At 60.8% G+C, this 113161-nt stretch carries 114 protein-coding genes, 1 tRNA gene and 1 pseudogene (1 of these 116 only partly in view); 40 read left to right on the plus strand and 76 right to left on the minus strand.

Features of this window, described 5'->3' with window-relative positions; translation table 11 throughout:
• Positions 1–7: 7 nt before the first annotated feature.
• From ACNAZS_RS11490 to ACNAZS_RS11665, 36 genes and pseudogenes are all read right to left on the minus strand, one after another.
• Positions 8–497 (minus strand): transglycosylase SLT domain-containing protein (locus ACNAZS_RS11490; protein ID WP_415789294.1); only part of this gene is annotated, 490 nt, incomplete at its 3' end.
• Positions 479–1204: a TIGR03759 family integrating conjugative element protein gene (locus tag ACNAZS_RS11495; RefSeq protein WP_009459680.1), complete on the minus strand. Its 726-nt coding sequence runs from the start codon at positions 1202–1204 to the stop codon at positions 479–481. The genes ACNAZS_RS11495 and ACNAZS_RS11490, both read right to left, overlap by 19 nt.
• Positions 1205–1218: 14 nt before the next feature.
• A complete protein-coding gene (locus ACNAZS_RS11500) occupies positions 1219–1860 on the minus strand; it encodes a hypothetical protein (protein WP_009459681.1) in 642 nt (213 codons plus the stop codon).
• Entirely contained in the window at positions 1857–2456 is a 600-nt protein-coding gene (gene pilL2 / locus ACNAZS_RS11505; protein WP_009459682.1) for a PFGI-1 class ICE element type IV pilus protein PilL2, read from the minus strand. Before pilL2 ends, ACNAZS_RS11500 begins: the two co-directional genes overlap by 4 nt.
• Positions 2457–2603: 147 nt before the next feature.
• Positions 2604–2810 carry a hypothetical protein gene (locus ACNAZS_RS11510; RefSeq protein WP_009459683.1) on the minus strand — a complete coding sequence of 69 codons (207 nt, stop codon included), beginning with the start codon at positions 2808–2810 and terminating at the stop codon, positions 2604–2606.
• 115 nt (positions 2811–2925) lie between these two features.
• Positions 2926–5205 (minus strand): helicase-related protein, encoded by a 2280-nt coding sequence (locus tag ACNAZS_RS11515; RefSeq protein WP_019726337.1) that lies wholly within the window; start codon positions 5203–5205, stop codon positions 2926–2928.
• Between the two features lie 135 nt (positions 5206–5340).
• On the minus strand, positions 5341–5646 hold the full coding sequence (locus ACNAZS_RS11520) for a hypothetical protein (protein WP_009459685.1): 306 nt from the start codon (positions 5644–5646) through the stop codon (positions 5341–5343).
• 90 nt (positions 5647–5736) lie between these two features.
• Positions 5737–6057 carry a hypothetical protein gene (locus tag ACNAZS_RS11525; protein WP_009459687.1) on the minus strand — a complete coding sequence of 107 codons (321 nt, stop codon included), beginning with the start codon at positions 6055–6057 and terminating at the stop codon, positions 5737–5739.
• A 51-nt stretch (positions 6058–6108) separates the two neighbouring features.
• Positions 6109–7257 (minus strand): DUF6094 domain-containing protein, encoded by a 1149-nt coding sequence (locus tag ACNAZS_RS11530; protein WP_219805742.1) that lies wholly within the window; start codon positions 7255–7257, stop codon positions 6109–6111.
• A gap of 25 nt (positions 7258–7282) precedes the next feature.
• Positions 7283–7930: a hypothetical protein gene (locus tag ACNAZS_RS11535; protein ID WP_019726336.1), complete on the minus strand. Its 648-nt coding sequence runs from the start codon at positions 7928–7930 to the stop codon at positions 7283–7285.
• 76 nt (positions 7931–8006) lie between these two features.
• Entirely contained in the window at positions 8007–8267 is a 261-nt protein-coding gene (locus ACNAZS_RS11540) for a hypothetical protein (protein WP_009459691.1), read from the minus strand.
• A 16-nt stretch (positions 8268–8283) separates the two neighbouring features.
• Positions 8284–8691 carry a hypothetical protein gene (locus ACNAZS_RS11545; RefSeq protein WP_009459693.1) on the minus strand — a complete coding sequence of 136 codons (408 nt, stop codon included), beginning with the start codon at positions 8689–8691 and terminating at the stop codon, positions 8284–8286.
• Between the two features lie 102 nt (positions 8692–8793).
• Complete coding sequence (locus tag ACNAZS_RS11550; RefSeq protein WP_009459695.1) at positions 8794–9117, minus strand: hypothetical protein; 324 nt, start codon at positions 9115–9117, stop codon at positions 8794–8796.
• A gap of 94 nt (positions 9118–9211) precedes the next feature.
• On the minus strand, positions 9212–9901 hold the full coding sequence (locus ACNAZS_RS11555) for a DUF3275 family protein (RefSeq protein WP_009459697.1): 690 nt from the start codon (positions 9899–9901) through the stop codon (positions 9212–9214).
• Between the two features lie 57 nt (positions 9902–9958).
• On the minus strand, positions 9959–10876 hold the full coding sequence (locus ACNAZS_RS11560) for a DUF3577 domain-containing protein (RefSeq protein ID WP_009459698.1): 918 nt from the start codon (positions 10874–10876) through the stop codon (positions 9959–9961).
• Positions 10877–11244: 368 nt separating this feature from the next.
• Entirely contained in the window at positions 11245–11598 is a 354-nt protein-coding gene (locus ACNAZS_RS11565) for a DUF3085 domain-containing protein (RefSeq protein ID WP_009459699.1), read from the minus strand.
• A gap of 124 nt (positions 11599–11722) precedes the next feature.
• Positions 11723–12535, minus strand: coding sequence for a hypothetical protein (locus ACNAZS_RS11570; protein WP_019726335.1), 813 nt, complete (start codon positions 12533–12535; stop codon positions 11723–11725).
• Positions 12536–12823: 288 nt separating this feature from the next.
• Complete coding sequence (locus tag ACNAZS_RS11575) at positions 12824–13102, minus strand: hypothetical protein (protein ID WP_009459701.1); 279 nt, start codon at positions 13100–13102, stop codon at positions 12824–12826.
• A 97-nt stretch (positions 13103–13199) separates the two neighbouring features.
• Positions 13200–13937 carry a DUF5983 family protein gene (locus ACNAZS_RS11580; RefSeq protein WP_009459707.1) on the minus strand — a complete coding sequence of 246 codons (738 nt, stop codon included), beginning with the start codon at positions 13935–13937 and terminating at the stop codon, positions 13200–13202.
• Between the two features lie 80 nt (positions 13938–14017).
• On the minus strand, positions 14018–14704 hold the full coding sequence (locus ACNAZS_RS11585) for a hypothetical protein (RefSeq protein ID WP_009459708.1): 687 nt from the start codon (positions 14702–14704) through the stop codon (positions 14018–14020).
• A gap of 173 nt (positions 14705–14877) precedes the next feature.
• A complete protein-coding gene (locus ACNAZS_RS11590; protein WP_009459709.1) occupies positions 14878–15270 on the minus strand; it encodes a hypothetical protein in 393 nt (130 codons plus the stop codon).
• A gap of 21 nt (positions 15271–15291) precedes the next feature.
• The gene (locus ACNAZS_RS11595) at positions 15292–15504 is read right to left on the minus strand and encodes a hypothetical protein (RefSeq protein WP_003290186.1); all 213 of its coding nucleotides are present in this window, start codon (positions 15502–15504) and stop codon (positions 15292–15294) included.
• Between the two features lie 331 nt (positions 15505–15835).
• Positions 15836–16393 carry a hypothetical protein gene (locus tag ACNAZS_RS11600; RefSeq protein WP_009459715.1) on the minus strand — a complete coding sequence of 186 codons (558 nt, stop codon included), beginning with the start codon at positions 16391–16393 and terminating at the stop codon, positions 15836–15838.
• A 242-nt stretch (positions 16394–16635) separates the two neighbouring features.
• Positions 16636–17995: DNA cytosine methyltransferase (locus ACNAZS_RS11605; RefSeq protein WP_415789303.1), on the minus strand; the 1360-nt coding region annotated here is incomplete at its 5' end.
• Between the two features lies 1 nt (position 17996).
• Positions 17997–18447, minus strand: a pseudogene (locus ACNAZS_RS26745) (hypothetical protein); the annotation flags it as partial.
• Positions 18448–18762: 315 nt separating this feature from the next.
• The gene (locus ACNAZS_RS11615) at positions 18763–20775 is read right to left on the minus strand and encodes a DNA topoisomerase III (protein ID WP_009459717.1); all 2013 of its coding nucleotides are present in this window, start codon (positions 20773–20775) and stop codon (positions 18763–18765) included.
• 278 nt (positions 20776–21053) lie between these two features.
• Positions 21054–21494: a single-stranded DNA-binding protein gene (locus tag ACNAZS_RS11620; protein WP_019726334.1), complete on the minus strand. Its 441-nt coding sequence runs from the start codon at positions 21492–21494 to the stop codon at positions 21054–21056.
• Between the two features lie 72 nt (positions 21495–21566).
• Positions 21567–22094: a DUF3158 family protein gene (locus ACNAZS_RS11625; protein ID WP_009459718.1), complete on the minus strand. Its 528-nt coding sequence runs from the start codon at positions 22092–22094 to the stop codon at positions 21567–21569.
• Entirely contained in the window at positions 22091–22870 is a 780-nt protein-coding gene (locus tag ACNAZS_RS11630) for a PFL_4669 family integrating conjugative element protein (protein ID WP_009459719.1), read from the minus strand. Before ACNAZS_RS11630 ends, ACNAZS_RS11625 begins: the two co-directional genes overlap by 4 nt.
• A gap of 318 nt (positions 22871–23188) precedes the next feature.
• Positions 23189–24415: an STY4528 family pathogenicity island replication protein gene (locus ACNAZS_RS11635; protein ID WP_009459721.1), complete on the minus strand. Its 1227-nt coding sequence runs from the start codon at positions 24413–24415 to the stop codon at positions 23189–23191.
• Positions 24416–24418: 3 nt separating this feature from the next.
• Complete coding sequence (locus ACNAZS_RS11640) at positions 24419–24979, minus strand: DUF2857 domain-containing protein (protein ID WP_009459723.1); 561 nt, start codon at positions 24977–24979, stop codon at positions 24419–24421.
• Between the two features lie 15 nt (positions 24980–24994).
• On the minus strand, positions 24995–26644 hold the full coding sequence (locus ACNAZS_RS11645; RefSeq protein WP_009459725.1) for a ParB family protein: 1650 nt from the start codon (positions 26642–26644) through the stop codon (positions 24995–24997).
• On the minus strand, positions 26637–26885 hold the full coding sequence (locus ACNAZS_RS11650) for a hypothetical protein (protein WP_019726333.1): 249 nt from the start codon (positions 26883–26885) through the stop codon (positions 26637–26639). Before ACNAZS_RS11650 ends, ACNAZS_RS11645 begins: the two co-directional genes overlap by 8 nt.
• Positions 26869–27744, minus strand: coding sequence for a ParA family protein (locus tag ACNAZS_RS11655; protein WP_009459727.1), 876 nt, complete (start codon positions 27742–27744; stop codon positions 26869–26871). Before ACNAZS_RS11655 ends, ACNAZS_RS11650 begins: the two co-directional genes overlap by 17 nt.
• Positions 27745–27786: 42 nt before the next feature.
• Positions 27787–27999 carry an AlpA family transcriptional regulator gene (locus ACNAZS_RS11660; RefSeq protein ID WP_009459729.1) on the minus strand — a complete coding sequence of 71 codons (213 nt, stop codon included), beginning with the start codon at positions 27997–27999 and terminating at the stop codon, positions 27787–27789.
• Between the two features lie 118 nt (positions 28000–28117).
• Positions 28118–28870: a hypothetical protein gene (locus tag ACNAZS_RS11665; RefSeq protein WP_019726332.1), complete on the minus strand. Its 753-nt coding sequence runs from the start codon at positions 28868–28870 to the stop codon at positions 28118–28120.
• Positions 28871–28899: 29 nt separating this feature from the next.
• On the opposite strand from ACNAZS_RS11665, the gene ACNAZS_RS11670 reads away from it, so the two are divergent.
• Positions 28900–29055, plus strand: a complete 156-nt coding sequence (locus tag ACNAZS_RS11670) for a hypothetical protein (RefSeq protein ID WP_019726331.1) — start codon at positions 28900–28902, stop codon at positions 29053–29055.
• Between the two features lie 989 nt (positions 29056–30044).
• On the opposite strand, the gene ACNAZS_RS11675 is transcribed toward ACNAZS_RS11670, so the two are convergent.
• On the minus strand, positions 30045–30971 hold the full coding sequence (locus tag ACNAZS_RS11675) for a LysR family transcriptional regulator (protein WP_415789310.1): 927 nt from the start codon (positions 30969–30971) through the stop codon (positions 30045–30047).
• A gap of 319 nt (positions 30972–31290) precedes the next feature.
• On the opposite strand from ACNAZS_RS11675, the gene ACNAZS_RS11680 reads away from it, so the two are divergent.
• Positions 31291–33534 carry a DUF6351 family protein gene (locus ACNAZS_RS11680; protein ID WP_415789312.1) on the plus strand — a complete coding sequence of 748 codons (2244 nt, stop codon included), beginning with the start codon at positions 31291–31293 and terminating at the stop codon, positions 33532–33534.
• A 169-nt stretch (positions 33535–33703) separates the two neighbouring features.
• Here ACNAZS_RS11680 and ACNAZS_RS11685 read toward each other — a convergent pair whose 3' ends face one another.
• From ACNAZS_RS11685 to ACNAZS_RS11695, 3 genes are all read right to left on the minus strand, one after another.
• Entirely contained in the window at positions 33704–34507 is an 804-nt protein-coding gene (locus ACNAZS_RS11685; protein ID WP_415789314.1) for a carbon-nitrogen hydrolase family protein, read from the minus strand.
• Between the two features lie 11 nt (positions 34508–34518).
• Positions 34519–36201 (minus strand): flavin monoamine oxidase family protein, encoded by a 1683-nt coding sequence (locus tag ACNAZS_RS11690; protein WP_415789316.1) that lies wholly within the window; start codon positions 36199–36201, stop codon positions 34519–34521.
• A 199-nt stretch (positions 36202–36400) separates the two neighbouring features.
• On the minus strand, positions 36401–37363 hold the full coding sequence (locus ACNAZS_RS11695) for a GlxA family transcriptional regulator (protein WP_415789318.1): 963 nt from the start codon (positions 37361–37363) through the stop codon (positions 36401–36403).
• A 117-nt stretch (positions 37364–37480) separates the two neighbouring features.
• Between ACNAZS_RS11695 and ACNAZS_RS11700 the strand changes: the two genes are divergently transcribed.
• Both ACNAZS_RS11700 and ACNAZS_RS11705 read left to right on the plus strand, forming a co-directional pair.
• Positions 37481–38368 (plus strand): MBL fold metallo-hydrolase, encoded by an 888-nt coding sequence (locus ACNAZS_RS11700; protein ID WP_415789320.1) that lies wholly within the window; start codon positions 37481–37483, stop codon positions 38366–38368.
• Between the two features lie 141 nt (positions 38369–38509).
• The gene (locus ACNAZS_RS11705; RefSeq protein WP_415789322.1) at positions 38510–38998 is read left to right on the plus strand and encodes an isochorismatase family protein; all 489 of its coding nucleotides are present in this window, start codon (positions 38510–38512) and stop codon (positions 38996–38998) included.
• A gap of 95 nt (positions 38999–39093) precedes the next feature.
• Here ACNAZS_RS11705 and ACNAZS_RS11710 read toward each other — a convergent pair whose 3' ends face one another.
• Positions 39094–39930 carry an alpha/beta hydrolase gene (locus tag ACNAZS_RS11710; RefSeq protein ID WP_415789324.1) on the minus strand — a complete coding sequence of 279 codons (837 nt, stop codon included), beginning with the start codon at positions 39928–39930 and terminating at the stop codon, positions 39094–39096.
• A gap of 52 nt (positions 39931–39982) precedes the next feature.
• A complete protein-coding gene (locus ACNAZS_RS11715) occupies positions 39983–41197 on the minus strand; it encodes an iron-containing alcohol dehydrogenase (RefSeq protein WP_415789326.1) in 1215 nt (404 codons plus the stop codon).
• Between the two features lie 172 nt (positions 41198–41369).
• Between ACNAZS_RS11715 and ACNAZS_RS11720 the strand changes: the two genes are divergently transcribed.
• From ACNAZS_RS11720 to ACNAZS_RS11740, 5 genes are all read left to right on the plus strand, one after another.
• Positions 41370–42053 carry a GntR family transcriptional regulator gene (locus tag ACNAZS_RS11720; RefSeq protein WP_415789328.1) on the plus strand — a complete coding sequence of 228 codons (684 nt, stop codon included), beginning with the start codon at positions 41370–41372 and terminating at the stop codon, positions 42051–42053.
• On the plus strand, positions 42050–43684 hold the full coding sequence (locus tag ACNAZS_RS11725; protein ID WP_415789330.1) for a sugar ABC transporter ATP-binding protein: 1635 nt from the start codon (positions 42050–42052) through the stop codon (positions 43682–43684). Before ACNAZS_RS11720 ends, ACNAZS_RS11725 begins: the two co-directional genes overlap by 4 nt.
• A complete protein-coding gene (locus tag ACNAZS_RS11730) occupies positions 43650–44639 on the plus strand; it encodes an ABC transporter permease (RefSeq protein WP_415789332.1) in 990 nt (329 codons plus the stop codon). Before ACNAZS_RS11725 ends, ACNAZS_RS11730 begins: the two co-directional genes overlap by 35 nt.
• A 68-nt stretch (positions 44640–44707) precedes the next feature.
• Entirely contained in the window at positions 44708–45667 is a 960-nt protein-coding gene (locus ACNAZS_RS11735) for a substrate-binding domain-containing protein (protein WP_415789334.1), read from the plus strand.
• Between the two features lie 56 nt (positions 45668–45723).
• The gene (locus ACNAZS_RS11740) at positions 45724–46311 is read left to right on the plus strand and encodes a DJ-1/PfpI family protein (protein ID WP_415789336.1); all 588 of its coding nucleotides are present in this window, start codon (positions 45724–45726) and stop codon (positions 46309–46311) included.
• Between the two features lie 77 nt (positions 46312–46388).
• Here ACNAZS_RS11740 and ACNAZS_RS11745 read toward each other — a convergent pair whose 3' ends face one another.
• The 6 genes from ACNAZS_RS11745 to ACNAZS_RS11770 form a co-directional block, all read right to left on the minus strand.
• On the minus strand, positions 46389–47084 hold the full coding sequence (locus ACNAZS_RS11745) for a DJ-1/PfpI family protein (RefSeq protein ID WP_415789338.1): 696 nt from the start codon (positions 47082–47084) through the stop codon (positions 46389–46391).
• A 63-nt stretch (positions 47085–47147) separates the two neighbouring features.
• The gene (locus ACNAZS_RS11750; protein WP_415789340.1) at positions 47148–49058 is read right to left on the minus strand and encodes an ABC transporter permease; all 1911 of its coding nucleotides are present in this window, start codon (positions 49056–49058) and stop codon (positions 47148–47150) included.
• 1 nt (position 49059) lies between these two features.
• Positions 49060–49770, minus strand: coding sequence for an ABC transporter ATP-binding protein (locus tag ACNAZS_RS11755; protein WP_415789342.1), 711 nt, complete (start codon positions 49768–49770; stop codon positions 49060–49062).
• 2 nt (positions 49771–49772) lie between these two features.
• Positions 49773–50537 carry an ABC transporter ATP-binding protein gene (locus tag ACNAZS_RS11760; RefSeq protein WP_415789344.1) on the minus strand — a complete coding sequence of 255 codons (765 nt, stop codon included), beginning with the start codon at positions 50535–50537 and terminating at the stop codon, positions 49773–49775.
• Positions 50534–51760, minus strand: a complete 1227-nt coding sequence (locus ACNAZS_RS11765) for an ABC transporter substrate-binding protein (RefSeq protein WP_415789346.1) — start codon at positions 51758–51760, stop codon at positions 50534–50536. The genes ACNAZS_RS11760 and ACNAZS_RS11765 overlap by 4 nt, the downstream gene beginning before the upstream one ends.
• Positions 51761–51810: 50 nt before the next feature.
• Positions 51811–52494 carry a DJ-1/PfpI family protein gene (locus ACNAZS_RS11770; protein ID WP_415789348.1) on the minus strand — a complete coding sequence of 228 codons (684 nt, stop codon included), beginning with the start codon at positions 52492–52494 and terminating at the stop codon, positions 51811–51813.
• An 86-nt stretch (positions 52495–52580) separates the two neighbouring features.
• On the opposite strand from ACNAZS_RS11770, the gene ACNAZS_RS11775 reads away from it, so the two are divergent.
• The 3 genes from ACNAZS_RS11775 (at position 52581) to ACNAZS_RS11785 (ending at position 54952) form a co-directional block, all read left to right on the plus strand.
• The gene (locus tag ACNAZS_RS11775; protein WP_415789350.1) at positions 52581–53567 is read left to right on the plus strand and encodes a GlxA family transcriptional regulator; all 987 of its coding nucleotides are present in this window, start codon (positions 52581–52583) and stop codon (positions 53565–53567) included.
• A gap of 270 nt (positions 53568–53837) precedes the next feature.
• Entirely contained in the window at positions 53838–54344 is a 507-nt protein-coding gene (locus ACNAZS_RS11780; protein WP_415789352.1) for a DUF1097 domain-containing protein, read from the plus strand.
• A 104-nt stretch (positions 54345–54448) separates the two neighbouring features.
• Positions 54449–54952, plus strand: a complete 504-nt coding sequence (locus ACNAZS_RS11785; protein WP_415789354.1) for a DoxX family protein — start codon at positions 54449–54451, stop codon at positions 54950–54952.
• 59 nt (positions 54953–55011) lie between these two features.
• Here ACNAZS_RS11785 and ACNAZS_RS11790 read toward each other — a convergent pair whose 3' ends face one another.
• The 8 genes from ACNAZS_RS11790 to ACNAZS_RS11825 all read right to left on the minus strand — a co-directional run bounded on the left by ACNAZS_RS11790 (position 55012) and on the right by ACNAZS_RS11825 (position 63426).
• The gene (locus tag ACNAZS_RS11790; protein ID WP_415789356.1) at positions 55012–55317 is read right to left on the minus strand and encodes a DUF4148 domain-containing protein; all 306 of its coding nucleotides are present in this window, start codon (positions 55315–55317) and stop codon (positions 55012–55014) included.
• Between the two features lie 55 nt (positions 55318–55372).
• Positions 55373–56356, minus strand: a complete 984-nt coding sequence (locus tag ACNAZS_RS11795; protein ID WP_415789358.1) for a LysR family transcriptional regulator — start codon at positions 56354–56356, stop codon at positions 55373–55375.
• A gap of 157 nt (positions 56357–56513) precedes the next feature.
• A complete protein-coding gene (locus tag ACNAZS_RS11800; RefSeq protein ID WP_415789360.1) occupies positions 56514–58130 on the minus strand; it encodes an MFS transporter in 1617 nt (538 codons plus the stop codon).
• Complete coding sequence (locus tag ACNAZS_RS11805; RefSeq protein ID WP_415789362.1) at positions 58127–58567, minus strand: DoxX family protein; 441 nt, start codon at positions 58565–58567, stop codon at positions 58127–58129. Before ACNAZS_RS11805 ends, ACNAZS_RS11800 begins: the two co-directional genes overlap by 4 nt.
• 14 nt (positions 58568–58581) lie before the next feature.
• A complete protein-coding gene (locus tag ACNAZS_RS11810) occupies positions 58582–60477 on the minus strand; it encodes an amidohydrolase (RefSeq protein ID WP_415789364.1) in 1896 nt (631 codons plus the stop codon).
• A gap of 214 nt (positions 60478–60691) precedes the next feature.
• On the minus strand, positions 60692–60964 hold the full coding sequence (locus tag ACNAZS_RS11815; protein WP_415789366.1) for a XapX domain-containing protein: 273 nt from the start codon (positions 60962–60964) through the stop codon (positions 60692–60694).
• A 120-nt stretch (positions 60965–61084) separates the two neighbouring features.
• On the minus strand, positions 61085–61768 hold the full coding sequence (locus ACNAZS_RS11820; protein ID WP_415789368.1) for a hydrolase: 684 nt from the start codon (positions 61766–61768) through the stop codon (positions 61085–61087).
• 224 nt (positions 61769–61992) lie between these two features.
• Positions 61993–63426, minus strand: a complete 1434-nt coding sequence (locus ACNAZS_RS11825) for an alginate export family protein (RefSeq protein ID WP_415789370.1) — start codon at positions 63424–63426, stop codon at positions 61993–61995.
• 351 nt (positions 63427–63777) lie between these two features.
• Here ACNAZS_RS11825 and ACNAZS_RS11830 point away from each other — a divergent pair, with 351 nt between their 5' ends.
• Positions 63778–64698, plus strand: a complete 921-nt coding sequence (locus ACNAZS_RS11830) for a LysR family transcriptional regulator (protein WP_415789372.1) — start codon at positions 63778–63780, stop codon at positions 64696–64698.
• 4 nt (positions 64699–64702) lie between these two features.
• On the opposite strand, the gene ACNAZS_RS11835 is transcribed toward ACNAZS_RS11830, so the two are convergent.
• The gene (locus ACNAZS_RS11835) at positions 64703–71932 is read right to left on the minus strand and encodes a hypothetical protein (protein WP_415789374.1); all 7230 of its coding nucleotides are present in this window, start codon (positions 71930–71932) and stop codon (positions 64703–64705) included.
• A gap of 341 nt (positions 71933–72273) precedes the next feature.
• On the opposite strand from ACNAZS_RS11835, the gene ACNAZS_RS11840 reads away from it, so the two are divergent.
• Positions 72274–72861 (plus strand): DUF6097 family protein, encoded by a 588-nt coding sequence (locus ACNAZS_RS11840; RefSeq protein WP_415789376.1) that lies wholly within the window; start codon positions 72274–72276, stop codon positions 72859–72861.
• Here ACNAZS_RS11840 and ACNAZS_RS11845 read toward each other — a convergent pair.
• On the minus strand, positions 72853–73752 hold the full coding sequence (locus ACNAZS_RS11845; protein ID WP_415789378.1) for a LysR family transcriptional regulator: 900 nt from the start codon (positions 73750–73752) through the stop codon (positions 72853–72855). The genes ACNAZS_RS11840 and ACNAZS_RS11845 overlap by 9 nt on opposite strands.
• 120 nt (positions 73753–73872) lie before the next feature.
• Between ACNAZS_RS11845 and ACNAZS_RS11850 the strand changes: the two genes are divergently transcribed.
• From ACNAZS_RS11850 to ACNAZS_RS11860, 3 genes are all read left to right on the plus strand, one after another.
• Complete coding sequence (locus tag ACNAZS_RS11850; protein WP_415789380.1) at positions 73873–74550, plus strand: Sua5/YciO/YrdC/YwlC family protein; 678 nt, start codon at positions 73873–73875, stop codon at positions 74548–74550.
• A gap of 23 nt (positions 74551–74573) precedes the next feature.
• Positions 74574–75563, plus strand: a complete 990-nt coding sequence (locus tag ACNAZS_RS11855) for a Bug family tripartite tricarboxylate transporter substrate binding protein (RefSeq protein ID WP_415789382.1) — start codon at positions 74574–74576, stop codon at positions 75561–75563.
• 51 nt (positions 75564–75614) lie between these two features.
• A tRNA-Cys gene (locus ACNAZS_RS11860) sits at positions 75615–75688 on the plus strand.
• Positions 75689–75816: 128 nt separating this feature from the next.
• Here the strand turns inward: ACNAZS_RS11860 and ACNAZS_RS11865 are convergent.
• The 5 genes from ACNAZS_RS11865 to ACNAZS_RS11885 form a co-directional block, all read right to left on the minus strand.
• Positions 75817–76221, minus strand: a complete 405-nt coding sequence (locus tag ACNAZS_RS11865) for a nuclear transport factor 2 family protein (protein WP_415789384.1) — start codon at positions 76219–76221, stop codon at positions 75817–75819.
• Positions 76222–76337: 116 nt separating this feature from the next.
• Positions 76338–76904: a hypothetical protein gene (locus ACNAZS_RS11870; protein WP_415789385.1), complete on the minus strand. Its 567-nt coding sequence runs from the start codon at positions 76902–76904 to the stop codon at positions 76338–76340.
• Positions 76905–77133: 229 nt separating this feature from the next.
• The gene (locus ACNAZS_RS11875) at positions 77134–77448 is read right to left on the minus strand and encodes a DUF1153 domain-containing protein (RefSeq protein WP_415789387.1); all 315 of its coding nucleotides are present in this window, start codon (positions 77446–77448) and stop codon (positions 77134–77136) included.
• 71 nt (positions 77449–77519) lie between these two features.
• Complete coding sequence (locus tag ACNAZS_RS11880) at positions 77520–77948, minus strand: hypothetical protein (protein WP_415789389.1); 429 nt, start codon at positions 77946–77948, stop codon at positions 77520–77522.
• A 65-nt stretch (positions 77949–78013) separates the two neighbouring features.
• Complete coding sequence (locus ACNAZS_RS11885; RefSeq protein ID WP_415789391.1) at positions 78014–78409, minus strand: hypothetical protein; 396 nt, start codon at positions 78407–78409, stop codon at positions 78014–78016.
• Positions 78410–78997: 588 nt separating this feature from the next.
• Here ACNAZS_RS11885 and ACNAZS_RS11890 point away from each other — a divergent pair.
• The 7 genes from ACNAZS_RS11890 (at position 78998) to ACNAZS_RS11920 (ending at position 84768) form a co-directional block, all read left to right on the plus strand.
• Entirely contained in the window at positions 78998–79873 is an 876-nt protein-coding gene (locus ACNAZS_RS11890; RefSeq protein WP_415789393.1) for a helix-turn-helix domain-containing protein, read from the plus strand.
• A 120-nt stretch (positions 79874–79993) separates the two neighbouring features.
• Positions 79994–80773, plus strand: a complete 780-nt coding sequence (locus tag ACNAZS_RS11895; protein ID WP_415789395.1) for a response regulator transcription factor — start codon at positions 79994–79996, stop codon at positions 80771–80773.
• A gap of 33 nt (positions 80774–80806) precedes the next feature.
• A complete protein-coding gene (locus tag ACNAZS_RS11900) occupies positions 80807–81412 on the plus strand; it encodes a DUF2946 family protein (protein ID WP_415789397.1) in 606 nt (201 codons plus the stop codon).
• Between the two features lie 54 nt (positions 81413–81466).
• Positions 81467–82048, plus strand: a complete 582-nt coding sequence (locus ACNAZS_RS11905) for an NUDIX hydrolase (RefSeq protein WP_415789399.1) — start codon at positions 81467–81469, stop codon at positions 82046–82048.
• A 73-nt stretch (positions 82049–82121) separates the two neighbouring features.
• Complete coding sequence (aat, locus tag ACNAZS_RS11910) at positions 82122–82874, plus strand: leucyl/phenylalanyl-tRNA--protein transferase (RefSeq protein WP_415789401.1); 753 nt, start codon at positions 82122–82124, stop codon at positions 82872–82874.
• 73 nt (positions 82875–82947) lie between these two features.
• The gene (locus ACNAZS_RS11915) at positions 82948–83682 is read left to right on the plus strand and encodes an arginyltransferase (protein ID WP_415789403.1); all 735 of its coding nucleotides are present in this window, start codon (positions 82948–82950) and stop codon (positions 83680–83682) included.
• A 42-nt stretch (positions 83683–83724) separates the two neighbouring features.
• Positions 83725–84768, plus strand: a complete 1044-nt coding sequence (locus tag ACNAZS_RS11920; protein ID WP_415789405.1) for a quinone-dependent dihydroorotate dehydrogenase — start codon at positions 83725–83727, stop codon at positions 84766–84768.
• A gap of 166 nt (positions 84769–84934) precedes the next feature.
• Here ACNAZS_RS11920 and phaP read toward each other — a convergent pair whose 3' ends face one another.
• Entirely contained in the window at positions 84935–85504 is a 570-nt protein-coding gene (gene phaP / locus ACNAZS_RS11925; RefSeq protein ID WP_415789407.1) for a TIGR01841 family phasin, read from the minus strand.
• Between the two features lie 374 nt (positions 85505–85878).
• Between phaP and ACNAZS_RS11930 the strand changes: the two genes are divergently transcribed.
• The gene (locus ACNAZS_RS11930) at positions 85879–86856 is read left to right on the plus strand and encodes a tripartite tricarboxylate transporter substrate binding protein BugD (protein ID WP_415789409.1); all 978 of its coding nucleotides are present in this window, start codon (positions 85879–85881) and stop codon (positions 86854–86856) included.
• 159 nt (positions 86857–87015) lie between these two features.
• On the opposite strand, the gene ACNAZS_RS11935 is transcribed toward ACNAZS_RS11930, so the two are convergent.
• The 3 genes from ACNAZS_RS11935 to ACNAZS_RS11945 all read right to left on the minus strand — a co-directional run bounded on the left by ACNAZS_RS11935 (position 87016) and on the right by ACNAZS_RS11945 (position 89625).
• Positions 87016–87888 carry an IclR family transcriptional regulator gene (locus tag ACNAZS_RS11935; protein ID WP_415789411.1) on the minus strand — a complete coding sequence of 291 codons (873 nt, stop codon included), beginning with the start codon at positions 87886–87888 and terminating at the stop codon, positions 87016–87018.
• Positions 87889–88019: 131 nt separating this feature from the next.
• Positions 88020–88817, minus strand: a complete 798-nt coding sequence (locus tag ACNAZS_RS11940; protein WP_415789413.1) for a competence/damage-inducible protein A — start codon at positions 88815–88817, stop codon at positions 88020–88022.
• A gap of 16 nt (positions 88818–88833) precedes the next feature.
• A complete protein-coding gene (locus ACNAZS_RS11945; protein WP_415789415.1) occupies positions 88834–89625 on the minus strand; it encodes an EI24 domain-containing protein in 792 nt (263 codons plus the stop codon).
• A gap of 64 nt (positions 89626–89689) precedes the next feature.
• Between ACNAZS_RS11945 and ACNAZS_RS11950 the strand changes: the two genes are divergently transcribed.
• Positions 89690–90082, plus strand: coding sequence for a thioredoxin family protein (locus ACNAZS_RS11950; protein WP_415789417.1), 393 nt, complete (start codon positions 89690–89692; stop codon positions 90080–90082).
• A 6-nt stretch (positions 90083–90088) separates the two neighbouring features.
• On the opposite strand, the gene ACNAZS_RS11955 is transcribed toward ACNAZS_RS11950, so the two are convergent.
• The 3 genes from ACNAZS_RS11955 to ACNAZS_RS11965 all read right to left on the minus strand — a co-directional run bounded on the left by ACNAZS_RS11955 (position 90089) and on the right by ACNAZS_RS11965 (position 92657).
• Positions 90089–91504, minus strand: a complete 1416-nt coding sequence (locus ACNAZS_RS11955) for a DEAD/DEAH box helicase (protein WP_415789419.1) — start codon at positions 91502–91504, stop codon at positions 90089–90091.
• A 149-nt stretch (positions 91505–91653) separates the two neighbouring features.
• Complete coding sequence (locus tag ACNAZS_RS11960) at positions 91654–91989, minus strand: AzlD domain-containing protein (RefSeq protein ID WP_415789421.1); 336 nt, start codon at positions 91987–91989, stop codon at positions 91654–91656.
• Positions 91986–92657, minus strand: coding sequence for an AzlC family ABC transporter permease (locus ACNAZS_RS11965; RefSeq protein WP_415789651.1), 672 nt, complete (start codon positions 92655–92657; stop codon positions 91986–91988). Before ACNAZS_RS11965 ends, ACNAZS_RS11960 begins: the two co-directional genes overlap by 4 nt.
• Before the next feature lie 379 nt (positions 92658–93036).
• Between ACNAZS_RS11965 and ACNAZS_RS11970 the strand changes: the two genes are divergently transcribed.
• The 3 genes from ACNAZS_RS11970 to ACNAZS_RS11980 are packed head-to-tail and all read left to right on the plus strand — an operon-like array spanning position 93037 to position 94821.
• Positions 93037–93249 carry a zinc-finger domain-containing protein gene (locus ACNAZS_RS11970; RefSeq protein ID WP_230662228.1) on the plus strand — a complete coding sequence of 71 codons (213 nt, stop codon included), beginning with the start codon at positions 93037–93039 and terminating at the stop codon, positions 93247–93249.
• 34 nt (positions 93250–93283) lie between these two features.
• Positions 93284–93706, plus strand: a complete 423-nt coding sequence (locus ACNAZS_RS11975) for a YybH family protein (RefSeq protein WP_415789423.1) — start codon at positions 93284–93286, stop codon at positions 93704–93706.
• A gap of 14 nt (positions 93707–93720) precedes the next feature.
• Positions 93721–94821: a YheT family hydrolase gene (locus tag ACNAZS_RS11980; RefSeq protein ID WP_415789425.1), complete on the plus strand. Its 1101-nt coding sequence runs from the start codon at positions 93721–93723 to the stop codon at positions 94819–94821.
• 58 nt (positions 94822–94879) lie between these two features.
• On the opposite strand, the gene ACNAZS_RS11985 is transcribed toward ACNAZS_RS11980, so the two are convergent.
• Positions 94880–96394 carry a M48 family metalloprotease gene (locus ACNAZS_RS11985; RefSeq protein WP_415789427.1) on the minus strand — a complete coding sequence of 505 codons (1515 nt, stop codon included), beginning with the start codon at positions 96392–96394 and terminating at the stop codon, positions 94880–94882.
• A gap of 89 nt (positions 96395–96483) precedes the next feature.
• Here ACNAZS_RS11985 and galU point away from each other — a divergent pair, with 89 nt between their 5' ends.
• On the plus strand, positions 96484–97338 hold the full coding sequence (galU, locus tag ACNAZS_RS11990) for a UTP--glucose-1-phosphate uridylyltransferase GalU (RefSeq protein ID WP_415789429.1): 855 nt from the start codon (positions 96484–96486) through the stop codon (positions 97336–97338).
• Between the two features lie 58 nt (positions 97339–97396).
• On the opposite strand, the gene ACNAZS_RS11995 is transcribed toward galU, so the two are convergent.
• Together ACNAZS_RS11995 and ACNAZS_RS12000 are read right to left on the minus strand one after the other, a co-directional pair.
• Complete coding sequence (locus ACNAZS_RS11995) at positions 97397–98284, minus strand: cytochrome c oxidase assembly protein (RefSeq protein WP_415789653.1); 888 nt, start codon at positions 98282–98284, stop codon at positions 97397–97399.
• The gene (locus tag ACNAZS_RS12000; RefSeq protein WP_415789431.1) at positions 98284–98628 is read right to left on the minus strand and encodes a hypothetical protein; all 345 of its coding nucleotides are present in this window, start codon (positions 98626–98628) and stop codon (positions 98284–98286) included. Before ACNAZS_RS12000 ends, ACNAZS_RS11995 begins: the two co-directional genes overlap by 1 nt.
• A 508-nt stretch (positions 98629–99136) precedes the next feature.
• Between ACNAZS_RS12000 and ACNAZS_RS12005 the strand changes: the two genes are divergently transcribed.
• Positions 99137–100477 carry an aminopeptidase P N-terminal domain-containing protein gene (locus tag ACNAZS_RS12005; protein WP_415789433.1) on the plus strand — a complete coding sequence of 447 codons (1341 nt, stop codon included), beginning with the start codon at positions 99137–99139 and terminating at the stop codon, positions 100475–100477.
• Positions 100478–100566: 89 nt separating this feature from the next.
• On the opposite strand, the gene ACNAZS_RS12010 is transcribed toward ACNAZS_RS12005, so the two are convergent.
• Entirely contained in the window at positions 100567–101019 is a 453-nt protein-coding gene (locus ACNAZS_RS12010; RefSeq protein WP_415789436.1) for a TM2 domain-containing protein, read from the minus strand.
• A gap of 35 nt (positions 101020–101054) precedes the next feature.
• On the opposite strand from ACNAZS_RS12010, the gene ACNAZS_RS12015 reads away from it, so the two are divergent.
• The 7 genes from ACNAZS_RS12015 (at position 101055) to ruvB (ending at position 107572) form a co-directional block, all read left to right on the plus strand.
• Positions 101055–102224 (plus strand): UbiH/UbiF/VisC/COQ6 family ubiquinone biosynthesis hydroxylase, encoded by a 1170-nt coding sequence (locus ACNAZS_RS12015; RefSeq protein WP_415789438.1) that lies wholly within the window; start codon positions 101055–101057, stop codon positions 102222–102224.
• A 37-nt stretch (positions 102225–102261) separates the two neighbouring features.
• Positions 102262–103287 carry a tRNA dihydrouridine synthase DusB gene (gene dusB, locus ACNAZS_RS12020; protein WP_415789440.1) on the plus strand — a complete coding sequence of 342 codons (1026 nt, stop codon included), beginning with the start codon at positions 102262–102264 and terminating at the stop codon, positions 103285–103287.
• Between the two features lie 35 nt (positions 103288–103322).
• Positions 103323–103562: a helix-turn-helix domain-containing protein gene (locus ACNAZS_RS12025; protein ID WP_415789442.1), complete on the plus strand. Its 240-nt coding sequence runs from the start codon at positions 103323–103325 to the stop codon at positions 103560–103562.
• 54 nt (positions 103563–103616) lie between these two features.
• Positions 103617–105206 carry a bifunctional phosphoribosylaminoimidazolecarboxamide formyltransferase/IMP cyclohydrolase gene (gene purH, locus ACNAZS_RS12030; protein ID WP_415789444.1) on the plus strand — a complete coding sequence of 530 codons (1590 nt, stop codon included), beginning with the start codon at positions 103617–103619 and terminating at the stop codon, positions 105204–105206.
• Positions 105206–105760, plus strand: coding sequence for a crossover junction endodeoxyribonuclease RuvC (ruvC, locus tag ACNAZS_RS12035; protein ID WP_415789446.1), 555 nt, complete (start codon positions 105206–105208; stop codon positions 105758–105760). The genes purH and ruvC overlap by 1 nt, the downstream gene beginning before the upstream one ends.
• Positions 105761–105865: 105 nt before the next feature.
• Complete coding sequence (gene ruvA, locus ACNAZS_RS12040; RefSeq protein WP_415789448.1) at positions 105866–106438, plus strand: Holliday junction branch migration protein RuvA; 573 nt, start codon at positions 105866–105868, stop codon at positions 106436–106438.
• A gap of 72 nt (positions 106439–106510) precedes the next feature.
• The gene (ruvB, locus tag ACNAZS_RS12045; RefSeq protein ID WP_415789450.1) at positions 106511–107572 is read left to right on the plus strand and encodes a Holliday junction branch migration DNA helicase RuvB; all 1062 of its coding nucleotides are present in this window, start codon (positions 106511–106513) and stop codon (positions 107570–107572) included.
• A gap of 142 nt (positions 107573–107714) precedes the next feature.
• Here ruvB and recQ read toward each other — a convergent pair whose 3' ends face one another.
• Positions 107715–109529: a DNA helicase RecQ gene (gene recQ, locus ACNAZS_RS12050; RefSeq protein ID WP_415789452.1), complete on the minus strand. Its 1815-nt coding sequence runs from the start codon at positions 109527–109529 to the stop codon at positions 107715–107717.
• Positions 109530–109637: 108 nt separating this feature from the next.
• Positions 109638–111044, minus strand: coding sequence for a fimbrial protein (locus ACNAZS_RS12055; RefSeq protein ID WP_415789454.1), 1407 nt, complete (start codon positions 111042–111044; stop codon positions 109638–109640).
• Positions 111045–111208: 164 nt separating this feature from the next.
• On the opposite strand from ACNAZS_RS12055, the gene ACNAZS_RS12060 reads away from it, so the two are divergent.
• Positions 111209–111910 (plus strand): response regulator, encoded by a 702-nt coding sequence (locus ACNAZS_RS12060; RefSeq protein WP_415789456.1) that lies wholly within the window; start codon positions 111209–111211, stop codon positions 111908–111910.
• Positions 111911–111925: 15 nt separating this feature from the next.
• Positions 111926–113161 carry the 5' portion of a sensor histidine kinase RisK gene (gene risK, locus ACNAZS_RS12065; RefSeq protein WP_415789458.1) on the plus strand. It continues 195 nt past the right edge of the window, so 1236 of the gene's 1431 nt are visible here — the first part of the coding sequence; its start codon is at positions 111926–111928; its stop codon lies beyond the right edge, outside the window.

Consider the following 113161-nt stretch of genomic DNA (forward strand, 5'->3'; position numbering starts at 1 on the left):
CCNCCCNCAGGACGGTGGTAGCGGCCGATCGCCAACAGCCAGTCTTCGCCGGACGTGTGCTGCTCCTTCAGGATCTCAGCGGCGATGGCGAGGTTGCGATAGGGGTCCAGCAGGTCGCACGCGCTGGTGAAGCGGTGCTTGTGGTAACCGAGGTTGATCTGGCCCAGGCCTGCATCGATGCGCGTGTGGGGCGTGGCGCGCATTGCCTGTTGCAAGCCCGAGCAGGCGTCGGCGCGCGTGGCGAAGCGGCGCGACTGGCCGGCGACATTGAGGGACCACGGCCACGGGACGATGCGCCCGTTGCGCCGAACACCGCTCTCCTGCAAGGCCACGGCGAAGAGCACGGTCGAGGGGATGCCCGCCCGCTGTGCGGCGAGTTGGTAGGCCGGTGGTGGAACCTCCTGGGCATGGACGGCGCAGGCGCACAGGCCGGTAGCAAGCACCAGTGCGCGCAGGAGCTGCGAGACGGAGGTGGCCGCTACGGCTGACGCTGCCATTGGCCGTTCACCTCGCGCACAGCCGCGGGCAAGTCACCGGGCAGGCCCAGCGACAGCCAGCGGCCGCCGTCGTGGTTGAGGGTAATGCTGCCGCTGCGCACGCGCGCCGGGTCGATCTGCGCGCGCTTGGCCCAGTCGCGGATGCGTGCATCGTCCTGGCGGCTGCCCACCATATACAGGTCGAACTCGGCACCCGAGGATTGCAGGCGCTGCACGAGCTGCCCACAGGCCGCGCAGCCGTCCTTGACGAACACCGCCATTCGGCCGCTGCCGCGCGCGGTGCCGGCGCCCGGCCCGTCGTCGGGCAGGTTCACGCGCTGCATGCCGGGGTTCAGGCGCTGCCAGGCTTCGTCGTAGGCGCGTTGGTAGGCGAGCAACTTCTCGACGCGGCGTGCTTCGATTTGCACCTGCAGCTCTGCATAGCGCCGCCGTTCTTCGTCGGTCCGTGCCTCGATGCCTAGGGCAGACAGCGGGTCCAGGTTGGGCGAGTAGATTCCCAGCGGCCCATCCATCAGCTCGCGGTAACGCACCCATTCCTGGGGTTGGAGGCCCCAGTTGCTTGCTACTCGGTCGTCCAGGACGCGGGCGGCCAGCGGGCGCTCCTGGCTCTGCGCATTGCGAGCGGGAGCCGTGGCTGACTGCTGCGCCCACGCGGGCCACTGGACTGAAGCCAGTAGGAGTGCGGAAAGGATGATCGACGGCTTCATGTGGTGTGCTCCGATCAGGGAATCGCCACGCGACGGGTCTGGTCGCCGGCTTGGAACACCGCGGCGCTGCCATCGATTGCCTGCAAGCGCCATGGGCCGACCGCATCACCGGGCAGCAGCACCTGAAGCTGGTCGGGCGTGAAGTCCCCACTGCTCGGCGCGACGGACACGCTGCGCTGGCCGGCGCGCAGTTCGGCGCCGACGATGCGGAACGGCAATGGCGGCGGTTCAGACTTGGCGGCGGGCTTGCTCGATGTGCGCGGCTGGACGGGGGCTGCTGCACGCGCGGCGGTCTGGCGCGTCTTGATCTGCTCGATCTCCGCGCGCAGCGCCTGAAGGTCGTCGGCGGCTGCGTAGCCGCTCAGTGTTTTCTCAACCTGGGAAGCGCGTGCTTCCAGGATTTGGCGGGTGTCTTTGAGGTCCGCCGCCGTTGCGACGGCCGGACGCTGCTGGATGGTCTCGATGGCCTCGGCCAGGGCCACCGCCTGCGCTTCGAGGCGTTGCAGACGGGAATCGAGCCGTTCCTGGTCGGCCTGGTCGCTCATCGCCTGGTAGCCGAGGGCCACGATGACGCTTAGACCGAGCAGCCAGAGCCAGAGCATGCTTTGCACCACCACGGCGGCGGTCGGGCGACGCGAAGATTGCGGAGCGTTCACGGCTGGCCTCCTGGAGTGGAAGGCATCAGCGGGAAGGTCTGCACCGCATCGGCGGCGGTCGGTTCGGGCATGGGTTCGGCGGCCACGCTGTCGCCGGGCCGCTCGAAGCAAATCTGTCGTGCGCGGTCATCCGCGTGCAGTTCCCAGGCCGGACCAGCCAGGGTGAGCAGCGCATCGCGCAAGGTCATGGGACCGAGATGCAGGTGCGCCGCCGGGAGCGGCAGCTCATACAGCTCGATCACGGCATGCGCCGTTTGGCACAGGCTGTAGCCGCTGCGCTTGAGCACATGCCGCAGCCCATCGCCGACCGTGGCGCGGGCATCCTCGGGCATCGACACGTCGATGGTCTGCAACAGCAGGTCGCGCTGCGCCGCTGTAGGGGCCAGTTCGACCAGCGTGTAGCGGGCGTAGCGCACGACCGGGATGTACTCGGGCGCTTCGGGTTCGGGCGCGGCCGAGACTTCCTCGATGGTGTCGGGCGCGACCGGCGCAGTCGTCGTCGCGCAGCCACCGGCCAGCACCGACCAAAGCAGGCCGAAAAATCCCGCCAGCAGGCGGCGTTCGGGATGGTGAAACCAGGGTGGAGAGGGGCACATAGCTCGGCGTCCTGAAACATCGAGCCCTCACCATCGCCGCTCGGGCTACGAGCGGCAGCAAACAATGCGAACCAGACAGCGCCCGATTTGCCGGCAGCGCCTTCACCAAAGAAAGGCCCCAAGTTGGGGCCTGTGAAAATGGGTCTCTTATTTCTCGTCGTCGATGCCCATGCGCTCACGCATTTCGGCGAGGAACGCCTCGGGGGCCATCAGACCATAGCGTGCCAGGCGCACAGGGATGTCCTCCGCATCGAGGTTCCCATCTTCGATGCGCTGCCGCAGGAAATCCGCAATCTCGGCTTCCAGCTTCCGTTGGGTGTCGATGGCTTCGGACGGTTGGGTGTTGGTATTCATGGAAATCTCCTTGGGATGAAAAAAGCGCAGCCACGTCCACGGAGAACGTGGGCGTGGCTGCAAGGTGGGAACAACAGAAATGCCGGCGGCGCTAGGCCGGCTTGTGGCGTGGGAATCAGGCGGCGACCAGTTGCCGGGCCAGTGCGACCTCGACGGAATCACCATCCTGGTTCAGGACATCCAGCCCCGATTCGGGTACATCGCCCGAGGTGGACTGCGAGACCATGATCTTCTTGGCCATCAGTTCGAGGCATGTCATCTGCGAGGAACCGGCGTAGCCGAGATAGATCACGCGCACGGGGTGCTTCTGCCCGATGCGCCAGGAGCGGCGGGCCGCCTGCTGGAGCGAGTACACGTTGTAGCCCGACTGCATGAACACGATTGTCGGGAAATCCAACAGGTCCAATCCCGTCTTGACCAACTCGGGGTTGGTGATGAGCACGTCGATGCCACGATCCAGTTGCTCGGCAATCCAGTCCTCGCGGCGGCTTGCATCCACGCTCGCGCGCAGCACCGCCACCTTGAAACCTTCCTGCTCCAGCAGTACCTTCAGGCGCGACGTGGTGTCGCGCGTGCCGGTATAGACCGTGTAGGCGAGGACCTTGCGGCCCTGCGCCTTCTCCTGTTTGCAGATATCGATCAGCTCACGCTCCTTGGGGCTGATCTCGAACTCGTTGAACTGAGCCGGGACGAACGCCAAGGTGTTGCGCGTGCGCGGATGCACCACGGTTTCCGACCGGAAGCAGCAATCCGGCCAGGCCAGCAGCACGTTGAGGACCACACCCAGCAGAGTCGTATCGCGTCGCGCCAGAGCCTGTTTCAGCTCCGCGGTCAGCCGGCCCGCCAGATCGCGGTAGGCCGCGGCTTGCGCCGTGTCCATCGCGACTTCGCGGAACTCTTCGTCATACGGCGGCAGGACGTTGCCGCCGATGTCCTTGAGCTTGAGGAAGATCGTGAACGGCAGGATGCAGCGCAAGACGCCCTTGGGGCCGAAGCCCGGGGCTTTGACCGTGCGCACCGATACCTTGGTGCCCTTGGCCGTCTTGTGCGCCGTGCCGGCGCTCTCGGAGTAGATGTCCTTCAAGACCCCGTGATCGCGCATGAACGCCATCGCGGCCGAGGTCATGCTGCCGCTCGTGGTCGGGCGGTAGCCGTCTTCGATCATCCGCCCGGGAAGGGCTCGGAACAGCAGGTAGAACAGGTCGTCCCCGTAGCCGCCCATCAACGTGCCGGTCAGCAGCAAGGTTTTGCGAGCCTTCGCCGCCAGCACGCCCATGGCTTGGCCCTGGGCACTGCCGCCGTTCTTGTACTCGTGTGCCTCGTCGGCGATGAGCAGGTCGAACGTGCCTTGCGGCAGGTATCTCTTGATGAACTCGGACGGCTGATAGCCGCCCTCGCCAAACCCGAACTCCATGTTGGCCATCGCGCGTTCCATGCGCGTGGCCTGACGGTCGGAGAACACCAGTTCGCCGTTGCCGTCCATGAGGTTGATGAACTCATGGATGTTGTCGCCGAGCATCGAGGCCAGGAAGCCGTCGCCGAACTTCTGCATCAGCTTCTGCGCGGTGACTTCCCCGATGGTCGGGATGCGCTTCAAGGCTTTGAGGACGGCCGAGGACTGATCGCTGCCGGACAGGCTTCTCGGGCGGATCAGCGTCCACAGGGGGGCGGCGCAGTGGCTGCACTTCCTGCGGGATTCCTCGGCTTCGAGTTCGACCGGGTTGACCGGCTCGCCGTCGAGATCGGTGATGACCGTGCCGCAGTCCGGGCACGCTGCCACGTTGCCGTGGCGGGTACGCCGCTGAGTGAAGACAGGCTTCCAGTGGAACCCCATCCGCATCCTGACGCGCCCCAGGACAAAGAACTCCTGGCCCGTGGGCTGCACGCCCAACTGCTCGCGTAGCTTGATGAGCTTGACCAAGGTATCGGGGCCGTTGAGCACCCACACCTTGGCGCCTGCTACCGTCTCCTGGATCTCGCGCCGCCACTTGTAAACAAGGTGCGGCGGCGAAAGAACCAAGGTGCGGCGGTAGCCTTCGGCGTTGAGCACGGCGGCCGTGGCGATGCCGACGGTCGTCTTGCCGCAGCCCATTTCGCCATTGACGATCGCGGCATGTTCGCCACGGTCAATCAGCAGCTCGGCGGCGGCATGGACGACTTCGGCCTGGGCCTGGAACAGCTTGCGCTTGAGGCTGGCGACGATGAGCTGGCGATGTGCCTGCGGTTGGCCGGTATAGACCGGCGGATTAGCGCTGTTGAGGGCGTCGAGCAGTTCGTCGCCGAACTCGCCGACGAAATCCTGAAGGCTCAGGGTCAGAGGGGAAGATTCCGCATCGAGCAGTTCGCCCTGTACGGGCGCGGCTTCAGCGGCATTGGTTTCGAGATCGAGGGACATGGTGATGCTCCAAAGAAAATGGGGCATGCACCACCCCCAGTGGGGCAGTGGCATGCCCCGTGGTGGGAAGTAAATCGGCGCGTGGCCGAAGGTGGTTGAAGGTGCTGGCCTGGATGGCCAGCGGGTGAACCGTGCTCAGTCCTCGGACGGCAGAACGATGACGGTGGCGCGGCGCTCCGCGTCGGTAACGATGCGAATGGCCAGCCCCGGGTGGATCACGTAGTGCGATGCCAGCGAAGCACCTGATTGAAGCGCGGTGCTGTTGGCCTGCCATTGCTGGACGTTGACGTCGCCCCAGTCACCACGGGTGTGGCGCCTGAAGTACGGGATCGGGTCGAGGCGACCCGAGCGGACCAGGCGGTCAATGCCTTTGCTGAAGATAAGCGCCCCGATGGGGAACGCCAGCCTCTGGCAGTAGGTTTCGATGCGATGTGATGCCATGGGCTCCTCCTTGAAAGGTTATTGAGCCACGACACCCCTGGCGGAGTGAAGTGGCTCCGTCAGGTGGATGAGAATGACGATGTGGGGCCGTCAAATCAGATCTTGCTCCTCGGATAGCTGGACCACCGTGGTTTCATGGTCCTCGCTGGTCTTGACGATCAGTGCCAGGTCCGGCGTGATCCTGAACTGCGAGATCATTAGGTTGTCCTGTTGGATTGCGACGTTGTTGGCTTGGCGGGTGGCCTCGTCGATCTCGCCCCAGTCACCGCGCACGTGGCGCTGGACATAGGCCAAGGGGTCGATCAGGCCTTTGCGTGCCAACCAATGCACCTTCTCGCTCAACTTCAGCGTACCCGGTGCGAACAACGGTTGCTTCTGCGGCGCGGGCCGCTTGAACGGGTTTGCGAACATGGTGTTTCTCCTTCGATGTGGGAATAGCAGGACGGCAGCGCGTCCGGTGAGTCAGCGGATGGTCAACACCTCGCCCCGTGTCGCGGAGCCAGGCGTCATGTCCCACGCGCGGATGACGGGCACAAACTTGTCGGTGAGGATGCGGGTCTCGGCGATCGAGCCGTCTTCGCGTTCGGTGAATTCACGCTGGAGCGTCTTGTCCTTGTGGGTGTCACCTTTGACGACGAGCACGCGCCCGGTCTTGGAGCGCACAACCCCCGAGATCGCGCCCGCGGCCAGAGCCAGGGCGAGATGCCAGTGGGACAAAGCCCGCGCCGGTGGACGCAGCGACTGCTGCGCGGCCCCCAGGTGCGTGTCCAGCGACGGCCAGAGGCCTTGCAGCCTGCCAACCTCGTCGGCGAACTGCTCGGGCTCCATCGTCACGCGGAAGAAATGCTCCGGCTCGGCCGGACTGGCGGGGACGATGTACGGCAGGAACGGCCAATCGCTCGGCAGCTCCTCGGCTTCGACTTCGCCAAGCCCAACCTGCAGCAGCAGATTGCGCACGGCCTTGACGCCATCGGGAGCCTGTTCACGCTGTCGCACCCTTCGGCCGAAGATCACCACCTGCTTGAATTGCGTTTCCACCGCTCGGTAGATGCGCAGGTCCGTGTAGTGGCGTGTCAGCCAACCGACCAACTCCGCGTCGAGCACGTAGCCGGGGACGATGAAGACCAGCACGCCGCCGTACTGCAACAGCGACAGCGAACGCTGATAGAACAGCTTTTCGAGGCGGGCACGGCCCTGGCCTTGGTAGCCGATGTTGCCGTTGACGTCCTTGGACAGGTCGCCATACGGCGGGTTGAGCCAGAGCAACCCGAAGGATTGCTTGGAGACCATCGTGTCCATCAGGTCCGCGTGCAGGCAGTGATCGACCAGGCCGCGGGCATGACGTGCCCGCTCCGGGTCGAACTCGACGGCGAACGCCTTGGCCTGCTCGCGCCCGAGGGCATGGGCGGCTTCGGCGATCGCCACGCCTTCGCCGGCGCAGGGATCGAGGATGCACATCGGCCCGTCGCTGGGCATCAGTGCGTTGAGGGCTCTTTCGAGCGTGGGTTCGTCGGTCGGGTAGTAACCGTTCTTGGCGAAATTGCGGGCAAGCCGCGGGAACATGAGGGCCATGGAAGTCTCCTGGTTGGCGGGGAGGAATGGCGGAAGCACGCCAAGGCGTGCCTCCGCAGGTGGGTCAAGCCGCTACCGCTTCCGGCGTCCAAATCTTGGCCGGATACGGATAGGCGGTGAGTACGTCACTTCGGATCAGGGAACCCAGCGCCAGGGTCAGCGCCGGCACGTCGATGGCGAGCCGATGGCCTTCCAACGGCCCGAGGGCGAACGGAAGGCGGGCCAGCATCTCGCGGGTTTGCAGCAGTTCCAGCACGGTCTCGCGCCAGTGGTCGAGCAGCGGCAACGGGCAGGTGTCCCGCACCAGCATCCACAGGCGGTCAAGCCGGTGGGAGCTGTCGCGTGGCAGCAATGCCAGCGCGCTGGCGTTGGCCTTGTCGGGCTTCACGCAACGCCGGTCGAACAGCCACACGTTGGACAGCGAACCGAACAGCGTTCGCCGGTAGGCGCGGGTCATGCGCTTTTCCAGGCGATCGACGTTGCCGACGAACACCGGGACGCTGCCGCCCTGGTCGGTGATGACGTGGAACTGGTCCAGTCCTTGCTCGTCGCGCCCGAGGGTCAGGCGAGCGAGGAACTGCTGGACGGCGGTGTCGCGCGCCCAGATGGACAGGAAGATCAGGTTGCCCTGGTCATCGCCGACGCAGGCGTCGGCCATCACGTCCGGGCATTCGTCGATGCGGTACAGCGTGGAAGAAGTGTTTGCGGGCATGGTGGTGTCCTCGGATGAACGGGAACAGCACCGCCCGCCGGGGCAAGTACTGCCCCAGGGGGTGGAAGAAAATCGCTCAGTCCGGCTCGAACTGCCGGGTGTGCGGGTTGAAGTGAAGCGCCTCGTCCACCGCGGTGATCGGCGTGAAGCCGTCCAGGTAGATGTTGTTGAGGTACTGGTCGCGGTAGGTCAGCGCCTGCCGCGCCTGTTCCTCGGTAAGGCCGTTGCTGATGAAGTACTCCTGCATTTCCTCGTCGGAAGACACTTCGTCGTTGGACAAACTGCCTTCAACGAGTTTCAACAGTGAGGCGGGGAGCGCAGCCAGGATCGGGTCCATGTCGGTTCCTCCTGACTCAGGCCAACAGCGCCGCGGCGGGTGCCGTGGATGCCGTGGGGGTGCGCCGCCGCGCGTGGTAGGCGCGAACGCCTGCACGCCAGTCGGCGGACTGCTCCGGCGTCATGTCGAGGTAGCTCAACGGGCACGAGTAGTAGTACGGGTGCATGGACTCGTCCAAGGGCTTGTAGCCCCATTGGCTGCCGCTGCGCTCCAGAAGATCGCAGCGGATGTAGCGCAGGGACTGGCCCGGTGCGAGATCACGATGCACGCCTTCGGCCCTGGCCGTCACTTCCGCGACGGACCAGAGGACGTTGCCGCGCAGCGTGTGGGCGATGACCTTCACGCTGGCGCGCTCGGTCTCCTGCGGTGCGATCAGTTCCGCGATCAGTTCAGACCGCGATTGGGGAGAGAAATACCAGCCCATGAGAGGCCTCCTGAAGAATGTAGAGCCAGAGGCCTCCCCGTGGGGAAGAACCCCCAGCGGGTGATGGAATGCCGCGTGTGCGGCGATGGAATGCAGTGCGGGCTAGGAACCGCAACCGGCCGGGCAGCAACCCAGCGTGATCCCATGCGAACAGCAGCCGTTTTCAGCGAGCCAGTCCTGGGTTTCCTGCCGTTCGGCGGGTGTTGCGTAGTCCCATTCCTGGGTCGCGATTTCCAGCGCATGAACGCGCTGGCTTTCCGGCAATCGACTGGCTTGCGCGTCGATCTCCGAGCTGAAAAGCGTGACCCAGTGATCCCAGGACAGGCCGCAACCACGTTGGGCATGCTCGGCGGCCGTCTTGCAAACGGCGCGCCACGCGGTTTCGTCCAGCGCGGAACGGGGTGTATCGCAAGTGATGATGGACATGATGGAGACCTCCAGAAGAAAGCCGAGGCCACCCCCGCATGGGGAAGGAACCCCGGCGGGTGGATGAAGAACACCGCGGATGCGGTGTCTGCAATCACGCAGGTTGCAGTTCGGCCTGGCGGCTCCACTCCTGCGTCTTGAAGTCCAGCGCGTAGCCCAGTTCGCCCAGGCGGGCGATCTGCGCGCGCAGGGTGCGGCGGTCGATGGTCGAATCCAGCTTCACAGACTCGCCCAGCGGCCACAACAGGCCGAACAGCGCGGCGTCGCCATCCTCGGTGCTGCCGGGGGCAGCAGCCGCAGCAGGCGGCGCGTCCACGCCGAAGGGCGTGGTATCGACCAGCGGGTCCGCGGACGTCTGCACGGGTGCAGGTTTGGCGGACCTGGATGCCTTGGCGGGCTTGGCCGGCGTTGTCGCAGGCTGTGTCCCTTGCTCTTCATCGAGCGGATCGACTTCCTGCGGAGCAAAGCTATGTGCTTCGGCCTTGCTCAGCTTGTCGATGCCGAAAAGTGTCATACCGTCCAGGTTGGCGCGCATCTCGAAACGCATGCTGCCGTCGCTGATCGGATAGCCTTTGAGGAAGATGTAGCGAAGAACGAATTCCCCTTGGTACTTGCCCTCGGGGTATTGCTCCAACTCCGCGTCTTTAATCGTGAACTTGCCGAGTTGGCATTCGAGCTTGCCAACGTTGAACTTTCCGTTGCGGCCGTGAATGGTGCGCAGCGCGAGCTGGCCCGGGACGATGATGGGCGTGGCCGATTTCTCGGGTGCCGATGTGACTGCCATGATGCTTCTCCTTGAGGAATAGGAAAAAGGCAAGGCCCCGTGAGGGGCCATGCCGGATCAGAACGAAGCAGCCAATGCCGGCTCCTGCTCTTCGACTTCACCTGCGGGCTCGCGCTCGGCGGACTCGATAGGCTGGTCGGCAGCGGTGTCGGCGGCATCCTCGGCTTCGGGCGCGGGTGCGTCCTCGGCCTGCGGCGCCTCGGCTTGCGCCTGGCTCGTCGGATAGACCTGGGTGCCGTCGATCTTGATCAGACCGATGTGGATCAGCGTCGATTCCAGGCTCGCTCCCGGCTCCCCGGCGCGCTCACCCTTGGTGCGGATGTACGGATCGATCTTCATGTCGTTCAACTTGAAGGCGATCAGCACCTTGCGGTCCCCTTCGATGGCCTGCACGCACCGGCGAACCAGGTGCTCGGCTTCAGGGGTGGCGACGATGGTGTCGAAGTACCGATAGTCCGGTTCACCGACAGGCCCGGCCAGAGCCGCGACGCAGCACGACAGGAACGGATCGCCATCCTTGGGGGTGACGTCCTTCGGACGGCTGAGGTAGCCGATGCCGCGGGTGATCAGCTCGTGCTGCTTGATGGAAGCCAGTTCGGCCCGGTCAAGCGGCTCGGCCTTGAGCAGTCGCGCCTTGAGGGACGCGGCGGCTTCACCCTTGCGCTCGCCCTTGTCGCGGATGTACGCATCGCCCCACAGGTCGCCGAGGCGGAAGCGCACCAGCGGGCGCTGCTTGGGATCGTCAACGCCGATGTAGCGCTGGACGAGGTTCTTGGCCTCGGCACCCGAGACCTTGACGTCGAAGTAGCGGTAGCTGGGGTCCCTGGCGGGGCCGACCAGCGCGGCAACGGTGCATGCCAGGAAAGGCTGCGCACGGCGGCCGCCCCGGACAGGCACTTCACGGACACGCTGGATGTAGCCGATGCCCGAGGTGTGGAGGTCGAAATACGATTTCTCGTTGGACGTGGTGTTCATGGTGAATCTCCATAGGGAAGAAGCGGAGACACACCAGCCCCACGCATGCGGGGAAAGGTGCGTAACCCCGCGGTGGGTCGATAAGGCGAAAGCATCCGCCACCAGAGACTGGTGGCCGCTCGCGGATGGATGCGGTGCGAGCTGGCTCGGTCACGCAGTGGGAACTGCGACGCAACCTCGAAGACCGATGGTTGCCTGGCATGTCGCTGACAACGTCAGCAGGCATGGGGTCAGCATGGCCGGGCCTCGCGCGCGCGACAGCAATCAATCGGCATCCGGGCGCTTCCCATTTTTTCCAGGCTGCCCAGTTCCGCCCAAAAGAAAGCCCCCGAAATGGGGGCTTCAAGGGGTATGCGGACATTTTTGGACTACGCCGATTCCACCGCCGCCAGTGACAGATACGTAGCGGTGGCGGACAGCTCCAGATCATCTGAGCTTTGCAGAATGCGAGTGAAAACGCTGTCTTTCGGGTCGAAGAACTCGCCGAAATCGTCGCCGCCAAGCTCGGCGCGTGCCAGTTCCCACCAGTCATCGAACGGGTCGGTATCCGGGTTGCAGCCGACGGCATAGGCCAGCAGCTTCACGCGGCCATCGGGGCGGCGCTCTCCGCGCTCGGCGAGGAAGTACACGCCCTGGTCCTTGGCCAGGGCGACGCGGCATTGGTTGGCGATGGCCTCGGCAAGCACGGGGCGCAGGTCGGAGCCTCTGAATCGCAGTGACATGGTTGAAATCTCCTGTATGGATGAAGAAAAAAGCCCTCCACCGAAACGGATGGAAGGCTTGTGGGGCAGTCGCCGGTAGGCTGTGGACTGATCAGTCGTGCCGCTAGGCTTCCTGTCTGGCGCGTCAGGCTGGAACCGCCTGACGTTGACGAGAGGCTTTGGCGTCGATCACGCTCACGCCGATCAGGCGCCAGCGCCCGTCGTCGATGAGCCGCTCCAGCACTTCACCGAGCATGTCGAAATACACCTCGTCGTGCCTATCGATCAACTCACCGTCGCGGTGCAGCTCCACCACGTAGGTGTCGCCGCCACGGTCGTAGAGGATCGTCACCTGACCCTCGAACTTGGTGGTTGAGACCGTGAAGCTGATCGCCGGCGGGGTCTCGATGATCTTGGAGGGCTTGGGATCGACCCAGGCGAAGTCGCGGGCACCTGCATCGACCAGCATGTGGGTGATGCACCGGAACCCGTCGGGCGCGGGCATCTCCTCCAACTGCTCGATGAGTTGGCCCAGCTCCATGCACTGCGGCTCGGGAATTGGCAGCTTGGCGGGTGCTTTGCCAAGGATATGCCTCGTGATGGTGTAAGGCGTGCCATCCGAAGTCTTCTCGGTGACGACTTCCGGGGTGTCCGCGCGCAGCCCGTCGAAACGTCGCCGGGCGTAGGGTTGGACATGGACCTTGGCGCCCTCGCTGGGAACGGTGGTCACCAGGTTGGGATCGAGCACGGCGAACTCGGAAGGCTTGAGCTTGACGACGATGGCATCGTCGGTCGCGGAGACCACCTTGCCGTTGAAGGGCTGAGGGTCGATGGCGAAGCCCAACGTCGAGGACTGCGGCTGATCATCGAATACGCGGTATTTGAACGAACGCACGTTGCGAGGCATATGGCCCGCGACAAGCGAAGGCATCATGGATTTGATGAGGGAACGGTCCATGGGAATCTCCTTGAGGAAGAACAAGGGATTCCCCGCCCGCAAGGGAGAGGTCCCTTGTGGGTGGCGTGAACGGACGGGGTACGTCCATAGGAAGAAACGACCAGCACGGTTTCCCGCACTTGCAGCCTTGAAGGTCTCGGCTGCCAGGGCATGTGTCGGCAACGCCGACGAACATGGAGCAAGGATGGCTCTGGAATGGGCGGCCTGCCCGCAAGAAATCGCACAGCGTCGCACCCGCTTTCCTGCGCTGCGGACAAGAAAAAGCCCCTCGAAAGGGGCTTGGTTGGGTCAGGCTTCGTACACGAAGTAGTGCTCGCGCTGACGTGGGAAGAAGACATGCTTCCATGTATCGCCGCTGGTGTTGCCACCGTCGAAGACGACCATTTCGTAGTCGTCAATGTCGGTGTCCACCAGGTCGGCGCTGGCGATATGGCGCATGTGCAGCGTGCCGCTCATGCGCTCGAATACCAGGATCTGGCCGATGGCGTCGTCCTGGCCCATGGCATTGACGCAGGCGCCGAGCTGGTGCTCGAAGTCTGGCGTGCGCGAGATGAGGTCGGGGAACATGAGGTTGCTCCTATGAAAATGGATCAGCCCGGTTCCGGGAGGGAGACGGGCCGGTATGGGGGAGAACAAAGAGGAAGGATGTTGCGTCGAGCGGCTGCTAGGATTCGGCCAACGGCAGGCCCAACAGCACGGGTGCGTCGGCGTCGAGAATCAGGATGCGCACATCGGCCTGGCCAGCCAGTTCAATGACGTTCGCCAGGTCATCCGGCATACCCTTGCTTCGGTGCTCCTGGCGAAGCTGCTCCGCACTGATGCCCTCGGCGTGGTCCAGGTTCTTGTCCGTCCAGGGGGTGGAGATCAGCTTGATGCCGATCGCCGGGCTGTACGGAACCCGGAACGCGATGAACAGGAAGGCCTCCGGCGTGGCGAGGTCTGCCAGGTTGGCGAGGTATTGGCTGGTTTCCTCGCTTATGTGCGCGCTGCTGATTTCCCAGCACCGGCTGTAATAGCCGGTCTCGAAACTCAGGCGCTGTACGACCTCCCGCGCTGCCTCTGCCGAATAGGCGTCGCCGACGTGGATGGGGCGGCCGTCGAAGTCATCGCCATGGATGGCATAGACCACGGCGCCGATTACGCCTTCGCCGCTGACACCTTCTCCGGCATCGCATTCGGCCAGTACCTCGGCACTCACGGGTTCGGGACCATTCCTGACTACGGCGAAATCGCTGGTGACGATGCACGAGGATGAAATCATTTCCTCGTCGGAAAGGTGCTTTTGGCTCGGGTGGATGATTCGCCAGACATGCGGGCTTCCATCCTCGTAGCTGATGCACAGCGTGCGGACGATTTTCAGATTCCAGTATCCGCGGAGAAAGGGATTGGGTTTCAGGGACATGGGAACTCTCCAGATTTGAATAATGGAGCCAATCCCCGCCACCGGGAATTGGACCCGGTGGGTTGAAAGTGGAAAATGCGTCAGTCGGCGCTGATCGTTGACGTCTGAGCCAGCCGTTCGGCGATGCGATGGCGCACATTTAGGCGAAATTGCTCATCGGTGATGCCGGCAAGCAGGTTGGCGGCCTCCAGCGCGATCAACGCTGAGGCCTCTTCGATGTCGGCGGCCAGGATGGTGTTGCGCAGTTGATCGCCGAGTTGAAGCGCCTGCGAGGACGTTCTGAAGACCTGGACCTCGCGGCTCAGGTAGCAGCCGTTGCCGCCGAACTCGAATAGCCTTGGCTTGCTGCAATACCAGCAGCCCTCAAACTGTATGGCGGTCAGGTTATGGCCATCATCGAAGCGGGTAGCGATCAGAAGCAGGGCTTCCAGGTCCGCGCTGTCCTCGAAGTGGTGGTGCTCTATCAGGTTCTCCAGCTCCCCGTCCTGGTCAGCACCGAAGTGCGCGGCCAGCCGTTCAAGCAGAGGCGGAATCGACAACTCTTCGTCGTCGGGCATGGGGATTCCGAGTTGTGTGGCCAGGTTTTCCAGACCGTCCAGCACATCTGTCCAGCGTGGATCATTGGTCTCGGCGATCTGGGCGATGTAGGCCTGCCCATTGCCGGGATGGTTTTCGTCGAGCGCGAAGGCATCGAACAGTGCCTTGATGACGGGAGTAACGCGGTCGAGCACGAGAACGCCCGTGCCTTCGTAGTAGTTGTTTGCCATGCTGGCTCCTTTCGAGAAGAGCGGAGCCAGCCCCTGCGGACGATGGCATCCGCAGGGAATAGCCCAGGGCCGTTGGCGCCGGGCGATGGGGAAGAAAAATTGAGGGACATGGCCTTATGAGCGCATGTCCCTCACGGGAGGATCGAGAAGACAGTGGCGTGCCGGAGACCGACTCACCAACCGCTGTAGTTCACCAGCAGGTCGGCGATGACCTTGCGGCGTTCCAGATCGAGACCGTCGAAGTCCGACAGCCCGTGGAAGTGGCAGCGCTTGAGCATGGCACCGCCCTCGCGCGCGTTGTAGAAGCTGACCATGGCGGACAGGAACATGCGTTCGCCGCTGCTCAGGACGCCGAGGGCATCGTTGAGCCGCAGCATGTCGGGACGCAAATCCCACTTGGTGTTGGCCCGGTTCAGGCCTTCACGGGTGCCGTCGCCGAACCACTCGGGACCAGCAATCTCGACACCGCGCTTCCAGGCCTCGAAGAAGGCTTGGGGCGCGGCAGCGAAATGCTGCTCTTCCCGCATGATCTGATCGACGACTTCCCGCGGCAGTAGCTGGTTCATGATGTGATTTCTCCAGTTGGATCAGGGAATGGCGAGCTGGGACCAGCCGCCTCTTTCGAGGGCGCGTTGAGCCGCGGCATAGCTGCGGAAGTACTCGCGGGATTCCCGCGAAACGGGACCTTCGGTATCGCGCGTGCCGATGTAGTGGCCGGCGGCGCTTTGCAAGACTTCGAGCGGCAGGAACTTGCCGCAGTAGGTCAGGGCCAACTGGCCGAAAGAGGCTTGCTGGGACATGGACGGGCTCCTTGGAAAAGCGGGGCCTTGTCCCTCACGGGATGGCAGCTCCCGCACGCGGTTGATAAAAAGCATCAGCGTCACGGGGACGCTCATCCGCAGAATTGATGCGATGCGGACTGGTGGGTGACGCGGGAGAGACCCGCGGCAGCCTGGAACCCTGGCTGCTGGCATGTGCTGACGAATCAGCGAACATGCGGGCAGCTTCTTGCGAGGGCCGTGCTGCGTCAGTTGGAAAACCGCATCCGGCACAGCCCCGATTGATGGGCTCAGAGAAAAGAAAAGCCCCGCGTCGAGTGCGGGGCTGTCAGGAGGGTGCGGTGGTGCTGGGTCAGTCGGGCTTGTCGCCCAGGACATGCTGCTTCCACAGGTCGAATGCCTGCTCGGGCGGCAGCTCGGCGAGGATGACGATGGGCTGGGCCTGCCGGGCGCGCAGCGAAGCGAAGTACGACTTGCGGTCGGCGATGGCCTTGAGCTTGATGCCCTTGATGAACAGCAGTTTGCGGTCCTTGATGAACAGCACCTTGTTGCCGATGTCGCGGTTGAACGCGGCTCGCACCTTGCGTTCCGCGTGCATGGCATCGGCCAGCTCATCGACCAGGAAGTCGAGCGTCATGGCGATGTAATGAGGGTCTTCACCCTCGTGGCCCAGGTCGAGCGGCGCAGGCGGCAGGCCCTTGGCGAAGGCTTCGGCCTGCGCCAGCAGCGCCGCCTTGCCGTTGAGTGCGTGGAGGAACGTCGAGCCGCCGTGGCCGTCGTTGCGGGCCTCGGCGATGGGAATGCCGTCGAACACGATGGTCGCGGTGAAGCACAGCGTTTCCTCGCTGGCGAAGTCGGCCACCTTGAGGTTCTTCAGCGTGATGCGGTCTTGCTTGGTGATGGTTTCCATGGGAGATCCTGAAATCGACCGGGTGGCGACATGCCCCTAACGGGACGTGGCGACCATCCCGTGGGTTGGAGAAAGGAGGCATCGATGCCCCGGTGGGCAGCGTTCGCCGGTGAGATGCCGAAGCGAACTGGTGGGTGGCGTGGGCGGAACCCACGGCAGCCTTGACACCCTGGCTGCGGGCTGCTGCCGATACATCGGCAATGCAGGGAGAGAATGGCGCGGCCGGCAGGCTGCGTCGTCGATCAATCCGAATCGGTCAAGTCCGTCTTGTGCAGGCACTGCACCAGCCGGTTGCCCAGCCAAGCCATGCACGGGACGGCCATGGAGTTGCCAATCGCCTTGTAGCGCGGAGCGTCTGCGGCAGGCTTGCCGCGATACGGGATCAGCGTGTAGTCGTCGGGCATGCCCTGCAGCCGCTCGCACTCCATGGGCATCAGCCGCCGCACCCGCCATTGCGACCAGTCCGCTGCACCGGATTCATTCCAGTCGTAGCGGAAATGTGCCTCGAAGTCGGGGGCCAGGACATGGGGCTTGTCTGCGCCGCCGCCGCTGGTACGCAACGCCGCTGCAACGCTTCCGCCCAGTTCGGCGGCAAGACCCTGCGTCCGTCCCCGCAGGGCAACGCAGGCCACCATCGGCACACCGTAGCCCGGCTTGCCGTTGGACAGGACGGTGCAAGACACCTGTCCATGCCCCGACTCGAAGCGCACTTCGCCGCGGTTGTTCTGCGCGAAGGCGATGGCGGGTACGACGCCTGCGTTCGCATGGCTGTTGCGATGCCCGCCGGCACGCAGCGTCGGCGTCAGGTCGATCGTGGCGTCCGCGCCGCTGCCCTGGGCGGTGAAGGCGATGATCGGCACGCCCTTTCCCGTACCGTCCTCGCTGCTGCCCTTGCCGTTGTTGGCGGTGTCGAGGGTGTGGGCGATGCTGCCGGCGATGGACTGCACCATGAACGTCTCGGTGCGGATGTCGTGCTTGGGACCCGCGGCCATCAGGCATGCCGCAACATCGACGGGGCCGATGCCGCCGCTGAATCCGAACGTCGTCGTGACCTTGCCGTAGGGCTGGTTCAGTCCAGCGAATCCTGCGTATCCGCCTGCTGCAGCAGCACCCGATCCAGCAGCGCGGGCAGCTTCTTGCCACGGCGCGCGGCCCGCAGAAGAATCCCCGCGCAGGCCTGTGCGCTCAAAAAGTACTTCGGAGGGATCGAGGTCATCACCACCACATGCCACAAGAAACACGCGCTTGCGGCGTTGGGCGACACCGAAATATTGAGCGTCGAGCACGCGCCAGGCGATGCGGCGGCGGGGTCCAGACACACAACCAGCGTGCGCCCATTTTTCCCCTGGCGGCTGGAGCGCACGGCTTTCTCCGGCCAGTGCTCCCAGGAAATGCCCGAAGGCATTGCTGCGGTCGTTGAGGACGCCGGGGACGTTTTCCCAGACGAGCGTTGCCGGCGGGCGGCGGTCTTGGTGGCGGGTTTGGTCGATGGCATTTGCAAGCTCCACATAGGCAAGGGTCAAGGCGCCGCGCGGGTCGTTCAGCCCCTGGCGCGCGCCGGCAACGCTGAACGACTGGCACGGCGTGCCGCCGACCAGGATGNCGGGCGCCGGCACGATGCCGGCGCGCACCTGACGGGCGATCGCGGTCATGTCGCCCAGGTTGGGCACATGGGGGTAACGGTGGGCGAGCACGGCGCTCGGGAACGGCTCGATCTCGGCGAACCACGCGGCTTTGAGGCCGAGGGGTTGCCATGCGAGGCTCACGGCCTCGATGCCGCTGCACACGCTGCCGTACAGCAGTGGCGCGGCCTGGGGCGCACCGCGAAGGGTGCAAGGTTGCGGGTTCATGTCGGGTCTCCTGTTCGTGTGGCCCGGGGCGGGCCGGGACGTTGATAGGCAGGAGAAAGGCGCCGAAGGCCCTGCGGCCTTCGGCTCGGGAGGACAGAACCACCCGTGGGCTGGTGCAGGCCCGGTCGTCGCTAGAACCGTCTGCTCATCAGCAATCACACCCGGCGCATGTCGTGGTTCGCGCCGGCATCGTCTGGCGCACATCCGCGCACAAAGGGAGCCCGTTTTTGCGCCGGCGGGCACCGGCACCGAATACCGCTGACCACGAAGGGTCTCCGGGTGGCTCGCGCAGCTTGGCAAGCCACCGGGGGACCCTTCGCAGAGGCGGGAGAAATGCAGATCAGCAGAACGCGCAGGAGGCGGTTCGCGGAGAAGCTACCTTCAGGTCCCGCGGCCGGGGACGGCCAGGCGGGACGCGCACACGGACAAGAAGGCGTTGCGCGCTGGGCGTCCCGCAGGGCGTGCGGAACACAGGCCGCGCCGCCGATGGCGGGCACGGCTCACGGGGAACGGGGTCGGTCAGGAGCCTTTGCGGCCGCTGCGGCGCGGGCGCGAGGCACCACGCCTGGACGTGCCGGATTCGACCGGCAGCGTGCCTTTGCAGTCGGGGTAGCGACTGCACGACCAGAATGGGCCGCTCTTGCCGGTGCGCTGGCGCGTCGGTGCGCCGCACTGTGGGCAAGGCGGTCCGTGGGGAACCTTGATGGACAGGGACGTGCTGCCGTACTGCGCGATCAACTGTGAGATCCATGCAGCCTGCTTGCCGATGAATACGTCCAGCGTGAGCTGTCCAGCTTCGATCATGTCCAGCGCCTGTTCCCAGACGGCGGTTGTCCCTGGGTCGGCAATCGCTGTGGGCACCGCGTCGATCAGGGTGAAGGCCGCATCCGAGGCACGGATGGCGCGGCCCTTCTTCACGAGGTAGCCCCGCGTCAGCAGGCCACTGATGATGTTGGCCCGCGTCGCTTCGGTGCCGATGCCGACCGTATCCTTGAGCTTCTGTTTCAGGCGCGGGTCCGAGACCAGTTTGGCGACGCCCTTCATGGACTTGACCAACTCGCCCTGCGTATAGGGTCGAGGGGGCAGCGTCTTGAGCGCCTTCAGATCGACGTCGGCCACCTGACATGCCAGGCCCTCGCGCAGCGCGGGCAGTACCTGGCTGCGCGCCGCAGGGTCGCCATCCTCCTCGGATTGCGGTTCGGCCAGCACCAGGTGCCAACCCTTGACGACGACCTGCTTGCCGGTGGCCGCCAGCGTCTGCTGGCCGCAGGAGAGGTTCGCCACAGTGCGGTCGAACTCGTGGTGAGGAAGGAATTGCGCCAGGTAATGCGCCCGGATCAGCCGATACACTGCCAGTTCTTTCTCACTCATGGTCGAGAGGTTCGCCGGTTCGAGCGTCGGGATGATGCCGTGGTGAGCAGACACCTTCGCGTCGTTCCAGGCGCGTGAGCGTTGAGTGCGGTCGAGCTGGTCCATGATCGGTCGCAGCAAGGGATCGGTCTTGACCAGGCTGTCGAGGACCGTTGGCACCTCGGCGAACATGCTTTCGGGCAGGTAGCCCGAATCGGAGCGCGGGTACGTCGTGGCCTTGTGCGTCTCGTATAGGGCCTGAGCAATGTCTAAGGTCTCCTGCACATCGAGCCCAAGCTGCCTGGAACACACCTCCTGCAAGGTCCCCAGGTCGAACGGCAGCGGCGGGCCTTCCCGCACGCGCTCGGTTTCGACCGCCACCACCTGGGCGCTGTCCGCGGCGCGGATCTGCTGCGCGGCGTGCTGCGCGATGGGCTGCTGCAGGCAGCGGCCGGCGTCGTCGGTGCATGTGTTCGGGGGAACCCACTGCGCGGTGAAAGCCTGGCCACCAGCGGACAGGGACACGTCGATGGCCCAGTACGGCACGGACACGAAGGCGGCGATCTCGCGGTCGCGGTCCACGACCAGTTTGAGCGTGGGGGTCTGGACGCGGCCGACCGACAGCACGCCGTCGTAGCCAGCCTGTCGTCCCAGCACCGTGAACAAGCGGCTGAGGTTCATGCCGACGAGCCAGTCCGCCCGAGAGCGTGCCAGCGCCGAGTAGTACATCGGCAACGTCTCGGCCGATGGCCGGAGCTTGCCGAGTGCCGCGCGGATGGAAGCATCGTTGAGCGCCGACAACCACAGCCGTTCGATGGGGCCGCGGTAGCCGCACAGGTCGATGATCTCGCGGGCGATCAACTCGCCCTCGCGGTCGGCATCTGTGGCGATGACAAGCTGGGTCGCCTTAGCCAGAAGCGCCTTGACGACCTTGAACTGCGTGGCGGTCTTCGGTTTGACCTCGACCCGCCAGTGCTGAGGAATGATGGGCAACTGCTCGATGGACCAGCGCTTCAACTGCTCGTCGTAGGCTTCGGGCGCTGCGGCTTCTACGAGATGGCCGATGCACCAGGTGACGGTGACGCCGGAACCGTTGAGGCAGCCTTCAGCGCGCTGCGTGGCACCGAGAATCCGGCCAATGTCTTTGCCCTGGGAGGGCTTCTCGCACAAGAACAGCCGCATGTCCGTCCATCCCGATTCCCGTTGTTCATGGAGTTGCTGGAATCGAGGATGCCGAGCGCCACCTGGGGCAGCAGCAAACAAGCCGCATGCGGCGGTGACCGCTTTCACGGGATGGAATGGCTTGTGCGGGGGTGGCGCGTGGCCGCAGGTGTGCGGACCGGGAGCCGCGATATGAGGGAGCGCGTGAAAGTCGGTGGACGTTGGTGGAGCTATCCCCTGGGGATAGCTCGCGAGCGCATGGAGGGCGGCGAAGACGTGCGACCGCCCTCCATGCCGGTTCACTTCCTGCGCTTGGATTCTTTCGGCGCAGCCGGTTCCTGCGCGGCCTGGGGCTTGGGCTCTGCCTCTTGCGGCTTCGGGCTGAGGGTCACGGATTCGATGCGGTACGGCAGGATGCCGACGCTGCGCGCGTTGATCTGCCAGGTCTCGCGCGGCTGATCCTCGTTATCCGTCCAGGGTTCGCGCTCCATGCGGCCGACGACCAGCACGCGCATGCCTTTCTGGTACAGGTCCTTCCAGTGCTCGGCGTCGCGGTGCCAGATTTCCACCGGCGCCCAGAAGCCGCCCCGGTCCTCGAACGTGCCATCCTTCTTCGGCACAGGGTTGTCGAAATAGACGTTCAGGCGTAGCAGGCGACTGGGTTCGTCGTTGCCGTTGGGGAATTCGCGGTACTCCGGTGGCGAACCGATGTTGCCTTCGCCGGAAAAATGCGTGCTCATGATGTGATCTCCGTGGTGGTTGAAATACCCGTGCCTCGTCGGCGCCGGGAGCGTGCTGGGTGCCCGGCGCAATCACCGATCGCGCATTGCGGCGGGAATGGGCGTGAGCCGGCGCAGGTAGGCGTCGTCCGCCTCGGCCGCCTTGCTGGCGCATTCCTGCGCCTGCCTGCCCAAGGTGTGCAGCAGGCTGATCTGCATGTTCAACGTGATGCGCTGCAGCTCGATCGCGTGCAGGTCGGCCAGCAGGTTGACGGGTGTGCTGCTGCTGGCGACCAGCTCCCGCCACAGCGCCACGCCCATGGCCGACCTGTCGTGTCTGCGCCAGCGCAAGAAGACGGTTCCTGCGCCAGTGGTCTGTTGGGCCAGTTCGATGGGCAGCAGGTGGAAGGGGTGCCCGCATGCCTGCTCCAGTACCTGTCGCTGTGCCAGGGCAATCAACTCGTCGCGCATGGCGAAGCACTGGCTGGCCCAGGCCTCGAAGTCCCCTTTACCCTTAAAAGGCTTTAAAAGGCCTTTTAGATAGGCCGCGTGTTCCAGCCGCATGAAGGCACCCTGTTGCAGGCCTCGGAAGTAGCGGGTCGGTGGGTTCGGATCGCTCATGCCGGCTCGTCCTCGCCGGCTGCGGCTTCGGGCGACTCTGCGGTGGTGGTTTCATCGCCGAGCAGTGATGCTTCGGCAGGACCGTCGCCGCGCTGCTTCAGGCCACGGCGCACGATGGGCGGCGCAAACTTCGACCGGCGCGTGCCTTCCAGCACGTCCTGCGGCAGTTCGCCATACTTCTCCAGCGCTGCCCGCGCTGCGGCATTCTTCGACGCGAAGTCATCGCGTGTGCAGCCCGAATAGCGATACTGCTGGGCCAGCGAGAACAGGCTGCGCAATGAATGTGCGCCCTCGTTGAGCCAGCGTTCCAAGGTGCTGCGGTCAATGAGCGCGGTGTGATGGGCGAGGATCAGCTTGCGGGCGATGTCGTCGTAGTCGGCCAGGAGATAGACCGCGGCAAAGCCGAGCTGCGCGTTGACGAAGAGCGGGAGCTTGACCGGCTGCACGTTGAGGTTTTCGCCCAGGCTGAGCGCCGGCGGCACACTCGCCAGCGCCTGGTCCACCTGCTCGCGCAGCGATTGCAGCGTGACCTTGGTGTGGTCGAGCTTGTCCTCGATGCGCAGCATCCACCAGTCCGAGTACGGATCGTCTTGTTCTGAGCCCCGCCGCATCTTGTTCATCTGAGCGATATAGCCATTCAGGCCGACGATGCCCGGTCGCCCCTCGGCGGCGGCGCGGCCATGCCAGATGCGGGAAGCGTGATGGGTGTGCAGGGTCAGCGACATCGCACTGCGCAGGGAGCCGAGATTCAGTTGCAGAGGTTCATTGGTTGCCATGGTGTCTGCTCGTTGTTGGAAAAGGAGCGGCCAGCTTCGACAGGAAGCGGAAGGCAGTCAGTCAAGAATCCGAATCCCGGCGGGCCCCGGTTTAGGGCGTGGCGGTTGCATGCGGCGCGAGCTATCCCCAGGGGATAGCTCCATGGAGCGCTAACGAACGCTGCACGCCGAGATCAGGGGGGACAACGCCGATGCTGCGGCAGATGGTCGATCCCAGGCCTGCGACAGCTTGGCGTTGTGCCCAGCAGCGGAACTATCCCCAGGGGATAGCTCTACTGGCGGCCATGGGCATCTAGTTTCACCGCCTGGCATGCCGACTCATTTGCTGGCGAGCAGATTGCGTAGCCGCTCGATGTGCTGCTTGGCGACTTCTGGCGGCACTGGCTTACCCTGCGGCTGAGGTGGCGGTGCTGGTGGTGGTCGCTCGTTTGGTGGGACGGATGCCGATGGCGCGTCTTTCTTGGCCCAGGCATTGAACTCGCCATGGATGGCGCGCTGGATGATGCCGAACAGATACCCCGCAGGATTGCGTATGCCATGACTGCTGCATCGTGTGGCCCATTCGTCCAGCACGGCCTGTCTCAGCGCGGCATCAACCTGCTGCAATGCCACCCTGGCACCTGTCTGCTGCTCTGCCTTCAGTTCCGTGAAGCGCTTGGGCCATTGCAGATCGCCCAGCGCGCGCGCCTGCGCGGTAGTACGTACTTCATTAATACGACTACTACGTACTGTACGGGCCTGCTTCGGATTCCGAAGAGAGGCGTTTGGCACGGGTTTCGCCCCTGCTTCGGATTCCGAAGATGGGTCATCCGCATTCCGAAGAAGGCTCGATACTCCTTCTTCGGAATCGTGGGCGGCGTCCTCCTGTGGATAACTTGCGGCGGCCGTGATGCCTTGGCTGGCGAGGCGTTCTGCCAGAACCTGCAGCCGCGACGGCAATGTGCGCCCGGAGAGCAGCGGATCTTCCGCGATCTCCTTAAGGGTGTTCAGGCCGACCATCTGGACGGCCTTGGCCGAATGGCCGAGGGACTGGCTGACCAGTGCCAGGTAGTCGGCGTCGAGCTGCATGGCCTCGAAGGGCGTCAGCGGTTCATCGTGCAGAACGTAGAGGTTGCCGAGGATGCGGCCGGTCTTGGGGTCACGCCGTCGCCGCACCAGGCTCAACCATCGGGTGAGGCGCAACAGCGTCAACGCTCGGGCCACGGTTTCATGCGAGGCCTGCCCGGCGCAGGGCATCGATGCCAGCCAGGGTCGAAGCTGCTCATACGTCGGGAAGGCTGTCACGCCATCGTCGTTGAGCATCAGCCGGAACACCTGCCAGGCGTTGCGCTCCAGCGGCGTAAGGCGACGGTCGAGGAACAGTCGCCGCGGCACGGTCTCATGCCGGTTGCCGCTGAAGAGGAAGGCATCGCCGGACGTGGCGGGCGTCGGCGCAGGCATAGGTGCTGGCGCACTGGGCTTGGGCACGAGGTCTTTCAAGGCGGCGTCGAACAGGTCCGCGAGTGCGACGGGGCCACGGCGTGGTGCGGTGTCGTCCACGGCCATGGCTCAACCCAATCCTTGATCGACCCAGCTCTTGATCGAGGCCCAGACCACCGACAGAGGCAGCGACATGCCTTCGGCCAAGTCCATGGCGGCGTCGAGAATGGAGGTTTCGTCTTCGAGATCGACATTCCTGCTGCCGGTCACGGCCTTCCATTGCCGCCACAGATCCGTGTCCTGTTTCTCGTCCAGCACGGGGTGGCGGCCCTTGCGCTTGGGCAGGCCGAGGATTTCGCGGCGAAGCGCCACCTCTTGGTGGGTCAGGCCATAGAACCGACTGACCATCTCGGTGCTCGCACCCAGCCTGAGCATGCGATCGACCGTGGCGATTTCCTTCTCCACGTCCTGCGCCTGCTTGAGTAGTCGCCGGAGCACTTCGCGGTTGACCGTCACCGAGCACCAGGAGACGTTGGCGTTGGCGAGCACGCTGATCAGCGCGGGATGCTTGAGGGCGTCCAGTTCTTCCTCACCAAACCCCATCAGTTTGCACCGGCGCAGTTGCCCATTGCGCAGGTCATAGAGGGCCTGCGCGATGACGGCCTGGTTGAGTGGGTGTGGTGCGGACATGCTGGCCTCCCTCGCTCACGTTCCAAGGTCCGCAGCGCCGGCTTCAAGATCGAGCAGGCGCCGGGCCAGCCGCAGCAGCCGGAACAGCTTGACCAGCGCGGTGTCGCTCAATCGCTGGGCCGCATCACCCTGGCCGTGCAGCAATGCCGGCAGGTCGATGACGATTTGCCCGTCGTGCAGACCGACGTCGGCGGGCCGCTGACCGGCCAGGCACGCCAACAATGCGAGGACGGAACGGCCCAGCGGCGCCGGACTTTGGGTGCGGGCCCGGCAGGCGAAACCGATACCCTCTGCACGGTCATCAATGCACTCGTCCAGGTCTGCCTCGCTCGCGATTTCGCGGGCGAACTGTGCGATGTGGATGCGCAAGCGCTCGGCAGTATCCAAGCCGGGATCGATGTACCAGACATCGGAGATCGGATAGAGCCCGCCAGCCTGCACGGGGATGGACTGCAAGACGCTCGCCGAGAAGTCGGGAGGCAGCGCATCGCCCAACTGATCGGCGACCATGCGCTGGATGGACTGGAGCCGTTCGGTCGTCGGTGCCGGCGAAACGATGTGCTCCCGAAGCAGATCGCTCCCCGCCGCAGGGCTGGCCGGACCCGCCTGACTGGTATCCGTGTCGCTCTCGCGCGCAGGTCGGCCTGCAGGCGGCGCTGCCGATGCAGCCCCTGCGGTGGGTGGCGCGGTGTTGGCAGTTGGGCGCGCGATGGTTTCCGACTCCGGCTCCGGCAACGCAGGCGGCGTCGAGGGCGGCGTTGGGTCGCTGATCAAGGCGCGCTGCCGGCTTTCGGATTCGGTCATGTCCAGGGCGAGCACGTCGTAATTGACACCCAGCAACTCGGCCATCTGGCCGATCAGCTCGTCCTGTACGCGCTGCGCGGAGAACTCGTCGGCCTGGACGTCGAATTGCGACAGCGCTTCCTGGAAAAATTCGTCGAAGTCCTGAACCAGGGAGCGGCCCTTGGCGTAGCGCTCCCACGCGAGCATGCAGGCTTTGCGCATGACCGACAGGCGTTCGACCTGATGGCGACCGAGGCCGCCATAGAGCACGGTGGGGATCGCGGGCAGGAGATACTGCACCGCGTCGTTCATGCGGCTGATGTGCGACTGTTGTACCGGGAAGCCATCGGCAGCGAGGCGGCGGGCCAGCTCGGACTGGCTCAAGGTAGTGCCGCTTTCTTGCTCGTAGAACTCGCGTGCCTTCTCGACGCCGAGGGCGCGCTCGATGAACGTGAGGCCCCCGCGTAATTCATTCTCGGCCAGGTGGCCGGTCAGCATGACGACTTCGCCGCGGCTGGGCCACGGCCGGAACAGGCACGATATACGGAAAAACCGCTCGTCCTTGGTCTCTGACCATAGTTCGCGCAGGATCGCCAGCCGCGTATTTCCGCCGTTGCGGATGATGTAGTGGTCCTCACCTGGTCGGCGAGTGATGGCCGGCGCCGCGTCCAGACCGCGCTCGCGGATGGACGCCTTGATTTCCTCGTAGGCCGGGTTGCGTTTTTTCCTGGGATCGTGGTCGTAGGGGCGCAACTGATCTAGGGTCACGACCATGGGTGTGTCGGCGATCGGGTCGCTCAAGGTCGAGGCTGACGGGCCGCTGCGCTCGAACCCGGCCGCGAGCAGCTTGCCAGCCATCTGCTGGGAGGTGATCTCAGCCATGGCCGCCTCCCTGCGCTTGGTATCGGGCCTCGCGCTCGGCGCGGCGGATTTGCGCACGGGCATTCAGGGTCGCCCGGTGGTCACTGGCCGTCGAGCTGGTGTAGATCGCGGCGCAGCCAGGCTTGGTGAACTTGAGGTGGCCGCCAGGCGTGCGTTTGACGTGCCAACCTTCGCCAACCGCGAACTCGATCAGGGCGCGAAGCCGCTTGTGGCCTCGGGCAAGCTCATGTGCGTTCGCCATGGAACCTCCCGGCATCAAGAGGGTGTGGCGGACGGCCGGACACCATGGCAAATCGGTGCCGCCATTGCGGAAATAGTTCGTCTGCGAGGCCGCGCATGGTGTCGAGCGCGGCGGGGGCGACTCTGCCCGGCGGCTGGCGGTATTCGACCCGATGCACTGGCAATCCGCGCGTAGCTGCACGCGGATACGCCTCGATGGCCGGCACGTCGGTGGCCAGCACGCGGATGCCGGCATGGTCCTGGAAAAGATCGCGCAGGGCCTGCTGGATCAGCCGTGCATTGGCTGACACAGGGTGGACGCGATTGATGAGCAGATGCAGAGGTGGAGGCTCGATGCCCAGGTGCCGGTAGGGCGCAATGTCTTCGAGCAACTGCATGGTGCCGCGCCGCAGCTCGCGCGCCGCGAGGATTTCCGGGGTCACGGGCGACAGCGCGAGGTTGGAGGCGAGTACCGCCATCTCCAGCAGCACCGATCGCGCGCCTTGGGTGTCGATCAGTACCAGGTCATAGAGAGGCGCCAGGACCGGCAAGAGATGGCGCAACCGCAGGCGGCCATCCGGCGCGTGCAGCAGCAAGGTGTTCAGCTCGCCTCGGTGGTCGTTGGAGAGCACCAAGTCCAGGCCCGCGACGATCGTGCGGGACACAAGCAGCCCGAGGTCGCGCTCGTTGAAGGCCAGCAACTCGTAGATGCCACCAGGTGCGCGGTGACCTAGCTCGTAGTACGAGGACAAGGTGGGCTGCACGTCGAGGTCGAGCAGTAGCACACGCAGCCCCGCGTCGGCGGCAAGCCCGCCGAGGTTCGCGGCCGTGGTGGTCTTGCCGACGCCACCTTTTGTTGAAATGATGGATACGACCTGCATGGCGTTCTCCGTGTGAGGATGGGAAGTCCGCTGGAGAACGGGTCAGGCCCGGTTGTTGACGCGCTCGGCGATCCACTGATCGATCTCGATGGAGTCCCAGCCGACCGCGCGCACGCCCAGGCGCAGCGCCTTCGGGAACAAGCCTTTGCGCATCAGGTTGTAGATGTGGGCGCGTTTGAAACCGGACTTGGTTTCGACTTCATCAAGCCGCAGGATGCGGCGCTCGCTTGCGGGCAGTGCAGGTGTTTGCGACATGGCGGTCACTCCTGAACGCTCAGTGGCGTTTGTTGGCGTGACCTCCATTCAATAGACATGGATGGGAAAAGACATTGCAAATGCAATCTCCGCGATTGCACATACAAGATGGAAAACCTCAGACTGTCGCGCTACGCAGCCGGCGTCTGGCCGTGGCGAACTTGCCGTTTAGCGTCCGCTCCGCGATCCCCATGGCGCCGCTGTGATGGGCGACCAATGCACTGACCACCGCCTCCTGCGTCTTGAAGCTGGAGTACGGCACGCCCGAAGGCGACTGGCCGAGCATCAGGTCCAGCATGCTGCCGATAATGTTCAGGTAGGTGGCTTCGGCGCGATCACTGATCAGGCACTGTGCGCCAGCAGAGGGCGCCATCTGCTTGAGAAGCGCCCCGTGCTTTTCCTGCAACTCATGCAGTTGGCGTTTGTACTGGTCCAAGGTGGATTTCAGGGCCAGGCGCTCGACTAGCATCGCCTGCCCAGTTTCCAGCGAGATGAAGGGATGGGTGATGCGCTCGCTTCGGGAGAAGAGGAAGCCCGGTCGTTGCTCGGGATAGTGTTGGCGCATCCAGCGCTTCAGATCGACGTGGCGCACCGTCAGATCAGGGGAGTCGATCAGCGTGGAATCGCGCGTCGTGATGCCGTTCTGCCCGAAGGGCAGTTCTCCATTGAGGATGCCGTCGAAGATACGTTCGGTGCAAAGTCTCAGCTCGGCGCAACGTGGGCAGTCCAACGACTGCGGCAGGCGCCTTGGCGACGAAATCGAAGCCAGGATCACCTGCTCGTATCGCAGCAGCCCGGCCCAGCGGATGGACGCTTCGATCGGGCGATAGAACACCTTTGATGTTGGTGCATCATTCTTGTTCTCGTGCATGCTCCGTCTCCTTCCAGGAGAAGAACTACATGACCGACTCCTTTGTCACCGACCTCATGGTCGGCCTGTCGTCTGTGCAGGAAGTGGGCACCGAAGGCCGCTTCGTCATGTGGTTTGAATACTGCTCACCAGTTCGCGCAACTGGTAGTCGTCGTGTGCTCGATGTGCAAAAATTCATCGATTAGAAGGTCGAGCATCGGGACGTAGGCTCGACAGTGACGCTCACGCTATCAGGGTCGTGAGAAGTTACGGTTTCTGCAAAACCGTCTAGGTATGACCTGATATGCCAGCGGTCTCAGGAGGCGTTAAGGGGCCGCAATCGTCGTCGAATGTCCAGCCGGACGCAGCAAACCCGCGTCTGTCATGCTTGCCCCGTCATCCTGATATATCGACAAAGAATCGTGTGCGGAAACGCGGTGGCCAGCGTGCGCGTTCTTTCAAAGGAGCTTGAGCAGAAGGTCCTTGTGAGTTGTGGTGCAGGCGTTCCCAGCATCCGACCTGTGCCATCACCAGAACCATCTGCCTGATCGTCTTCACGATGATGGATGCGGGGCAGACAACCGGGCGTGGATGATGAGTTCGAGGCAGTCGCCTACGACGATGTACCGATCGTGGGTCTGGTGTACTGAGTGCAGCTCTTTGGACGTCTGTGGAACTCTTTGGACGAATTTGTTGCCGAGGACGAAAAACAAGGCTACAATTGAGGTCTTCGCTGGCCAGTCCAACGAAGAAAGTGTTTGGGAAACAACGACTTACTGTCCTAGTACACGTCTCGTTTCCCGCTCCAGATTCTAGAAAGGCCCAGATTTCGATCTGGGCCTTTTTGCGTCTGCAAGAAATAGCATGCGCCCGAGAATTTGTAGCCCTTGAGCATCAAATTAGCTAGTTACGGCTAACCTTGATGCTCAAGGGCTACAAATGATAACGTCCAGCAACGACCGCTGGGCATTGGCCACGGCAATAACCGCGTTGCGACAAACACCAACAGCGGCATGCATAACACTATGCCGGTCAACGCCGTATGATCGCGCGTGTCATTACCAGCCCCTGCAATAGCGGCGTTGTCTTGCACCAACACGCACACTATTTTTTTTCTGTTCAAAAATCTCGGGTCTCAGCTCGGGGCTTTTTATGCATGATGAACCTGGACTGGCCGGATCTTCAACGATACCGATTACTTAACGCGCTTTGCGGGATGCTCCAAGGGACGACTCGACATGAAGAGATCATATAAAGATTGAGCGGCAAGAGATAAGGAACGCTCTCTGCGTCGCACGAGATAGATGGAACGCTTTAGCTCAGGCCAAGGAAGCGGCCGTGTCACGATACCCTTTTGTGCGAAATGAAAGAGTGTCAATGCAGGCATGAGACTGACACCGAGCCCTGCTCGCACCATACCCATGGCCGTGGCTAGCTGGTCCACTTCCATCAGCGTTTGCATTTGCAAGGGATGCAATGCCATTTCCAAGTACTGGCGGACGCTAGAATTTCGAGCCATGTGAATAAAGGGGTATGAGGCGATATCACGCGGGCGAACCTCCCTGAGACGCGCAAGGGGGTGACCAACGGGGCACACCAAGTGAAAATCATCATTGCAGAAAGGTTCCGCACACAAGTTCGGGGTATCGGCACGAATTGCAGCCAGCGCAAGATCTGCTTTGCCGCTATGCACGAGATCAACGCAGGGTTCCGAAAGGACATCGGCAACAGTGATGGCGACACCAGGATGTTGTTCGTGGTACTGGCGAAGCACGGTAGGTAGCCAGTTGGCGGCAAGTGAAGGCAGCAGCGCGATAGATACACGACCCCGTTTTCGCGCAAGATAATCCGACATTCCCAACAAGGCAGCATCGAACTCGGCGAGCAAGCGCCGAGCCGAAATTTCGAAATCCGAGCCTTCCGCCGTCAGTACCACGTGACGAGTGCTTCGATCAAAAAGACGAAGCCCCAATGTGCCTTCGAGTTGGCCAATCAGCGCGCTGAAAGCGGGCTGAGACAGAAAGCAAGTGGCAGCCGCCTTCGTGAAGCTTCGTTGTTCAGAGAGTGCGATGAAGGCTTGAATCTGCCGGATCGAAAGGTTGGGACGTAGCGAAACATTCATTTGAATATCAGATAAGTTAATCTAAATTTTAGAATTCACTATATAGATAGTAGACCCTACACTCAGTCGCATCAACGCCGCTTAACGACAGTAAAAAGCAAAAAAGCGCTATAGACAAAAAGACTGGGGAGACACCTGACGAACGACATTTTGCCCATCAACCCGAATAGTCGGTTTGACGTGCCGCGCTGTGTGAGTCTCTCATCGACTGGTGCAGCCACAGGTGCTCATAGAGATGCGTTCGCAAAACGCCGTTCCTGAATCAAGGATTCATAGAGATCTGGACCGAGCTTCGGCTCAGAACAACGAGGAGATAGCTATGCATAAACGAACGGCGCTTACACGAGGCGTCCTGCTTGCAATGGCGAGTATGCTCGCCGCCTGCGGCGGTGGAAGTGGGGGTGACGACGACGGGAATGGAGGCACCAATCCAAGTCCCGTAGCTGAGTTGAAAGTGTTGTCCAACAGAGCGGATCTGGTGTCCGGCGGTGATGCACTGATAGAAGTCGTCGCGCCAGCCGGTACCGACCCCGCTACGCTAAAGATCGACGTGAATGGCGCCGATGTCACAAATGCATTCGAACTGCGTCCCGATGGCCGCTACTATGGCTTGGTGACTGGCTTGACGGAAGGGAGGAACCTATTGCGTGCAGCATCGCCGACAGGCAAAGGTGCTGAACTCGAGATCACGAATCACCCGATTGGTGGACCAGTCATCTCTGGCGCTCAGATCACGCCCTGGACCTGCGACACTACGGTAACCGCTCCCACCGCCAATAATCCCGATCTGGGTGATCCGCTTGATGCGCAATGCAATATCGCCGCACCCGTGTATCGCTACCAGTACCGTACATTAACCGGCGGGTTTGCGCCGTATGACGTTGCCAATCCACCCGCTGCGGATGCGATTGCAAAAACCACGACAGATCAGGGCCACACAGTGCCTTATATCGTTCGCATCGAACGCGGCGTGATTAACCGAGGGAAATACGATCTGGCCTACCTGGCCGACCCAAGCGATCCCACTGCTGCATGGCAACCCTGGAACGTGCCTGCATCGTGGAACCAAAAGCTATTCTGGAAATTCGGCTCTGGTTGCGACTACCGACGCGTCCAGGGAAATCCAGGCAACGTCATGGACTATGTGGCGCTAAGCCGAGGTTTCATGGTTGCTTCGTCAGAGATGACCCAGTACGGCACGCACTGCAACGACGTGACCTCTGCCGAGACCGTCATCATGATGAAAGAGCACATTATCGAAAAATACGGACCGATTCGATACACGATGGCCGACGGCAGTTCGGGAGGCGCTCACCAACAACACTTGCATGCGTCCAATTACCCGGGCCTACTGCAGGGCATTCTTCCCGCTGCGGGATGGCAGGACACCTGGACAGCCGGCCGCGAGTTCGCGGACTGCGGCCTATTGAAGCGTTATCACGACAGCCAGGCAGGCACATCGTTAGACATGACAAACATGCAACGAGCACTTGTGGCCGGCCACCGATGGAATCAAGTATGCGAAGGCCCTGCCAACACCAACATGGCGAGCCGCGTTCCGTTTTATATTGACCCAGCGGTGGGCTGCGGAGATCCCGACGATCAATGGTCACGAAGCAATCCGACAGGCAGCCGGTGCACGCTCCAGGATTTCAACATTGCGGTATTCGGACCTCGCGATGCTACTGGTTACGCCAAATCGCCGCTGGACAATGTTGGCATTCAGTACGGTTTCAATGCGCTGAACAGTGGAGCCATATCCGCCGAGCAATTCGTCGCCATGAACGAGCAAGTCGGCGGCTACGACATCGACGGCCAATGGCAACCTTCACGTATGCAAGCTGACCCTGGCGCAGCAGAAATTGCACACGGTTCAGGCAGGATTCCTTATGGTCAGAATCTAGGCAACGTCGCCATCATCGCTGATGTGGAATTCAACATTACGGAAGAGCATTACGATTTCCGCACCTGGGTGATTAGAAATCGCATTTTGGCGGTGCACGATGATTACGACAACCATGTGATCTGGCGCCACAAATCCCGTGTGCCTGATTTCGCTGCCCGCCGGTTCGATGCGATGAATGATTGGCTAATGCGCACCGAAGCGGACGCCACGGATCGACCCTTGCGAGAAAAGCTCATAGCAAACAAGCCTGATATCGCTACCGACTCCTGCTATCGCTCCGACAGCGAACAATGGAGCACTGATCCTGCATACTGCAATACGGGCGCAACGCCAAACATGGATTCGACCGTCGTAGCCGGACTCTTTGAACCCGGCGTTGACGAATGGCCAGTCTTTCGCGATACGCGCGTAGCCTCTGGCGAGTCGTTAGCCAGCGACATCATGAAGTGCCAACTGAAGCCGCTGAACCGCGGCGACTATCAAGCAAACTTCACCAACTCGCAATGGAGCAGACTCTCCGCCGTATTCCCAGGCGGGGTATGTGACTACAGCAAGCCTGGTGTCGGTCAAGTGGCGCCAGACCCCTGGCAAACCTTCAGTGACGGCCCTGGCGGGAAGCCACTAGGCCCCGCTCCAACATCACACGCCGCAGCGTAACGGATGTGATATTCAGGCCTGCGCAGTTCCATTGCGCAGGCCTGGCGAATCCGATGGCACGGCAAGCCCGTAGTCTTGCGGGAGTGGGATATCAACAGAGTAATGATGCGTCGGCTTATACACAGTGTCGGTTTGCCCCGAACCCGGGCGGGCTTGCCTACACTCGCAGTCAAACCTTACAGAGATCGCCGTACAACGCTGGCCGACGATCTCGCAGATATGGCGTGTCAGAACGCGATGTGGTAATGAGCGCTGGGTCGAGTTCGACGACGATCAATTCTTCCTGGCTATCCGATGCCAGGCCCAATACGCTTCCGTCAGGGCCAGCCACGCTGCTTTGCCCGCAATAATGGATCTGTGCTTCAGTGGCGCAATAATTGGCGTAGGCAACGAAACACTGATTCTCTTGAGCGCGAGCTCTGACAGTCACTTGTGCGATGAAGTCATACGGCCGCATATTGGCGGTAGGAACCAGGATCAGATCAGCGCCTGCCAGCGCGAGCTGGCGGCTGTTTTCCGGGAATTCGATGTCGTAGCAAATCAAGAAACCAAGCCGCCAGCCATTGAACTCGATAACCGGGCTGCGATCACTACTCGCGCTGAACATACGCTTGTCCAGGTCACCGAACAGATGCGTCTTTCGATAGTTGGCAAGTTCCTGGCCTTGCACACTGATCATTTGCACGCTGTTGAAGATACCCTCGTCATCGGCCAGCTCGGGATAACCATAGACAATCGCGATACCTGAGCGACGTGCGATGTCAGCGACGTATTGGGCTGCGGAACCGTCTTTAGGCTGCGCCAGCCGAGCCACAGCATCAGCGCCGATGTTATACCCAGTCAGGAACATCTCGGGGCAGAGCAGCACGCTTGCCCCGCGTGCTGCGGCAGCATGAGCCTGGTGGCTCAGGCGTGCCAGGTTGCCCGTGACGTCCAGTGGCAAAGACGCACATTGGAATAGAGCGATGCGCATGAAGTCATTCCTTAATCCGCCAGTGTGATCGGACCCAGCTCGGCAAAGACATCACCCGGGCCAGGATTTTCAGCGTGCGACTTGCCGCCGAAGTGATTCATGATTCCCCAAACGGCGTTCAGTGACGTCTGCACTGCGCCTTCAACCCAGGCTGGAGTCCAGGATACGTCGTCACCGGCGATGAATATGCCACGCTGCTCTACCGGCATTTTGTCCTGCATGAAATGGGCGTACATGCGTTGGTTATAGCGGTAGTGGCCCGGCAAAGCCCCTTTGAATGCCCCGAGGAAATAGGGGTCGGCCTCCCAGGAAACCGTGATCGGATTCCCGATGATGTGGCCAGCGATGTCCACATTCGGATAGATTTTTTTCAGTGCTTCCAGAGAAAGTTTGACACGTTTCTCGACGGGGTGCGGCAGCATCTTCAGCGCATCGCTCATCCACGAATAGGACAGGCAAATCACACCTGGCTTATCGTCTCCGTTATCGAACAGGTAGGTGCCGCGGGTCAACCTGTCGGTCAGCGTCATGCTCATGACATCACGGCCGGTTTCCGGATCTTTGTCTTTCCAAAAGGGGCGGTCAACCATCACAAATGTCTTGGAGGCTTGCATATAGCGAGTGCGATCGAGCGCCATCCACATTTTTTGCGAGAACAACGATTCTTCGCATTCGATCTGGGTCGTCAGCAACCAGCTCTGGCAGGTTGTCAGGACGGCCGCATAGTGGCGGGTATCACCCCAGCTGTCAGTGACTGCCAGTCGGCCATCCTCGGCGCGGGCGATGCTCTTGACCCCCGAACGTGGTGCGCCGTTGTGCAGACCAATCAGGTTCGTTCCGGCCGGCCAGTGAGCGCACTGCTGCGGCGCATGCCGCCAGATCCCCTGGGGTACTTGTTCTACGCCTCCCACGATCAAGTGCTGGTGGTCATCGCAATGCGTCATGACCACGCGAAAAATCTCCAGCATCGAATTAGGAAAGTCTGAATCCCACCCTCCTGTGCCGAATCCTACCTGGCCGAACACTTCGCGGTGCAAATAGCTGAGTTTCGCGAACGATTTCGAGGTGGCGACAAAATCGTAGAATGTGCGATCGTCCCACAGTGGTATTAACGTGTTCCACAATGCCTTCAAGCGCGGAACGTCGCGCTCACGAATCGCGTGCTCGATGTCACTGAAATGGGCTCGCTCTTCTAGCGCATCCGCCCAGGCATCTGCGACCTCTTGAAACAGCTTCGGCAGGTCCGAAAGCTGCTGTGCGTAGTGCGTTTCGCCTTCTAGATCGACAACCGTGCTGCCGGATGCGCTCGTCAGCGGATTTGGGAAAGGCTTGGTTTCGAGCCCCAGCTTATCCACGTAGTGATAGAACGCCGTCGACGAAACCGGAAAACGCATACCACCCAGCTCAGCAATGATTCCATCAGTCCCTTCGAACGCTTGGGAGCGCAGACGACCACCCAATCGCGAAGCTTCATAGATAACTGGCTTGAGGCCCAGTTTCATCAATTCATAGGCAGCCACCAGGCCCGCAATCCCCCCACCGACAATGGCGACTTCTTCGCCGTGACACTCGGTTGGAATACTTCCCAGCCCGGCCGGGTGTTCAATCCAGTCATCAAATGCAAACGGAAAATCAGGACCGTAGATCGTGACAGGTTTCTTGCCGTCGACCGGGTGACGGTTGGCTTTATTCAAGATGCAGCTCCTGGGCGCCATGCAATTGCGCGCATGTCTGGGTTGGCGATAGCAAACATTCTAAGGGGCGTAGCCCGAAACGGACATTCGCGTCGGTGATGAGACGAATCCGTTGGCTATAGGAATAGGTACCAGTACAAAGCCACGTCGCGCCTGACATCCTCATCAAGCTCGCTATACAGGTGGCGGTCAGAACAGCTCATTCATTTTGACGTCCAAAGGTTTTCCGCCACTCGCTAGGGCTGACTTGATTTCTGTTCTTGAAGTGCTGGCGCAGTGACGTCGGCGTTTTAAACCCGACGAGATCCGCGATCGACTCCACCGGGAGCGTCGTACTTTCCAACAGCTCTCTCGTGCGTTGCAATCGTTCGTTGGTGAGCCACGCCATGAATGACATGCCTGTTGCCTTATTGAAATGCCGTGTGAAAGTTCTTCGACTCATGGCTGCACGTTGCGCTAGGTCGTCCACCGAATGTGCTTGATTCAGGTGTTCACGCAGATAGTCCATCATCTGGTTGATTCTGGCGTCTTGCGTTGATGAAGCAACAGGCTGTTCAATAAACTGAGCCTGTCCACCTTCTCGGTGAGGCGGCACGACCATCATCCGGGCGACTTTGTTTGCCGTTTTTTGGCCGTAGAACTTGCGTACGATATAGAGACAACAGTCCAGGCTGGCCCCTGTGCCGGCAGATGTGATCAAGCCATCATCATCTACATACAGCGCATTCATGTCCAACTGCACTTGCGGAAAACGCAGTTTGAAATCCTGCTCCGCCATCCAGTGTGTGGAAGCGCGTTTGCCATCAAGCAAGCCTGCATAGGCGAGTGCATACGCACCGTAGCACAGGCCAACCACATGGGCTCCTCGCTGGCGTGCCTGCAGCAAGGCGGCCATTAGCTCTGGCTCAGGACTTTCGTCTAGATCATGCCAACCAGGAATCACCACGATGTCTGCCTGCGCAAGCAACTCCAGCCCGCCATCAGGTTGAACAAGCAATGCGCGCTCGGCAGCCAGTGCTGTACCGCCTGGCGCGACGATCTTCAGGTCGAACAGCGCGTGTTCGGGAAAATTGACGCTGAATATCAAGAACGGCACGCCAAAGTGAAACGGGCTGAAGCGGGGGTAAGTAACGAGGGCGACGAGGGGAAGTGGCTTTGGCATGGCGTTAAAGAGCGAATTGGCCCAAATCTTTCGAAGATTGACTTATGGGTCAATTCTATAAAAAAGCTTCAGGCACAACAATAGGTGCTTCTACAACTTCAAATCTGATGATTACGTATGTACTCGATGAAAGCCTTTGCCCCCTTGCTGGTCTCGCTCTCGCTTGGAGCCTTCGCGGCTACCGCTTGGTCAGCCCCTGAAACTACCACCGGCATCTCGGTCAAGGTGCAACAGATCCGTAACGCGACGATCAAAATCGACTTTTCTGGTACGACCTTTTTGGTAGACCCTATGTTATCGGCCAAAGGGGAGTTTCCAGGCTTCCCGGGTACTTACCGCAGCGAACTGAGAAATCCTTTGGTAGATCTACCTTTTCCAGTGAAGGATGTGCTTGAAAGTGTGGAAGCGGTGGTTGTGACCCACACCCATACGGACCATTGGGATGAGGCCGCTCAAAAAGCGATTCCCAAGAACCTGCCTATATTCACGCAGAACGAAGCTGATGCCAAGATCATTCGCAATCAGGGCTTCAAAGATGTACGCGTACTCGAAGCCTCGTCCACATTTAATGGTGTGAGACTGAGCAAAACCGGAGGTCAGCATGGCACTGATTTGTGGTTTGCAGACCCCGCACGTGCTGAGGCGATGGGCCCAGTCATGGGGGTCGTGTTTTCAGCTCCTAAGGCTAAAACGGTATACGTGGCTGGCGACACGGTATGGCGTCCGGAAGTGGATCAAGCACTGAAGCAGTACAAGCCAGACGTGGTGATTCTCAACACCGGGAGCGCGATCATGAGTGGTTTTGAGGAGCATCCCATCATCATGGGCAAGCAGGACACACTGCAAGCCGCAAAGGCAGCACCTAATGCGGCAATCGTGGCTGTGCACATGGATGCAGTGAACCACATGTCACTCAGCCGCAAAGAGCTGCGTGGCTTTTTGCAAGACCAAAAAATTGAGAAAAGGGTGATGATTCCCGAAGATGGTGAGACCTTGAGGTTCTGATTGTTCGGTGATGAGCGTTTCCACCGAAACAGGCATGGCCCCCTCTCGTGTTCTCGCGCCAGCCGATGGCGAAGCGATGAAGTTCTAATGAAGCAAGGCTGCCCAAATTTTGAGCAGCCTCTAACTCAATAAGGAAACCCAATGAAAAAAGCACTAATCGTTATCGATATTCAAAATGATTATTTTCCCGGCGGTGCATTTACATTGGAAAATGCCGATGCAGCATGCAAAGGTGCCGTGGAGGCCATAGAACAAGCAAAGCACGACGGATGGCTGGTTGTTGGAGTGCAGCACGTCAACTCTCCGCACGCACCCGCTTTCAAGCCCGGCACCAAAGGCGTGAAAATCCACAGTGCCATTGCCGCCGCATTGGGTGACGCTCCAATCGTCGTAAAAAATGAAGCCGACAGCTTCTTCGAGACAAACTTAGAGAAAATCGTGCGCGAAGCAGGCATCACCGACATTTATCTCACTGGCATGATGACTCAGCATTGCGTCACCCACACTGCCCTATCTCCACAAGCGCTCGACATGAACGTCCACATCATCGCTAAAGGCTGTGCCGCCCCAGCCCAAGCCTTGAGTGACTTAGCCTTGCAAGGCCTGAGCGCTCGATGCGACGTGGAGTAGAACCAATTACTGTCGTTATCGAGTTCGAACCCTGCGCAAGGACCTCCAGCGCAGGACCAATCCTTCGCAGATATCCTGATGAATCGCCAAGGACCTTAGCCGCCAACCAGACCTGAAAGACAAAGTCCTGAAGGACTCTTGGGATCGCCCAATGCAAGGACGATCGTGAGATGGTTGAGGCCGGCTTCGACTCGGAATTGCGCGTCATGAACAGTATGCTCCAGCAATGATGCAAACTGTCGGCCCTGAGAGTGAAATGGCGCGGTATCCCTTTCACTGACCATGACGATACGTCGAGGGCCGCGCATTTGACGGGAGGTCAGAGGTGACCATGCCGAGGCTTCGGCGGGGGTCATTCTCGCTTCGCTCTTTAAGAAGCTGCCGGGGATATCTGTGAGGTCGTAAATGCCACTAACGAGTAGCAGGCCGCCAAGCGTGGGCAGATCCGGCGGGGCGCATTCTTCCTCGGCACCTACCGCGGCCAGGTAGCTTGCCAAATGCGCGCCTGCCGAATGGCCGCTGGCGGTGAGGCGCTTAGCGTCGGCGCCGAGATCCGGAGCCATCGCGGTCAAATGCCGAACAGCCGCGCGAACCTGCGCGACGATAGGTCCCAGCCTGGTGCCAGGCATCAGGTCGTAGGTGACAAGGGCAGCAATTCCGCCCACAGCCAGCACGGGCGCGGCCACAAGCCAATGATCCTCTTTGCTGCCCGAGCGCCAGTAACCGCCGTGAATGAACACATGAAGCGGAGCACCTTTTGCCATGCGGGGCGGAAGAATAATATCTATCCGTTCACGTGGTCCCGGACCATAGGGCACGTTGGGCCGTATTTCGACCCGCTTGGCAAACTCTCGAGACCGGACAGCTGTCTCGGTGACGATCTCGTCGAAATCCGGGATGAAATCGCGGTTGCGATAAAGGTCTTGAGTCATGTTCAACAGTCCACCGCGAAATATTTTGGCCCCAGGAATTCGAGCACACCCATTACGCCACCTCCGCGCCCTGCATCACGTCGGCAACACCGGAATAAGCGGCTTGGACAAGCTTTCGCATGTCGCTGCGGTCGAGCGGGCGGGGATTATTCTGGATCAACCGTTCGATGCCGCAAGCTTGATCCGCCACCCAATCCAATTGATCTTCGACCAGCCCAAGCTGGGCCAGCGTGGGCGGAATCCCGATACGGGCGAACAGCGCCGCGATAGCGGGAATCACCGCTGCGCCGTTTGGCAGGCTCATGACCGCGGCCATTTGTTCTAGTTCGGCGCCAATCACAGGACGGTTCCATTGCATCACCCAAGGCATCAGGCAAGCCACACCCGCCCCATGTGCGGTGTGAGTGACTGCGCCAACCGGATATTGAATAGCATGGGCCGCGGCCGTGCCGGCGACACCAAACGCCAACCCCGCGAACATTGCCCCCTGCATCACCTGAGATCGTGCGACCAGATTCTTGCCGTCTGCGCATACAGCCTCAAGTCCTTTCCACAGCAGCGAGATTGCGGTCAGCGCGTATTGATCGGATAGCGTATTTTTGCCGATGAACACTCTATCTTGGGTTAAGCCAGGGGTGACCTCGCGACGTGCGGCGGTGAACGCCTCGATCGCATGGGTCAGCGCATCGGCGCCGGCGATAGCGGTCAGCGTAGCGGGGCAAGTCAACGTCAGCTCAGGGTCGCAGATCGCCACCATCGGAATCAAATAAGGACTGGAGATGCCCACTTTGAGCGTTCGCTCGTTATCTGACAGGACCGCGACCGGAGTGACCTCCGAGCCGGTTCCGGCGGTGGTCGGAACGGCGATCACTGGCAAGACGGGGCCAGGCACCTTCAGCTCGCCGTAGTAATCCTGCGGTTGCCCGCCATGGCTCAGCAGCAGCGCGATGCACTTCGCCATATCCAGACAAGAGCCTCCGCCGACCCCAATCACCACATCCGCGGCGAACTCACGCGCGGCGTCAGCGGCGAGGAGCGTGGCGGGTACCGGCACATCTGGCAAGGTGCCGCTTTCGATCCGCACAGCCAGACCGCTAGCCTGTAAGTCCATGACCATAGCCAGGAAATCAGCGTCACCTGCCAGGCGCTGATCCGTGACTACCAGCGCCCGCCGACCCAGCCGTTTCGCCACAAGGCCCAGCGCCTTGCGTTGTCCGCTGCCGAATATCACTTCGCGCGGCGATCTCATTGCACCGAAATGCGTCATTCAGCGTCCCCTCGTTGTACTTATCGTGACGACCGCCAGCATGCGGCCGCGCTTATTTGGTATAGACCCGATCCCATAAATCATATCGTATAGGATATTTTATTTGACATTGGATATGATATTTGCCACCATTTGTGCATGTCAAGATGAACTTACGGAGCGCCCTGAGGAAATGGCCGTGCAACGAGAAAGTCAGAATGGTGTCGCCGTGCGCCGGTCAAGCGTGGTCGATGATGTCTACAACGGCATCTATGAACGACTGATGTCGCTTGCCATTGCACCCGGCGCCCGCATTCCCATCGATTTGATCGCCCGAGACCTGAACGTCTCGCAGACCCCTGTGCGTGAAGCCCTTTCGCGGCTGGAACGCGAAGGGCTGGTTCACAAGGCACATCTCATTGGCTACAGCGCCGCCCCACAACTGAGCCGCAAGCAATTCGAGGATTTATTCAACTTCCGGTTGCTGATCGAGCCGGAAGGCGCACGCCTGGCGACACTGAATATGACCCCCGCCGCACTTGACCATATCGAGAACATTGCGGCCGACATGGCGGATGGGGGAACGCCGGTGGATCGGACCAGCCGTTATTCTCGTTTTGCCCGAATCGACTCGGATTTTCACGACGAGATCATGAGGATTGCCGGGAACGAAATCATCCGCGCGACGCTCTTCAATCAGCACGTACATCTGCACCTGTTCCGCCTGATGTTCCATAGCCGCGTCACCCAAGAGGCGCTGCAAGAGCACGAGAAGTTGCTGGCGGCCTTCCGTGCGGGGGACGCGACGGCCGCACAAACCGCCATGCGTGAACATATCCAATGCTCACGTGATCGCCTGATGGCGGCCTTCGAATGATTGCCGCTGACGCTTCACCGCTATCGGCCACCATCCCGGCGGCGGTAGACGCGTGTTCCGTTCCGACGCTGGCCGCCGCGGGACTGACAAAAGCCTATGGCCCGATCACCGTTTTGTCCGATGTCACGCTGGATATTCGCGCCGGCGAGGTCCACGCGGTGATCGGCGAAAACGGCGCAGGAAAATCGACATTGATGAAGCTGTTGGCCGGCTACGTAAGCCCCACAGCAGGTCGTCTGCTCATGCAAGGGCAGCCGATCGCTTTCGCCGATGCCGCCGCAGCAGAAGCTGCAGGCGTCGTCCTGGTGCATCAGGAAATTCTGTTAGCACCCGATCTGACGGTCGCAGAGAATCTCTTTCTTGGCCGTGAACTATCACGTGGCATCCTGATCGATGACCGCGCCATGAACCAACGCACTGCCGACGTGATGGCCTCTATCGGAGCCCACTGCCACCCGCGCGACCATGTGGGCGACCTGCCGTTGGCACAACGGCAGTTGGTACAAATCGGCCGGGCGCTGCTGCAACCGCGCAAGGTCGTGATTTTCGATGAGCCTACCGCCGTTCTGGCCAACGACGAGGTCGCCGCACTGCTGGAGGTGGTCCGTGGACTAAGGGCACAAGGGGTTGCCGTCCTATATATTTCACATCGCCTGGACGAGGTTCAAGCGCTGGCCGACCGCGTCACCGTACTGCGCGACGGAAAGATGATCGGCACCTGGCCCGCGTCAGGCCTGGCGCAGCGCCGCATGGCCGAGCTGATGGTCGGCCGCCAGCTCGACGTGTTGTATCCCCCTAAACGCCCACCGTCATCGGGCGCCCCGCTATTGGTGGTTGAACGGTTATCGGTCGATCGCGGCGCGATCCAGGCGAGTCTGACGATTCGTCGTGGCGAGGTGCTTGGTATCGGCGGCATGATCGGCTCTGGTCGCACCGAACTGTGCGAAGGGCTAATGGGTCTGCGGCCCGCCGAGGTAACCCGGATCGAACTGGCGGGTAACGCGGTCGAGCATCTGTCAGTCAGGGACTGGCGAGAACGGGGCCTGGTTTATTTGACGGAAGACCGCAAGGGAAAGGGCCTCTTGCTGGACGAGCCGCTAGCCCCGAACCTGACCCTGCAGGCGCTGGACCGAATCCATCCGCGTCTTGCGCTGGATCACGACAAAGAGGCCGCAGCACTGGATAAAGCCGTTCGCGACTACGACATCCGCGTCCATTCAGTCCACCTGAACGCCGGCCAACTGTCTGGCGGCAACCAGCAAAAACTATTGCTGGCAAAGGTGATGATGACCGACCCTTCAGTTGTCATTATCGACGAGCCGACACGCGGCATCGACATCGGCAACAAAAGCCAGATCTACGACTTTATCGACCGCCTGGTTCGATCAAACAAAGCTTGCATCGTGATTTCATCAGAACTGCCGGAGCTTGTCGGCCTCGCAGATAGAGTCCTGGTGATGCGTGGAGGACGCATCGTGGCCGAGCTCACTGGCGACCAGATTACCGAACATAACGTCGTCTATGCGGCCACCAGTGGCAACGCGCATGAGATAGACCTGCAAGACCCTATAACGATAAATAAGGTAGGAGACCAGAATGACAAGCGCGACGACGAATATCGCGATCATTAAAACGCCACGACGCATCCGCTGGGCGGCCATGGGCCCGTTCATCGCACTGGCAGTGGTCGTGTTGGCCGGCACGATGCTGAACTCGAACTTCGCGACCGGAACCAACATGGCGAACGTCGTCACGCGATCGGCCTTCATCGCGATCATCGCGGTGGGCGCAACCTTTGTGATTTCATCTCGCTGTCTCGACTTGTCGGTCGGATCGATGATGGCCTTCGTGACCGGCATCATGATCCTGACGATGAACCGGCTTGAACCCTCGATCGGAGCCAACGCTATTTTCGTCGGCGCGATCGTGGGGCTTCTGGTCGGTGCGGCCTGTGGACTGCTGAATGGGTTGATCGTGACCGTGGGCAAGATCGAACCCTTCATCGCCACACTTGGCACGATGGGAATTTTTCGCGCCCTGATTACCTGGATGTCCGATGGCGGCTCGATTCCGATGGCCCGGGAGCTGCGCGAATCCTACCGGCCGGTCTATTTCGGAGATGTGCTCGGTATTCCGATACCGGTCGCCATCACGTTGGCTGTCGCCCTGGTCGGAGCCTTCATCCTGTACCGAACAAAATACGGACGCCGTTGCATGGCCACCGGTTCGAATGCCGATGTGGCGCGCTTCTCGGGCATCTCGGTCACGAAAGTACGCACCATTGCCTTTGTGATACAGGGACTCTGTGTCGCCATTGCGGCGATCTGCTATATCCCCCGGCTCGGTGCCGCGACACCGACGACAGGCCAATTGTGGGAATTGCAGGTCATTACCGCCGTCGTGATTGGCGGCACGCTACTTCGGGGAGGCAAGGCCCGGATCTGGGGAACCGTCGCCGGCGCACTGATTCTGGAGATGATTGCAAACCTGATGGTGCTATCCAACATGGTTTCGGAATACCTCGTCGCAGCCGTGCAAGGGGTCATCATCATCCTCGCCATGTTGGCGCATCGCTTCATCAAATAATCACCACGACAAAGGGTGAAGGTTTTCAAAGGAGACATGACATGACAACCATAATCAGGAGACAAACAATGACATCTATAACCAAGCGTGCACTCGCGATGCTGGCCCTCAGTCTGATGGCAGCTACCGCAACCAGTGCCTTGGCGCAGACCAAAAAGACAATCGCCGTTTCAATTCCGGCAGCCACTCACGGCTGGACAGGAGGCGTTGTCTATCACGCAGAACAGGCTGCGAAAGAGATAAAGGCCGCATTCCCCAATATCGATGTTGTGGTAAAGACGTCGCCTTCGGCGACGGCGCAAGTATCGGCATTGGAAGATCTGTCTGCCAGCCAGAAGCTCGACGCATTGGTCATCCTGCCCTTTACCTCGGAAGAACTGACCGGCCCGGTCGCGCAAGTAAAGGCGGGAGGCACCTTTATCGCAGTCGTCGATCGCGGCCTGACCGACCCGACGATTCACGATCTGTATGTCGCGGGCGACAATATCGCCGTGGGCGCAAACACCGCGAAATGGCTGGCAGAGAAGTTGGGTAAAAAAGGAAAAATCGTCGTGCTGCGCGGCATCCCGACGGTGATTGACGATGAACGAATCAAGGGTTTCACCGACGTCATTAACGGCACCGACATCAAGATTCTCGACATTCAATATGCCAACTGGAACCAGGATCAGGCCTTTACGCTGATGCAGGACTATCTGGCCAAGTATCCTCAGATCGACGCCGTCTGGGCCAATGACGACGACATGCTGCTGGGTGTGCTGGAAGCGATCAAGCAATCCGGCCGCACCGAGATCAAATATGCATTGGGTGGCAACGGCATGAAAGACGTGATCGAACTCGTAAAAGCAAAAAACCCCGTCACTCCTATCTCGACGCCCTACCCGCCCTCGATGATCAAATCGGCCATCTACATGACGGCAGCCCAGCTCAGTGGGCAGGCGCCGATGCGTGGAAGTTTCAAGCTCGACGCGCCGTTGATCACACCCGAGAACGCCGACCAGTTCTATTTCCCCGACAGCCCATTCTGACGATAGTTGGCCGGGACCATCATTCCGGCCGTGATAACAGCCCAAAGGAGGATCAAATGAGAGGCAAGAAAATTCTTATGCTCTGCGGTGAGTTCACCGAAGAATATGAAATCTATGTTTTCCAGCAAGGCATGGAGGCCGTAGGCCATATCGTCCATGTGATCTGCCCCGACAAGAAAGCGGGTGAAATAATTCAGAGCTCGTTGCATGATTTCGAAGGGCACCAAACCTATATCGAGCGATTCGGCCATCTAGTCGAAATCAACAAAACGTTCTCCGAGGTGCGCGTCGAGGAATATGACGCGGTATATTGCGCGGGCGGCCGCGGACCGGAATACATCCGCACGGACAAGCGGATCCAGGCCATGGTGCGTCACTTCCATGAGGCCAAGAAGCCGATCTTCACCATCTGCCATGGCGTACAGATTCTTGTCGCGGTAGAGGGCGTGGTTCGAGGCAAGAAGGTAGCGGCGCTAGGTGCCTGCGAACCCGAAGTGATCCTTGCCGGCGGCACCTACATCGACGTGAAGCCCCACGAAGCGTATGTCGATGGCACCATGGTATCAGCGAAAGGTTGGACGGGACTGGCCGCTTTCATGCGCGAGTGCATGAAAGTATTGGGGACGAACATTACGCATTCGTAGCCCGCAGGCACGAGGCGCCCGAGGCTTGGCAGCATCGGCCCCGGGCACCTATCGTTCTTTTGGCACCTCTGGACGTATTACCGCTGCGCCAGTATGCGTGCCGCCTCGAGGCAGACCGCACGGCGCTTCTCGAGCATGCCGGCCGCAAGCTGCCTGACCGCGTCGACCGTGCCAACGTCGGCCACATCAGGGTGTCCGCTACGAAACGGCGGCGCCGGGTCGTACTCCATCAAGAGCTGAAGCGTGCGGGCGGCTTCATCGCCACGCAGCAATGACAGCAAGACGAATGCAAAGTCCAGGCCCGAGGTCACACCGCCCCCCGTCACCCGATTGCGATCGATAACCACGCGTTCGGGCACGACTTCAACGGGAAACAGGCGCAGAAAATCCAGAGATAGCCAGTGGCTGGTCGCCTTATAGCCGTTCAGCAGACCTGCCGCTGCCAGGAGCAGCGAACCCGTACACACGGATGTCACCCATTGGGCTCCGGCGGCCTGCTTGCGCAAGAAACCCAGCAGTTCTTCGTCGGCCATCAAATCGTTCTGTCCTGGTCCGCCAGGGACCATGATGACATCCAACTGCGTGGCGTCATCGAACGACAGAGATGGCGTCACGATCAGTCCGGTATCGCCCTTGATGGGTCGACAATGCTTCCAGACCAAATGGCAGGTACTGTTGGGCGTGCGGGCCAGCACTTCGAATGGCGCGAGAGCATCGAGGGACGTCATACCATCGAACACGATGATACCGATCTGCAGGTGTTTGTCGGTCATGTCTGGATATCCTTTTTCGGAATACGCGAGGGATGAGGATCAGGTTTGCTTGCACTGGCTCGCTTATCGTGTGGCATCGGTCGTGATAAGGCGACCTGCGCGCGGCTTGGGTGCGGGGCTCCGGTGCCTACGCCAGGCGTTGCCAAGGCTGCCGACGATACCTCCACGAAAGGCGAGCACGACGACAACAAAGACGGCGCCTTGGGCAATGATGACCCAATCCCGCAGTTCGGACATATAGGTTTCCATGCCGATGAGAGCAATCGCGCCCAGGATGGGTCCGGTGATCGTGCCCAGTCCGCCGACCAGCGTCATGAGCAGCAGTTCGCCCGAGATATGCCAGCTCACGTCAGTCAGGGTGGCGATCTGGACAGCGATGACCTTGGTCGCGCCCGCGAGGCCCGTAACGCCCGCAGAAAAGACGAAGACGGCCCATTTGTAGCGACTGGCGTTGTAGCCGAGGGAAATCACCCGCGGCTCGCTATCGCGCACGGCAGCGATGATACGGCCAAACGGCGAGTGAACCAATCTGGCGATCAGCAGGATCGCCGCGCCACACATCAAGAGGACAAAGTAGTATGCGGACACGTCGCTCTTCAGATCCCACACGCCGAAGGCGATGCCGCGCGGTATCTGCTGGATGCCGTCTTCGCCGTTCGTGAATGGCGCCTGCAGGCAGAAGAAGTAGACCATCTGCGCCAATGCCAGCGTCGACATGGCGAAGTAGATGCCGCGCAACCGGATCGCGATGACGCCGACAATACCCCCTAGAACCACCGACACCAGTGTGGCGCCAAGGATGGCCCACTCCGGCGCCCAGCCCCAACCCTTTGCCAAATATCCTGCAACGTAGGCCGACAGACCGAAGAACATGGCATGACCAAAAGACAGCACGCCCATGTAGCCCAGCAGCAGATTGATTGCACTGGCGGCGGCGGCGAAGCAGATGACCTTCATCAGAAACGTGGGATACACCACGAACGGCGCCGCGATCAGTGCCGCCGCGCAGACGACGAAAATGGCCCAACTGAGGCGTGTACGCAGTCTCGGCTCGACGTCGGCGCGGCTGTCCAGCACGGCGCCGGCGTGTTGGGCGACGACGCCTTTGCCAAACAGGCCTGCGGGTTTGATGAGCAAAACCGCCGCCATGATAATGAAGACGACCGTATCCGAAAGCGGTGGATAGTAAAAACGGGTCAACCCTTCGGCGATCCCCAGCAGATAGCCGGTTACGATGGCGCCTTTGACAGAACCCATGCCGCCGATCACGACGACAGCGAAGACGACCACGATCAGGCTGGAGCCCATGGAGGGACTGACGTTATAGATGGGTGCGGCGAACACACCGGCCAGACCCGCGAGCGCGACGCCAAAGCCATAGACCAACGTCACCATACGCGGCACATTGATGCCGAAGCCGCGCACCAGATCGGGGCGCTCGATCGCGGCGCGCAGGTAGGCACCGAGCTTGGTCTTCTCGATCAGATACCAGGTGGCCACACAGACCAGCAGCGAAGCGGCCAGAATCCAGACCCGGTAATACGGCAGGTAGCCCAATGCGGTACGGAACCCGCCTGGCATGGGATTCGCATAAGGTAGGCCCGCGGCGCCGAACGCCTTGCGGTACAGGCCTTCGACGATGAGCGTGCACCCGAATGTCAGCAGCAAACCGTAGATGTGATCCAGATGATAGAGACGACGCACGAACAGTCGTTCCAGCAGAACACCACTGAGGCCGACGATAAGCGGTGCCAGCACGAGCGCGTAAGCGTAATCGATGCCGAACCATTGCAGCAGCATCCATGCGGTGAAGGCGCCCATCATGTATTGGGCGCCATGCATGAAGTTCACGACATTCAACAGGCCGAAAATGATGGCAAGCCCGAGGCTCATCATCGCGTAGAAAGAGCCGTTTATCAGTCCGAGGAGCAGTTGTCCGAACAGGGCAGGAGAAAGACCCAGTGATTCAATCATGTCAAATCCCCAGATAGACTTGGACGCGCGTGTTGTCTTGTTCCATGTCCACGCGTGTCAGCATGTCGACCACGCGCCCGGTCTCCATGACGTAGTGCCTGTCCGCCAGCTCGCTCGCAAAGCGCAGGTTCTGCTCCACCAACAGGATAGTGAAACCGCGGCGCTTGAGCTCGTGCATCGTCTGCGCGATGAGCTTCACGATGACGGGCGCCAGGCCTTCGCTGGGCTCGTCCAGCAGCAGGCATTTGGCACCCGTGCGCAGGATGCGACCGATCGCCAGCATCTGCTGTTCACCGCCGGACAGCTTGGTACCCTGGCTGGCTCCGCGCTCGCGTAGATTGGGAAAAAGCTGGTGAATCTCGTCCAGCGTAAGCCCCCCCTCTCGTATCACCGGAGGCAGCGTCAGATTTTCCTGTACGCTCAGTTGCGAGAAGATGCCGCGCTCTTCAGGACAGTACGCCATACCAAGCCGAGCGATCTGTTCAGGCGTGCACCGTGCGATCGATACACCCTCGAAATTGATCGAGCCCACCTTCTCTTTGACGAAACCCATCAAGCATTTCAGTATCGTGGATTTCCCGGCGCCATTGCGGCCAAGCAACGTGACGATCTCCCCGCGCTGCAAGCGGAAGCTGATGTTATCCAGGACCTGATTGCCGGCGTATCCCGCGCACAAATCCGATACCTCAAGAACGGCTGCCGATTTATCCATGATCAGTGTCCTATGTAGGCCTGCAGGACCCGCTCGTCGGCCGCCACGTCGTCGTAGGAGCCTTCAGCGAGTACCTCGCCCCGGCACAGAACGGTGACGATATTCGATAGCCTCTCGACGACCTTCAGGTTGTGCTCGACCATCACAATGGTCTTGTCGCTGGCATGTTCCGCGATGAGGTCCGCGACGCGGTTCACATCTTCGATGCCCAGCCCCGCCATGGGCTCGTCCAGCAGCACAATGTCGGGGTCGAGCGCGAATGTAGTGGCCAGCTCCAGAGCCCGCTTGCGACCATAGGGCAACTCTCCCGCGATGGAATTGGCCCAGTCGGTCAATCCAAATTGGCGCAACAGCGCATGTACGCGGTCGTCTAGCGCGCTCAGGCATGAGGCGGAACGCCAGAAGACTTTTTGCAGGCCAGACAGGCGTTGCAAGGGGATGCAGACGTTCTGCGCGACGGTCAGGCGAGGGAACACAGCAGATATCTGAAACGATCGCACCAAGCCCTGTTTGGCCAGTTGCGACGGCAGCGTGCGCGTGATGTCAACGCCGTTGTAGAAGATGCTGCCCGAATCCGGATCATGGAATCGTGTCAGCAGGTTGAACAAGGTGCTCTTGCCCGCGCCATTAGGCCCGATGACGGAGTGCAGGGTATTGCGCTCAATGGTGATGTCGACGTTGTTGACCGCCGTGAACCCCGAGAAACTGCACGTCAACCCGCGTGCGGAAAGAATGGGCGCCGTGCCCGCAAGCGTGCGCCCGTTCATTTGCTTGCGCTGCCGGCACCATTGATCAGCGGGCAGTCACTCGCGCTCTCGGGTGCGAATGCGTCTTTCGCTGCCACGACGCCATCGACCCGGTAGTAATCCCACGGCTCCTTGGACTCTGCAGGTGACTTGACGGTGATCAACAGGAAGTCGTGCATGAGCTTGCCGTCCGCGCGCAACACTGCGTTCTTCGCGTACATATCATTGACCGGCGTGCTGCGCATGTGCGATGCCACGGGATCGGTCGCATCGGTCTGGGTTGCGACGACGGCCTTCAAATAATGGGTGGCGGCCGAGTACATCGAGGCCTGCGACTCCGTGGGCATGGCCTTGAAGCGCTCGAAGAAACGTCGCGCGAAGGCGCGGCTATCATCATTCAGGTCCCAGTACCAAGCGGTGGTGGCCGATAGACCTTGCGCCACGGCCAAGCTTGCCGCATGCACGTCCGACAGCGTGAGCAGCGCGGCGACGGGCCGTTGCGCGCCGTCCTGCATGCCGAACTCCTTCCACTGCTTGATCGAATTGACAAGTTGCGCGCCGCCATTGGCGAACATCACGACCTTCGCGTCGGACGCCTGTGCCTGCAGCAGAAACGAGCTGTAATCCGAGGTATTCATCGGATGGTATGTCTCGCCCACCGTTTTGCCCCCGTTTGCCGCGACCAGCGCCTTGGCCTCTTGCACCATGTTCTTGCCAAACGCAAAGTCGGCAGCGACGAAGTACCACGTGTCGAGTCCGCTTTGGGTCAGGGCTCTCACCGGACCAGACACCAGGGCGTACGAGTCGTGCTGCCACGAAAAGCCGGTCTTGGCGCATTGCTTGCCGGTCAGATCGGTAGTCCCGATCGGCCCATACATGGCAATTTTGTTCTTCTCTTTGATGAGCGACTGAACGCCCAGTGCCACGGCCGAGTTCGCAATATCGAGTACCGCGTCGACCTTGTCCACATCGAACCAGCGCTTGACGATCGTCAAGCCGATGTCGGGCTTATTCTGATGGTCCGCCACGACCACTTCCACCTTGATCGCACCGAGTTGCGACCGCATGTCTTCAACGGCCATGTTCACCGCCAGCGCTGAACCTGGCCCGCTCAATGCGGAGAACGGTCCGGACTGATCGTTGATCACTCCGAGCCGCACTACGTCGTCGGAAATCTGCCCAAAGGCCGGTAGCGTGACGGCCCAGGCCGCCGCGAAAATCCATGTACGAATGCTGGTTTTCATCAACCTTCCCCTTGTTTTATGTATGGGTAAACCAACGGTCCGACGCGGGCTTATCTTCGTGACGCGGCCCGCGCAACGTGGACGTCGACGTCCTTCAGAAAAGCCTCCTGTGCCGAGCGCGCCCGAGCTACCCGTTCGGCACCGGCTTTTTCGGGTGAACCGCAATCGAATGGCGGTTGGGGGTCATACTCGAGCCCCAACTGGATCATCCGCGCAACCTCGCCGCCCGCTAATTCTTCAGCCAGGCTGAAAGCAAAATCAATGCCGGACGTCACGCCGGCGCCGGAGAGACGATTGCGGTCCCGCACCACGCGCGCTGCCACCGGCTGTGCGCCAAATTGCGGCAAATAGTGGCGCCACATCCAATGGCAGGCCGACTTGTAGCCATCGATCAATCCAGCGGCGCCGAGCAGTAGCGAACCGTTGCAGACCGACGTGACATAGCGGGCCGCCTGGCCTTGGGTGCGCAAGAAGGCCAAGGTTTCGTCGTCACTCAACTGTTCAACCACGCCGGCGCCGCCCGGCACACACAGCACGTCGAATTGTGGAGATTGTTCGAACGAGACCGTCGGGTTGATGGTGAAACCAACATCGGTCATCAAAGGCGTAATCGACTTCCAAGCAAGGTGCACCTTGGCCCCGGGCACGCGACTCAACACTTGCGCGGGCCCCATAAGATCCAACTGCGTAACATGCGGGAAAACCAGAAATCCGATCTGAACAGGCGTGAGCATGGAGTGTCCATTGATACCTAAACGATGACCGATTATGGAATCGATGCATGGTGGCGTAAATGACAATATCTAGCTAATATCCGCCAATGTCACCGCCGCTCAACATTGCCCTCCTCGCTTTCCCCAGGTGCCAGGTGCTGGACGTTACGGCGCCTGCCATGGTCTTTCAGGCGGCGAACGACGCGCTCGGAAACATGCACTATCACGTGCACATTCTTTCGGCAGACGGCGGCCCGATAGACACCAGCAGCGCGGTAACGCTGGTCACCAAATCGATCCACGAGCTGGACCCCTCTCTGGTCGACACCTTGCTGGTCGCGGGCGGCGACGAGGCCGGGCTGCAACTGCTCACGGCCAACGAGACCGTCCGGCGCTGGGCGGTGAAGTCCAGCAAGGTCGCCCGCCGTTACGGATCGATCTGCACGGGCACCTTCGCGCTGGCTGACTTTGGGCTGCTGGACGGAAAGCGTGTCGCGACACACTGGTCGGCCTGTACCACGCTGGCCGAGCGGTGGCCCGATATCATCGTGGATGCCAACGCGGTGTTCGTGACAGAGGGAAACTTGTGGACGTCTGCCGGCGTGACGACGGGTATCGATATGAGCTTGGCCATGGTCGCCGCGGACTTGGGCGATACCGTTGCGAACCTGATAGCCCGGCGCCTGGTTCTATACGCGCGACGTCCAGGTTATCAATCCCAGTTCAGCGCGGTATTGAATGCGCAAAGCCAGGCGGAGGCCCCCTTTGCGGAGCTGATCGAATGGATTCGGGAAAACCTCACCCAACAGCTTGACGTGCCCACACTGGCCGCGCGAGTTTCGATGTCGGAGCGCACGTTCTTGAGGCACTTCGCGCGCAGCATGGGGGAAACCCCCGCGCGGTTCATTGAAACCCTACGGCTGGATCAGACCCGTGTTTACCTCGCCAGCGGCATGTCGCTCAAGGAGATCGCGGCAAAAGTCGGATACCTCACCGCGGCGCAGCTATCAAAGGCGTTCGACAGGCGCTTTGGCATGTCGCCGCTGCTTTTCCGTGAGTTGCACCGTCGTGGTGGTTGCGATGCTGCGGGGTGAGGGGTACGAAACTTAAGGCTCGCTCCACGCGGGCCAGCCCTGAGCCGGCCAATCTGTATTGTTGTTCCTGATTGAATTCATATACTAATTTAGCCCCATTTATCTCATTAGACTAAACAAGAACAATGTGCTCCTCGGGTATGTCGCCCGCTTTCAATCCGGAGCACGCCATGAATACAAACGCGGCACTTAAAACCACCCTTATCGACGCGATCGATACGCCGTTCGGTCGCCGACCGTTCCGTGTGCACATCCATACGGAGGCGTTCCATGTCGGCTAGTCATTCCTGGAATATGCATTTCCGAATCGTAGTGGGCGAATCGATCGTGGCGTCTTCGGCAGCCACCTTGAGTGCGGTGGTGTTGGAGCTGCCGGTATGGGCGATGTTCATCGGTTGGATCTCGTTTTTTACCCGCGGCTTCAACTTCAAGGCTGGGCTGGTCAACCTGGGCTGCGTACTCATCGGACTATCGCTAGGCATCGCTGGCGCCCACCTGCTGGGTGCCCTCGGCCCGCATCTGGGGACCTACGCAATCGGTGCCGTGGTGATGGTTATCACGGTGATTGCGCTGTCGCTTGCCCGGCTGCCGGTATTGAATAACCTGCTCGGGTTTTTCCTTGGCTTGGTGTCGTACTTTGCCTCGCACCTGCCGCCCACGCCAGATAGCTTCGCCAGCCTCAGCTTGGCCGCAGCGATCGGCGCAACGGCGGGTTTTCTCGCGCATGCCTGGGCGCATCGCGTCCGCGCGGTTCGTCCCGCCGGTTCCGCATCCTGACCTCACATCGTTTTTTTGATAGACCACTTGCGCCATAGCAAAGCTGCCATGCCGTTCACCAACGCTTGGACTACATCCCACACGGCTATTGAAGGAGAATGATGATGACGACGGAAATTACGGCAAACTCGATGGGACAGCCAACGCCAAGTGCGCTTGCGATCCTGCGACGATACTGCGAACGCTGTGAACCCGCCTTTTACGCCCTGCTACGCATCGCTTTCGGTGCCGTGCTGTTCACTCACGGTCTTCCCAAGGCGCTCGGCACATCACACGGCTCCATGGCCGACCCGATGGCCGGGTCGATTAATCTGATCCAGAATGTGATGGGGCTGCCATTCGCTCCGCAATTGGGAATCCTGGTCATGCTGCTGGAAACAGGCGGTGCCCTCATGCTGGCGCTCGGCCTGTGCACGCGATTCGTCGCATGCCTTGTTGCCCTGGAAATGGTAGCCATCAGCTATGCGCTCGGGCCGACGTGGCCCTGGATCGACCGTGGCATCGAGTTTCCGGTGTTGATGGGATTTCTGGCGCTATATATGGTGGCGCGAGGCGGCGGGGCCTATGCATTGGACTCGCGACTTCATCGCCACGTCCACCGGAGCTAGTAGCACCGCCGGATGGATAGGTGCAGGTGCGCACCCATCCATCACGACGGTGGAAACGCTCAACGAAGCATACTGCCGTTAGTCCGCTGCGCGAGTTTTGACGTATCGTTTCCGCTCGCTTGAACGTAGCGTTCGTGAAGCTCGCGATACGTGAGACTATCAATGTCCGGCGTGTTCTCTCCGTGCCACACATCGTCCATGCCAGTTGCTTTCCAAGCTTGCAGGTCCGCGACGACTTCGGCACGGGTGCTGGTGCTGTGCGCGGTTTGGGCAGGCGTTTCCTCTTGTGCTTGAGTAGCGGAAACAAAGCCCGTGCCCAAAATGGCGCAAGCAAGAAGACGCGAAATGTTAGTGCGAGTAGTCATGATGAATTTCCTTCAGAGATTGTCGGGTTGGCGTTGACAAGTCATGCGGCGCTTGTCAACCCCACACCTGCACTGTAGATTCCTGAAGCTGACCCAAGCATGACCGCAACCGAACATTTTTGTCAGCTACGCGTGAGGACTTCTCATTGCATGATCCTCGGGACAATTCGATAAGTGCCGTGACGAATGCGCGAGCACTTACCGACGGCGTGCTACTGCCATAGGTGGCATAAAGCGCAACGGGCGTGAGCGCCCAGTCTTCCAATACTCGCACGAGCGTATCGCGCCTATCGCGATGGGCAGGAAGCGCGGCGATGCCAATACCGGCCAGGGCAAAGCGATACGTAATATCCAGACTATTCATCCGCAAAGGCCCTTGCGGATAAACGAGTTGGTGCTTACTCCCTTGTCCAAGCGACCAGATCCGCAATTCGCGACAACCGTCGAATACCAGGCATTCATGCGCTTGCAAATCTTCCGGCGTTTCCGGCTGCCCATGCCGCGCAACATATGCTGGCGATGCATAAAGATGGAAGGGAAAGAGCCAAATCAAACGTGCGGCCATATCCGTGTCCGCCTGAGTGCCCCATCTCAGCGCAACGTCGAACTCGCAGTCTGCAAGTGAATTTTCGCCAAAGTAATAGTCGCACTCGACGAACAACTCGGGACTAGTTCGCACGATATCGCCGATCACTTCCATAACCCTTAGCGACTCAAGCGTGCCGGGCAGCAAGATCTTTAGCTTCCCGCGGGGTCGGCGTCCCTCCTCCTGCAACGCTTCACGCGCGTTAAACGCAAGTTCAATAAGTTTCCGGCAGCGTTCAAAGTAGAGTTTCCCCGCCTCGGTAAGGGCCATTTTTCGCGTGCTTCGGGCCAGAAGCTGCACGCCGAGATGGGCTTCCAGAATACTCAGACGACGCGATAACGTGGACGAAGGAACGCCTGTCACTTCCGCCGTCTTGGAGATGTTCTGCCGTTTGGCGATTTCTACAAAAATGGCTAGGTCGTTTAAATTGAATGCGTGGTCATAAGACGCCATTGTTCTGCGGTTCTTCCGGATATTGACTGTTGCTTGAGCTCATACTGCGAACTTATACGTGCTCCGCTGTCAACTTCCTGACCTCTGCCTGACAGTTCAGACGGGTAGAGGACTGACTCCAAGCCTGGGGGAGATTGACGTGCCGGATGGCAATCTCCTATGCACGCCCTTCATGCGGATGGTTGAAGGCCAGAAAATGGCGTACTACCGGGCGCTGCTCGCCCTGATGGAAGCGCAGTACGTCGTCCTGAATATCGGCATCAGCCCTGGATACCCGCTTGTGCTGGCGCAGATGTTCAGCCCACGACTCGACCTGGAACCATTCGAGCATCAGGCCAGGGTCGGCGGTATCTTCAGTGATACCCCAGGCATAGGCGCCATCGCGCCGCCGCTCGGCGGATAGCCGGGCGAGCGCCTTGAGAAAATCGGGCCGATCCTGCACGGTGACGCGGTATTCGATCTGGATCAGCACCGGGCCACGATCGTTTTCGACCGGCGTGGCCGTCAGCGGTTCGGCCCAGTGGTTCGAGGGCACGAGGTCGGCCTCTCCCGTAGGCAGCTTGATCCGGTGGGCCACCAGGCCGACCAGCACCAGCCCGCTCGCACCGGCCAATAGGGTGAACGGCACCGAAGTCCATTGCGCAACCGCACCCCAACTCAGGCTACCCAAGGTCATGGCGCCGTTGAACACGGTCAGATACACCGCCAGCGAGCGCCCGCGTACCCAATTCGGCAGGATGGCCTGGGCCACGCCATTGAGCGTGGTCAAAGCCGTGATCCAGGCGATGCCCAACACCAGCAGCGCAGCCACCGCCGCCCACTGCGGCGGAGCGAAGGACAAGAACGCCATCACCGCCGCTGTCACCAGCGCGGCCATCAACAGCAGACCGTCGACGCCCAGGCGAGCGCGCAGCCGTGGCATGATGACCGCCCCACCGATCGCACCCAGGCCGACCGCCCCGAGCAAAATGCCGTAGAAGCCCGCGCCGCCGCCGAGCAACTGGCGCGCCACCAGCGGCAGCAGTGCCCAGATCGAACTGGCCAACGCGAAGAACAGAAAGGCGCGCAGCAGTACCACGTGCAGTTCGCGGCTGGCGCGGGCGTAGCGCAACCCGGCACGGAAGGCCCCAACGAACTTCTCGGATAACACATCTTGTTGGGCCTTCGGACGCGGCCACCACAACAGGGCGGCCACGATGAATAGATAGCTGATGACATCCACACCATAAGTGAAGGCCGCACCCATGCTGGCAAGGATCAGCCCGCCCAGTGCCGGACCGACGGCACGCGCAATATTGATGCCCAGCGAATTGAGTGCCACTGCACTCCTGAAATCCTTCTTCTGAACCAGTTCAGGCACGATGGCCTGCCAAGTTGGCCCCATCAGCGCCGCGCCGATGCCGCCGAGAAAGGTCAGTGCGACCAGCGAGCCCACCGACTGAAGTCCCGCTGCGGACAGCAGCATCAGGCTGATGCTGGTGCCGGCCAGCAGGAACTGGATGCCGATCAGGAATTTTCGCCGGTCGAGAATGTCAGCCAGCACGCCTGCGGGAATCGCCAGCAGGAACACGGGCAATGTCGCTGCAGCCTGCACCAGTGCCACGGCCGCAGGGGAAGTCGACAAATCGGTCATCAACCACGCACTGGCAACATCGCGGACGAAGCTGCCAGTATTGCCGACCACGGTGGCCACCCAAAGCACCGCGAACAGGGTTTGCCTCAGGGGCGCGAAGGTGCTCGACGATTCGTTCGACGCAGCGATCTTGTCCGTCATGTCCGTTTCTCCTGCAAATCCAGCCATGCCACCAGCAGAAAACCGCCGACCAATCCGAGGTGCTCGAAGAACGAATTGGCAGCGAAGAAGCGCTCCTGCCCGGCTGGCAACTCCCAGAAACGCAGGGCGAGACCGGTGGCCAGTAGCGTAAAGCCGGCCAGCCCCAACGCCCCAAGCCAACGTAGCCACCCCGTGAGGATCATCAACGAGGCCACCAACTCGAGCGCGATCACCGCCACCGCGAACAGCGGGGCCGGCGACAACCCGAAATGCGTCATTTCGGCGATCGCACCAGGAAAATCGGTGAGCTTAACTAGGCCGCCCTGCAGGTATGCCGCACACATGCCCAGATAGGCGACGAAGCGAACGGTGCGGTTGCCAAACAACGGCCGCGCGGCGGCGGCCAGCTTGCTTGCAAAGGGGTCGAGAGTTGACATGGGGTCGGTTTCCTTTACACGGCCCAGCAAGAGCAGCCCAGCGCACCGAAGAATCCTTTCAGATCCGATGCCGGCGCGTTGGATGCCCAGGCTCGCGCATGGTCATGGCCGTGTAGACCGCAGCCGCTGGCGCATCCACAAGCAGCGACGGCCTGGGCATGCAGTGGTGCCAGCGATTTCTTGCCGGCGCCGTCTGGCTCGCCCCAGGCACCGTAGCCCTTGAAGGTACGCGTGGGCGACCAGTCGGGCATGGCCGGCGGCAGCGGGTTGTCATCCAGCCCAGCAAATTCGCCATCGCCATAGACGATCTTGCCGCCCACGACGGTCAGGTGCGAAGTCAGGAAGGAAATCTCGTCCTCGGGAATGTTGAAAAAATCCTTGCTCGGCACGATCAAGTCGGCGAACTGACCAGCCTCGATACGGCCGCGCTTGCCTTCCTCGTTGGAGAACCAGGCCACGTTCTCGGTCCACATACGCAGCGCCGTTTCGCGGTCGAGCAGGTTGTGCCGCGGATACAAGCCAAGACCGCCGACCGTTTTGCCGGTGATCATCCACGACAGCGACACCCAGGGGTTGTAGGAGGCCACGCGGGTAGCATCGGTGCCGGCCGAGACCTTCACGCCCTTTTCCAGGATGCGCTTGACCGGTGGGGTGGCCTCGGCTGCCCGGGCCCCGTAGCGCTCGACGAAGTACTCGCCCTGGTAGGCCATGCGGTGCTGCACGGCGATGCCGCCGCCCAGCGCCGCAATGCGGTCGATGGACTTGTCGGAAATCGTCTCGGCGTGGTCGAAGAACCAGTTGATGCCCTCCAAGGGGATGTCCTCGTTGACCTTCTCGAACACATCCAGCGCGCGCGTAATGGTTTCGTCATAGGTCGCATGCAGCCGCCACGGCCACCGGTTCTGCGCCAGCACGCGTACCACTTCCTCCAGCTCGCCCTCCATCTGCGGCGGCATATCCGGGCGTTCGACGCGGAAGTCCTCGAAGTCGGCGGCCGAGTACACCAACATCTCGCCAGCGCCGTTGTGGCGAAAATAGTCGTCGCCCTGCTTGTATTTCACGCTGGACGTCCATTTCAGGAAGTCTTCTTTTTCTTCCTTGGGCTTTTGCGTGAACAGGTTATAGGCCAGGCGTACGGTGATCTGTCCTTCGTCGGCCAGCTTCTGGATGACTTCGTAGTCGTCCGGATAGTTCTGGAAACCGCCGCCAGCGTCGATCACGCCGGTCACGCCCAGGCGGTTGAGTTCGCGCATGAAATGCCGAGTGGAGTTGACTTGATAGTCGAACGGCAGCTTCGGCCCCTTGGCCAGCGTGGAATAGAGAATCATCGCATTGGGCTTAGCCAGCAGCAGACCGGTGGGATTGCCATTACCGTCGCGGGTGATCTGGCCGCCCGGTGGCTCGGGCGTGTCCTTGGTATAACCGACGGCGCGCAAGGCCGCGCCATTGAGCAGCGCACGGTCATACAAGTGCAGCAGGAACACGGGTGTGTCAGGAGCAATCGCATTGATTTCTGCAATGGTCGGCAGGCGTTTTTCCACGAACTGATGTTCGGTGAAGCCACCCACCACGCGCACCCATTGCGGCGCAGGCGTGATCGCGACCTGGCGCCTGAGCATGTCTAGAGCATCGGCCAGCGAGCGCACGCCATCCCAGCGCAATTCAAGGTTGTAGTTCAAGCCACCGCGTACCACATGGGTGTGGTTGTCGAACAGACCGGGCAACACGCTGCGGCGCTTGAGATCGACGACCCGGGTGGCTGAACCGGCCAAGGGCAGGATATCCGAGTCCGTGCCGACGGCAAGAAACCGACCGTTCTTGATCGCCACGGCGCTGGCAACGGGGTTGCTGCGATCAAGCGTCGTGATCTGGGCGTTGTGGAAAATAATGTCGGGAACAGCATCGGACATGGAAGACTCTCCTTTTCTGAATGCTTCAGCTGCCGCACTGCGGCCCAAGACGCCGTTCAGCGCCAACGCGGATGCCAGCGACGTTGCGGCACCGACAACTTTTCTCCGGGATATCATCGGTTTGACTCCAGTTGATGATTCAAGTGCACTCGCCCGCCCAATCAACCAAGCACGCGCCGTCACGCACAGGCTCGAAGGATTGCCGTGGTGGTGCTTATGCTTGATCTGTTTCGGATACCTTGCCGACCGTGTTCCGACCGGGCAACTGACCTAATACATGATGGGTGGCTTGGGTCTTCTCGCAGGCGGTGTTGAACGCAACGCCGCTGCGCAACTGCTTGCTGACCGGGATGATTTGCTCGCCGATGAGAATGCCCAGCAGCCCGATCAGTGCGACCAGAGGTGGTGCAGGAGAGCGGACACTCAACATGCTGTAAATGACGCCGACGAGCAAACCGGCGCTCAGGGACAATACATAGAGCTTCATACACACCTCGAACAGGGTATTGGGATGCGCGGCATACGATGCCTGCGCAGTGCGTTGCGCCGCGCAGGCACTGACGCTGGGCGTGCCGTGACCGCGACACGCCCAGCGTCAGTCGCCTTACTATTTGGCCGGGTTGGGACCAACGCGCTCGCCATGTTCGACGCGCTCAGGCCCCTTGTGTACGTGGGTGACGGCATAGTCAATGCCGATGCCGTAGGCACCGGCGTGTTCCCTCGCCAGGCCGGTCACAGCGTCGTAGGTTTCCTTGTGCGCCCAGTCGCGCTGCCATTCCAGCAGCACTTGCAGCCAAGTGACAGGGATCACGCCAGCCTGAATCATGCGATCCATCGCGTACTTGTGTGCGTCCATAGAAGTCCCTCCCGACGCGTCGGCCACCATATAGATTTCATAGTCACTGTCACGTATGGCGTCCAGCGAGAACGACAGGTTGCACACCTCAGTCCACAGACCAGAAACGACAATTTTCTTGCGCCCGGCGGCGGCCAGCGAATCGCGTACGTTCTGGTCGTCCCAGGAATTCATCGAAGTGCGTTCCAGGATTTTGTTCTTTGGAAACACGGCCAGCAACTCGGGGAAGGTATTGCCGGAAAAACTTTCCGTCTCGACGGTGGTGATGGTGGTCGGGATGTTGAAAATTTTGGCCGCCTTGGCCAAGCCCACGACGTTACTCTTCAGTACTTGGCGATCGATCGACTGTACGCCGAAAGCCATTTGCGGCTGCTGGTCAATGAAGATGACCTGGCTGTTGTGGGGGGTCAGAAGTTCGAGGTATTTGTTGGACACGCGACTATCTCCTTTGGTTGACGAAATTAGGGGCTACAAGCTTGGAGCGGAAACGACAGCAGTCACGCAATCGCGGCAAGGGTGCCGATGGTTCCCCTCTACCAGAGCGAAAATCGAAGTCTAAATCGCGTACTCGTTGTCCAGAATCCGACGAATCGAATTGCATGCTTTCTGTTTTTGGCATGGTCATTTCTGAAAATCGATCAACCAAAAAAAAGCGACATTTAGAACTTTGCCTGCAGGGTGAGCTCGACATACTCGATGTCGGAGGACGATCCAGTTTCCCGAATGAAGCGACCGGATATGAAGCGCGAATAGATTGCGGTCAAGGTCCACCTGGAATTAATGTTCCACGCGGTGCTCAAAGACAGTTCCGTGCCGACGAAACGCGCACCGCTGCCCTGTCCGCTACGCAGCAGGCCACCGCTGGGCGAATAAATGCCGTCCTGTGTCTCCAGGCGCCAGAAAAAATCAACATCTGCTGTCATCGTGACGGAGCGAGCAGGCTGGAAGCTGATACTGGGGCGTAGGTTCACGAAGTTCCGTGGCCCCAACAACGCGAGTTCGGAAAAGTAGTTGCCGCGTGGAAACAGTGCATTGAACGATTGAAGATCGTCGTCGTTCGGGTCCTTGTCGCCGCTGGCTGCATTGACTGACAGCCCTACTCTCGGCAGGCCCTTTGCCTCTGGCCAGGTATGGCCGGTCTCTGCCGAGAGGCTCCAGGCGGCGATGTGGCCCTGGCCAAAGCGCCCGCCTTGCCCAATAAACTCCCAGTTCCAATCCCAGCCTCCGCGATCGCCCCATAGCCGCGCACCAATCGTGTGCCGTTGCTCTGCGGCAGTGCCCTGGTCAAAGCTCGCCGACCGGTGTCGATAGCCCAGGTAGTAGAGATCGAGCCCGCTGCCCCATGGAAGTTGCGTCAGTGCGGGATTGGACGCGTAGATGCCCCAGAGAGCCTGATCGGGATCTCTCTTGTCATCGAAATTTCCGACCTGCGCGAGGACGGGTCGCACCGCAATGACATCCGTGCGCCACGCTCCAGCCTGGGTCAGCAGGCGCGCGCCCTCAAAGCTTCGGCGCACATTAGGGCCTTCGCGCACGTCGATGAGCCGTGACGAACCATAGGCCATTTCCTGGCGGCCGATTCGCAGCATCGGCGCGGCATTGTCACCATCTCCGAGTACGACGTCAGCAAATGCCTGCTGCATATCCAGGCGATTCTCGTCGATGGGCGCCGGGGCACCGGTCCTGCCGTTTTCCCGCGCACTATAGAGTTGGCCAAACACCCGCAAGCGTCTACCCAGATGCAGGTCCGCGTGCAACAGATAGCGCTCAAGCAAAACGCCATGTGGGTCTTGCGGATCATCGCCCCATCCTGGGTTGTCTATGTAATCGTAGTGCCAGCGCGCCTCGCCGCCCAGCGACAGCCAGTTGGTGCCTTCTGTGTTGAGCGCGATGAATTTCGATCTGTCCAGGAAGTCGATGCGCTGAGCGGGATCTCGCATCAACGACCAGTCTTCGTCATAGCGGGTCTTTTCGAATGTGGGGCGCACATCATTGGCTGCTAAGATGGGCAGTGGCAACAGCAGCAGAAATATCAGGCGCAAAAGCAAGGCCGCGCGAAGCTCTTTGATATATGGCCCGATATCAGCCCTCATTGCACTGGCGTTTGTTCGGGCGTTCAGCACATCCCGTCGGCACGGCTGCAGGGGCGGGGAACAATCCGTTGCTAGGTTGGCCCGTGAGGGGCGATGTCAATTCAGTCATTTTGGTCATGCAAGACTCTTTGGCCAGCTGGCTTTTGCCGAGGCTGATGGAACGGGAGTTCAACCATGCCTGCCTGCGGCAAGCAAAGTTCGATCCGTTTCAGTCTAGAGACAACCAAAGACGCTCGGAACAAGACATATGGAATTCCATCGTTTCCATTCTTGTTAGTTCCTTGAACGCTTTTTAAGAAATGAATAGCGAAAACTATTTATTAGTCCAACCCAGTCATTTCGGAAATCTTGATGAAAAAAATACCAGATCTGGAAGCGTGGGCAATATTTGCGAAGGTGGCGGAAGTCGGCTCGTTTGCGCGAGCCGCCGCCGAGTTTTCGTTGTCGCAAGCGACGGTATCAAAGGCGGTCACGCGCCTGGAAACACGCATGAAAACAATGCTTTTTTATCGCACGTCGCGCAACATGACATTGACTGAAAGCGGTTATGCCGCACTAGACCGTGCCACCCGCATTCTGCAAGAAGGCGAAACAGTCGAGGCAGAGGTCGCGGAGCAGTCCACGAGCTTGCGTGGATTGATCCGGGTTTCGGCACCCATGTCATTTGGCATCGCACGCCTGGCACCGATTCTGCCGGATTTCATGCAGGCGCACCCCGAGGTGCAATTGGACGTGCAATTCAACGACAAGCAAGTAGACCTGGTGGCCGAGCGTTTCGATCTGGCGCTGCGAATCGCCAACCTCGTCGATTCCAGCTTGTTGGCTCGCCGCCTGTGCCGGGTCCGTATCCTGCTGGTCGGTTCGCCCTCTTACTTCGAGCGCCATGGGCGACCACGGCATCCGAGCGATCTCGCCAATCACAAAGCGCTGCAATATGTGTATGCACGCCGTGGACCAACCTGGCGCTTTCGCCACCCGCTGCATGGCGAGGTCACACAAACTATACCGACCAATCTGCATGTCAATAACGCTGAGGCGTTGACGCCAGCGCTATTGGCCGGACTCGGCGTGGCACTACAGCCAGAGTTCCTGGCCTGGCCTGACTTGCAATCGGGCGCGCTGGAGACCGTCATGTGCGATTGGGAGGTCGAACCTATCGCATTGCACATCGTGACGCCCCCAGGACGCAGCCGGCCGGCGCGTGTGCAGGCCCTCATCGATTACCTGGCCGATCTAGTCACTAAGGAACCGTGGGCGCAGGATGCTGAATGAAGGCTCAAAAGTGATACGCAAAACGCGCGCTGGCCGTCTGGCTCACGAACGAGTTGCCGAAGTCCGCGGTGTAGCCGGCCTTCATTTCCATGCCGCCCAATCTGAAGATCTGCACGCCGATATCGATCTTGCCTAGCAGTTCAGGGGATTTCACGTAATCGGTGAAGGTACCGTCAGCCGATGACGCCCCCAGGAAGCTCGAGTGGATCGTGCGCGAGCTATCCGGGCGCCAACTCATACCCACGGCTGCATAGGCGCGCAAGCTGGTCTTCGGATCGAGGTCAAAGCGCTTGCCGAACTCAATCATCGGCGAGATCACGACGTTGGTCTTGTCGCTGCCACGAACTTTCAGGGCGCCAGGCTCATTACCCGACTCCTTGAATCCCGGCAGGTGCGTGTAGATCAGGTCGATATCGTTATACGGTTTGATATAGCCGCTATCGAACGTGAACTCGTAGCCTGCCCGCAAGCGCGCACCGAGCAAGGTCATATCCTGCGAGCTGGTCATTGTGCGATTCACGCCACCCAGGTTGACGTTGCGGTTGGTGTCAAACGATCCTCTGGCCGCCGCAACCGAACCGGCGAAGGACCATGGCCCCATCACGCGCTTGAGCGTAATAGAGCCGTCGTAGATATCGCCATTGCCACTCGAGCCGCCACTCATGCGCGCCCAGCTTCGGCCGGCCGCAGCCGAAGCACCGAGGAACCAACCGGGCGCGACCTGATGCTGGCCGCCGATACGGTAGGTAGTGCCCGAGACGTGATAGCCCTGGACGTCACCTCCGGACGATTGATCCGACCAGCGCCCAATGATCTTGCCCCAGACGCAGTTGTCCTCGCCCAGCCGCACCGTGCTGCCCTCGAACACCGGGCAGCTCATCGAGGATCCCAGAATAGTGCCCGAGGCATTGGACAGCGCGATCGACTGGGCCTGCGTGGCCTTGGCCGAGAGCGTATTCAACGCGGACTTGTAAGTGCCGGAATCTCCGATCTGCGACAAGCCGGCAAACAGCTTGGCGAATAGTGGATCGGAGTTGTTCCAGGCTCGGGTATGGTAGTCAGCTAGTGAGGACTGACTGGCAGTCAGCGAAACACCACCCGGCTTGAAGGTCGCGTTGGGTGTGATGTTGATGGTGGTGCCTTGCGTTTTGGCATCCCAATCGAACAGCAACGAATCCTGCGCCTGCGCGGTGGAAGTCAGGCCGCCCGCCTTCAATATCGTCACCATACCGGTTAGGAGCGACGTCGCATTGGGCACGATAACGCCATCTACGGAAGCGCTACCGCTGATATCGAGCAGGCTCGCCTTGCCGCTCAAGGAGTCAATCATGGGACTGAGACGTCCGCTGTCCGTCTGGATGTAATGGCCGTTCATACGAGTCGTCATTGCGGCGTTGTCAAACTGGATCGCCCCCTGGTTCAGGACATCCGCATTGGCCGTCGGGCCGGGCGTCCACGTGCCATAGTTGTTCAGGCTGCCGCGGTCGTTTTGCAGAGCGCCGCGGCTGGTCAGCGCGCTGGGATGCCATGTCCCATTTCCTACGATGCCTTGGGAGGTGTTCAGCTCGAGCGCGCCAGTGATGTTGCCGTAATTGGCCAGGGCGATGATGCCACCGCCGGTTACCAGCATCGCCAGGCCGTCGGAGCGTCGCGACGTGGTGACGACGCCGCCGCCGTTGACGGTGACCCAGGCATCATTGTCGGAGGACGTGCCGTTGGGCCGATCGATCCAGATACCAGCGCCGTTGCCAGTACCGCCAGTAACCGTCGCGGTGGGCCCCCAACTGCCAATCTGCACGTCGGGCGTGCCGCCGCCAGGCGTGCCATAGCCCGCCGCCTGCGCAAAAATACCGATACCGTTCGAGCCGGTGGCGGACACGGACCCGCCCGAGACCGTCACTGCGAAGGCAGTGTCGCTGCCGGCCGAGACGCCGCCACACGAACTGGTCGTGCAGTCTTTATGTTGTTGCAACGGCGCGCCGGCATACAGTGTGGAACCGTTCAGGATCAAACCGCCACCTCCACCCACGCTCTGCGCGAAAATCCCGATGCCGCCGGGTCCGTTGGCATTGATGGTGGCATAGGAGTTTATATTCACGGACCCGCCGTTCGCCGGGCCGGGATTGCTCTGATTCACGAAGGCCGAGTTGTAGGCGGTGGTCAGAGAGGGCGTGCTGTTGTTGCCATCGTTGACCCGGATAATGCCGCCACCGCTACCGACGGATTGCGCCACCACGCCGATGCCGGCGACGCCATTGGCGTTGATAGTCGAGGGCGTGGTCAATTGCACCAGCACCGAACCGCCGGTAGCGCTCGAGTCTCCGCTCAGGCCACCAAGCTTGATGCTTGGATCGCCCGAGCCAGCCTGGTTGACGATAAGGTTGCCGCCCCCACCGCCGATGCTTTGCGCCACGATCCCGTACGCGCCATAACCCGAGACGTTAATGTTGAGCGGGGCATTGTTCGCGAAGTTCTGGTTGACAGTGACGTTGCCGCCTGCGCCGCTGGAGGCGGTGCCGCCACCAGCCGTGAAGGTCATTGATCCGGACACTTGCGGCAACCCCAAGGGGACCCACACGCTCGCGCCTGCACCAGCGATACCGCCGCCGCCGCCGATCGACTGCAGATTCATGCCGTCCGCGAACGTTCCGGCCGTGCTGATCGAGCCGTTAGATGCGCTGTTTTCGAAGTCGACGTTTCCCGCCACGCCTGCGCTGCCGCCGCTGCCACCAAACCCGACCGAGACATTGCCCGCGCCGGCGTCGGATCCATCGGCGCCGATGCCCCCGCCACCGCCAATGCTCTGCGCGATCACACCGGTGGCGCCGTAGCCTGACGTCTGTATAGCGGCCCCGTCCTGGAAGTTGACATTCACCTGCCCGCCGGCGCCGCCACTGCCACCGGCCCCCCCTACAGAGATGTTGTAGAAGACGTTGACTTCCGCCGGATCGGCACCCGAGCCCGTGGCCATGGCCGAGCCGCCCTTGCCCCCGCCCCCGCCGATCGATTGCGCCACGATACCGTGCGCCCAATCGCCTGTGCTTGCCTGCTGGTTGCCTCCCGACGTAACCGGGTTGCCCAATGTCGCGACCGACGACGCGAGCGTCATTGACACCTGTCCGGCCGCGCCGCCCGACCCGCCAGTTCCGCCAATAGAGACATTCATCGTCGTGTTGGACTGCGGCGACGAGCTGCCTTCGCTGTTGATGTAATTGATGACGTTGCTCTCGAACTCGCGGCCCTCCAATGCCGTGAGTACCGGGTTATCGGCCGAGCCATCCGATGCGGCCGAACCACCCTTGCCACCACCACCGCCGATCGACTGCGCCAGCACGCCGGTCGCATCGTTGCCGTGGGTCACGATGGGCGCCTGCACGGACACGCTCACCGTCTGGCCCGTGCCGCCAGCGTCACTGGACTCATTGCCGAGGTTGACGTTCATGCCCGGCTTTTGGGTCGTGCCCGAGGAGTCCTGGTACGACTGCGCGATGCTGAAAGACCCGCCCTCGGATGTTCCTCCCCCGCCGCCTATGGACTGGGCGATGACGCCCACGGCCCCGGCACCCCAGGTCTGGATGCCGTTTCCAGGGTACAGGTTGAGCGTAACGTTACCGCCGTTGCCCCCTGGTGAACCGCTGCCCCCCGATGCGCCTCTGCGCCCGACATTGAACGACAGCGACGTGCTGGACCCCGTACCGAAACTCTGCGTGCTGCTGCTTCCCTGCCCCGCATTTCCACCCCCGCCGCCGATGGATTGCGCCAGGATGCCCGAAGCGTAATCACCGTAGGTCTGGATGAAGGTGGAGGTGCCGTCGCAATCGCAGGTGAACGTCGTGCCATCCGCCGACACCGTCCCGCCCACCGCCACCTGTACGGTCTCCCCGTTGCCTGGCTGGCCGCCGTTGCTCATTACGGTCGCGGTCAGGGTGACGCCTGGTGCCTTGCCGTCCGACGGCACCGGGCTCGACCCATAACCCATGGCCGCGGCCATCGCCGACGAGTCACCGCCATCGCCGCCGCCACCGCCGATGCTTTGGACCAGCACGCCGACCCCACCGTTGCCCGATGTCGTGATCGTGCCCCCGCTGGATAGGGAAAACTGTGCGGTTCCCCCGTCACCGCCCGCGCCGCCATTGCCACCGACCGCCACTGCCGCACTGACGGCCAATTGCGAGCCACCGGGTGTAACCGGCGTGGCGACCGCGATCGACTGAGCAGTCGCTTGTCCGCCCTTGCCACCGCCACCGCCTATGCTCTGCACCACCACGCCATGACTGTCGACCGGCAGCACGTTGCATGCTCCGGTCGAGCTCGACGAACCTAGGCACGGACCCGCGATGGATCCTTGGGTCAGGCGCGGATCCTGGCCAGTGGCGATGGCGCCGCCGACCAGGGTGACCGAGGCCTGCCCGCCATCGCTGGATGCGCTACCGCCCGTCCCGCCCACCGAGACCGACGTATCGAACACCGCGCCGATGGATGTTGCCATCGCCGACCCGCCGGTGCCACCGCCCCCGCCGATCGACTGCGCGATCAAGCCGGCGGATTTATTGCCCGCGGCAGAGATGTTTGCGCCACTCGTATTGACGGTAACCGTTCCCCCGGCGCCGCCAGAGCCACCGCTGCCGCCCACCGCTACCGACACGAACGTGCCCGTGCTGTCGGCATCACCACCGTTACCGCCACCGCCGCCGATCGATTGGAAGATCACGCCGTGCGCGCCATCACCGGAGGTGATCACGTTAGAACCGCTATTCAAATTGGCCGTGATCGCGCCGCCCTCTGCCGCACTGCCGCCCGTGCCGCCAACGGTGACCGTAATTCCCGATGCGCCACCGCCATCGCCACCGCTACCGCCAATGGACTGACCTAGCACGCCGATCGCGCCCTGACCGCCGGTGCTGATCGCGCCGCTATTGGTGAAAGTAAGCGCGCCGCCACTGGTGGCGGTGCCGCCGCTGCCGCCCAGGTTTGAGATCACGCCGGATGCCTGTCCGCCGGCTCCACCGCCGCCGCCGATCGACTGCAGGAGTATGCCTTGAGCGTTGGCTCCGCCCGTGGCAATGGTGCCGCTGTTCGTGATGTCCAGCACGCCCGCGCCACCGCCGTTCCCGCCCGTGCCACCGCCCGAATGAGCGAGCGACCAACTGGATCCGCCCGTGCCACCGGAACCCGCTATGGACTGCACCAGTATGCCGCGCGCGGTCGCGCCCATCGTCGTGATCGAGGCCCCGTTGGTCAACGTAACGCTACCCGTACCGCCGCCCAGTCCGGCGTCGCCCGCATTCCCCCCGCCGATGGAGTTGTTGCCGTTCGCGTTACCGCCGGCCGCGCTCACGGTCTGAGCGAGTATGCCCATGGAATCGGTACCCTGGGTGATGATCGACGATGCGCTGTCCGTCTGGATGGACACATTGCCGGTCCCCCCGCCAGAGCCTCCATTGCCGCCGTAGGCCGTGCCCGTACCCGCATCGGCGAAGCCACCCGATGCGCCTACCCCTCCTTCGGATCGTGCAACGATCCCGGGCGACTGGATATTCTGAGTCTGGATGACCGTCGAGCCCACCGACACATTGATATTTCCACCCCATCCGCCCCCGCCACCGTCACCAGCGTGTGCGTGTCCACTTATCACCGTGTATGCCCCACCCCCATAGCCACCGGCGCCGCCCAGGGCCGATGCATAAATGCCGGCCGAACTGACGCCAGTAGTGCCCAGCGTGACGGTGTTGCCGTTACTGCCCTGAACCTGGATGTTGATTGTGCCAACACTGGCGCCGTTGCCACCGTCTCCGCCATACGAAGTAGAGAACCCGGAGTCTTGGCTGTATCCGCCGTATCCGCCCGCGCCGCCCTGCAACGTTGCCGCTATCGCGGGCGACAGGCCAACGCCATTGGATGCAGTCGATATCGTTATCGACCTGGACTGAGCCGCAACCGTGATGCCGCCCCCGTTCACCCAGGTGCTCGAAGCGCCGTTCTGGGAAGGATTACCCTCGCTGGATCCTGCTGGCGTACCGCCATAGCCGCCGGCACCTGCCGCGGCGTAAATCAGCAAACCGGGCAGGTTATCGCCTGTGGCTGTCACGGAGGCGTCGGTAAGAGTGATTTGCGTATTTCCGGAGTTACCACCAAAGGCCCCGCTATTGCCGTTGCCTTGTTGCGCAGACCCGCCAGCGCCGCCCACGCTGATGGCCGCGACCGCCGCACTAGGCAGGGAAGCGGTGGACGGAGGCGTGCCCTGCACACTGACCGTGACGTCGCCGCCCGGAAGAACAACCACCGTCGCAGGGCCTCCATTGCCACCGGGAGTGCCGTTATTTCCACTGGCACTGGTGTTTGTATTAAGACCGTTACCCGCCTGCGAGTAAGCCAGAATGCCCCAGACGCCGTTATTGGTGCTGCCGGCATTCTGCCATGTCCAGTTGAGTGCCACCGAACCACTGTTGGTAACAGTCGCTGAGCCGCCGTATCCGGCCGAATCCGAGCTGCTGGGGCCGTCGCCGCCAATCGTCACGGCTTGTATTCCCGCGAACCCAGATGTACCGCTCAAGGAAGCCTGGATCGTTCCTGTATTGGTAATCTGGACCCCATAAGGCGTCCCGCCATCATTGCCATTGGCGCTCTGGTCGGCTGCCCAGATGGCCGCGCCGCCGGTGGCCTGCAGACCGGACAAATTTAGCGTAATGCTGGCATCGTTCGTGATGCTGATGCCCTGCACCGCGTCGGTTCCGCCACCGCCGATTTGCTGGGCCGAGATGCCGAAGACATAGTCATTGACCAGCGGCTGCCCCAGCGAGAGAACGATATTGCCCTGGTTGCTAAGCGTGATGCCCTGGGCGCTCTGGCCAGCGCCCGCCACGGCGGAAAGCGCCAGCGCAGAGCCTGCACTGGAGGGAACCGCATAAACGAAATTGGCATTGTTCGTGACCGCTAGGTTCAAGGGCGGACCCGACGGATTGGGTGGACTGATAGCGACTGAAGCGGTCGATGCGCCACTCAGGCTGCAGTTGTAGGTCGTGCCGGTGGTGGAGCAGCTCGGCGTCACCTGCGCGCGCGCCTGGATCGGCAACGAGATCGACGCGGCGGTGGCAAGCAGGCTTAGAAGAAGACTGCGCCGGCTCAGGATCTGAAAGCAGGTCTCCCTGTCTGCCGCGCTGGCCGCGCCATCACGCCAGTCCGCCATGGAATCCCACCCGCGATGCTTGCTACCCGGAACCAGGTGACGTTTCAAGATAGCCCCTTTTCGACGTACTCGTAGGCGGCCACATCAGGGAAGTCGGGATCCTGCACCCCAAAAAGCTGCAATAGTTACGTCTAATGACTTCTAATTGTGCGGATGCGCGACACAGCTTATCAATAATCTTTAGCGCTCAGGAAAATTTCAGATGCGGAGCGAGGCGAGAGTTGCTTCGCAACGACAGCGTCTCTGCCAATGCCAGGTAGCGTAAATGCCATGGCCCCGAGCTTGAAGGCCTGAAACTCAAGTCACTCCGTGGTCGCGGCGACCTGGTGGACCCGATTTCAGGCCCAATAAGGGCTAAACTGCCCTTCTCTTTTTCGGAAAAGTTTGCCGTGAGTTCTTCGCACAACGTGGGCGCGTCGCTTTCATTCAGCCAATTTGCCAAGCTGCAACTGCTGGGCATGCACTCGCTGATTGATGCGCAACAAATTCCCGTCGAAAAAACAGACGACTTCTGGCAGCAGGCTACCGATCTCGAACGCGCGCTGGGGGATCAGACCTATGCGCAATCGCTGCGCCGGTACAACGCTGCCAAAAAAATGGTCATCGTGGCCTGCGTCATCCTTGTTATCGCACTGATTATTTATGCCTTGTTCAAGTTTGGGATCGCGAGCGACACGATTCTGGACGCGGCCAACCGCCTCACAGCCGGCGTAATGCCTTTCTCCACCGCGATCGACATCATTGCAGGGTTGTTGCTGGCCGCCCTTATCGGGGCGCATTTTTATGTACGCTCACTAGGAAAAAACCTCGCGGGCAAGAACCTCAGCACATTGTGGACCAAGATCCTGCAGCGCTGGGCGCCTGACCTGGCGGCAAAGCACCCTGTCGCGGGCCGCACCCCGGATGTCATTGCCCAATTGGTGGCCACGCAAATAAAGATCCAGGATATTGATCTGGATCTGAACGTGTCAGCCTAAATCCGTCAACACAGCACGTACGGACTCAATGAATGCTTGGGCAGCGGGCGCCAGCGAACGATCGCGGCGCCGGTAAATACCTATCGTGCGGCTCAACGCGGGCCGCACCAACGGTCGAGCAACCAGCGTGGGATGCTTTTCCACGGGAAGCGCAATACGCGGCAGCACCGCAACGCCAAAGCCCGCCTCCAATAAGCCATGTACGGTTGATAGATGCGAGACTGCCGTAGAGCGACTCGGGCGTGCATGACTGCGCGCCAACTCTTCGCGCACCATACGATGGGTGCCACTCGAGGTCGACAACTCGATCAAACTTTCGCCGTCGAGGGCTTTCCAGGGGACTTGAGTCCGCGAGGCCAATGGGTGCTGCTGATCGCAAACCACATAAAACGGGTCTTCGAGCAACGCCTCAAAGAGCATGCCGTCGCCTAGCGTCGACGGCTGAATCGTCAGCGCACAATCCGCAATGCCCGAGCGAACCAGCTCGAGCACCTGAGTCGCCACATCATCATGGATGACGATCTCGACGCCGGGGTAATGGATTGCACAGTGCTGAATTGCCTGCGGCATGACCCGGCCGGCCACCGATGACACACAAGAGACGGCGACCCGGCCACGCTTTGAGCGCGCGACATCACCGACCTCTTGAACAAGATGGTCGAAATCCGCCACAACGCGCGAAGCCCCCTGCACAAAGAATTGGCCCAGTTCGGTAATAGACACGGAACGGGAATTGCGATCAAACAAGACCGCTCCCAACGCGACCTCCAACTCATGGATCGTCAAGGACAGGGCGGGTTGCGACACGTGCAGATCTTCTGCCGCGCGACGAAAGCTGCGGCGCTGAGCGACCGCCAAAGCCGCGCGCAGGTGGCGTACAGTCACATGCATAAGAAAATCATATCAATAGATAAGAACAATAAAATTGTCCAAATCATAGACCAAACGTACGCTAGCCCTGCCGGATCAGCCGGACGATGTCACACTCGCCCACCAGGAGCCAAGCACAAAATGAGTTTTCCAAACATTGCCGCCGACGCACGTAGGGCTTTCACTGCGCTACAGCAAGGTGGTATCGCCATTTTCCCCGTCGATGTCGGCTACACCATCGCCGGGGGGTCTGCGGAGTCGCTGGCGCGTATTTTCAAGGCCAAAGGTAGAGCGCCGACCAAGCTCAACGCCATGGTGGGAGACATGACCACGCATCGCGCGTTGCATGTGCTCGATGAACGCGCGAGTGAAATGGTGCGCTGCATTACCGAAGGCTATGAATTGCCATTGGGCGCGATCGCTCCCTATCGTCCCGAACACCCGCTGATCCAGCGGCTGGACCCGGGTGCCCTAGTCGGCAGCACCAAGGACGGCACCGTGGCAATGCTCATCAATGCCGGTCCGTTTCACCGCGAAATCTGCAAACTGAGTCGCGAAGAGAATCATCCAATCTTTGGCTCTTCGGCCAATTTGACGAACACCGGTACCAAGTTCCGCGTGCAAGACATTCCGGCTGAACTTTTGGATATCGCCGACGTCGTCGTGGATTACGGCCTACGCAAATACCACCGCTATCAGCGGTCGGCAACGCTCATCAACTTTGCCACGTTAGAGGTCGTGCGCGTGGGATCCTGCTATGAGTTGATCGCGGATGTATTGGCACGCCATTTCGACGTTGAGCTGCCGCCAGCCGAATAAAAGAAATACAGAGGAGACACCCCATGTTCCGTACCACGCATCTATCTCAACAACTATGTCTTGTCCTGGGCGTTGCCGCACTGTCGGTACTCTGTTCGCCATCCCAGGCCGCAGACGCCTTTCCCGCCAAGCCCATTAGACTCATCGTGCCGTTCTCGGTGGGCGGCGGCACGGACATTCTGGCGCGCGATCTCGCCCCGCGCCTGGCCGAAGCGCTGGGTCAAACCGTCGTCGTCGATAATCGCAGCGGCGCCGGCGGAAATATCGGATCCGAGGCGGTCGCTCGCGCCGCCCCGGATGGCTATACGATCCTGTTCGGTTCGAACACGCTGGCGATCAACGCCGCGCTCTACAAAGACTTGTCCTTTGACCCTCAAAAATCCTTCACACCCGTGGGCATGGTGGCCACAGCGCCCCTCGTGCTGGTCACCAATGCAAAACTGCCTATCAAATCCGTACAAGACCTGATCACACAGGCCCGCGACAAGCCCGGCACACTGAACTGGAGCGCTCCCGGGACCGGTACGCCACACCACCTGGCCAGCGAAATTTTCAACAGCATGACGGGCGCGGACATCACGCACGTTCAGTACAAAGGAGGCGGGCCCGCCATCAATGACCTTCTGGGGGGGCATACTCAGGTCAGTATCCTGACACTCTCGTCGGTGAAAGCGTTCATTGCGGATGATCGGCTACGTCCGCTGGGCGTCGCCACCGCCAAGCGCACCCCATTGCTTCCCGACGTGCCGACTATTGCGGAATCTGGTGTCAAAGACTATAGCGTCGAGCTCTGGTATGGGCTGTTTGCACCGGCCGGAACGTCGCCCGCGGCCATCGATACCTTGAACACCGCCCTCAATAAAGCGCTGAATAATCCTGCGCTGGTACAGCGTTTTAAAGACCAGGGCTACGAGTCACGCGAAGGAACGCCGCAAAATCTGGAGCAGCAGCTTGCGCAAGACATGACGCAAAGCGCGAAAGCGATCAAAGATGCCGGCATCACGGTAGACTAAACACCTTTCTGCAGATTCCTGTATAATAGCGGGCTTGGCTTAATCAGCCTTGGCGCAATGGCAGAGTGGTTATGCAGCGGATTGCAAATCCGTGTACGTCGGTTCGATTCCGGCTTGCGCCTCCACTAGAAATCAGGCTCTCAGCAATGAGGGCCTTTTTCTTTTGTAGCAGTGTATCGGGGATTCACAAGGTTGTAGCAAACAGTCCAGATTACAAATTTGACGCCCAGTGGGGTATCAAACGTTGCTACGGTCATTCCAGCATAGTCGGACGCGATGCTTCGAGGTCCTCCTGAATGTCGAAGTGCGTGATTTTGTCACTATCCATCCGGAAAATGTGCGTCACCGTCTTATCCTTCAACCCATGAGTCTGGCCACTCAAGGGCTGCCCGTGGAGGTCGAATACTGACTGTATTACCTCAACAGCTACGGCACCATCCTCTGTCTGCCTGAATGCTATCGGCTTAACGTGTGGACTAACGAGGGTCCATTGATGTGTCCAATAGGCGCGCACAGCCTCATGCCCATGAACGTGGCCGCCATCCATGCCGTTCGCCCAAGCGACATCATCGGCAAGGGCGACAAGTATGCCGTCGATATCTCTCCTATTGAAGCGATCATAAAGCTCCTTGATAACGCGGATATCGTTCTTCGACATGATCATTTTCCTCAGAGGGCTTGAAGGGATCGCCAGCGGCATTAAGGCGAGTTGCGCCTACAGTAGACAACGGCCCTTTCCAGGGCCGTTTGTTTTGTGCAGTTGCCGAAACCTTATCAATGCTCAGTGTAGCCCTCAAAAGGGCCGTTACTTGCGTTGCCCGTCGCCACGTAATAACGGCTCACGATCTGTGCGGAGGGCTCCGCGGTTGAGGGGCACGCTCGTCCCGTTGCCTCCCAGGCGAGTCGGTTTGCGTCTTCGCCAAAGCAGAAAAACCGCATATCGGCCACATCTTTGTATCCGAGCTTATAGGCCGTGGCAGTGTCTTCGCGTGCATTACATGCGTCGCTCTCGCTCGCCACCGAGCCACCGATGCCGAATCCGGTTACCCCGACTCCCATCGTGTTGCTCTGACCGCAATTGTTTGCACCGCCAAACATACTGGGCGCGATATAGACGTTAGGCGTTGTCGAGATACTTTGATGCTCGCGCTGCGAGGAGCCTTCGAAGGTGATGTTGCCCATTCCCATTTGGGCGTTCACTCCGACTTGCGAGGTGCCCGACTGGGACGACGAATTTGCGTTACCTGTTGCGTTGGATGAAGCACCGGCATTTGTATTTATAGTCTGGCTATTAGCGCCAAAGCTACATAAGGCCAGTGTCACCAATATTAGGCGTTTCATGCTTTTTCTCCTGAAAATAAGCCACCCATATATTGTTAAAAACTATTTTTTGCCGTATGTTCGCCAAATAAAGACGCTGTAACACTACGAATACGGTAATTTTATTTTATGGTTACATTAAAATTTGTCTTTACCATTTTGTGATTTTTAAATGGATTTTTTATAAAAATAGCGAAATAAATTTAATATTTATAAGATCGTTGATTTAAAGCAAAAAATACCCCATGCTCTAATTATCCTCATCGTTTGGCGATGGATTTTGCCGGGATTTCACGCGTAGCTCCAGCATGGCCTCGCCGTACGCCTGTTGCAGCGTTTTTATCTGTTTTTCATATATTTCTTTTATATTCAATGGATTGGATCTCAACGCATTTTCCATTCCGCGTCTACCTTCCTCGACCCAGCGCTCAATTTCTGAGACAGGCAACTCAAACGCGTCGCTGGCTTCGCGCACCGTCGTCCTGCCCTGGATAATATCCATGACCAGTGCGCTTTTGCGTCGAACAGTCCACCGCTTGATTTCTTCATCAAGTTTTGGATTCATTTTCGGAATCTCCACATGCGCCTGGTGTTACATTATTTTTTATGATTAAAAATAATGATGTAACGGCAATATCAATCAAAATCGATCCATTGCCATCCAGTAGATAAAAAAAGCGGGCCTCCCATTACCGGATAGCTAGGCACGAGCCTCGATGTATCCAGCCAATAATCGCGAGATCTCGCCCAAGTGCCGGCATCTGTTGCCTGCGAGATAAAGCAAGTAAAGCCACGACCAGCGCCATCGCGATAGCCAGGAAATTCACCCTGCCCAGCGCTATCGGCAAACGACAAGTCCCGCTCATCTGCGGCTAGGTCGGGAAACGCATTCGTGAACGGCTTGTCGCGTGGGAAACCCGGCGGGCAGCTCAATTCGGGCTCAACATAAGCCACTACGGGTACCGCCTGCGCATTGGCACGGGACTTGGCAGCATGGGCATCATGACTCACCAAAACCAGGCCGATGGCCCAGATCAACAGGAGGGAACAAAGCGTATATTTCACTGGGGTTCTCCCATGTGCAGGGAGACAATCGTCTCCCTGCACAATAGGGTTCGGTACGAGGAGACTTACCAGGTCCAACCACCGAAGCCGATCGTGCCCACGTTGCCGGTGGCACCGCTGGTGTATTCACCTCCAGCCATACCGCCGGTCGTACCGCCGGCAAAGCCCGACGAGAAGCTACCGCCGACAGATTGGTTCACGCTGGCACCGTTGGCGTAAGTGGTGGTGCCTTGCGGTGTCAGGGACACGCCCGAGTTCGCGCTGGTCGAGCTGGTGGCAGTCGTACCCTGCACCGCCACTCCCGGCCCAATCGAACCGCTGCCACTGGTGGCTTGCGAGCCACCCATCGTGCCCGAACCGGCAGTACCCGTGCCGCCAAAAGCACCGATTGCAAAACCGGCGGCATGAGCCATACCAATAGAGCTAACTGCCAAGGCCACAGCCAAAAGAGTCTTTTTCATGATGTCTTCCTCCGAATATTTCGAGAGACCGTCTCGAAGCGGTACTACATCGTTATCCGGATTAACAATGGCGATAGAAGATCCATCATTTCCGGGAAAATTTCCGACTTATAAATAAGTTTCCAGTCAAAAAACAGGCTTTTGAAACAATTTTTCTAAATAAAAGTTCTGTTTTTTTGGCAAAAACTTCCCATCCTGGATTTTTAAAACCCAAGAAAAAACCAATGCATGAATTAATCTATCTGATTGTTGCAACAGGGGTTGTCGATAGTTTTTATGGCCTACTACCAATGGTCTATGTAGTAACCCCCATATACAGGGCATCAATCAAACTTCACAATCGCGGCGTAATTCCTACTAATCTTTAACAATTCCAATGCGTCTCTATCAATCTCCTTCGGAATTGTTTTTGTCTCCTCAAACACCGTTTGCATGGATGCCATTCTAGGCAGGTTTAGTTCACATAATTTACAGTTTGTGATGTTTGAAATTTTTTTGAAGTTTTTTTTGAGACAAAGCTATCCAACGCATTCTTCCACTTTAAAAACAATGTGCCCGGGCACAAAAATAAGGAAAAGGAGAAGCCAGATGGACCCTCGTATTCAGTATTGCGTCACGCAGATCGAGCACAAGATCCTGCATGACTCGACAGAGCATTGCACGCACGACGCCTTAATACAGACGCTGGCCCAGGAAATGCAGCTCAGCCGATTTCATCTCACGCGTCTGTTCTTCAAGGATTTTCAGTATTCGCCCAGGGATTACATCCACCGCAATCTGATGGGGCGCTGCGCGCTGATGATTGCCCATACTCGCCAATCGCCGTTTTCGATAGCGATCGACATGGGGTTCTCCAGCCAGCAAGCGTTCACGCGAGCCTTTACACACTATTGGGGCATATCGCCCTGCCAGTTCCGACAGGCGCACGTGCGCTACATCGCCAAACTCAATGCCGCCTACAAGCTGACGTCTGACGTCGGCCATCCGTCTGTAGACAACACGAAAATCGTGATCCGTCAGTGGCCAGCCATTCGCTTCTGGGCCGTTCGGTATGAAGGGCTGTCAGGCCAAAAGCACGCGTGCTGGAGTGACTTTCGCAAGCTGTTCTCCGACCTGCCCGCCACGATGCTGGAGGGCCCTTTTTTTGGGCTGACCTACGACACGCCCATGTTCGTACCCTTGCCCTTTATGCGCTATTACTGCGGGGTTCAAGTGCCGCCAGGCCTGGGGCCCAAGCCCAAAGAAGCGTTTGAGATTATGTTGCCCGCAGGACGTATCGCGGCATGTGTCGCCCACTGCACATCCGATGAAGTCGTGGGGCTCTATGGCAAGCTACTGGATGACTGGCTACCGCAGTCCGGCTACAGCCTGCGAGCGTCATGCTTCGCAGAGCGCTTTGAGGCATTCCCGATCAACTGGGAAACGCGACCGGAAACAGTCCAACTTAATTGTTGGATCCAATAACCAATTAAAAAACAGTGCGCGAATTAACGTTTGTATAGCTATTGTTTTATTGCGATATCGCGTGATTCGGGCTAGATTTTGGGAAAAATGCACACCCGATCCAATGAAGGAGAAGGAGACGTGTCAACAATAATTATCATAGAATCGCGGCCACTGATACTACGAGGCATTGTGCAGTTGATCTCGGAAACCGTACCCGGTTGTCAGATCGATGTAGCCGCGCAAAAAGACCTTCACCAAGACACCACGGCCCTTGTCCCGCTACCACTGTCGGGTTATGCGCTGATGCTGCTGTCGCTCGTACTGTTGGATGATGCCGCAACGCAAATCATCACCGCAGCGACACAGACCTACCAGCCCAAATCCATCATCGTACTATCAGACGCACTAGCATCCGTTCCTCAAGATTTGCCGTCGAACGTGGTCGGATGTGTGCCTATCCATGCCAGCCCGGACATCCTGCAGGCCGCGATCACACTTGCGCTGGCAGACGAGGCGCCGGACGCTCAATCGCCTTTTGGTAAGCATTCTCTCGTCGGGCCGCCAATGAAATCGTTTCCAGCGCCCACATTCGACACGACGAGCACCACGTCAGCGATGCCGCCCTATGCGCAACAAGAAAGCAAAAACCTGGGGCTCACGCCGCGTCAATATGAAGTGCTGGTGCTATTGGCACGAGGCTATACCTTGAAAGCGATCGCCCGTCATCTGAATATTGCGGCGGCGACCGCCAAAGTCCATGCAGAAACGGTGTACCAGCGTTTGCATGTGCACAGCCGGACTGAAGCCGTTTATACGGCAATTTCCAGAGGCGCAACACTGGGATGGCCCAGGATGGCGAACGAAATAAGGGCCTATGCGGGGATGGACGTGCTGGCGACAAGTACCCGGTCTGGTTAAATGGTGGGTCTTGCTGCATTGATGACCCTCTCCATGGACTTATCCGTTAAACAAGCGCTCGCCAAGTGGCCGAATGTTCCTGCGGTCTACGGCTGGCTATCCCTGGACGAACGCGGCCGGTGGCACATTCACGAGCAGGGTGATGCAACGGCGGGCGGCAGAGGTGACCCGATTACGAACCCGCAGATTCTGGCGTTTATTGGTCGCAATTACGTCGCGGACGAGCTAGGCCGCTGGTATTTCCAGAACGGTCCGCAACGGGTCTATGTGCGCCTGGATGCGGCTCCGTATGTTTTGCGACGCGCCGATACGGGCCAAGGTCTGATCACGCACACCGATGTGGCCGTCAAGACCATCGCCGGATGGTGGCTGGATGACACGGGACGGCTCTATGCTCAGACCGACGTCGGTGGTGGATTAATTGACGGACGTGACCTGGCGAGCATTCTTGATCAGCTACGCGTCATGCCGGGCGAAACGGCCTTGCTGGAGGCGCTTGGCGACGAGAACTCCCCGCCGGATGCCATATGGCAAGTCAATCACGCAGCCTATCCCGGGACGGTGCCGTTGCACAATGGCGCCACCGCGAAGGACATCAAACAGCAACTCGATTTTATAGCGAATCCGGTACCCGAATGAAAGGATAATAAGGCGAACACAACAGCAGCCCCGACTGCCGTTAGAATCGACGACATGACTGACCGATCGCCCCCCACCTATTTTCCCGCGCCGCGCCTGGCACGCTTTTGCAGCCAATGTGGTGCACCGACGCATCGGCGCGTGCCCGATGACGACAATCGAGAACGTGATATCTGTGATCAGTGTGGGGCCATTCATTATCAAAACCCCCGGATGGTCGTGGGAACGGTGCCCGTTTGGGAGGACCGCATTTTGCTGTGCCGGCGCGCGATCGAACCGCGGTACAACACGTGGACCTTGCCCGCGGGCTTTATGGAGTTGGGTGAAAGCACGGCGCAGGGAGCCACCCGCGAAACGCTGGAGGAATCCGGCGCTCGTATCGCGCTAGGGGCCTTATTTACCGTGATCGACGTACCCCAGGTCGACCAGGTGCACCTGTTCTATCTGGCCCAGGCGTCGGGCCCTGAGCTCGACCCAGGCCCTGAAAGCCTGGAGGCGCGCTATTACGACGAGGCGGATATTCCCTGGGATGAACTTTCATTCCGCACGGTCAGCACGACCTTGAAACAGTACCTGGAGGACCGTCGGCGCGGCAGCTTTGGCTGCCATCATTACACGCTGGACTGGCATCGCTAGCGGCCCAAGGGCCGCAGCGACGGGTGGCGGTATCCTTTGTATTGATTCTCCGTCTGATTAACACCGCAGAACAGTGAAGTTAGCCTGGCTTGAACCCGACACCCCTTTTCCTCCGGTCGAAGACGCGCTGTCCGAGCCCGCAGGGCTGCTGGCGCTCGGCGCGGACTTGTCGCTAGCGCGATTACGGCTGGCCTATGCAAACGGAATTTTCCCTTGGTATAGCTGCGGCGAGCCTATTTTGTGGTGGAGCCCAGATCCACGCATGGTATTGGCCTGCCGCGATTTTGCGGTCTCGCGTTCGCTAGGCAAGCGGTTGCGCCAGATCGCACGAGACGAATCCAGTCCCACGCCACGCATCCAGGTTCGTGTGGATACGGCATTCGAGACCGTCATGGGCTACTGCGCGGCGCCACGCGATGGCCAGGCGGGCACCTGGATTACCGGCGAGATGCAGCAGGCCTACCTGGCCTGGCACTTGGCGGGCGATGCACACAGCGTGGAAACCTGGATCGACGGGGCACTAGTCGGCGGGCTGTATGGCATCAGCCTGGGGGGCATGTTTTTTGGCGAATCGATGTTTATGCGCGCCCCCGATGCCTCGAAAATCGCGCTGGCGTATCTGGTGACGTTCTTGCGCCGCTTTGGCGTGCAGTGGATTGACTGCCAGCAACAGACCCGCCACCTGGCCAGCCTGGGCGCGGGGCCCGTTACACGCGCCGAGTTTGTCGAGCACGTACGACAGGCCGTGACCCGGCCAACGCCGGACTGGCGAACAGGCTGGCTGGATAGCCGGGGCAGCCTGCATGACCTGATCGAGCAACACTGACGCTTGTCATAGGCCGTCATCGCGTTAAGATGTTTACCTGAATGCACGAGCCCGATGCTGGTGCGACCCGCCGATGAGTCAGCTTAAAGAACTTCCGTTTGCCACGCTGCAGTTCTATTCCACTGCACCGTATCCGTGTAGTTACCTGCCCGATCGCCAAGCGCGCTCACAGGTCGCTGCGCCCGGGCATTTGATCAACGCGGGCACGTATTCACAGTTGGTAGAACAAGGTTTTCGGCGCAGCGGCCTGTTTACCTACCGTCCGCATTGCGACAACTGCCGGGCGTGCGTGCCCGTACGGGTCGATACCGCGCATTTCGTACCTAGCCGCAGCCAACGCCGTGCGTGGCGCTCCCACCAGGGTCTGCAGGCGTTTGTCGCGGAGCTCGCCTGGTCATCCGAACACTATGATCTATACACCCGCTACCAGCAGGGTCGACATCCCGGTGGCGGCATGGATGACGATAGCCGAACGCAATATGCACAGTTTCTGCTGACCAGCCGGGTCAATACGCGCCTCGTCGAGTTTCGCGATGCCGATAATTGCTTGGTGATGGTGTCGATCATTGATGTACTCGATGATGGTTTGTCTTCGGTCTATACCTTTTACGATCCGAGTCTGCGCGGCAGCCTGGGTACCTATAACGTACTGTGGCAGATTGAGCAGTGCCGCTCACTGAACCTGCCCTGGCTCTATCTGGGATACTGGATCCACGAAAGCCGGAAAATGGCCTATAAATCCGGCTTTCGCCCCCTGCAGATGCATTTGGACGGCGACTGGCAACCCGCCCCCCCCGATCTGGCCTGATTTTGTCTGTCGGGCCGGGCAAACTCGCTACAATTGCCCCCCATGTCGATCCTCTTCCAAGCCTATCCCCTGGCGCGTCCGGCGTTGTTTGCCATGGACGCGGAAACTGCCCACGAAGTCACGCTGGCCAACCTGCAACGCGCCTACGCGTGCGGCATCACGCGCAAGCTGCTGCACGCCCAGCCGCAGGCGCCGTGCCCCCTGATGGGGCTGACGCTGCGCAACCCGGTAGGGTTGGCGGCCGGGCTGGACAAGAACGGCGCCTATATCGATGCGCTGGGTAATTTGGGATTCGGCTTCGTCGAAGTCGGCACGGTGACGCCCCGGGCCCAGCCGGGCAACCCCAAACCCCGCATGTTCCGTCTGCCGCAGGCGCAGGCATTGATCAATCGCCTGGGCTTTAACAACCAGGGATTGACGGCGTTCATCGCCAATGTCCGCCGCAGTCAATGGCGTGATCAGGGCGGTATCCTGGGACTGAATATCGGCAAAAATGCCGATACCCCGATTGAGCGCGCGGCGGACGACTATGTGCTGGGCCTGGAAGGCGTTTATCCGCATGCTGACTATGTCACAGTGAACATTTCGTCACCCAACACGCAGAATTTACGCGCGCTACAAGGCGAAGACGAATTGAGCGCCCTGCTGGCCCGACTGCGCGACAAACGCGCGGAACTGGCCGATCAACATCAACGGCACGTCCCTCTGGCAGTCAAGATTGCTCCGGACCTGTCCGAAGCCCAGATCGACGCCATTGCCGACATTCTTCCCCGTTTTGGCATCGATGGCGTTATCGCCACCAACACCACCCTGTCCCGCGACGCGGTAACGGGACTCGACCATGCCAACGAGGCTGGCGGCTTGTCGGGAGCACCGGTTCATGAGCTATCGCTGGCCGTGATCGCCCGTCTGCGCCAACGCATGGGTCCGGAAGCCGCCATCATCGGTGTCGGCGGTATTGTGTCGGGCCAACAAGCCAGGGAGAAAATGGCGGCGGGCGCCAACGCCGTGCAGCTATACACCGGTTTGATCTACCGCGGCCCGGCCCTGGTGAGCGAGTGTGTACAGGCGATCAAAACCCGCTGAAACAGTGGCAATGGCGCGGTAGCGATGGCCGCCGCGGCCCGACCATAAAAAAAGCCACCCCCATAAAAAAAGCCACCCCGAAGGGTGGCCTAATTCCAGCTCTGCTCTGTCACTCAACAGTACTACACAAGCTGCGTGCCGACAACCTCTCGGCACCGATTACACATTATGCGCTGCGGCGAGCCGTTTTGCTAGCGGCCTGGGTGGCGTCGGAAGCAGCCTTGAACGTGGCGTTGGTAGCGGCGTTCATGTTGGACTCGGCGACTTCAGCAGCTTGCTTGGCAGCCTTGGTCAACGAATCATAGGCACCGTTGGCGGTCGCCAGCGAGGACTTCAGCAGGGCAACTGCGCTTTCCGAGCCCGTGGGCGCGTTTTTGGCGAGTTGCTCGACAGCATCAGCGACTTGTTGCTGACCAGCGGCGATTTGGGTTTCGGCCAACTTGGCCAGCTCGCCCTGGACGCCAGCAACGATGTCGTACACATGCTTGCCATAAGCCAGGGCCTTTTCAGCGCCGGGTTGGACCAGCGACGTGGCGAAAGCGGTGGCTTCTTGGGGATCTTTGACGCTGAGGGCCTGCTGCGAAGTCTGGGCGACCTCGTCGAGCGTGGCCTTGACGACCTTGAGGTTCAGATCAACCAGTTTTTCAAAGCCGGCAAACAGCGTGGTCTGCGTCGCGGTCAGCGCGTTCAGAGCGGATACTTGACGGTCTAGAATTTGTTGGGGGATAGCAGTCATGGTGGTCTCCGGAAAATAAGGCCGCGGTGGCCGGCAATAGCGATAGGTTGCGACGAATAGGAAAACGAGCTCGGAACCACTATATGAAGCTAAGGCCGGCGCGTTTGTTGCACTGCACAAATGCCATTCTACGTCCTTAAAATCCGCTGTCAAGCAATTTTGATGCATTGCAACAACTTTTTGCGCCAACTTTGTGCAAACATACGGCACCAACTTCGTGCAAACATATAGAGGCGCGTTCGTCTCAGGGGAAACCCCCCGGTGACGTCCGCTATATTGTTTTCTACACTCAAGACCGGCTGATGACATTCGAAAAAGACTCATCACGCTACGCTATTGAAAATTGCCGCATATCCTGCGGCCCAGGAGACTTCATGAGATTGATTCCCCGTACGCTTTCCGTGCTGCTAGCCGCGAGCGCCCTCTTTGCAGCGGGCGCGGCCCAAGCAGAGTACCCCGAGCGCCCTGTCACGATGGTCGTGCCTTTCGCCGCTGGCGGCCCCACGGACAACGTCGCCCGTTCGCTCGCCGAAGCCATGCGACCGACCCTGGGTCAAAGCGTCGTCGTCGAAAACAAGACCGGTGCAGGTGGCACGATCGGTACCTCGTTCGTCGGGCGTGCCGATGCCGATGGCTATACCGTATTGCTCATGCACCTGGGCTTCACAACCGCGGCCTCGCTGTATAAAAACCCGGGCTACGACGTCGACAAGAGCTTCGCGCCTGTCGGCTTGGTCGTCGACGTCCCCATGACGGTTATCGCCCGCGAGGACTTCCCGCCCAACAATATCAAAGAGATGGTTGAGTACGTCAAAGCCAACAAGGACAAGATCTCGCTCGCCAATGCCGGGATCGGCGCAGCCAGCCACCTGTGCGGCACCATGTTGGTCGATGCGCTTGGCGTGGACTTGCTGACCGTTCCCTACAAGGGCACCGCCCCGGCCATGAACGATTTGCTGGGCAAGCAGGTCGACATGCTGTGCGACCAGACCACCAACACCACCCAGTACATCAAAGCCAAAAAGGTCAAGGCCTATGCCGTGACCAGCCTGAAGCGCGTCCCGACGCTGCCCGATCTGCCCACCATGGACGAATCGGGCTATAAGGGCTTTCAGGTCGGTATCTGGCACGGCATGTGGGTTCCAAAAAACACGCCCCAACCCGTCGTGGACAAACTGGTCAAGGCCCTGCAAGCAGGCTTGGCTGATCCGAAGTTCCAGGAACGCATGGCTGGCCTGGGCGCCGAAGTCCTGACAAACGACGCCAATCCCCAAGCCCTCGATGCCAAGGTGAACCAGCAAGTGCCGCAATGGGCCAAGCTGTTCAAGAACGCGGGCATCTCGGCGCAGTAAACCAGAGGACGCCAGGCCGATGCCCCTCGGCATTGGCCTGATGCCTCACCAGTATCGATCCCTGCAAAGCGCCACGCTGCCTTTGCAGGGATTTTTTTGCCTTGTCGCAAGCCAAAGGCGCAGCGTGGGGGCCCTTCCCCCCTCTCCTCTTTTCTTTTTTTAGGCGCGCGCCACGTTTGTTGGCGTCAGGCTCTTGCCTAACGCGCCGCCGACGCCACTGCCATTCGGGCTCGTGATGGATTCGAACCCCAGGGCTTCGGAGATCGTCCTGGCCGAATCGACCAGCACCTGAATCCACTCGTCTTGCAAACGTTCGGCCGGCGCCGAAATAGACAGCCCTGCCACCAGCTTGCCGGTATCGTCAAAAATACCGGCGGCGATACATCGCACGCCGAGCTCAAGCTCTTCGTTGTCGCGGGCATAGCCGTGACGGCGTACCAGAGACAACTCGCGTTCCAGTCGGTCAATATCGGTCAGGCTGTTGCGGGTGTGGCCCGCCAGGCCGGTGCGTAGCGCATACGCGCGGACTTGCCTGCTATCGATGGTCGACAGGAAAAGCTTGCCGGTAGATGTGAGATGCAGCGGTGCCCGCCCGCCGATGGCGCGAACCACTTGCATCCCGGAACGCTCGCTCCAGGCACGATCGATATAGACAATTTCGTCGCCTTGCTGGACCGACAGGTTAATCGTCTGGCCCGTGAGTTTGTGTAGCGAGCGCATCTCCGATATGGCGGCCTCACGGACATTCAAACGCCCTTTCACCAATGAACCCAACTCCAGCAAACGCATACCCAGTTGGTACAGGCCGTTGTCGACACGCTCGACATAGCGGCCCACGACCAGGTCATTCAGGATACGGTGGGCTGTGGACGCATGCAGCCCCGTCGTCGCTGACAACGCTTTCAGCGTCACCGGGTCGGGATGCGCAGCCAACGCATCCAGCAGACGCATGGCACGCTCGATAACCTGGATGGCGATGGGAGAGTGGCCCGAGGTTCGCTCGTTGTCCGGACTAGGCGCAATAACAGACATGGCAGGAATCACAATGAATAGATGGGGCAAATCAGGAGGCCGCGGCACGCGGAATTCACGCTTATGCCGCTGTGCAACATCAACTTATTTCCCGTATTGTGAAATTTTGACGGCGTTTTGGCAACCTTTCGTTAGGGCGACAGGCGTCCGCCCAAGCGCAAAACCTCTTCCCGCAGGTAGGCCAGCGCCGCTACGGCGTCGTCCGGGTCCCCTTTCACGCCGAGCTCTATACGCGGGGTCTCGCCCATGCTGGGTAGGCTGAATGCGTTCACGCCGGCCCAACGCGCTTGTACCGCATGCATGACGGGTGCGACCCGGGATTCGGGCAGTCCATAGACCAGGAATGAATGCTCCGCATGCGCCTGCGCATGGTGCAGTGCGTGATAGCGCGTATCCAGGGTCCATTCCAGCATCGGCCATGCCATAACGGGAAAACCCGGCAAGAAAGTATGGTCGCGAATGAAAAATCCGGGAATCCGGTTATAAGGATTGGGCACGATCTCGCAGCCCTCGGGAAACACGCCCATTTGCATGCGCTGCTGGTTTTCTGCGGCGTCCAGATCGGCCGGGGCTTTTCCCTCCCTCACCATCTCGGCCACCCGCTGGGCAATCGCTTCTCTTGCTTGGGGGTGTAACTGCAACGGCAGATCCAGTGCCGCGGCCGCCGCCTGGCGCGTGTGGTCGTCGGGCGTGGCACCGATACCGCCACACGACAACACGATATCGCCCGAGGCAAAACTGCGGCGCAAGGCGGCGGTCAGCGCCTCGCGGTCGTCGGGCAGTATCTCGACCCCGAACAATTGCAGGCCACGAGCCGCCAATAACTCGACGACCTTGGGAAAATGCTTGTCCTGACGGCGTCCGGACAGAATCTCGTCGCCCACAATGATCAGGCGGATACGACGGGGGGTAGGGAGAGAGTTCGCCATAATGATATCCACCGGATCAGGCTTCGATGACACGTTCTTCGCGCAAACGTCGCAGGGCTTCCAGCCCATAGTGGGCATTTACCAGACCAGCGTACACCGGCAGGATGATCCAGGCCGGCGGCAGCAAGTTCAGTAACGCGCAGACAAGGCCGATCACCCAAAACCCGGTATTGTGGCGTTTAAGCAAAATGGCGCGTTCTTGGGGACTGGCGTGCTCTACGATCGCGTCGACCCGCATCATGCGCGAGAAAGCAAATGCCCACCAGAAGATCGACAACAGGATCCCCACGGGCGGAACCAGCCACAAAGGCAGCGTCAGCAGCCACCCCGCGGCAAACACACAACTGACCCAGATGGCGTTCCAGACGCTATAGGCCGTGGCATTACGCCCTTGACGATCCACCGAGACGTATTCCCGCGCACTGACGTGGCGCAATACCAGCGGCATCACAAAAATCGCGGCGATCGCCAATCCCAAAATGCCGGAAAGCGGCAGCAAAATGATGACGGCGACGATGGGGACCAAGTACAGCTTGAGCGAGAACAATCCAACGCCTAGCATCCAGGCGTCGGCGTCGTTCACAAACTCCCATTCCGATGCCTGCATGTTCAGCCATCCGGTCAACGGTGTCCAGAACAGCCACAGCAGCAGCAACGCGCCCAACAGCGCAATGACAAAAGGCAGCAATATCGCCAACAGCATGTTGGGATGACATTGTGATACCAAGGCGCGTTTGAACGCCTGCGCAACGCCTGCCGTCCCAACGGCAACGGTACGGACGGAATACTCGGGGCGGGGAGAAGTCATATCGCAAAGCGGTTGATGAACATGGCGGGTATCATAGTCTCAAATACGCTGCGATTTCATTGACATGCCTTTGCTCGTCCCCGGCCCCGACACGTCCGCCCTGCGCACCGCCCTGCTCTCTGGCAGCGATGACCGTTGGTTCATTGCGTGCTTTTGCGCCGCGTGGTGTGACACTTGCACACAATATCGCCCAAAACTCGCCGCGTTGGCCGATAGCCAGCCGGATCGGGTCTATGCATGGATTGATATCGAGGATCATCCCGATCTACTCGGGGACGAAGATGTCGAGAATTTTCCGACGTTGCTGGTGCAACACGGCTCGCGCATCCTGTTTTACGGACCGATGCTGCCGCACATCGGGCACCTGGAACGCCTATTGGCTAGCCTGGCGCCAGATAGCGCTGAAGTCGCCACGCAACTCCCTGATGTGACGGGTTTGTTGCGAGGAACGGCCTAAGCCTGATCAAGCAGCGGGCTTGCGGCTGCCGCCCAGAAGTACCGCCAACTGACGCTTGGGCGTCGCGGATTCGGATCGGGACTCGGCCTGGCTGGCCGCCGACGCGGAGGGTACGTAGGGCTTGTCGAAAAAGTCGTCGACCGGCTGACGTGACGCTGCCTGCGTGTAGCCTCCACTGCGGCGATCGCGTCCACGGGTCTCGCGAGGCTCGCGGGTGTGACTGCGTGCGACCAACTCCTGGGGAACGTCGAGCGTGCCGCGCGGCACCGGCAATTTGGTCAGCTTTTCGATGTCTTGCAGATAGCGGGTTTCGTCGGCCGTGAACAAGGCAATGGCTTCGCCGGATGCCCCTGCACGGCCCGTGCGGCCAATGCGGTGCACGTAGTCTTCCGCGTTATGCGGCAAGTCGTAGTTAATGACGCAAGGCACGCCAGCGACATCCAGGCCACGCGCGGCCACATCGGTCGCCACCAGGACTTCGAGTTCACCCGCCTTGAAGGCCTCGAGGGCCTTCATGCGGTCGGCTTGGCTTTTATCGCCATGGATGGACTCGGCCCGCACGCCATCACGCTCTAATTCGCGAGCGAGGCGGGCGGTGCCGATTTTGGTGTTCGAGAACACGATGACCTGTTTGAGCCCACGCGATTTCACTAAATGCACGACGGCGGCCCGTTTGGCGTCGCTGGGCATCTGGTAGGCAATTTGCGTGACCGTGTCGGCCGTGGCATTGCGCCCCGCGACTTCAATCTCGACAGGCTGATTCAGGTACGTGCGGCCCAGCTTGCGGATTTCGTTGCTGAAGGTGGCCGAAAACAGCAGGCCCTGGCGCTGCGCGGGCAGCAAGCGAACGATGCGGTCCAGATCGGGCAGGAAGCCCATATCCAGCATGCGGTCGGCCTCGTCCAGCACCAAAATGCCAACCTGGCCCAGGTTGAGCGTTTTTTGTTCGATGTGATCCAGCAAACGCCCAGGCGTCGCGACCAGCACCTCGCAACCACGGCGCAGCGCTTCTTTTTGAGGACCGATATCGACGCCGCCATACACCACCGCAGAGCGCAGCGGCGTGTGCTTGCTATAGCGTTTGACGCTCTCGTATACCTGATCGGCCAATTCACGTGTGGGCGCCAGGATCAGCGCACGTACGGGGTGCCGCGCCGGCGAGGCACTGGTGTTGGCCTGCGGCATCAGGCGATGCAAAATCGGCAGCGTAAAGGCCGCCGTTTTACCTGTACCGGTTTGCGCTGCGCCCATGACATCGCGCCCGGCCATCACCGCAGGTAGTGCCTGGGCCTGGATGGGGGTGGGCGTGGTATACCCCGTATCGACAACTGACTGAAGCAGTTGGGGGTGCAACCCGAACTCGGTAAAGGTCGGGGTAGGAATGTCAGAAGTAGGCGCTGCGGAATTAGTAGGTTCAGTCATCAGGATGGGCAGAAGCCGGGGCAACGAAAAAGAACAAAACGAGAGTGCTGCTAAGCCCGGATTGCTGTGGATAACTTTATTTTAGCGCAACCAGCCATACTACCAGAAGTCAATCCGGGATATTGCCCGCATCCATGCCGCAAAAACCCTCAGCCAGCGAGCCAGCGCAAGCCCCACAGCGTGACCATGCCCGCCACAATCACCAGCACCGCGCTGCGGCTACGCAAGAATACGACGATGCCCACCGTTGCCGCTACCAGCCGGTAGTCAAACGCCGGGCCAGCACCGGCTTTCCAAGGCAGCAAATCGGGCACGACGATGGCAGTCAGGGCGGCGGCCGGCGCATAACGCAGGGCGCGCCGCACCCCGTCGGGCAATGGAATGTAGTCGCCAAACAACATAAAACCCGCCCGCGTCAGCACGCTGCACAGGGCCAGCAGCAAAATAGCCGAATAGACGTAGATTTCGGAGGGCCAGAAGGTCATGCCCGACCTTTGTGGAAATAGCGTTCCGCGACGATGCCCGCCACGATACCCGTGATCACGGCCGCCGCGAGCCCCAGGCGCAGGGGCAACAACTGCCCCACCCAGGCCACCAAGCCGGCCGCCAACATGGAAATCAGCATGGGTTTGGAGTTGGCCAACGGCACCGTAATCGCCAGTAATGCCAACACCGCGGCGAAATCCAGCGACCAATCCGAGGGCACCATGCCCCCCAGGTAAATGCCGATGATCGACGACGATTGCCAAACCAGCCACCCGGGCACAATCGTCCCCAGGAAAAACCATAGCTGTTCACGCGTACCGCGCTCGGCCGCATCGCCAAAGCGCGGCATAAACAGGACAAAACCCATGTCTGTCGTGAAATACCCCAGGCCCAACCGACGAGGCCACGACAGGTGACGAAAATAAGGGTGCAGCGCGGCGCCAAAGATGAGAAAGCGCAGATTGACTACGCAGCCGGCCATGAACACCAGCCATAGGGGCGCGCCAGCCGCGATCAATGGCAAAGAGGTCAACTGCGCCGACCCGGCATAAAGCAGCAATGTCATGGCCAGCGCCATGGACTCGGTCAGACCGGATTTGACCATGGCCACGCCTGTCACCAGCCCCCACGTGCCCGTGGCGATCAACGCCGGCAATATGGCGTGTATGCCCTGGCGAAAGGCAGCGACGCGTTCCTGGCGGACAAGGCGGGGATCGTCCGAGGGCAAAAGGAAGTCAACGGACACTACGTGCCCCAAAACGAATGGAACTGAACGGCATGGAACGCTTCAAAGACAAACTCACGCACGCCAGCCGGTATGGCACGGCACCCAGTTAGAGAGATCGCAGAGCGCTTAGCGCTCAAAGGCCGCATTGTACCCCTACTGCTTGATACAATAGGCGCCACTTGAAAGGGGAATACCATGTGGCGAATCGCGACGCTTTCATCTGGTACGACGGCAAGTATGCTTCGTGGTGTGCTATCACCGCATACGTTCTGACGCTTGGCCCTGTTTGCTTCTTCATTTGTCTTTTTCAGGAAATATCATGACCGCTGCCGCCCCTGCCGCCGCGCCCGCACACGAAACCATCGAAGTCGGAGCCGAAGACCTGCCCGTGTATTGCCCGGGCCCCAAGGCGCCCCTCTGGAGCATGCACCCCCGCGTATTTCTCGACGTTGCCCACACGGGTTCCGCCCGCTGCGCGTACTGTGGCGCCGAATACCGACTCAAGCCCGGCACGGTCGTTCGCGGCCACTGACCTTCTCACCCACTTGTCACCTGCTACCGCCCACATGTTTGCCACGCCAGAAGAAGCCGAACAAGCGTTCTACGATGCGCTCGAGCAGGCTGACACCGTCCGCCTCATGCAAATCTGGGCCGATGACGAGGAAATCATCTGTATTCATCCTGGCGGGCTGCGGGCTGTCGGCCATACGGCGGTACAAGAATCCTGGCAACAAACGTTGGCAGGCGGACCATTGCATATCCGTCCCCTGCGCCCCCAGATCATGCAAAGCATGATGTGCTCGATACACACGCTGGTCGAACAAGTGTTGGTGCGCACGCGTAGCGGCACACAGTATGCCCATTGCTACGCCACCAACATCTATCACAAGGGCCCAACTGGGTGGCGCATGGTCGTACACCATGCCTCGCCAGCGCCCGCCGACGCCGGGGTGCTGGATCTGCACGATGTACCCGATCGACTGCACTGAGGCGGGTAGTTCGCGTGCCTATCGCCCGACTCGACACCTCGCCCTGCCCGGTCCCCGCGTGGCTGCCTGATCGTCATAGCCAGACGATTTATGGCGCCTTTTTTGCGCAGCATCACGGCGTGGCTTTCGTGCGCCAGCGTGTGGACACGCCCGATACCGATTTCATCGATATTGACTGGACGGGCCCAGGGCTGTTTCCTCATAAAAGCGCCGACGGCCAACCGATCGATAACACGACACCCGTGGTGTCCGGCAAGACTGCGGCCGCGCGGTGGATCACGGATGCGGACTGGCCGTCCCTGCCACAGACGCCCGATACGCCCGCGTTATTGTTGTTCCACGGCCTAGAGGGCGGCAGTACCAGCCGCTACGCGCAGTCGATCGCCCATTATTTCCGGGCACGAGGCTGGATCGTCGCGGTCGCCCATTTTCGGGGCTGCTCCGGCACACCCAATCGCCTGGCCCGCGCGTACTACTCCGGCGACTCCGCCGAGGTCGGTTTCATGCTCGAGACCGTCCGGGCCCGCATTCCCCATGCGCGCTGGCACGCCGTCGGGGTCTCGCTGGGCGGCAATGCCTTGCTGAAATTTCTGGGCGAACAAGGCGATGCCGTCTCGTGGCTGGCGGCTTGTGCCGGCGTATCCGTCCCGATGGATCTGGTCGCGGGCGGCAATACTCTGTCTCGCGGTCTATTGAATCGCCGCGTGTACAGCGCGCATTTTCTCAAGACCATGAAGCACAAGGTCCTGGAAAAAGCCCGGCGCTTTCCGGGTGCCATCGATGTCATGCGCATCGCGCATGCGCGCGACCTGCGCGATTTTGACGATGCCTACACCGCCCCTATGCACGGTTTTCGTAATGCCCTCGATTACTGGACAAGAGCGTCCAGCAAGCCATGGCTGACCAGCATCGAGGTACCCACGCTGGTGTTGAACGCGCGCAACGATCCGTTCTTGCCTGAAAGCGCCCTGCCGATGCCACGCGAATGCTCCGCGCACGTGCTGCTGCACCAGCCGGCCGAAGGCGGTCACGCCGGTTTTCCGACTGGCAGCTTTCCAGCCCATCTCGGATGGTTGCCGCAACGTCTGGGACGCTTTTTCGAGACAGGCCGCTAATTCACGTCGCCCGCAGTATCCCGGTCTGGTCTGAAAGCCGAGGCTTGGCGTGCAGCGGTCAGCTCTTGAATCGTTCCAGTAATTCGCGTTCCTCGGCCAGCCGGGCCGCGACTTCCCGGATCTGCACGTCGATTTGCGATTGCTCGTAAAAATCCTTCGACATGTTGCGGGCCTGCTGTAGCTGGGACTCGGCCGCGGCGTAGGCCCCCGTCAGCACGTAATAACGGGCCATATCACGACGCGCTTGCACCGGCTGGCCGTTACGCTCTTCGCTTTGCGCCAGCATCTGGTACAGCCCGGGTTCGTCCTCGCCCCACTGCTTGATGCGCCCGCGCAGATACGCCTGTGCATCGGCATGGCGCTCCACACCCTGCAACGCCTGGGCGTATGCGATACCCAGCGCACGCTGTTGCGGCCAGCGCTTGACGGCTGCGGCCGCCAATTGCAGCGCCTGCGCATTGTCTTTACGCGCCGCGGCCAGGTCGATGTCCAAGCGCGCCAATTGGGGCGAACTACGCCCCCCCGCTTGCGCCTGGTTCAGAAACTGCTGGGCCTCGCTCAGGTTATTTCGCTGAAACGCTTGCAGGGCCAAGCCGTAATTGGCCGCCGACTGTTGCACGCCGGTCAACCGGTGGGCCTCGTCTTTCAGTTGCTGGTTGGCCGTACGCAAACTGACCGAATCACGACCCTGAATCACCCGCATTTTCGCGCGAATGTACCAATAATCGTCACTGTCCCGATAACGCTCAGAGGGCAAATTGCGGGCACGGTTCTGAACGTCCGACATCCGCTCAATCGACAAGGGATGGGTACTCGCCCACGCGCCGCCGCCCATGCCCTCGTTCAGGCGCGATGCCCCCATCAGCCGGGAGAACATGCGCACCATGCCCTCGGGGTCATAGCCCGCCTTGGTCAGCATGACAAAGCCAGCGCGATCGGCCTCTCGTTCCGCATCGCGTGAAAAACCGAGTTGCTGATTAATGGCGGCGGCCTGCCCAAACGCCGCCACCCCCATCGCCAGGTTGCCTCCCCCGCCGGCCAGGGCCGTCAACAGGGCCGCTGCCAGACTGGCCATCATGATCACGCCCGTCTGGTTTTGCTGTGTCATGCCACGGGCAATATGCCGCTGGGCGACGTGGCCAATTTCGTGAGCCACCACCGATGCCAGCTCGGACTCGCTGGTCGACTGGACGATCAAGCCGGAATTGACGCCGATAAATCCGCCCGGCATCGCGAACGCGTTGATCTGAGGGTCTCGCACCCCGAACATTTCGACTTCGGGCACGGCACCCGGCGCGTAAGACGCTAGTTTGCGCCCCATCGTAGTCAAGTATTGCGTCAGCTCGGGGTCGTTGATAAAGGTCGGATCACGCCGGCCCTGGGCCATGATGGCCTCGCCCAGTTGACGCTCTAGTGCAGGCGACAAATCGGCCGACGACGCCGCCCCCATAGACGGCAACCCCGTAGGCTGAGCCATGGCGGGCGCGAAGGGCGCGACCAGGCTCAGACTCAGGGTGGCGGCCAGGCAACGCTTCAGAATAGTGATCCTGATTATCGAATAGCAGCAGTTCATGGCAATATGATAGCGATCACCAGCAAAAGTTTTGGTGGTTCGTTTAATTTTTGATGGTTCGCTTAATTTTCTATAGGGATCCTCTTCTTATGCGCCCAATACGCAAAGCCGTATTTCCTGTCGCGGGAATGGGTACGCGATTTCTGCCGGCCACTAAGGCGATGCCCAAAGAAATGTTGCAGGTCGTCGACAAACCGTTGATTCAGTATGCGGTCGAAGAAGCCATCGCGGCTGGCATTACCGACTTGATTTTTATCACGGGCCGCAACAAGCGTACGATCGAAGATCATTTCGACTCGTCGCCCGAGCTGGAAGCCGATCTGGCGTGCAAGGGCAAAACCGAGCTGCTGGCAATGGTGCGCAATATTTTGCCGGCCCACGTCAATTGCCTGTATATCCGTCAATCGGCACCACTGGGTCTGGGTCACGCGGTGCTGACCGCCGCGCCGGCTGTCGGTAATGAGCCCTTTGCCGTGCTGCTGGCCGACGATCTCATTGATGCCGAGACGCCGGTCCTGAAGCAGTTGATCGATACCGCTTACGCACAAGACGCGAGCGTGGTGGGCGTACAGGATGTTCCCCGCCAGGAAGTCAGCAGGTACGGTATCGTCGCCACGCGACCGCTGAGTAATCGTACGGCTCGCATCACGCATATTATTGAAAAACCCTCGCCCGAAGAAGCGCCATCTACGCTAGCCGTCGTGGGACGTTATGTGCTTGAGGCAGAGATTTTTGACCACCTGCGCGCCACGCTGTTCGGCACCGGCAATGAAATTCAACTGACCGATGGCATTGCCTCGATGTTGAGTCAACGAACGGTTCTGGCCCACCGCTATGAAGGGCAGCGATACGACTGCGGCAGCAAGGCCGGCATGTTTCAGGCAACGGTCGCGCTGGGGCGCAAGTATCACGGGCTCATCCCCGAGCCAGACACCGGGGGTTGACGCGGCGCGCAAGGGGAACAACCCCGGGGTGCACGCCGAATCAGCCCGCTACGGCCCCTCAGGAACCGATCGCGGTCTTGTCCGCGTTGATCTGACGACGCGCACGATCGATTGCCTGGCGGTCTTCGGGGCGTAAACGGCCTTTGGCGGATAGGCGCATCAACGTGCCCAGTGCCACCATCAACCCAAAAACCTCGATCATCGCTGCCGGGATCCACATGGTAAGGCCACCAATGGTCTGGTCGGTCTGCGCCGACATGGCAATCGCCCGGCCACACAGGTCAAACAAGGGATAGATATCGGATTCGGTAAAGGCGATGACCGCGCCGGCCACCATCTGCGGGGCCATGGTCAGCACGGGGGAAAGGACGCGCCCGCCCGGGCTCATGGCGGCCGGCGGACTGGGACGTCGATCCAGGATCAAGTTCCAGTACATGAAGCCGCTGATCACGACGGACCAATTCATCAACCGGTACAAGCGCCAATCCAGCATGGAATAAAACTGTACCGACGGAATGAGCCAGACCAGAACGAGAAAGACGAACAGCGCGGGAACGAGATATTTGTGGGTGAGTACGCCCACCAAGGCCCGGCCAGCGCCGGTGCGCAAAAAATCCCGTAAACGGACTCGCCAGGCCATCGGCAGGGCCGCGCGCATAACGGATCCCGGAAACGCCGCCATCACGAGCAACGGCCCCAGATGGTGCAGGACCAAGTGCTGGATGCGATGTATGAAAAACATGCGCTCGGCGTAGTAGTCGACCCGGGTATGGAGCGAGAGATACAGCAGCGCCATACCGGTCCAGAACAGAAACTGGCGTGCTTTGGTGACGCGATGCACGCGCTGACCGCGAATAAACAACACGCTGGCCGCCACGAATGCGGCGACCAGCGAGGGGGAAAACTCCCAGGGAACGAGCCAGCCCAGATAGTCCATGCCCGAAATCAGGCAGCGGCGCTAGCGATGTGACCCGATGTACCGAAATGCACATGGCGAACGGAGGGGTTCGCCTGCAGGCGACGCGCCTGCGACATCAGTTCGGGCCGCAGCTCGGGTGGACAATTGACGGTAATGCATGCCGACGCAAAGTCGGCGTCACGATTAGTGTCTATCTGGAATTGCGCGACATTAAGCCCCGCTGCACCAAAATCCGAACAAACTTGCTTGCGTACGGCACCCAGGGCATCGCGCGGACACACGATGGTCAAGCGCGACATGCCGTGGCGGCGATTGAGCGAGCTGGCGCGGTCCACGCCAGCGCGGCGCATGAACAGATCAAATAAACGCATAGCAGCCTCCTGACAAAGCAAAAAGCATTCAGCGAATACGCACGTCACCACGCAGCGACACGCAAGGCGCACGATAGGTACGCGTTAACGCGGGCTGCGTTGAAATAGCGGCGGTTCTGGCGGTTTGGTGGGAAATGACAACACAGGACGTGTGTCACGCACCGCACCCTGCACTGGCAGGATGCGGCAGAAGGAGATTCTGCGGAGTTCCTGTCAGGCAGCGACGTCGACGTAAGGTCGACTACTGTCGCCGGAATCGGTATTCACAGAAGGCTCCGTATGATGTAAACAATTCAATGCTACGCGAACTTGCCATCCCGAGCAAGGGTTTTCCCGCGACGGACTCTTGCCATTTGCAAGCATTGTGCAGCGATGCAACAGACTCAGCGCAAGAAATACCGCCACGCACAAGCAAAGACTATACATACCTCCACCACGGGGTCTGCGTGAAATACAGTATGGTGTTCGCATCTTTTGACGACGGGCTCTCGGGTCCGCCCAATCTGCCATGAGCCTGCCCTGCACTGACATCACTCCGTTTGTTGATCGCCGCCGGCGGTTGCTGGCGCAAATGCACGCCGCAGGCGGTGGCATCGCGGTGCTATCAACGGCGCCGCAGGCCGAGCGCAACCACGATGCCGAGTACCCGTATCGCCACGATAGTGACTTTTATTATCTGACGGGCTTTATCGAGCCCGAGGCATGGCTAGTGCTGGTAGCGGGTACCACCGACCGGGCGATTCTGTTTTGCCGGGCCAAGAATCCTGAACACGAAATCTGGGAAGGTTTTCGATGCGGACCCGATGAGGCGATCGCACGCTATGCCTTCGACGAGGCCTACGCCATCGATCAATTGGACACGCTGCTGCCCGCGCTATTGCTGGATCAGTCCGTGCTCTATCGTCCCTTTGCCGCCGCGGGCTCAGCTCAACGCAAACTGCGCCGCTGGCTGGCACAAGCCGAGCAGCAAGGCCGTGGCCGACGCCAGCCACCCGCGCACATTCAGGATCTGCGCCCCGTGCTGGCCGAAATGCGCGTCATCAAAGACGCCAGCGAGATTGCGACGATGCGTCAAGCCGCCCGGATTTCGGCCGGCGCCCATGCCCGCGCGATGCGAGCCGCCCGACCCGGGTTGCATGAGTATCAATTGGAGGCCGAGCTGCTGTATGAGTTTCGGCGCCATGGCGCGCAGGCGCCCGCCTACCCCAGCATCGTGGCCGCGGGCGCCAATGCCTGCGTGCTGCATTATGCAGCGGGCGATACGGTGCTGCGCGACGGCGATCTCGTCCTGATTGACGCCGGCTGCGAATATGACAGCTACGCGTCCGACATCACCCGCACGTTTCCTGCCAACGGTCGCTTTACCGGTCCGCAACGTGCCCTCTACGACCTGACCGTGGCCGCGCAGCAAGCCGCCGTCCAGGCCACCGCGCCTGGACGGTGCTGGAACGACAGCCACGAAGCGGCCGTGCGTGTCCTGGCACAAGGCATGCTGGACGAGGGATTGCTGCAAGGCTCGCTGGACGGCGTTCTCGATTCGGGCGCGCACACACAGTTTTATATGCATCGCACCGGTCATTGGCTGGGCCTGGACGTACATGATGTGGGAGACTACCGGCAAGGCGCGCCCTCGGACGCGGAACGCCCCTGGCGCACGCTGGAGGCCGGCATGATGCTCACGATCGAACCCGGCATCTACGTACGCGCGGCCGACGATGTGCCGGAGTCATTCTGGAATATTGGCATCCGCATCGAAGACGACGCACTGGTCACGGCGGAGGGCTGTGAGCTCATCACCCGGGGCGTGCCGGTGGATGCCAAAGAAATCGAGGCGCTGATGCGGGAATGAGCGCATTGACATCCCGTTTAAACGCAAAGCCGTAAACGCCCCGTGGTCGACTATCTCCGCATTCTGCGCAAGATGAGCCAGTTCAAGCGCTACAACACATATCCGTCCAGCCAGCCCAAGGCTGTCCAGGTGTAGACCACCACCATCGCAATCGCAAAAATGCCGGCGGTCGAGCCGACCAGGCCACCGATGATCGCCACCAGTACCGGGCCCCAGCCGGTGTGCGTCACGCGCCCCTGCTCGGGGTGATACAAGCGGTCGAATTTTTCGTCTGGCATCAGGCTGAACACCACTCCCTCGATGAACCCATCGATCATCGGGATGAATACCAGAAAAAACGCCGGATTGTCGTACCACACGGGAAACCGCAAGGCCACCAGCAAGCAGACGACTGAAGCCAGCGTGACTACCCAGGCATAGCGTCGCCCCAAATACCACCAATGCGCTCCCAGCCATCCTAAAAAACAGGCCAGCAACCCCAGCACAATCTTGTTGCGCGGGCGAATAGTGGGAGCGGAAGCGATGAGTTGGGAAGACGACATAATGGGATTGTAGAGGCAGACGGTAAAATTCCGACATGACTCAGTCTGCTTACGATATCGCGATTTTGGGCGCTGGCCCGGTCGGGCATGTGCTTGCGCTGCTATTGGCTCGCCAGACGGCACAACCAGAACGCATTGTCTTGCTCGCCGGATCTCCGCCGGCCACCCCTGCCCTGCTTGCGTCGTCCCCGGCAGCCGATCCGCGCGTGCTGGCAATGAACCATGGCAGCCGCGTATTGCTGGAGTCGCTACAGGCCTGGTCCGGTCGCGCGGCGGATATCCGCCACGTTCATGTCTCGCAGCGCGGGCGCCTGGGCAGCACCATCATCCACAGTGACGATTTTCAGGTCCCGCGCCTGGGCAGCGTTGTGTCGTATGCGGAACTGCATGCCACGCTGCAGGCATGCGTCGCAGCCAGCGGTGTCACGATCCTGTATGGCCCCCCCGCGCAGGCGCAAGACCAGGATAGCCTGGGCATTCGGGTGCGCCAGGGTGACACCGAGCTACGCTGCGGCATCGCCGTGTTGTCGGACGGCAGTGGTGGCGCCGACATCCGTCGCGAATACGATCAGCATGCCATCGTGACCAGCGCGGTAGCGACACTCCCCCGGGCGGCCTGGGCGTGGGAACGCTTCACCCGTGAAGGGCCGCTGGCCTTGCTTCCGCACCCCCTGGACGCCCGGGCGTATTCGGTGGTGTGGTGCAGCGCTCCCGGGCGCGCGGCCCAACTGGCTCAAATGGAGAACGGCGCTTTCTCCGCAGCGCTGAGCGAAGCCTTCGGCACGCGGCTCGGCCGCTTGTCCAGCCAGGCCCCGCGCCATGTATTTCCGCTGGCGCTCAGCGCACGACGCACCCTCGTCCAGGGACGCCTGGTCGCCATCGGCAACGCCGCGCAAACGTTGCACCCGGTCGCGGGTCAAGGACTGAACCTGGGCCTGCGCGACGCCGCACGTCTGGCGCATACCCTCACGGAATGGTTATCGTGCCCCGCTGACAATCCCGGCGCGAGACTCGCTGAGTTTGTCAGTGCGCGCCGTGCTGATCGATGGATCACAGCAGGCTTGACCGATCTGATGCCGCGCGCCTTTGCGACGCGCCTGGCGCCGTTGGAGCATGCCTGCGGAGCCGGTTTGCTGGCGCTCGATCTGGCCGCGCCGCTACGGGCTCCTCTCGCGCGTCATTTATTGCAAGGATTTCGCGCCTGACCCAAAACCNCGCGCCCGGGTCGGTTAAAATGTGCGCATGCGCATCGGCCCGTGGACGCTTTCCAATAACGTTCTGGTCGCTCCCATGGCGGGGGTGACGGATCGTCCTTTCCGTCAATTATGTAAACGATTGGGCGCAGGCTATGCGGTATCGGAAATGGCCGCCAGCAATCCACGCCTGTGGGATAGCGTCAAGACCTCGCGTCGCCTGAATCATGATGGCGAAATCGCGCCGGTGGCCGTGCAAATCGCCGGCGCCGATCCCGCCATGATGGCCGAGGCGGCCGTATTCAATGCCGAACGCGGTGCACGCATCATCGATATCAATATGGGTTGCCCGGCCAAAAAAGTATGTAATCTGGCCTCGGGCTCGGCGCTGCTGCGCGACGAAGACCTGGTCGCCCGCATCCTGGATGCCGTCGTGGCAGCATGTGCTCCGCTGGGCGTCCCGGTCACCCTGAAAACCCGCACGGGCTGGGATCGAGAACACCGCAATGCGCTGCGAGTCGCCCGACAGGCCCAGGATGCCGGCATTGCCGCCCTGGCTCTGCATGGCCGCACCCGCGCCGATCTTTATACGGGCCAAGCCGAATATGACACCATCCGTGCCGTCAAGGCCGAGCTCTCCATCCCGGTCGTCGCCAATGGCGACATCGACTCGCCCGACAAGGCCCGCTTTGTCCTGGACTACACTGGTGCCGACGCGATCATGATCGGCCGGGCGGCCCAGGGACGGCCCTGGATTTTTCGCGAAATTGATTATTTTCTGCGCACAGGCGATCGGCTCCCCCCGCCGTCTTGCGACGAAATGCGTGATTTGCTGCTCGAACATCTGGATGATCACTACCGCTTTTACGGTGAGCACACCGGTGTTCGCTCGGCGCGTAAACATATAGGCTGGTACGTGGACGGGCTGCCCGGCGCAGATCCGTTTCGCGACCGCATGAACCAGATCGACAACACGCGCGACCAATGGCGCGCCGTGTCGGACTGGTTCGACGAACTTGCGCGCGGTGGGCCGCCTATCCCGGCCCTCACCGCGCAACCACTGCTGGCGGCGTGATCCGCTACTCACCTCCAACTATAAAAGCTGTACAAATGAGTAAGAAAGATGTCCTGGAAGACTGCGTGCGCGCCAGCCTGGCTCGCTATTTCGAAGACTTGGGCGACTCCGAGCCTCACGACATGTGGGATATGGTGATGCGTTGCGTCGAACGCCCGGTGCTCGAAGTCGCGCTGGAACGGTCGGGCGGAAACCAGTCCCGAGCCTCCGAAATATTGGGCATCACCCGCAATACGCTGCGCAAAAAACTTCAGGCGCACAACATCCAGCCCTGAGCCTCTTCAGCGCTCTGCGCTTCTGACTGTTTTCCCTTTTATCAGCCGTCCATTATGAAAATCGAAACCGCCCTGCTCTCGGTGTCCGACAAGACCGGCATCGTCGAATTCGCCCGCGCTCTGGCCTCACGCGGCGTACGCCTCCTATCCACCGGGGGCACGGCTCGCCTGCTGGCCGAGTCCGGCCTGACGGTCACCGAGGTTGCCGCCCACACGGGCTCGCCCGAAATCCTGGACGGCCGCGTCAAGACGCTGCATCCCAAGATCCATGGCGGCCTGCTGGCTCGCCGCGATAGCGCCGAACACCTGGACACCATCGCGAAACACGGCATCGATCGCATCGACATGCTGGTCGTCAACCTGTATCCGTTCCGCGAAACCGTCGCCAAGCCCAATTGCAGCTTTGCCGACGCTGTGGAAAACATCGATATCGGCGGCCCCGCCATGCTGCGCGCTGCCGCCAAAAACCACGGTACCGACGCCGGTGGCGTCACGGTCGTCATCGATCCGATCGACTACACCCGCGTACTGAACGAAATGGATCAAACGGGCAGTACGTCGTATGCGCTGCGCCTGGAGTTGGCTGCCAAGACCTATGCCCACACGGCCTCCTACGACGGCGCCATCGCCGCCTACCTGACCAGCCTGGCCGAAGCCGCGCCGGCACAAGATGCGGCGCCGGCCCGTCAGGATTGGCCCCGCACACTGACCCTGCAGGTCCAACAGGCACAAGCCCTGCGTTATGGCGAAAACCCGCACCAAAAGGCCGCGTTCTACGTCGACGCTCAGCGCGCGCCCGGCCTGTTGGGCAACTATCGCCAACTGCAAGGCAAAGAACTCTCGTACAACAACATCGCCGACGCCGATGCAGCCTGGGAATGCGTGCGTAGCTTTGACACGCCGGCCTGCGTCATCGTCAAGCATGCCAACCCCTGCGGCGTCGCCGTCGCGCAAGACACCCTGCACGCTTACCAGCAAGCATTCAAGACCGACCCCACGTCGGCCTTTGGCGGCATCATCGCGTTTAACCGTCCGGTAGACGCCGCCACGGCCGAAGCGGTCAGCAGCCAGTTCCTGGAAGTCCTGCTGGCCCCCGCCTATGACGGCGCCGCTCTGGCAGTGCTGGCCGCCAAGAAAAACGTGCGCGTCCTCGAAATCCCCACTGGCGTAGGCCAGAATGATTTCGACATCAAGCGCGTGGGTGGCGGTTGGCTGGTGCAAACGCCCGACGCCTTCCAGGTGCCGCGCGACGCACTCAAGGTGGTGACCAAGCGTCAACCCACCGAGCAGGAAATGAACGACCTGACCTTTGCCTGGAAAGTGGCCAAGTACGTCAAATCCAACGCCATTGTGTTCGTCGGCGGCGGGATGACGCTGGGCGTGGGCGCAGGTCAGATGAGTCGCGTGGACTCGGCCCGCATTGCCTCGATCAAGGCCGAAAACGCCGGGTTGACGCTGGCAGGCTCGGCCGTGGCGTCGGACGCCTTCTTCCCGTTCCGCGATGGCCTGGATGTGGTGGTCGGTGCCGGCGCAACGTGCGTGATTCAACCGGGTGGCAGCGTCCGTGATGACGAAGTCATCGCGGCAGCCGATGAACATGGCATTGCCATGGTGCTGACCGGCACGCGTCACTTCCGCCACTAATGCGTGTTCTCGGCATCGACCCCGGCCTGCGCCGCACCGGTTTCGGTGTGATCGATGCCGATGGCATGCGACTGCGTTACGTCGCCAGCGGCACCATCGTGGTCCCGCCGGCGCTGACGCTGCCAGAGCGTTTGAAAGTGATTCTGGACAATCTGCGGCAAGTCGCGCGCGATACACAACCGGATGTCGCCGCGCTGGAAATTGTCTTCCTGAATACCAACCCCGCATCAACCCTGCTGCTGGGGCAGGCGCGTGGCGCGGCACTCTGCGCGCTGGCAGACAGTCAACTGGCGGTGCACGAATACACGGCGCTGCAAATAAAAAAGGCGGTCGTCGGCACTGGCCGAGCGGCCAAAGAACAAGTCCAGATGATGGTGCAACGCCTGCTATCACTGGATGGCGTCCCTGCGCCTGACTCCGCCGACGCCCTGGCCTGCGCCATCTGCCATGCTCATGTCGGCCCCCTGCAAGCACGGCTGAGCGGGCTGGCAGGCGCGTCTTCCCCCCTGGGGAGCGGCCGCGCACGGGTGCGGCGCGGGCGATTGGTGATCTAAGTAGACGACCGCAAGGCCTAAGGCGACCCACACACCGTATAGAATGCCTGCAACACGCGGCGCAACGCGCGCCCTCTTACACTCGTTTGTTGGTATATCGACACCATGATCGGACGCATCACCGGAACCCTGATCGAAAAACTCCCGCCCACGCTGTGCGTGGACGTCAATGGCGTGGGCTACGACATCGACGTTCCCATGAGCACGCTGTACAACTTGCCCGATCTGGGATCGCGGGTAACGCTGTATATCCATCTGACGGTCCGCGAAGATGCGCACATTTTGTACGGATTTGCCACGGCTAGTGAACGCAGTGCGTTTCGCGAGCTGATCAAAGTCAGCGGCATTGGCGCCCGCATCGCGCTGGCGGTGTTGTCGGGGATGTCGGTAGGGGATCTTGCGCAGGCGATCACGCTGCAAGAGCCCGGCCGGCTGACACGCGTACCGGGGATTGGCAAGAAGACTGCCGAACGCCTGCTGCTGGAAATGCGGGGCAAACTGGGCGCCGACCTGGGCGTCGCGGCGCACGCGATCCCCGACGCGCAGACCGACATTCTGAATGCCCTGCTGGCGCTCGGTTACTCGGACAAGGAATCGCAGACGGCGCTCAAGAGTCTGCCCGACAGCGCGAGTGTGTCGGACGGGATCCGTTTGGCTCTCAAATCGCTGGTGCGCTGACCCTGCGTGGTGGTGTACCCTGCGGGGTGTACGATCCCTGCCCGCCGGCGTTTTTCCAGCCCGTTCTGAACTATGGCCATCCAGTCCGATTCGCTTTCCTCTTTGCCCGACGCTCCTCGTCTGGTCACACCGCAACCGGTATCACCCAACGAAGAGTCCATTGAACGCGCCTTGCGGCCCAAAGCCCTGCAAGAGTATGTGGGGCAGCGACGCGCCCGCGAGCAGCTTGAGATATTCATTCAGGCGGCGCGCAATCGCGGCGAGGCTCTGGATCATGTACTGTTATTCGGTCCGCCCGGGCTGGGCAAAACAACGCTGGCACACATCATCGCGCACGAAATGGGCGTGCAACTGCGCCAGACATCCGGACCCGTGCTCGAGCGACCGGGCGATCTGGCAGCACTGCTGACCAACCTGGAAAAAAACGACGTCCTGTTCATCGACGAAATTCACCGCTTGTCACCCGTCGTTGAAGAAATTCTGTATCCGGCACTCGAAGATTTTCAGATCGACATCCTGATCGGCGAAGGCCCCGCTGCCCGCAGCGTCAAACTGGATCTGCAGCCCTTTACGCTGGTCGGCGCCACCACGCGCGCAGGGATGCTGACCAATCCGCTGCGTGACCGTTTTGGCATTGTGTCGCGCCTGGAGTTCTATAACGCAGAAGACCTGGCACGCATCGTGACGCGTAGCGCGGGCCTGCTCAATGTCGAAATCACCCCTGATGGTGCGAATGAGGTCGCGCGGCGCGCACGCGGCACGCCGCGTATCGCCAACCGCTTGTTGCGGCGCGTGCGTGACTATGCGCAAGTCAAATCGCGAGGCATCATCGATACTGACTCGGCCAATCGCGCGCTAGCGATGCTGGAGGTCGACCCTCAAGGCCTGGACCTGATGGATCGCAAGCTCCTCGAGGCCATCATTCACAAATTTGATGGCGGGCCAGTGGGCGTAGACAGCCTCGCGGCAGCTATTGGCGAAGAGCGTGACACCATCGAAGACGTGATCGAACCCTACCTCATTCAACACGGCTATCTGCAGCGCACGCCACGCGGACGCACGGCCACGCTGACGACCTGGCGACATTTGGGTCTTACGCCGCCTTCAGACAGCGCGGAGTTGTTCGGCAAGTAAATACGCGGACGTCCCCCCGACTTGAACTGACCCCAAGGGTTGGACTGGTGTTCGACTTCTTGGGGTCAGTTCAAGTCCAGGGGCGTCTTTGCATGGATCAATCCGAGGCTCGCCCTACCACAGGGCACCGCAGATGCGTGGGCTATTGCACCAAGCGCAGGATATCCTCGCCATAAGCCTCGAGCTTGCGCGCCCCGACGCCGCTGATGTGGCCCAGGTCTTCCATGGACGCTGGCCGGGCCATCGCGATTTCACGCAGCGTTGCATCGTGAAAAATCACATAAGCGGGCACGCCGTTGTTCTTCGCAATCTCGCCGCGCCAATTGCGCAGGGCATTAAACAGCGGCTGGGCTTCGGTAGGCAGATCAACGATGACCGCGCGAGTCCGATTGCTCGACTTCGAACTGCGGGGTTTCTTTTCGGATTCGCGCCGCAGCATCAATTGATGCTCGCCCTTGAGTACCGCGCGGCTGCCCTCGGTCAGGGCCAGCGTGCCATAGCCCTCGTGATCCACGGTCAGCAAGCCCTGAGCCAGCAATTGGCGCAAGACGCCGCGCCACGCGTTGTCGGACAGGTCGGCCCCAACGCCAAATACACTCAGGGTGTCGTGCCCATGCTGGCGTGTACGATCAGTGACCTTGCCACGCAGGATGTCGATGATGTGGCCCGCCCCGTAACGCTGCCCTCGCTCTTTCCATAGCCGATAAACGGCCGACAGCACTTTCTGTGCGGCGACGGTGCCATCCCAGGCCTGCGGCGGCTCGAGGCAGACATCGCAATTCCCGCAGGCCGTAATCGTCTGCCCAAAATACGCCAGCAGGCGCACGCGTCGGCACTCTACGGTCTCGCACAGCCCCAGCATCGCGTCGAGCTGTTGCCCCAATCGCCGCCGATACGACTCGTCCCCCTGGGACTCGTCAATCATCCTGCGCTGCTGCACCACGTCTTGCAAACCATAGGCCAACCACGCCGAGGCAGGCAAACCATCGCGACCCGCCCGGCCCGTTTCCTGATAATAGCCTTCCACCGATTTGGGCAAATCAATGTGCGCGACAAACCGGACGTCAGGCTTGTCGATCCCCATGCCGAAGGCGATGGTCGCGACCATGACGATGCCGTCTTCGCGCAAAAAACGTGACTGGTTCCCGGCCCGTACTGCGGGATTTAACCCGGCGTGGTACGGCAACGCGTTAACTCCGTTCTGGCAAAGAAAATCGGCGGTTTCCTCGACACGAGCGCGTGACAAGCAATACACCACACCCGAATCGCCCTCGTGCTCGGTGCGGATCAGCTCCAGCAACTGACGGCGCACTTCGTTTTTTTCGACGATGCGATAGCGAATGTTCGGGCGATCAAAGCTCGCCACAAAATGCTCGGCGTGATCCAACGCCAGACGCTGCGCGATCTCGACGCGTGTGGTCGCCGTCGCAGTCGCCGTCAGGGCAATGCGCGGCACGTCGGGCCAGCGCTCGTGCAGCATCGACAGCCCAAGGTACTCGGGGCGGAAATCATGCCCCCATTGCGATACACAATGCGCCTCGTCAATCGCAAACAGGGCAATGCGGCCACGCTCGAGTAATTGCAGGCACCGATCGGTCAGCAATCGCTCGGGCGCCACGTACAGCAGGTCGAGCTCGCCATTCAGAAAGGCTTGCTCGACCTCGCGCGCCACGCGCCAGTCTTGTGTCGAATTGAGAAACGCGGCGCGTACCCCCAGCTCGGTCAGGGCGTCGACCTGATCTTGCATCAACGCGATCAGGGGGGACACCACGATACCGGTACCCGGGCGGACCAGCGCGGGCACCTGGTAGCACAGCGATTTACCACCACCGGTAGGCATCAAGACCAGCGCATCGCCACCGTCGATGACATGATCGACAATGGATTGCTGGTCGCCTCGGAAGGATTCGTAACCAAAAACGCGCTGCAGGACGTCCTGGGCGCGCGGGTCAGACATGGGAAGTAGCGAAAAACGTCATGGCGGCGATTTTAAGCCCCATTGCGATTCCCTGGGGCGCAGGGGTGCACAATTTGACCTCGCCCGCTTTTCCGCGCCGTTGCCGCGCTACCACGACAACCATCGCCCATACATAAACGTATCGACCGGCATACTGATGCCCGCGCGCACTTCATAGTCGCCGGTCACCACATCGCGATCGGCGCCAACGGCCAACCGGACGGTGGGCGCGACCAGCATGCTGTGTTCCAGACCAAAGCGCTGCTCCACCGAGACGCCGGCATCCTGCGTATCGGTATACGTCCCGGTCAGTGTTCCCCAACCAGACAGCGGAACGCCCGCCGCCAGAGTATTACGCATTTGGGGTGCGATTCCTGCCCCGTTGCGGTACGAGGCCAGATCCCCAAACCCGGCATCAATGTGCTCATTCGTCACCGCCAGGCTGACCGACTCGGCCAGGTTGACGCTGTAACCAAAGCGATAACGCCAGGCGTTCACACTGTCAAAGGTACTTTGTGTCGCGCCAAAGGCGAACGCACCCAGATCGCCTGCGGCATACGTCGTCCCGACACCCTGCGTCGCCAGATTCGGCGCGCTCTGCATTTGGCTCTCCACGGTGAGCGCCGGCGTCAGCCCATAGCGTAGCGATCCGCTACCGGCCGTCACGCCATAATCGATCGCCCCCGACGACGCGGCCGTGTCGGTGTAGTTGAGCAGGCCCACCGACGACGAATAAGCCAACGCGCCCTCAGGCAGCGTTTGTATTCCGCCACGCCAGCCAGACGAGACTTGCAGGCCACCGATGGGGACCGTGCCGCCCCAGATCGGTGCGTTGGCAGTCAAATTACCCAGAGACAGCATGGGCCCCTCGGCGTCACGATAGGTCCATCGCCCCCCGCTATAAGCAAAGCCCTGCTGCGACCCGACGGCCGAAAACCAGGGGTGGGTAGAGGGATGCGCGCGCGTTACCAATATGACGGGATGCTCGGCCGCCAGTTCCGTCGTCTCCAGCCCAAAAGAATACGATTGCTCCGGCACCGACGCGATATCGGGGAACAGACTGGCGCATTGGACGGGCAAGGGGGCCGCGGGCGCATCGATCTGCAATGACGCATCGATCAACCCCTCGGCCGGCGACATCTCGCACGGCATGGGATCGAGCGGCAGCTCACGCAGCGGTATGTCGGCAGCGGGCGCGACCGGTATCGAATTGGCGGGCGCCAACGCGCCGATGCCCTCTCGAGAGGCGCGTTCGATCGCATCCTGTATCAACCGGGCGACGGGCACGGCCGTCTGTTTGGGCTCGAGATCCGCAATGCTGCCAGGTGGCGCCGTTGTGCTCAACAAGCCATTGGGGACGGGATCGCGAGCCGCCGCTGCGATGTCCAGGGGCGGCTCAACCGACGCACACGCCCCCAATCCCCCCACACACACGGATATTGCCGCCAATGGCAGCCGTGCCGCCCGCCTGCCCGAGCGCGCGCATATAAACAGGGTTTCGAGCAAAATAGACATCGGAAAACAAAACATCAGCAAACGTTCATCAGCAAACGCGAAAATTCAGGCACGATTTTAGTGACTCTACATACCGTCTTCGTGAAATACCTGCACAGCCACGGTATATTTCAATCCGTTTCTGCCCTCTTGCTCCCAAGCCATTCCACGGCCACTATGGTGACATGGATACTCCTCATACCAAGCTGCTGGTCGTCGATGACGACCCCGCCTTACGGCAATTGCTCGCTGACTACCTGAATCGCCACGGTTACGATACGCTGTTGGCGGCCGATGCGAGCGATCTGCCCGCGCGCATTGCCCGTTACGCGCCCGACCTGCTGGTGCTGGATCGCATGATGCCCGGCGGTGATGGTGCGGATGCCTGCCGTCGCCTGCGCGAACAGGGCGAAGACCTCCCCGTTATCTTGTTGACCGCCCGCGATGAAACCGTAGACCGCATCATCGGCCTGGAGGCTGGCGCAGACGATTATCTGGGCAAACCGTTCGATCCGCGTGAGCTCCTGGCGCGTATCGAGGCCATCTTGCGCCGCAAGCGCGGCCCTTCGGCCTTGACCAAAGATGCCCCGGTGACTTTCGGCCCCTTTACGTTCGACCCCGCTATGCGTCAACTGCTGCGCGACGGCGAAGTCGTCAAGCTGACCGGAGGTGAGATCAACCTGCTGGAAGCACTGGTTCGTAATGCAGGCAAGCCCTTGTCGCGCGAGCGACTGCTGGTCCTCGCCCGCGACGATGATGCGGGCGAGCGCAACGACCGCGCGATCGACATCGCCATTCTGCGTCTGCGCCGCGCCATCGAAGACGACCCCAAACAACCTCGATGGATCCAGACCGTTTGGGGCATTGGCTATCGATTCTCGCCTTAAACCACGCGACGACGCATGCATCGCCTGACCCGAATTTTATTACCGCGCTCGCTGCGGGCACGCCTTATTCTGCTCGTCCTTGGCGCGGTTCTCCTGGCGCAGGCGGCCACGCTGACCACGGCGTCGTACTATCGCCAAAAATTCATCGAAGATGTGGCGATCAGCTATATCGCCACCACCATTCGTACGCTGCGTGCGTCGCTGTCGCAAATCCCCACCGAGGATCGCGCCGATTTCGTGCGCAACGCCTCGCAGAATCAATGGCGGCTGTGGTCGCGAACGTTGCCCGCAGAAGCCCAGCTTCAGCAAACATACCGGCCTCAGTCGCCTCGCCCTCCCTCATCCGAGTCATCACGCCGGGGGGGTAACGTCCGAGGCGATGGCAATCGACCGCCCGATGACATCCGGCGCGAATTGCGTGGGCCGATCCGTGATCTGAATGACAGACTCAACGACGGCACCCGCGTCGCGCTCTCGCATGGCCCCGATCCCGAAATCTACATATCGCTGGCCCGCAATCCCGACAGCGAGGATGCCCCGCGCCTGCGCGAATGGCTCGTCATCCCGCTCGAACGCCTGGATCCCCCACTGGCCCCCCCCATGATCGCGGCATGGCTGGGCGGACTGGGTCTGGTGCTATTGCTGGCGGCCGGCTTTTCCTGGCACATCACCCGTCCCCTGACTCGCCTGGCCGAAGCCGCCGACCGCTTGGCGGCCGGCCAACCGCAACGCGTCGTGCCCTCTGGTCCGAACGAGACATGGGCACTCGGGGAACGCTTTAACGCCATGCTGGACGCCCTGGCCGAATCCGATTCGGTCCGTCGCACATTGCTATCCGGGCTGCCTCACGACCTGAAAGGCCCGTTGTCGCGTATGTGGCTGCGTATCGAAATGGCCGATGACCCGACGCTGAAAGAAGGCCTGCGCAAAGACCTGCAGGATATGCAGCGCATGGTCGACCAATTTATTGGATTTGTCCGTGGCACCGATCCCGCCGCGTATCGGTACACCCCATTGGTCCTGGCCGAATGGCTGGACGACTACGTCGGTGGCTGGACTAGTACCGGCACCGCGATCACGCTGGACGCGACTGACGAAGCCATGACCATCCAGGGCGATGCGCCCGCACTCGGACGACTGCTGGACAATCTGATCGGTAACGCCTTGCATCACGGCCAACCACCGATTGATATCCGCTTGTATCGTCAAGACCAGCATGCCGTCCTGGACGTGGCGGACCACGGCCCGGGT

It is taken from the genome of Bordetella tumulicola (genome assembly GCF_965138755.1).
Classification (GTDB): Bacteria; Pseudomonadota; Gammaproteobacteria; order Burkholderiales; family Burkholderiaceae_B; genus Bordetella_A; species Bordetella_A tumulicola.

Bases quoted from the DNA above. Each gene is read 5' to 3' on its own strand.
- ACNAZS_RS11495 (WP_009459680.1), bottom strand. From the start codon at position 1,204: ATGAAGCCGTCGATCATCCTTTCCGCACTCCTACTGGCTTCAGTCCAG.
- pilL2 (WP_009459682.1), bottom strand. From the start codon at position 2,456: ATGTGCCCCTCTCCACCCTGGTTTCACCATCCCGAACGCCGCCTGCTG.
- ACNAZS_RS11510 (WP_009459683.1), bottom strand. From the start codon at position 2,810: ATGAATACCAACACCCAACCGTCCGAAGCCATCGACACCCAACGGAAG.
- ACNAZS_RS11515 (WP_019726337.1), bottom strand. From the start codon at position 5,205: ATGTCCCTCGATCTCGAAACCAATGCCGCTGAAGCCGCGCCCGTACAG.
- ACNAZS_RS11520 (WP_009459685.1), bottom strand. From the start codon at position 5,646: ATGGCATCACATCGCATCGAAACCTACTGCCAGAGGCTGGCGTTCCCC.
- ACNAZS_RS11525 (WP_009459687.1), bottom strand. From the start codon at position 6,057: ATGTTCGCAAACCCGTTCAAGCGGCCCGCGCCGCAGAAGCAACCGTTG.
- ACNAZS_RS11535 (WP_019726336.1), bottom strand. From the start codon at position 7,930: ATGCCCGCAAACACTTCTTCCACGCTGTACCGCATCGACGAATGCCCG.
- ACNAZS_RS11540 (WP_009459691.1), bottom strand. From the start codon at position 8,267: ATGGACCCGATCCTGGCTGCGCTCCCCGCCTCACTGTTGAAACTCGTT.
- ACNAZS_RS11545 (WP_009459693.1), bottom strand. From the start codon at position 8,691: ATGGGCTGGTATTTCTCTCCCCAATCGCGGTCTGAACTGATCGCGGAA.
- ACNAZS_RS11550 (WP_009459695.1), bottom strand. From the start codon at position 9,117: ATGTCCATCATCACTTGCGATACACCCCGTTCCGCGCTGGACGAAACC.
- ACNAZS_RS11555 (WP_009459697.1), bottom strand. From the start codon at position 9,901: ATGGCAGTCACATCGGCACCCGAGAAATCGGCCACGCCCATCATCGTC.
- ACNAZS_RS11560 (WP_009459698.1), bottom strand. From the start codon at position 10,876: ATGAACACCACGTCCAACGAGAAATCGTATTTCGACCTCCACACCTCG.
- ACNAZS_RS11565 (WP_009459699.1), bottom strand. From the start codon at position 11,598: ATGTCACTGCGATTCAGAGGCTCCGACCTGCGCCCCGTGCTTGCCGAG.
- ACNAZS_RS11570 (WP_019726335.1), bottom strand. From the start codon at position 12,535: ATGGACCGTTCCCTCATCAAATCCATGATGCCTTCGCTTGTCGCGGGC.
- ACNAZS_RS11575 (WP_009459701.1), bottom strand. From the start codon at position 13,102: ATGTTCCCCGACCTCATCTCGCGCACGCCAGACTTCGAGCACCAGCTC.
- ACNAZS_RS11580 (WP_009459707.1), bottom strand. From the start codon at position 13,937: ATGTCCCTGAAACCCAATCCCTTTCTCCGCGGATACTGGAATCTGAAA.
- ACNAZS_RS11585 (WP_009459708.1), bottom strand. From the start codon at position 14,704: ATGGCAAACAACTACTACGAAGGCACGGGCGTTCTCGTGCTCGACCGC.
- ACNAZS_RS11590 (WP_009459709.1), bottom strand. From the start codon at position 15,270: ATGAACCAGCTACTGCCGCGGGAAGTCGTCGATCAGATCATGCGGGAA.
- ACNAZS_RS11595 (WP_003290186.1), bottom strand. From the start codon at position 15,504: ATGTCCCAGCAAGCCTCTTTCGGCCAGTTGGCCCTGACCTACTGCGGC.
- ACNAZS_RS11600 (WP_009459715.1), bottom strand. From the start codon at position 16,393: ATGGAAACCATCACCAAGCAAGACCGCATCACGCTGAAGAACCTCAAG.
- ACNAZS_RS11615 (WP_009459717.1), bottom strand. From the start codon at position 20,775: ATGCGGCTGTTCTTGTGCGAGAAGCCCTCCCAGGGCAAAGACATTGGC.
- ACNAZS_RS11620 (WP_019726334.1), bottom strand. From the start codon at position 21,494: ATGAGCACGCATTTTTCCGGCGAAGGCAACATCGGTTCGCCACCGGAG.
- ACNAZS_RS11625 (WP_009459718.1), bottom strand. From the start codon at position 22,094: ATGAGCGATCCGAACCCACCGACCCGCTACTTCCGAGGCCTGCAACAG.
- ACNAZS_RS11630 (WP_009459719.1), bottom strand. From the start codon at position 22,870: ATGGCAACCAATGAACCTCTGCAACTGAATCTCGGCTCCCTGCGCAGT.
- ACNAZS_RS11635 (WP_009459721.1), bottom strand. From the start codon at position 24,415: ATGGCCGTGGACGACACCGCACCACGCCGTGGCCCCGTCGCACTCGCG.
- ACNAZS_RS11640 (WP_009459723.1), bottom strand. From the start codon at position 24,979: ATGTCCGCACCACACCCACTCAACCAGGCCGTCATCGCGCAGGCCCTC.
- ACNAZS_RS11645 (WP_009459725.1), bottom strand. From the start codon at position 26,644: ATGGCTGAGATCACCTCCCAGCAGATGGCTGGCAAGCTGCTCGCGGCC.
- ACNAZS_RS11650 (WP_019726333.1), bottom strand. From the start codon at position 26,885: ATGGCGAACGCACATGAGCTTGCCCGAGGCCACAAGCGGCTTCGCGCC.
- ACNAZS_RS11655 (WP_009459727.1), bottom strand. From the start codon at position 27,744: ATGCAGGTCGTATCCATCATTTCAACAAAAGGTGGCGTCGGCAAGACC.
- ACNAZS_RS11660 (WP_009459729.1), bottom strand. From the start codon at position 27,999: ATGTCGCAAACACCTGCACTGCCCGCAAGCGAGCGCCGCATCCTGCGG.
- ACNAZS_RS11665 (WP_019726332.1), bottom strand. From the start codon at position 28,870: ATGCACGAGAACAAGAATGATGCACCAACATCAAAGGTGTTCTATCGC.
- ACNAZS_RS11670 (WP_019726331.1), top strand. From the start codon at position 28,900: ATGACCGACTCCTTTGTCACCGACCTCATGGTCGGCCTGTCGTCTGTG.
- ACNAZS_RS11675 (WP_415789310.1), bottom strand. From the start codon at position 30,971: ATGAATGTTTCGCTACGTCCCAACCTTTCGATCCGGCAGATTCAAGCC.
- ACNAZS_RS11680 (WP_415789312.1), top strand. From the start codon at position 31,291: ATGCATAAACGAACGGCGCTTACACGAGGCGTCCTGCTTGCAATGGCG.
- ACNAZS_RS11685 (WP_415789314.1), bottom strand. From the start codon at position 34,507: ATGCGCATCGCTCTATTCCAATGTGCGTCTTTGCCACTGGACGTCACG.
- ACNAZS_RS11695 (WP_415789318.1), bottom strand. From the start codon at position 37,363: ATGCCAAAGCCACTTCCCCTCGTCGCCCTCGTTACTTACCCCCGCTTC.
- ACNAZS_RS11700 (WP_415789320.1), top strand. From the start codon at position 37,481: ATGTACTCGATGAAAGCCTTTGCCCCCTTGCTGGTCTCGCTCTCGCTT.
- ACNAZS_RS11705 (WP_415789322.1), top strand. From the start codon at position 38,510: ATGAAAAAAGCACTAATCGTTATCGATATTCAAAATGATTATTTTCCC.
- ACNAZS_RS11710 (WP_415789324.1), bottom strand. From the start codon at position 39,930: ATGACTCAAGACCTTTATCGCAACCGCGATTTCATCCCGGATTTCGAC.
- ACNAZS_RS11715 (WP_415789326.1), bottom strand. From the start codon at position 41,197: ATGACGCATTTCGGTGCAATGAGATCGCCGCGCGAAGTGATATTCGGC.
- ACNAZS_RS11720 (WP_415789328.1), top strand. From the start codon at position 41,370: ATGGCCGTGCAACGAGAAAGTCAGAATGGTGTCGCCGTGCGCCGGTCA.
- ACNAZS_RS11725 (WP_415789330.1), top strand. From the start codon at position 42,050: ATGATTGCCGCTGACGCTTCACCGCTATCGGCCACCATCCCGGCGGCG.
- ACNAZS_RS11730 (WP_415789332.1), top strand. From the start codon at position 43,650: ATGACAAGCGCGACGACGAATATCGCGATCATTAAAACGCCACGACGC.
- ACNAZS_RS11735 (WP_415789334.1), top strand. From the start codon at position 44,708: ATGACATCTATAACCAAGCGTGCACTCGCGATGCTGGCCCTCAGTCTG.
- ACNAZS_RS11740 (WP_415789336.1), top strand. From the start codon at position 45,724: ATGAGAGGCAAGAAAATTCTTATGCTCTGCGGTGAGTTCACCGAAGAA.
- ACNAZS_RS11745 (WP_415789338.1), bottom strand. From the start codon at position 47,084: ATGACCGACAAACACCTGCAGATCGGTATCATCGTGTTCGATGGTATG.
- ACNAZS_RS11750 (WP_415789340.1), bottom strand. From the start codon at position 49,058: ATGATTGAATCACTGGGTCTTTCTCCTGCCCTGTTCGGACAACTGCTC.
- ACNAZS_RS11755 (WP_415789342.1), bottom strand. From the start codon at position 49,770: ATGGATAAATCGGCAGCCGTTCTTGAGGTATCGGATTTGTGCGCGGGA.
- ACNAZS_RS11760 (WP_415789344.1), bottom strand. From the start codon at position 50,537: ATGAACGGGCGCACGCTTGCGGGCACGGCGCCCATTCTTTCCGCACGC.
- ACNAZS_RS11765 (WP_415789346.1), bottom strand. From the start codon at position 51,760: ATGAAAACCAGCATTCGTACATGGATTTTCGCGGCGGCCTGGGCCGTC.
- ACNAZS_RS11770 (WP_415789348.1), bottom strand. From the start codon at position 52,494: ATGCTCACGCCTGTTCAGATCGGATTTCTGGTTTTCCCGCATGTTACG.
- ACNAZS_RS11775 (WP_415789350.1), top strand. From the start codon at position 52,581: ATGTCACCGCCGCTCAACATTGCCCTCCTCGCTTTCCCCAGGTGCCAG.
- ACNAZS_RS11780 (WP_415789352.1), top strand. From the start codon at position 53,838: ATGTCGGCTAGTCATTCCTGGAATATGCATTTCCGAATCGTAGTGGGC.
- ACNAZS_RS11785 (WP_415789354.1), top strand. From the start codon at position 54,449: ATGACGACGGAAATTACGGCAAACTCGATGGGACAGCCAACGCCAAGT.
- ACNAZS_RS11790 (WP_415789356.1), bottom strand. From the start codon at position 55,317: ATGACTACTCGCACTAACATTTCGCGTCTTCTTGCTTGCGCCATTTTG.
- ACNAZS_RS11795 (WP_415789358.1), bottom strand. From the start codon at position 56,356: ATGGCGTCTTATGACCACGCATTCAATTTAAACGACCTAGCCATTTTT.
- ACNAZS_RS11800 (WP_415789360.1), bottom strand. From the start codon at position 58,130: ATGACGGACAAGATCGCTGCGTCGAACGAATCGTCGAGCACCTTCGCG.
- ACNAZS_RS11805 (WP_415789362.1), bottom strand. From the start codon at position 58,567: ATGTCAACTCTCGACCCCTTTGCAAGCAAGCTGGCCGCCGCCGCGCGG.
- ACNAZS_RS11810 (WP_415789364.1), bottom strand. From the start codon at position 60,477: ATGTCCGATGCTGTTCCCGACATTATTTTCCACAACGCCCAGATCACG.
- ACNAZS_RS11815 (WP_415789366.1), bottom strand. From the start codon at position 60,964: ATGAAGCTCTATGTATTGTCCCTGAGCGCCGGTTTGCTCGTCGGCGTC.
- ACNAZS_RS11825 (WP_415789370.1), bottom strand. From the start codon at position 63,426: ATGAGGGCTGATATCGGGCCATATATCAAAGAGCTTCGCGCGGCCTTG.
- ACNAZS_RS11830 (WP_415789372.1), top strand. From the start codon at position 63,778: ATGAAAAAAATACCAGATCTGGAAGCGTGGGCAATATTTGCGAAGGTG.
- ACNAZS_RS11845 (WP_415789378.1), bottom strand. From the start codon at position 73,752: ATGCATGTGACTGTACGCCACCTGCGCGCGGCTTTGGCGGTCGCTCAG.
- ACNAZS_RS11850 (WP_415789380.1), top strand. From the start codon at position 73,873: ATGAGTTTTCCAAACATTGCCGCCGACGCACGTAGGGCTTTCACTGCG.
- ACNAZS_RS11855 (WP_415789382.1), top strand. From the start codon at position 74,574: ATGTTCCGTACCACGCATCTATCTCAACAACTATGTCTTGTCCTGGGC.
- ACNAZS_RS11865 (WP_415789384.1), bottom strand. From the start codon at position 76,221: ATGTCGAAGAACGATATCCGCGTTATCAAGGAGCTTTATGATCGCTTC.
- ACNAZS_RS11870 (WP_415789385.1), bottom strand. From the start codon at position 76,904: ATGAAACGCCTAATATTGGTGACACTGGCCTTATGTAGCTTTGGCGCT.
- ACNAZS_RS11875 (WP_415789387.1), bottom strand. From the start codon at position 77,448: ATGAATCCAAAACTTGATGAAGAAATCAAGCGGTGGACTGTTCGACGC.
- ACNAZS_RS11885 (WP_415789391.1), bottom strand. From the start codon at position 78,409: ATGAAAAAGACTCTTTTGGCTGTGGCCTTGGCAGTTAGCTCTATTGGT.
- ACNAZS_RS11890 (WP_415789393.1), top strand. From the start codon at position 78,998: ATGGACCCTCGTATTCAGTATTGCGTCACGCAGATCGAGCACAAGATC.
- ACNAZS_RS11900 (WP_415789397.1), top strand. From the start codon at position 80,807: ATGGACTTATCCGTTAAACAAGCGCTCGCCAAGTGGCCGAATGTTCCT.
- ACNAZS_RS11905 (WP_415789399.1), top strand. From the start codon at position 81,467: ATGACTGACCGATCGCCCCCCACCTATTTTCCCGCGCCGCGCCTGGCA.
- ACNAZS_RS11915 (WP_415789403.1), top strand. From the start codon at position 82,948: ATGAGTCAGCTTAAAGAACTTCCGTTTGCCACGCTGCAGTTCTATTCC.
- ACNAZS_RS11920 (WP_415789405.1), top strand. From the start codon at position 83,725: ATGTCGATCCTCTTCCAAGCCTATCCCCTGGCGCGTCCGGCGTTGTTT.
- phaP (WP_415789407.1), bottom strand. From the start codon at position 85,504: ATGACTGCTATCCCCCAACAAATTCTAGACCGTCAAGTATCCGCTCTG.
- ACNAZS_RS11930 (WP_415789409.1), top strand. From the start codon at position 85,879: ATGAGATTGATTCCCCGTACGCTTTCCGTGCTGCTAGCCGCGAGCGCC.
- ACNAZS_RS11935 (WP_415789411.1), bottom strand. From the start codon at position 87,888: ATGTCTGTTATTGCGCCTAGTCCGGACAACGAGCGAACCTCGGGCCAC.
- ACNAZS_RS11940 (WP_415789413.1), bottom strand. From the start codon at position 88,817: ATGGCGAACTCTCTCCCTACCCCCCGTCGTATCCGCCTGATCATTGTG.
- ACNAZS_RS11945 (WP_415789415.1), bottom strand. From the start codon at position 89,625: ATGACTTCTCCCCGCCCCGAGTATTCCGTCCGTACCGTTGCCGTTGGG.
- ACNAZS_RS11950 (WP_415789417.1), top strand. From the start codon at position 89,690: ATGCCTTTGCTCGTCCCCGGCCCCGACACGTCCGCCCTGCGCACCGCC.
- ACNAZS_RS11955 (WP_415789419.1), bottom strand. From the start codon at position 91,504: ATGACTGAACCTACTAATTCCGCAGCGCCTACTTCTGACATTCCTACC.
- ACNAZS_RS11960 (WP_415789421.1), bottom strand. From the start codon at position 91,989: ATGACCTTCTGGCCCTCCGAAATCTACGTCTATTCGGCTATTTTGCTG.
- ACNAZS_RS11970 (WP_230662228.1), top strand. From the start codon at position 93,037: ATGACCGCTGCCGCCCCTGCCGCCGCGCCCGCACACGAAACCATCGAA.
- ACNAZS_RS11975 (WP_415789423.1), top strand. From the start codon at position 93,284: ATGTTTGCCACGCCAGAAGAAGCCGAACAAGCGTTCTACGATGCGCTC.
- ACNAZS_RS11985 (WP_415789427.1), bottom strand. From the start codon at position 96,394: ATGAACTGCTGCTATTCGATAATCAGGATCACTATTCTGAAGCGTTGC.
- galU (WP_415789429.1), top strand. From the start codon at position 96,484: ATGCGCCCAATACGCAAAGCCGTATTTCCTGTCGCGGGAATGGGTACG.
- ACNAZS_RS12000 (WP_415789431.1), bottom strand. From the start codon at position 98,628: ATGCGTTTATTTGATCTGTTCATGCGCCGCGCTGGCGTGGACCGCGCC.
- ACNAZS_RS12005 (WP_415789433.1), top strand. From the start codon at position 99,137: ATGAGCCTGCCCTGCACTGACATCACTCCGTTTGTTGATCGCCGCCGG.
- ACNAZS_RS12010 (WP_415789436.1), bottom strand. From the start codon at position 101,019: ATGTCGTCTTCCCAACTCATCGCTTCCGCTCCCACTATTCGCCCGCGC.
- ACNAZS_RS12015 (WP_415789438.1), top strand. From the start codon at position 101,055: ATGACTCAGTCTGCTTACGATATCGCGATTTTGGGCGCTGGCCCGGTC.
- dusB (WP_415789440.1), top strand. From the start codon at position 102,262: ATGCGCATCGGCCCGTGGACGCTTTCCAATAACGTTCTGGTCGCTCCC.
- ACNAZS_RS12025 (WP_415789442.1), top strand. From the start codon at position 103,323: ATGAGTAAGAAAGATGTCCTGGAAGACTGCGTGCGCGCCAGCCTGGCT.
- purH (WP_415789444.1), top strand. From the start codon at position 103,617: ATGAAAATCGAAACCGCCCTGCTCTCGGTGTCCGACAAGACCGGCATC.
- ruvC (WP_415789446.1), top strand. From the start codon at position 105,206: ATGCGTGTTCTCGGCATCGACCCCGGCCTGCGCCGCACCGGTTTCGGT.
- ruvA (WP_415789448.1), top strand. From the start codon at position 105,866: ATGATCGGACGCATCACCGGAACCCTGATCGAAAAACTCCCGCCCACG.
- ruvB (WP_415789450.1), top strand. From the start codon at position 106,511: ATGGCCATCCAGTCCGATTCGCTTTCCTCTTTGCCCGACGCTCCTCGT.
- recQ (WP_415789452.1), bottom strand. From the start codon at position 109,529: ATGTCTGACCCGCGCGCCCAGGACGTCCTGCAGCGCGTTTTTGGTTAC.
- ACNAZS_RS12055 (WP_415789454.1), bottom strand. From the start codon at position 111,044: ATGTCTATTTTGCTCGAAACCCTGTTTATATGCGCGCGCTCGGGCAGG.
- ACNAZS_RS12060 (WP_415789456.1), top strand. From the start codon at position 111,209: ATGGATACTCCTCATACCAAGCTGCTGGTCGTCGATGACGACCCCGCC.